The organism is Mesorhizobium sp. M0768, from assembly GCF_040320195.1.
Classification (GTDB): domain Bacteria; phylum Pseudomonadota; class Alphaproteobacteria; order Rhizobiales; family Rhizobiaceae; genus Mesorhizobium.
Map to the genome: position 1 here is coordinate 1 of NZ_JAMYPD010000006.1, position 112,567 is coordinate 112,567.

The following is a 112,567-nucleotide window of genomic DNA, read 5'->3' on the forward strand; positions in this document are numbered from 1 at the left end:
ATCGATCATCCAGGCCGGAGCGGTAATGACATGCCCGGGCGCGACGACGAGATGAATGATCCGGCCGTTGGCGCGCTCTTCGCTGTTCTCGCAGCGAAGCCGATGTCCGAAATACGGGTGCCAACGGTAATGGACCTCGACCTCCTGCCCAACATGGGCAGAATGACCCCGAGATGGCTCTCGGCAGAAAGTCCTGGCTGTTCTGCGGTTCCGATCGCGGCGGACAGCGCGCTGCCGTTCTCTACAGCCTGATCGTCAGCGCCAAGATGAACGATATCGACCCTCAGGCCTGGCTCGCCGATATCCTGGCGCGCATCGCAGCCCACCTAGCCCATCGGATCGATGATTTGCTGCCGTGGAATTGGAGATCCGCACAACTGCGGACCCAATCAGCGGCGGCTGATCATGCAGCGCAATAAGGTGCATCACGTCTACACCGTCGATCGTGTCGCCAGGGACCTCGGCGTCAGCGAAGCGCTCATCCAGGACCTGACGCTCGGTCTCGAGCCCGAGGACGGCGTCATCTGGGTCTACGGCGCCAACGATGACGACGGGATCTTGGCCTTCACCGATGAAGGCATCGAGGAGGTAAAACTCCCCCTCGAAGAATATCATCGCGTCTCCCCATCGAAAGCTTGACCCCAGCACCGCGGTGCTCATGGCCGCCGGATACGCACGTCTGCGGTCTTCACCGGATGGATACGGATCGGATGAGGCATTCCGGCCCGCCGACAGCCTGTGGATCGATTCGGCCTCATGTCCGCTTCAAGGGCATCGACCCGCCTGAGTCCGCTCAGCAATTCATGTGACCGGATGTGGCTAGCTAAAGTTAGCAAGTGTGTTTTCCGATTTCTAGGTCGAAGTACCGCCGCTGCACGATGCGAGAGGCAAATCGCTTTTTTCACCTGTTCCTCCTGCCATTATCTCGTCTGTGTCATCGTCGAACAGAAAACAGACATGGGAACAGAAAATGACCTGTGTTCTACCACAGGTCAGCACGGATCCTGAGCCCGTGACCTTAGAGAGAATTGACCGCGCTCTGGATACGCTCGCCCTAGCCATCCACAAGGCAGGCGACAATGGACGAGCGTATCTTCCGATTTACGAGCGTCTCGAACGCGAAAAGAAGAAAATTATTGCAGAGAGGGGCACAATGCTGCGCGCCCGGGAACGGCTCAAACGATCTCGGGATCAAAAGGCAAAGCAATTTTAGTGAGTTCGTCGCGCCGCCATTGCAGTGAACCGCCCGTACCATACTCTACCCGCTCTATCGTATGGCCCATCAAGATTTTGCGAAGCTCGCTGTCGATTCCTGCCTCCTTCATACGATCCTCGAAACTGTGCCGGAGCGAGTAAATCTTGTGCTTCGGTGTCGGGAAAAGCTTCTGTGTTTTAAAGAACTTATTCAGGTTTGCAGAAAGTGCCTCTTCACGATTGCGGTAGCGCGGAAAGCCCTGCGGATTTTTCCTAAAAACTTCCAGCGCGACGCCTACCAGCGGCACATCTCGCACGGACCATTCGGTCTTGATTTCGCGCGGATCATCAGGGTCCTCCCGTGGGGTGATGCGAATGTAGGGAACGGGTGTGTCAAGGAAGATCACGGTCTGATCGAGATTGCAGATCTCGCTTGGCCGCGCGCCTGTCTCGATCAGCGCCAGAACGCATCGGCGCGCTTGAGCATCCAGGGATGCTAAAGCGCCAGGCCTCATGATCTGATCGGATATCCATTTGGGGTCGAATGACGGCCGTTTACGACGGCGCTTGCCACGCTCCGAAAAGCGGAGGTCATCAAATGGGGTGCCTTTTTGTTCTTCGCCCAGGTGAGCGAAATAGCGCCTGTAGAGATCCCGCATGTTGCCGAGATCTCGATTGCCGGCCGACGCGGAATGTGTTGCGGGGCCGACGTCGGGCGACGGCGCAACGCGCTTGAGCCAAAATCGGTAGAAGGCCAGTCCATCCTCGCGCGTGATTTCACCGATCGGCTTGTCGCCGACCAGGGCGATAAAATTGCTGACGGCCCTCTGCTTTACTTTCCTCCACATTCGGCGCTGAGACTGGCTCTTGCCTCCAACTTCATGTGCCATGATCTCGTCGGCATAGAGATCAAAAGCGTCTGAGATTTTGACCGGCGGCACTGGCACACCGCCGAGGAGAGCATCGGCCACGGCGGGGGCCGCTTGAACGCGCTCCAGCGCCTCGACACGCTTCAAGATCGCATCAACATTCTGAAAGCCTGCCACTTGTCCGTTTGAAAGGTAGGAAACGCCCATGGCTTCAGCTCGGCGAACGGCGTCCCGATACTGATCAAGTGCTGATCTTATCTCGCCGCCGCAAAGAAGCACGGCCCACAGGGTCTTATCCGCGTCTTCAAGCCTGTCGCGCATTGCACGTGCGAGGCGGCGCTCGTCCGTTCCCAAAGACTTGCGAATGAAGCTGCCTCGATCGTCGATGCCGGCCAGCTTGGCGGGCACTCGCCGATGATAATAGAAAATCCCGTCGCGTTGGATGAGGTAGCGATCTGGGTCCCTGCCGGGCTCTGCGACAGCCTCTTTTCGCATGGGCCAATCTCGCGATGTATCTCATTTTGTATCGCAGAGTGTATCGCATTACAGCAGGAATTCCAAGCATCCCCGAGCGAGGGGGAACTGTCGGAATGACATTTCAATGAGTTAGGAGAGCCAGTTCACAAATTTAATGGTGCGGTCGAGAAGACTCGAACTTCCACGGGTTGCCCCACAGCGACCTCAACGCTGCGCGTCTACCAATTCCGCCACGACCGCACGTGGTAGGAGCCGGAACCAACCGGCCCGCGGCGTGTAGCAAATCGTTTCCGGTGAAACAAGTGCGCGGCCAGCAATAATCGGCCGGACATCGGCATAACTGTTCAAGGGCCGAACGTGCCGGAACTGGACGTTTGTACCGATTGCCGCCATATGAGTGGCGAGACGAGATATCATGACAGAACGCAGCCAGATCGCCACGTCGTTCCTGCCCTTGCCCGGCTCGGCGCCGGTCGAATGGCGCATCGAGCCCGGGCTCACCGCCTATCCCGATGCGCTCGCCGTGATGGAGGCGCGCGCCGAGGCAATCCGCAGCGGCGCCGCCGGTGAGATGGTCTGGCTGGTCGAGCACCCGCCGCTCTACACCGCCGGCACCAGCGCCCGCATCGAGGACCTGATCGAGCCGGACCGTTTCCCGGTCTTTGCCGCCGGGCGTGGCGGCGAATACACCTATCATGGGCCGGGCCAGCGCGTCGCCTACGTCATGCTCGACCTGAAGCGGCGGCGCGAGGATGTCCGCGCCTTCGTCGCCGCACTCGAACAATGGATCATCGGCTCGCTGGCCGCCTTCAACGTACGCGGCGAACGCCGCGAGGACCGCGTCGGCGTCTGGGTGGTTCGGCCGGACCGCCCCGCTTTGCCCGACGGCTCGGCGGCCGAGGACAAGATCGCCGCCATCGGCATCAGGCTGAGGCGCTGGGTGAGCTTTCACGGCATCGCCATCAATGTCGAGCCGGACCTTAGCCATTTCAGCGGCATCGTGCCGTGCGGCGTCCAGGATCACGGCGTCACCAGCCTTGTCGACCTCGGCCTTCCCGTAACCATGGCCGACCTCGACCTGGCGCTGAAATCCGCTTTCGAGGACGTGTTCGGGCCCGCCGCGGTGTCGCCTGTCGAAGTATCCCGCAAGGCCGGCTGAAACACTCGCCCAATGCCTGCGCCAATATGCGAAGGCGGCCCTCGCTCATCAGCATCGAGCCCGCCCTTGAGCTCAATCCTCACATCGCGCCGATCCAGATTGCCATGGAAATGAGGAACGTGCTCATGCACACCAGCGAGACGACATCCTGAACAAGATCGGTCATAACTCTCTCCTGTTGTTAGTATGTTCGTATTTTGTTCTAATTTTGTTCGAATGTCAACGACCGCAGTCCGGGCGTCACCGGAATTGCGCTCGGTCATTTCGACAGGGTTAAGAAAGGGTTGAGAGGGAAATGCCGAGCGTTTCGCGGCCGACAGGCGCGCGAAAGCGGCGGGACGGCGCACGGCTCGCAGGCCGTCATCGCCTCGATTGCAGCGCACTCTAAAGCGGCACAACCTTGCCGTCGGCCAGCGTCACGCGGCGGTCCATGCGCGAGGCGAGCTCGTGATTGTGGGTGGCGATGAGCGCCGCCAGGCCCGATTGCCGGACCAGTGCTGCCAGCGCCTCGAACACATAGGAAGCGGTCACCGGGTCGAGATTGCCGGTCGGCTCGTCGGCCAAAAGCACCAGCGGCGCATTGGCGACGGCACGCGCAATGGCGACCCGCTGCTGCTCGCCGCCGGAGAGCTCGGAGGGGCGATGCTGTGCCCGCTTGCCGATCTGCATATAGTCGAGCAATTGCGCCGCCCGCTCGGCCGCCTCCTTGCGCGGCAGCCCTTTTATCAGCTGCGGCATCATGATGTTTTCCAGCGCAGAAAACTCAGGCAACAAATGATGGAACTGGTAGACGAAGCCGACATCGTTGCGGCGGATCGCCGTGCGCTCGTCGTCGGAAAGCCGGCCGCAGGCGCGCCCCGCCAGGATCACATCGCCGGCGTCCGGTCGCTCCAGCAGCCCGGCGGTGTGGAGCAGCGTCGACTTGCCGGTGCCCGACGGCGCCACAAGCGCCACCATCTCGCCACGTTTCAGCGAAAAATCGGCGCCGTTCAGGATGGTCAGCTTGCGCGGCCCCTGTACATAATGGCGTTCGACGCTCTTCAGCTCGATAATGGCCTCGGCCATCATTCGTACCTCAGCGCTTCGACCGGATCGAGCCTGGCCGCGCGCCATGCCGGAAACAGTGTCGCCAGGAACGACAGCGCCAAAGCCATGAGAACGACCGAGATCGTCTCGCTGGCATCCATGCGGGCCGGCAGCTGGCTTAGGAAATAAAGCTCGGGATTGAACAGCCGCTCGTTGGCCAGCCAGGAGAAGAACTGGCGGATGCGCTCGACGTTGAGGCAGATCACGATGCCGAGCAGCACGCCGGCGATGGTGCCGACAACGCCGATCGCAGCCCCGGTCATCAGGAAGATGCGCAGGATCGCACCGCGCGTGGCGCCCATGGTGCGCAGGATGGCGATGTCGTGGCCCTTGTCCTTCACCAGCATGATCAGGCCGGAAATGATGTTGAGCGCCGCCACCAGCACGATCAGCGTCAGGATCATGAACATGACGTTGCGCTCGACCTGCAGCGCGTCGAAGAACGTCTTGTTACGCTCCCGCCAATCGACGAGGGTGATCGGCCGTTGCGCCGCCTCTTCGACCTTCGGCTTCAGCGCGTCGATATTGTCGGGATTGTCGGCGTAAATCTCGATCGTCTGCGCCCGGCCGTCCATGTTGAAGTAAAGCTGCGCTTCCGAAAACGGCATGTAGACGATGGAGCTGTCATATTCCGACATGCCGACCTCGAAGATCGCGGTTATCGGATAGCCTTTCATGCGCGGCGTCGTGCCGAGCGGCGTGACGTCGCCCTCGGGCGAGATCAGCGTGATCGTATCGCCGAGCACAAGGCCGAGATTCTCGGCCATGCGGCTGCCGATGGCGACGCCCTCGCCGGTGTCGAAGCCGACGATCGAGCCCGCCTTGATGTTGTTGGCGACGATCGTGATCTTGCCGAGATCCTCGCCGCGTATACCGCGCACCAGCGCGCCGGTGCCGCCACCGACATTGCCTTGCGCCAGTACCTGCCCGTCGATCAGCGGAATGGCATATTTGACGCCGGGCACGCCGTTGATGCGGCCGGCGACCTGGCCATAGTCCTCCAGCGGCATGTCGAGCGGCTGCACGATCAGGTGTCCGTTGACGCCGAGGATGCGCGTCAGCAGTTCGGCGCGAAAGCCGTTCATGACCGCCATGACGACGATCAGCGTGGCGACGCCTAGCATGATGCCGAGGAAGGAGATCGAGGCGATCACCGAGATCACCGTCTCCTTGCGACGCGAGCGCAGATAGCGCCACGCCACCAAGCGTTCGAAGCCGGAAAAAGGCCCGGCGCCCGATGGTCTTGCTGCCGCCGCTTCGTTCATGCGGCGGCACCGAAACGCTTTTTCACGTCGCCGATCGGCAGCGTCTCGCGCTCGCCGGTCCTGCGGTTCTTGATCTCGACCTCGCCGGCGGCGACACCACGCGGCCCGACGATCACCTGCCACGGGAGCCCGATCAGGTCGGCGGTGGCGAACTTGCCGCCCGGCCGCTGGTCGGTGTCGTCGTAGAGCACCTCCTTGCCGGCGGCGGCAAAGGCGGCATTCAGCTCGCCGCAGACGCGGTCGCATTCGGCATCGCCAGCCTTCATGTTGATCAGGCCGACATCGAACGGTGCCACCGCCTCCGGCCAGATGATGCCGTTATCGTCATGGCTGGCCTCGATGATCGCCGCGACCAGCCTGGACGGGCCGATGCCGTAGGAACCGCCAGAAACGAAATGATCCTTGCCGTCCGGCCCGGTCACCTTGGCGCCCATCGGCTTGGAATATTTGTCGCCGAAATGGAAGATATGCCCAACCTCGATGCCGCGCGCCGAGACCCGGTCGCGCGCGGGCACCTTCTCCCACGCCGCCTCGTCATGCATCTCGTCGGTGGCGGCATAGGGCGTCGTCCACGTCTTGACGATGCCGCCGATCTCGGCGTCGTTCGAAAAATCAGTGTCTGCCCCCGGCACCTCAAGCGAGAGATAGTCGCGATGGCAGAACACCTGGCTCTCGCCGGTGTCGGCCAGGATGATGAACTCATGGCTGAGGTCGCCGCCGATCGGCCCGGTGTCGGCGCGCATCGGAATGGCCTGCAGCCCCATGCGCGTAAACGTCCTGAGATAGGACACGAACATGCGGTTATAGGCGGCCTTGGCGCCTTCATAATCGAGGTCGAAGGAATAGGCGTCCTTCATCAGGAACTCGCGCGAACGCATGACGCCGAAGCGTGGGCGCACCTCGTCGCGAAACTTCCACTGGATGTGATAGAGATTGAGCGGCAGGTCCTTGTAGGACTTGACATAGGAGCGGAAGATCTCGGTGACCATCTCCTCGTTGGTCGGCCCGTAGAGCATATCGCGGTCTTGCCGGTCCTTGATGCGCAGCATCTCCTTGCCGTAGTCTTCATAGCGGCCGCTTTCGCGCCACAGCTCGGCCGATTGGATGGTCGGCATCAGGATTTCGAGTGCACCGGCGCGATTCTGCTCCTCGCGAATAATCCGGCAGACCTTGTCCAGCACCCGCTTGCCGAGCGGCAGCCAGGAAAAGCTGCCCTGCCCCTGCTGGCGGATCATGCCGGCGCGCAGCATCAGCCGATGCGAGACGATCTCGGCCTCGCGCGGATTTTCTTTGAGGATGGGCAGGAAATAGCGCGACAAACGCATGAACTGGTCCGTGAGAGAGGATGGCGGCGCCGGAATCGGCGCAGCGCAGGCTTGCTTGCCCCGGCTTCATAGCCATTTCATGGCGGAATGGAAACCCGGCCCAGGCGCTGCACAGGCGCCGCAATTGCCGCACACGGCTTGCTGGGCGTTTCGCAAGCAACGCCTGCCGTACTATTGTGCACTGCAGCACGAGATTGCCTGTTTCTGGGCAAAATTCTTCGTGACATTTTCACCCGCCTTAGGCTAGTGTGCCCCCATAACCGAGAGGGTAGAGAAAAATCTGCCCTCCTACGCGGTCAAAGTCTTGGGAGGATGCGATCTAGGCGCGGTAACTCGCTGCCGCCGGACACCGGAAACAGATCGGACGCGTTTAAATTGCAAGGCCTCGCGCCTTGCATTTTTTTTGTGCAATCATCTGGTTAGCACGACAGATTACCAACCTACATGACGTTGCGTCAGCCCAGACCCGCCCCGGCCTTTACTTTGGGTTGACCTTGCTGGCTCAGCTTGATTTCAGAGCCTCGGCTAGGCTGGGATAGTCGGACACGGTAGGTAGCCGGCTAATGCGCTGGGCTCTGGTTGAAATCCGGCACGATGTGCGGGATGTCGTCGATGCCGAGGCCAAGCCCTCTCGTGATGCCGTAGAAGATACCCATGAGGACCAGCGTGGCTATCGTCGTGCGCAGCGCGGCGCGCAGCATGTGCGGTCCGCGCGGTGCGCTCGGAACCGTGCCAAGCGTCACGTCCCGATCCTCGTCCTGCGTCCGCATGCTGAACGGCAGGACGGCGAACAACACCACCCACCACGTGGCGAAGAACAGGGCGATAAACGAAACCCAACTCATGCTTGCTCCAGTTCGACCAGCGTGCCGAAGAAATCCTTGGGGTGCAGAAACAATACCGGCTTGCCATGTGCGCCGATCTTCGGATTGCCGTCGCCGAGCACGCGCGCGCCGCTGGCCTTGAGACGGTCGCGCGCCGCAACAATGTCGTCCACCTCATAGCAGACATGGTGCATGCCGCCGGACGGATTCTTCGCGAGGAATGCGGCGATCGGCGAGGCTTCGCCGAGCGGCTCGAGCAACTCGATCCTGGTGTTGCCGACATCGACGAACACCACCGTAACGCCATGCTCCGGCAGCGCCTGCGGCGCGGTCACGCGCGCGCCAAGCATATCGCGATAGACCGCCGCAGCCGCGGCCAGATCCGGCACCGCAAGCGCGACATGGTTGAGGCGTCCGAGCATAGAGTGCTCCCGGTTAGGGGAGTAGGGAATAGGGGAGTACGGGAGTAGGGAAAACAAGTTTGGAGAGTGCAAACTATCTGTTCTTCCCTACTCCCCTACTGCCATACTCCCCTACTCCTCATCTTGTGACGAACACCGTCACCAGCGGCTTCTTGCCCCAGGCTTCGTTGGCCGCGCCGCGCACCGCGCGCCGCACCGCCTCCTGGACCAGGTCGAGGTCTTTTCGGCGCTGGCGGGGGATGGAGTCCACGGCGCCGATTGCCGCATCGATCATCAGGTCTTCCAGGCTCTCACCGCTGCCGTCGGCCTCGGCGACGCCGATGGCGACCAGATCGGGATCGCCGGCAAGCTCGTATTTGTCGTCGAGCACGACATTGACGGCGACATGGCCGGCAAAGGACAGCTTGCGGCGGTCGCGAATGCCCATCGCCTGGTCGGTGCCGATCAGCCTTCCATCCTTGTAGATGCGGCCGAACGGCACCTGGTCGATGATGGCGGCGGCACCCGGATACAGCCTGAGCATGTCGCCGTCGCGCACCTGCGCGACCTGGCCGATGCCGGACGTCGACATCAGCGAGCCCTGCGCCACCAGATGCGCCGCTTCGCCATGCACGGGAACGCCGATCTGCGGCCGCACCCATTCATACATCTTGCGCAATTCGCTGCGGCGTGGATGGCCGGAGACATGCACCAGCGCATCGCCGTCCTCGATGATCTTGATGCCGAGATCGATCAGGCGGTTCTTGATTTCGAGGATCGCCTTCTCGTTGCCGGGAATGGTGCGCGAGGAAAACACCACCGTGTCGCCAGCCGTCAGCGCCACCGACTTCATCTCGTCGCGCGACAGCTTGGCAAGTGCGGCAAGCGGCTCGCCCTGGCTGCCGGTGCAGATGATGACGAGGTTTTCGCGCGGGATGAAGCCGTAATCCTCCTCGGCGATGAATTCCGGCAACCCGTCCATATAGCCGAGTTCATCAGCCACATCGATGACTCGCTTCATCGAGCGGCCAATCACCAGGCACTGGCGGCCGGCATCCCGCGCCGCCTTGGCGATGGAGACGATACGCCCGACATTGGAGGAGAAGCTGGTGACGGCGACCCGGCCCTTGGCGTTCTGGATGACGCTCTTGAGGCCCTCGCCCACCGCCACTTCGGACGGCGATTCCCCTTCCCGCATCGCATTGGTGGAATCGCAGACCAGCGCCAGCACGCCCTTGTCGCCATAGGCTCGGAAGCGCGCCTCGTCGGTCATCGGCCCGACCGTCGGCGCCGGATCGATCTTCCAGTCGCCGGTGTGGATGACGACGCCGGCCGGCGTCGTGATCGCCAGCGACATCGGTTCGGGAATGGAGTGCGCAACAGGGATGGCCTCGATCTCGAACGGGCCGACGGTGAATTTCTCGCCGGCCCGGTAGATCGTCACCGGGATCTTCGGCGCCCCTTGCTCGCCCTGCCGCTTGGCTTCCAGCAGGCCGGCGCTGAACGGCGTCATCCACACCGGCGCCTTGAGCTTCGGCCAGATATCGTGCAACGCCCCGTAATGGTCCTCATGCGCATGGGTGATGACGATGCCGCGCAGATTGGCGACATTCTCCTCGATGAAGCGTGTGTCGGGCAGAACCAGGTCGACGCCGGGCAGGGTTGCATCGGGAAAGGTGACGCCGACGTCGACCACGATCCATTCGCGCGCATTGGCCGGCCCATAGCCGTAGAGGGCGAAGTTCATGCCGATCTCGCCGACACCGCCAAGCGGCACGAAGACAAGTTCGGCGTTTTCCGCTGTCGCCATGGTCTTTCCTTCCTTGCCGGTCAAAATTGCGGGCCGGTCAAAATTGTGGGCCGGTCAAAATTGTCGGCCGGTCAAATTCAAGCTGGTCAAATACCTGGCCAGTCAAACGTATTGGCCGGTCAAACGCCGGCCGAGGCAACCGCGCCGAAATGCACGTCGCCGGCGGCGATCGTCAGAACCGAACCTTCATCGTCGCGGATCACGAAACGGCAGTCCTCGTCAATGGTCTCGAAGGTGCCGCGCACCACATTACCGTCAATTCTGACAGCAACCTGCCCGCCAAGCCCCGCCGCACGCGCCAGCCAGCGCCGCCTGACGGCGGCAAGCCCACGCCCTTCGTTCCACAGCCGCGCATTCTCGCTCCAGGCATCCGACAGCGCCAGAAACAGCGTCTCGGCATCGCAAGCAGACCCCAGCGCGCTGAGCGACGTCGCTGGATAAGGCAAATCCTTGGGATAAGCCACCACGTTGACGCCGATACCGACAGCCACCGCCGAACGGTCGCCATCCAGCATCGCCGATTCCAGCAGGATGCCGGCGAGCTTGGCGCCCGAGGCAAGCACATCGTTCGGCCATTTCAGTTCGAAACGGTTCTTGCCTTGGCTCGCACCATCGAGGCCGATCGCGATCCTGCCCTTCGGCACGACGGCGTCGAGCGCGTCGGCCAGCGCCAGTCCGGCAACGAAGCCGAGCGTCGCGGCAAGCCGAAGCTCGGTGTTGGTGATCACCAGCAACGTCGCTGCCAGATTACCCTCGGGCGTCGCCCAGGCGCGGCCACGGCGGCCACGGCCCGCTTCCTGCTTTTTGGAGACGACCCAGAGTTTGCCCGGATCGCCGGCCCGTGCGTGCTCCAGCGCCAGCGCGTTGGTGGAGCCGACCGTGTCGTGCGCCTCGAGCCGGAACCCGTCCGAAGCCGCGGTTGGAGCCAGCCTGAACGTCATTCCGTCAGAAGAAGGTCTTGGCTGCGGCAGCGGCGTAGGTTCCGATCGGGCCGCCGATCAGCACGTAGAACAGCACGAAAGCGCCGCAGGCGCCGAGCACGACGCGCAGTTCGGACGCCATCGGCACGAAGCCGCCGACCGGTTCGTCGAACCACATGATCTTGATGATGCGCAGATAATAGTAGGCGCCCACCACAGACGCGAGCACGCCGATGATCGCCAGCGCGTAGAGGTTGGCATTGATGGCGGCGAGGAACACGTACCATTTCCCCCAGAAGCCGGCGAGCGGCGGGATGCCGGCCAGCGAGAACATCAGGATGGTGAGGATCGTCGCCATGATCGGATTGGTCGCCGACAGGCCGGCGAGATCGCTGATCTGCTCGACATTGCCCTCCTTTCGCCGCATGGCGAGGATGAAGGCGAAGGTGCCGAGCGTCATCACCAGATAGATCAGCATGTAGATGGCGACGCCGCGCACGCCGTCCTGGCTGTTGGCGGCAAGGCCGACCAGAGCATAACCCATATGGCCGATGGAGGAATAGGCCATCAGCCGTTTGATGTTGGTCTGGCCGATGGCCGCGAAGGCACCAAGTGCCATCGAGGCGATCGAGATGAAGACGATGATCTGCTGCCAGTCGGCGGCGATCGGCTTGAAGGCGCCCATGGTGACGCGCACCATCAGCGCCATCGCCGCCATCTTCGGTGCCGCCGCCAGAAAAGCCGTCACCGGCGTCGGCGCGCCTTCATAGACGTCGGGCGTCCACATATGGAACGGCACCGCCGAGATCTTGAAGGCAAGGCCGGCCAGCACAAAAACCAGGCCGAAGACGAGGCCGAGCTGGCGCTCGCCGCCGCTCAGCGCCGCGGCGATCTCCTGGAAGCCGGTGTTGCCGGTGTAGCCGTAGACCAGCGAGATGCCGTAAAGCAGCATGCCCGATGACAGCGCGCCAAGGACGAAGTACTTCAGCCCGGCCTCGGTCGAGCGCAGATTGTCGCGGTTGATCGCCGCCAGCACGTAGATCGCCAGCGATTGCAGCTCGAGGCCGAGATAGAGCCCGATCATGCCGTTGGCCGAGATCATCAGCATCATGCCGAGCGTGCAGAGCAGGATCAGCACCGGATATTCGAACTTGTCGAAACGCTCCGCCTGGGCAAAGCGGACCGACATGACCAGCGTCACCGCCGAGCCGACCAGCGCCAGCACCTTCATGAAGCGGGCGAATGGGTCCTGGATGAAGGCTTCGCCATAGGCGTTGCCCTGTCCCGGCGAAAAGATCAGCCAGGCGCCGGCGATCACCAGCACGGCGACGGCAAGGCCGCTCACCGTGACAGTGGTGTTGGCGCGAGAATAGGCGCCGAGCATCAACAGCGCCAAGGCGCCGAGGGCGAGGATCAGCTCTGGCGTCGAGAGCGACAGGCTTGAGAGAAGGTCCGGCGTCATGGTTCGCAAACCCCCAGTCAGTTCGCCGCCGCGGTCTGCGCGGCGCCGATGGATGCGGTGACATTGGTAACGAGCGCCTTGACCGATTCGGCGGTCGCGTCGAAGATCGGCGCCGGATAGACGCCGAAGAAGATGACCAGCGCGACCAGCGGATAGATGATCACCTTCTCGCGCGTCGACAGGTCGAGCAGGCCTTTCAGGCTTTCCTTGGTCAGCGCGCCGAAGATCACCTTGCGGTAGAGCCAGAGCGCATAGGCCGCCGAAAGGACGACGCCCGTGGCGGCGAAGAACGCTACCCAGGTGTTGACCCGGAACACGCCGAGCATGGTCAGGAACTCGCCGACGAAGCCGCTGGTGCCGGGCAGGCCGACATTGGCCATGGTGAAGATCATGAACACGGTTGCATATTTCGGCATGTTGTTGACCAACCCGCCATAGGCGTCGATGTCACGCGTATGCATGCGGTCGTAGACGACGCCGACGCAGAGGAACAGCGCGCCGGAGACCAGGCCGTGCGACAGCATCTGAAAGATCGAACCCTGGACGCCTTCCTGGTTCATCGCGAAGATGCCCATGGTAACGAAGCCCATGTGAGCGACCGACGAATAGGCGATCAGCTTCTTCATGTCCTCCTGCATCAGCGCCACCAGCGAGGTGTAGATGATGGCGACAACGGAGAGCGTGAAGATCAGCGGCGCGAACATTTCGGATGCGATCGGAAACATCGGCAGCGAAAAGCGCAGGAAGCCGTACCCGCCCATCTTGAGCAGGATGGCGGCCAGGATTACCGAGCCGGCCGTCGGTGCTTCGACATGCGCGTCCGGCAGCCAGGTGTGCACCGGCCACATCGGCATCTTCACCGCGAAGGACGCGAAGAAGGCAAGCCATAGCCAGGTCTGCATATTGGCCGGGAAGTTATGCGTCAGAAGCGTCGGGATATCGGTGGTGCCGGACTGGAAGAACATCGCCATGATGGCGAGCAGCATCAGCACCGAGCCGGCCAGCGTATAGAGGAAGAACTTGAACGAGGCATAGACGCGCCGCTTGCCGCCCCACACGCCGATGATGATGAACATCGGGATCAGGCCGGCTTCGAAGAAGACGTAGAACAAGACGATGTCGAGCGCGCAGAACACGCCGATCATCAGCGTCTCGAGCAGCAGGAAGGCGATCATATAGGCCTTGACGCGCTTCTCGATCGATTCCCACGAGGCGAGGATGCAGAGCGGCATCAGGAAGGTGGTCAGGATGACGAACAGCATGGAGATGCCGTCTACGCCCATATGGTAGGAGATGCCGGAATCCAGCCAGGCAAACTTCTCGACGAACTGGAAGCCGGGCTGCGAATTGTCGAAGCCGGTCCAGATGAACAGCGAAACCACGAAGGTGAACGCGGTCGTGAACAACGCGATGGCGCGGATGTTGCGGCGCGCGTTCTCGCTGTCGTCACGCACGAAAAGGATGAGCAGCACACCAACCAGCGGCAGGAAGGTGACCAGCGATAGGATCGGCCAGGCGGTCATCAGAGCATCATCCAGGTGACGAGTGCGGCAACGCCGATCAGCATGGCGAAGGCATAGTGGTAGAGATAGCCGGTCTGCAGCTTGACGACCCGGTTGGTGACGTCGACGACGCGCGCCGAAATGCCGTCCGGCCCAAGCCCATCGATGACGGTGCCGTCGCCGGTCTTCCACAGGAAGCTGCCGAGGCGCTTTGCCGGCCGCACGAACAGGAAGTCGTAGAGCTCGTCGAAATACCATTTGTTGAGCAGGAAGGCGTAGAGCAGGCGATGGTTGGCGGCGACGCTCCGAGGCATTTCCGGCGCGCGAATATAGAACTGCCAGGCAATCGCAAAGCCGATCAGCATGGCGATGAACGGTGACAGCTCGACCCACAACGGCACTTCGTGGATTTCGTGCAGGATGTGGTTGTCCGGCAGCGTGAACAGCGACGCCTTCCAGAATTCGGCATAGCCCTCGCCAATGAAGGCGCCGTGGAAGATCACGCCGGCGAACAGCGCGCCCGCCGCCAGGATGAACAGCGGTACCAGCATGACCGGTGGCGATTCATGGACATGGTGCATGACCTCGTGGCTGGCCCGCGGCTCGCCGTGGAAGGTCATGAAGATCAGCCGCCAGGAGTAGAAGGAGGTGAAGCAGGCAGCAATGACCAGCAATATGAAGGCAAACGCGGCGACCGCATTGTGGCCGGCGAAGGCCGCTTCGATGATGGCGTCCTTGGAAAAGAAGCCGGCCGTGCCGATGATCGTTACCGGAATGCCGACACCGGTCAGCGCCAGCGTGCCGATCACCATCATCCAGTAAGTCGTCGGGATCAGCGTCCTCAGGCCGCCCATTTTGCGCATGTCCTGCTCGTCGGAGACGGCGTGGATGACCGAGCCCGAGCCGAGGAATAGCAGCGCCTTGAAGAAGGCGTGGGTGAACAGATGGAAAATCGCTGCGCCATAGGCGCCGACGCCGAGCGCCACGAACATGTAGCCGAGCTGCGAACAGGTCGAATAGGCGATGACGCGCTTGATGTCGTTCTGGACGAGACCGACGGTCGCCGCGAAGAAGGCGGTGAAAGCGCCGATGAAGGTGACCACCGTCAGGGCCGAATGCGACAGCTCGAACAGCGGCGACAACCGCGCCAGCATGAACACGCCTGCCGTCACCATGGTCGCGGCATGGATCAGTGCCGAGACCGGCGTCGGGCCCTCCATGGCATCCGGCAGCCAGGTGTGCAGCGGCACCTGCGCCGACTTGCCCATGGCGCCCATGAACAGGAGCAGGCAGACGACCGTCATCGCAGCCTGCTTATCGAGCGCATAGCCGAGGAAGGTCAGCACGGCCGCGCCTTGCGGCGCGCCTTCGGCCGGAATGAACGTCGCCGCATTGGCGAAGATGGTGCCGAGATTGACCGAGCCGAACAGCACGAACACGCCGAATATGCCGAGCGCAAAGCCGAAATCACCGACGCGGTTGACGACGAAGGCCTTGATCGCAGCCGCATTGGCCGACGGCTTCTTGTACCAGAAGCCGATCAGCAGATAGGAGGCAAGGCCGACGCCTTCCCAGCCGAAGAACATCTGCACGAGGTTGTCGGCTGTCACCAGCATCAGCATGGCGAAGGTAAACAGCGACAGATAGGCGAAGAAGCGCGGCCGGTCCGGGTCGTGATGCATGTAGCCGATCGAGTAGATGTGGACCAGCGACGACACCGTGTTGACGACGACCAGCATGACCACCGTCAGTGTGTCGATCCTGAGCGCCCACGACGCTTCAAGGCCGCCAGACTGGATCCAGCGCAGCACCGGCACGGTGAACACCTCGCCGCCGCCGAAGCCGACCGAGAAGACGGCGACCCACGACAGCACAGCCGCGATCACCAGGAAGCCGGAGGTGATGTATTCTGAAGCCTTGGCCCCGAGCGAAGTGCCGAACAGGCCGACGATCAAGAAGCCGAGCAGCGGAAGGAAGACGATGGCCTGATACATGGTGGTTCCGTCAACCCTTCATCATGTTCACGTCTTCGACCGCGATCGAGCCGCGGTTGCGGAAGAAGACGACGAGAATGGCAAGGCCGATCGCCGCTTCGGCCGCCGCGACCGTCAGCACGAACAGTGCGAACACCTGGCCTACCAAATCGCCGAGCGCCGCCGAGAAGGCGACGAAATTGATGTTGACCGCAAGCAGGATCAGCTCGATCGACATCAGGATGACGATGACGTTCCTGCGGTTCAGGAAGATGCCGAACACGCCGAGCGTGAACAGGATCGCCGATACGGTCAGGTAGTGCGCGATACCGACGACCATCTCAGACTCCTTCGCCCGTCTTGACCTTGCGGATTTCCACTCCGGTTGCTGCCGTGCGGCCGACCTGGGCGGCGATCGACTGCCGCTTGACGCCCGGCTTGTGGCGCAGCGTCAGCACGATGGCGCCGATCATGGCGACCAGCAGCACCAGCCCAGCCACCTGGAAATAATAGAGGTAATCCGTATAGAGGATGTCGCCGAGCGCTGCCGTGTTCGAGCGCGCGGCCAGGTCCGGAATGGGCTTGGCGACTGTCGCCGCCAGTTTCGGCGCGAATGTATAGCCGCCGAGCACCACGATCAGCTCCGCCGCCAGGATCAGCCCGACCAGCGCGCCGATCGGTGCATATTGCAGGGCGCCTTCCTTCATTTCGGCGAAGTCGACGTCGAGCATCATGACGACAAACAGGAACAGCACCAGCACCGCGCCGACATAGACGACGAGCAGGATCATCGCCAGGAACTCGGCGCCGGTCAGCATGAACAGGCCGGCGGCGTTGAAGAAGGTCAGGATCAGGAACAGCACCGAATGCACGGGATTGCGCGCCGATATGACCATGAACGCCGATGCCACCGCGACAAAGGCGAAGAGGTAGAAAAAGGCCGCCTCTAGTCCACTCAGCATGGGTTCCCCCGGGTTTCCTGTCCGAACAGGACGTTCGTCCTGTTTTTTGCCACCGCCTCCGGTCGGCAAGTTGCGTGTTCCTTAAACGAGGCCCCTCGCCCCGTCCATGCGTCAAATATCAGCGGTAAGGCGCATCCAGCGAGATGTTGCGCGCCAGTTCACGCTCCCAGCGGTCGCCATTGGCCAGGAGCCTGTCCTTGTCGTAATAAAGCTCCTCGCGCGTCTCCGTCGCGAATTCGAAATTCGGGCCCTCGACAATGGCGTCGACCGGGCAGGCTTCCTGGCAGAAGCCGCAGTAAATGCATTTCACCATATCGATGTCGTAGCGCACGGTGCGCCGTGTGCCGTCGTTGCGGCGTGGGCCGGCTTCGATGGTGATGGCCTGTGCCGGGCAGATCGCCTCGCACAATTTGCAGGCGATGCAGCGTTCCTCGCCGTTCGGGTAGCGGCGCAGCGCATGTTCGCCACGGAAGCGCGGGCTGACCGGCCCCTTTTCATGCGGATAGTTGATCGTCTCCTTCGGCGCGAAGAACTGGCGCATCGATAGGAAGAAAGCGCTGACGAAATCCTGCAAAAGCAGTGACTTGGCGGCCTGAGAAAGAGCGGACATCAAAGGGCTCCCGAAAGTTTCATACCTTGAATCCATCCAACTATTGGCAGAAAGGCAAAACCGAAAAAGGCAACGCCTCTTAGGACACGTCGGTTTTTCAGTGGAAGTTCGGGCTTCAACCAATAAGCGCGAAGTAGAAAGAACTCGACAGCCGCAAAAACAACGCCACCGATCGCTCCCCCAATTTCATATGTCATCACGCAAACCCCGTGATCTTGAGGAAGGCGGCGGTGGCGACCACCATGAACAGCGAGATCGGCAGGAAGACCTTCCAGCCGAGCCGCATCAGCTGATCGTAGCGATAGCGCGGCACGAACGCTTTCACCATGGAGAACATGAAGAATACCAGGCAGACCTTGAGCACGAACCAGATCAGCCCCGGCACCCAGGTGAACGGCGCGAAGTTGAAGGGTGGCAGCCAGCCGCCAAGGAACAGGATGGTGGCCAGCGCGCACATCAGGACGACGGCGACATATTCGCCGAGGAAGAACAGCAGGAACGGCGTCGAGGAATATTCGACCATATGGCCGGCGACGAGTTCCGATTCGGCTTCCACGAGATCGAAGGGCGGACGGTTGGTTTCCGCCAGCGCCGAGATGAAGAAGACGATGAACATCGGGAACAGCGACAGCCAATGCCAGTCGAGGAAGGTATTGGGCAGGCCGAGCCGCGTGCCCAACCCATCCTGCTGCGACAAGACGATGTCGGACAGATTGAGCGAGCCGACGCAAAGCAGCACTGTGACGATGACGAAACCGATGGAGACTTCGTAGGACACCATCTGCGCCGCCGAGCGCAGCGCGCCGAGGAAGGGGTATTTCGAATTGGACGCCCAGCCGCCCATGATCACGCCATAGACCTCGAGCGAGGAGATGGCGAAGACATAGAGGATGCCGACATTGACGTTGGCGATCGCCCAGCCTTCATTGACCGGGATCACCGCCCAGGCCGAGATCGCCAGCACCGCCGACACCAAAGGCGCCAGCAGGAAAACGCCCTTGTTGGCGCCGGACGGTATCACCGGTTCCTTGAAGACGAATTTCAGCAGATCGGCGAAGGCCTGTAGCGTGCCCCATGGGCCGACGACATTCGGGCCTCGGCGCAATTGCACCGCCGCCCAGATCTTGCGGTCGGCGTAAAGCACATAGGCGACGAAGATCAACAGAACGACGATCAGCACGACCGACTTCAAAAGGATCAGCAGCGCCGGCAGCACGTAGAAGGAGAAGAAGGTGTCCATGTCTACTCCGCCGCCTGCCTGAAGCCGTTCTTCGCCAAAGCCGAGCACTCCGCCATCACCGCGGAAGCCCGCGCGATCGGGTTGGTCAGGTAGAAATCCTTGACCGGCGAGGTGAAGGTGCCCTTGTTCAGCCGCCCGCCGAGCTTGGCAACCCTGGCGATGTCGGCCGGGTCGCCGGCCGCGACATGGTCGATGCGGGCAAGATGCGGGTATTCCGCATAGAGCTTTGCGCGTAGCTGCGGCAGCGAATCGAACGGCAGCTTCTTGCCGAGCACATCCGACAGTGCCCGAAGGATCGCCCAGTCCTCGCGCGCCTCGCCGGGCGCGAAGCCGGCCCGGTTGGTCTGCTGCACGCGCCCCTCGGTGTTGACGAAGGTGCCCGACTTCTCGGTATAGGCGGCACCCGGCAGGATGACGTTGGCGCGATGCGCGCCCTTGTCGCCATGCGTGCCGATATAGACGACGAAAGCGCCGCCGGTCTTGGCCATGTCGATTTCGTCGGCACCGAGCAGGAACAACACATCGGTCTCGCCCAGCATGGCGGCGACGTTCCTGCCGCCCTCGCCCGGCACAAACCCGACATCGAGGCCGCCGACGCGTGCCGCGGCGGTGTGCAGCACGGCAAAGCCGTTCCAGTCGGCCCTGGCGGCGTTGACGGCGACGGCGAGCTTCGCCGCCTGGCCGAGCACGGCCGCCCCGTCCGGACGCGCCAGCGCACCCTGTCCGACGATGATCAGCGGATGCGTCGCCTTCTTCAGCAGCTGGAAGAACTTGCCGTTACCGTCGGCCAGATCCTTCAGCGATTCCGGCCCGGCGCCGAGCTGCTCGTAATCATAGCGTGTATCGCCGACATCGCCGATGACGCCGACCGGCAGATTGCCGGCCCGCCAGCGCTTGCGGATGCGGGCGTTGAGCAAGGATGCCTCGAAGCGCGGATTGGCGCCGATGATCAGCACCGCATCGGCCTGTTCGATGCCTTCGATGGTCGGGTTGAACACATAGCTCGCCCGGCCGAGCGACGGATCGAGTGCTGCGCCGTCCTGGCGGCAGTCGGTGTTCTTCGAGCCGAGCGAAGCCATCAGAAGCTTCAGCGCGTAGATCTCCTCGGCGGCTGCGAGATCGCCGGCAATGGCACCGATCTTTTCGGGTGCCGCATTCGACACCGCTTCCTTGATCGCGGCAAAAGCCTCGGCCCAGCTTGCCGGGGCCAGTCTGCCGTCCTTGCGCACATAGGGGCGGTCGAGGCGCTGCGTGCGCAGACCATCCCAGATGAAGCGGGTCTTGTCGGAAATCCACTCCTCGTTCACCGCCTCGTTGGTACGCGGCAGGATGCGCATCACTTCGCGGCCTCGGCTATCGACGCGGATCGCCGAGCCGACGGCGTCCATCACGTCGATGGATTCGGTCTTGGTCAGTTCCCACGGCCGTGCCTGGAAGGCGTAAGGTTTGGAGGTCAGCGCACCGACCGGGCAAAGGTCGATGACATTGCCTTGCAGTTCCGAAGTCATCGCGCTTTCGAGATAGGTGGTGATCTCGGCATCCTCGCCGCGGCCGATCAGGCCGAGCTCGGAGATGCCGGCAATCTCGGTGGTAAAGCGGACACAGCGCGTGCAATGGATGCAGCGGTTCATGATGGTCTTGACCAGCGGCCCGATATACTTGTCTTCGACCGCCCGCTTGTTCTCATGGTAGCGCGAGGAATCGACTCCGAACGCCATCGCCTGGTCCTGCAGGTCGCACTCGCCGCCCTGGTCGCAGATCGGGCAGTCCAGCGGATGGTTGATCAGCAGGAATTCCATCACGCCTTCGCGCGCCTTCTTGACCATCGGCGTGTTGGTGAAGATTTCCGGCGGCTCGCCGTTCGGGCCGGGGCGCAGGTCGCGCACGCCCATGGCGCAGGACGCCTGCGGCTTGGGCGGGCCGCCTTTCACCTCAATCAGGCACATGCGGCAATTGCCGGCGATCGACAGCCGCTCATGAAAGCAGAAGCGCGGCACTTCCGCGCCGGCGTCCTCGGCCGCCTGCAGCAGCGTGTAATGGTCGGGTACAGTGATCTCTTTCCCGTCGACCTTGAGCTTTGCCATTTCGCCTCAAACCCCTGCGGACGTTCCGCAATCTTTCCTTCCGGGCGCAGCCGAGACCGCGCACGATATTGAATTCACTTTTTGGCCCCGGCCAACGCGGCCGCCTGACCGATCCAGCCGTCACGGCCGATGCGGCCCTTCAACGACAGGTAATCTTCGACCCAGGCGATCTCTTGCGGCGTCCACGCGGCGATCTGGGCGTATGTCCAGATGCCAAGGCCGTTCAGCACCTTTTCCAGTTTCGGCCCGATGCCCGATATCGCCTTGAGGTCGGCCGGCTCGGCTGGCCGATCCATCGGCTTGGGCTGCTTGAAATCCTCCGGCATCAGCCCGGCCGACGCATCCGCTGCAACGGTGCTGGCATTCGCCAAGCTCCGTGCAGCGGTGCTCGTCGCAATGTCAGTCACATCGTTGGCGAAGGACTGCGCCTCGGCAATCAGGGTTTTGGTCGCCGCGCGCGCCTTGGTCGAGGAGCTTTTGCCGGTCGCGGAAAAGCGTTCCGTTCGCGCCTCGAAATCCTCGGCGACCGGTTGCCAAAGCCGCTGCGAGGTCTCGGCGGCGCCTGAAAGCACGCCCATCCAGATACCAAAGGCGTGGTTGGCAAGGCCGATGCCGAGTGCCGTCATCGCCGCCGCGCCCGCGACAGGATGCGCCAGGAGATTGACGGCATTGGCCATCTCCTTCGGCATCATCCTGGTCAGATCCTGGTTCATCTTCAACAACGGGTCCATATCGGGCGTAAAATCGTCGGGTGTCGAAAACAGCGACATAGGTGGTCTCCTGGTCGTTTCCGTCTGCCCCGCGCTCGTTTCCTCGTTTCGGACATTCGCCCGCATTTTGAATTCTTCTATTCCGCCGCCGCCAGCACCGGTTCGGCGCGGTGTGCGTTGCGCGAAAACTCGTCGATGCGCCGCTCCACCTCGCCGCGGAAATGCCGCATCAGGCCCTGGATCGGCCACGCCGCCGCATCGCCCAGCGCACAGATCGTGTGGCCCTCGACCTGCTTCGTCACGTCGAGCAGCATGTCGATCTCGCGCTTCTGCGCCTCGCCGCGCACCAGCCGTTCCATCACCCGCCACATCCAGCCGGTGCCCTCACGGCAAGGCGTGCACTGGCCGCAGCTCTCGTGCTTGTAGAAATAGGACAGCCGCGCGATCGCCTTCACGATATCGGTCGATTTGTCCATGACGATGACAGCCGCCGTGCCGAGGCCCGATTTCAGGTCGCGCAACGCATCGAAATCCATCGGCGCGTCGATGATCTGCTCGGCCGGCACCAGCGGCACCGAGGCGCCGCCCGGAATGACCGCCAGCAGGTTGTCCCAGCCGCCGCGGATGCCGCCGCAATGCGTCTCGATCAGTTCGCGGAACGGGATCGACATCGCCTCTTCGACGGTGCACGGATTGTTGACGTGGCCGGAGATGCAGAACAGCTTGGTGCCGACATTGTTGGGCCGGCCGAAGGACGAGAACCAGGCGGCACCGCGGCGCAGGATGGTCGGCGCGACAGCGATGGACTCGACATTGTTGACCGTCGTCGGGCAGCCATAGAGGCCGACATTGGCCGGAAATGGCGGCTTCAGCCGCGGCTGGCCCTTCTTGCCCTCGAGGCTTTCGAGCAGCGCCGTTTCCTCGCCGCAGATATAGGCGCCGGCGCCATGGTGCATGTAGATGTCGAAATCGTAGCCGGAGGTATTGTTCTTGCCGATCAGCTTGGCCGCATAGGCCTCGTCTATGGCGCGTTGCAGCGCCTCGCGCTCGCGGATGAACTCGCCGCGCACATAGATGTAGGCGGCGACCGCGCCCATGGCGAAGCCGGCAAGCAGGCAGCCTTCGACCAGCGTGTGCGGGTCATGGCGCAGTATGTCGCGGTCCTTGCAGGTGCCAGGCTCGGATTCGTCGGCATTGACGACGAGATAGCTCGGCCGGCCGTCGCTTTGCTTGGGCATGAACGACCATTTGAGCCCGGTCGGGAAACCGGCGCCGCCGCGGCCGCGCAGGCCCGATGCCTTCATCTCGTTGACGATCCACTCGCGCCCCTTGGCAACGATGCCGGGCGTGTTGTCCCAGGCGCCGCGCGCCATGGCGCCGGCCAGCGACTTGTCGAAGCGGCCGTAGATGTTGTTGAAGATGCGGTCTCTGTCCTGAAGCATTGCTCGTTCCTCAGACCGGCTTCTTGCCGGTCGGCCGGCTCTTGTTTCCGGGCGGCGGCTTGGTCGCCTTGGCGACAGTCTTCGCCGGTTTGACCTTGGCCTCCGGCGCCTTGAAGGCAGACGCCGGCTCGGCCTTGTTCTTTGGGCCCTTGCGCTGTTTCGAGACGTCCTCGACCTGCGGCTCGGCCTTGTTGGCATTGGCGGCCGAATGCAGAGGCGCTGCGACGCTCGCCGCCTTCTCCACCGCGGGCGCGACTTTCGTCGCCGACGGCGATTTCAGCGCCGGGTTGGTCTCGACCGCGTCGGTTTTCGGCTTGCTGGCATTCGAGGGCGCAACCGGCGCCGGTGCAGGCGCGGCCGAAGCCGCTGGCGGAACTGGTGCTGCGGCGGCAGCCGCCGGCTCTGCATCCTTGGGGGCCTTGGTCGCCGCCCTGGTTTCCCGGTCGCGGGTCGCCTTGAGGATCGCCTTTTCGCTCTTGAGGGTCGTCAGGCCGCTGGCCGGCTCCGAGGTGATGCGGCCGTTTTGCGGTCCTGGCGTCACCGAAGCACCTTTGCCGGCGTCATAGAGGTCGATGATCTCGGCAAGCCGCTCCGGCGTCAAATCCTCATAGGTGTCCTTGAATATCATCACCATCGGTGCGTTGACGCAGGCGCCGAGGCACTCGACCTCCTCCCACGACAGCGTGCCCTTGTCGTTGGTGTGGAATTGGTCGTGATGGATTTTCGAGCGGCACACATCCATCAGCGCTTCCGAGCCGCGCAGCATGCAGGGCGTGGTGCCGCAGACCTGGATATGAGCGCGGGTGCCGACCGGATTGAGCTGGTATTGCGTATAGAAGGTGGCGACTTCCAGCCCACGGATATAGGGCATGTCGAGCATGTCGGAGATCGTCTCGATCGCCGCCTTGGTCACCCAGCCTTCCTGCTCCTGCGCCAGCATGAGCAAGGGGATGATCGCGGACTGCTCGCGCCCCTTCGGATATTTCTTGATCCACAGCTTCGCCGCTGCCGCATTCGCCCTGTTGAAGGCGAACGAGGCTGGCTGGAGGCTGGCTTCTGCGAGACGGCGGACTGACATTACGACTTCGCTTCTATGTTTCTACTGGTTAGAGCTGTAGGCGTGATAGCAATCCTCGGATCGCCCCAAAACGCATACGAACTCTTCATTTCCACGCTTCAGGCGGATATATCCATCATAGCGGCTATACACCCAAGCTATTGGTTTGCAACGATATTCTTCGGGGATCAATGACGCTACGAGGTCGTCATAAACCGCACAGTTGGACGATGTCGATGGCCGGCCATGGACAAGAATGCCCTCATCCATTGCTGGGGTCTGGGTGCTCAAGTCACGGACTGTAAGCAGATCGCCTTCTGCAACAAGCTTGAATCCCTCTTTGAGAAGATCGGTTGAGGAGAGACCCTCACCGGACCCAGCAAGCGACACTTCAGCGGAAGCAGCAAGGCATGCCGCGGCCAGAAACGCCTTTGACTGTCGAGCCATTCCCAACATTACCGATCGACCTCACCAAACACGATGTCGAGTGAACCCAGCACCGCGGTGACGTCGGCCAACATGTGGCCGCGGCACAAAAAGTCCATCGCCTGCAGATGGGCAAAGCCTGGCGCGCGCAGCTTGCAGCGATAGGGCTTGTTGGTGCCGTCGGAGACGAGATAGACACCGAACTCGCCCTTCGGCGCCTCGACCGCCGCATAGACCTCGCCGGCCGGCACGCGGTAGCCTTCGGTGTAGAGCTTGAAGTGATGGATCAGCGCTTCCATCGAGCGCTTCATCGCCGCGCGCTTCGGCGGCACCACCTTGCCGTCAAGGTTGGACACCGGCCCGCTGCCTTCCTTGCCGAGCAACAGGTCGACGCACTGGCGCATGATTTTCGCCGACTGCCGCATCTCTTCCATGCGCACCAGATAGCGGTCGAAACAGTCGCCGTTCTTGCCGATCGGAATGTCGAAATCCAGCTCGGCATAGCATTCGTAGGGCTGCGATTTGCGCAGGTCCCACGGCGCGCCCGAGCCGCGCACCATGACGCCGGAAAAACCCCAGGCCCAGGCGTCGGCCAGAGACACCGTCGCGATGTCGACATTGCGCTGCTTGAAGATGCGGTTGCCGGTCAAGAGTGAGTCGAGGTCGTCGACCGATTTCAGGAACGGGTCGATCCAGCTGCCAATGTCCTCGATCAGCTTCTGCGGCAGGTCCTGGTGGACGCCGCCGGGGCGGAAATAGGCGGCATGCATGCGCGAGCCGCTGGCACGCTCATAGAACACCATCAGCTTTTCGCGCTCGACGAAGCCCCACAGCGGCGGCGTCAGCGCGCCGACATCCATCGCCTGCGTCGTCACGTTGAGGATATGCGACATGATGCGGCCGATTTCCGAATAGAGCACTCGGATCAACTGGCCGCGCTTTGGCACCTCGATGCCGAGCAGACGCTCGGCGGCAAGCGCAAAGGCATGCTCCTGGTTCATCGGCGCGCAATAGTCGAGCCGGTCGAGATAGGGCACGGCCTGCAGGTAAGTCTTATGCTCGATCAGCTTTTCCGTCCCGCGATGCAACAGCCCGATATGCGGATCGACGCGATCGACGACTTCGCCGTCAAGCTCCAGCACCAGGCGCAAAACGCCGTGCGCCGCTGGATGTTGCGGGCCAAAATTGATGTTGAAGTTGCGGACCGAAGTTTCAGCCATTTTGGCGTCTCTGGCGAAGAGTCAGTAGTGAGTAGTGAGTAGTGATCATCAATCTCAATGCCTGCTTCATTCCGCCTGCTTGGCCTGCACCGTTCGGATAAGAGATCTCGTCATTTTTCCAATCTCTTCGCATCGCAGCAGCAGCTCAATCTCGTTGTCATTTCGTAGCAGGCCAACCCGGCATGCCAGTAGTATGTGCGTTTCCAGTTCCTTCAACGAACCTTGCGCCATGCGCAAAAATTGAACGAACGAACCTCTGTTCTCCCGACCGTACCCCTCCGCGATATTGGCTGCGATCGACACCGCCGATCGGCGCATTTGAGAGGTCATGCCGTAGATCTCCTCTCTCGGAAACCCTTTGGTGATGCGGTAACAATCTTCAGCGAGTAGCATCGCCGATTGCCACACCTTCAGGTCACGATAAGATTCGATCCGTTGCTCCAATTCTTTCCTACCGACTACTCACTATTTCACTACTCACTGTTTCGCCTTCTCATCCCCCGGAAGCACGTAATCCGTACCTTCCCACGGAGACAGAAAATCGAAATTGCGGAATTCCTGCTTGAGCTCCACCGGCTCGTAGATGACGCGCTTGGCTTCGTCGTCGTAACGCACCTCGACGAAGCCGGTCAGCGGAAAGTCCTTGCGCAGCGGATGGCCTTCAAAGCCGTAGTCGGTCAGGATCCGCCGCAGATCGGGATGGCCCGAAAACAGCACGCCGTAGAGATCGTAGGTCTCGCGCTCGAACCAGTCGGCGCCGGGATATATCCCGGTGATCGACGGCACGAGCGTCTCTTCGTCGGCCTGGACCTTGAGCCGGATGCGGATATTCTGCTTCGGCGACAGCAGGTGATAGACGACGTCGAAGCGCTTTGCCCGTGACGGATAATCGGCGCCGCAAACGTCGATGATCGAAATGAACTGGCATTTCGGGTCGTCGCGCAGGAAGGTCACCACCTCGATCAGGTCGCGCGGCTCGACCGAGATAGTGAGTTCGCCATAGGCGAGCACCGCCGCGCCGATCCGGCCGATCAGCTTCTCGCCGAGATAGGTCGAGAGGTCATTCAACGCCTGGGTCATGCCGCTCACCGCTCGATCGTGCCGGTGCGGCGGATCTTCTTCTGCAGCAGAAGGATGCCGTAGAGCAGCGCTTCGGCGCTCGGCGGACAGCCGGGCACGTAGATGTCGACCGGCACGATGCGGTCGCAGCCGCGCACCACCGAATAGGAATAATGATAATAGCCGCCGCCATTGGCGCAAGAGCCCATCGAGATGACGTAGCGCGGCTCCGGCATCTGATCGTAGACCTTGCGCAGCGCCGGCGCCATCTTGTTGGTCAGCGTGCCGGCGACGATCATGATGTCGGACTGGCGCGGGGACGCGCGCGGCGCGACACCGAACCTCTCCGAGTCATAGCGCGGCATCGACGTATGGATCATCTCGACGGCGCAGCAGGCGAGGCCAAACGTCATGAACATCAGCGAGCCGCTGCGCGCCCAGGTGATCAGCGCCTCGGTCGAGGTGACGAGAAAGCCCTTGTCGGCGAGCTCGTTGTTGATCTCCAGGAAGAATGGATCGTCGGACCCGACCGGCCTGCCGGTGTTGGGATCGATGAGGCCCTTGGGCTTCGGCGCGACGAGCGTACCGGAACTGTCGTTCAATCCCATTCCAGCGCTCCTTTTTTCCATTCATAGGCAAAGCCGATGGTCAACACCGCCAAAAACACCATCATCGACCAGAAACCGAGCATGCCGATCTGGCTGAACGACACCGCCCACGGAAACAGGAAGGCCACCTCCAGATCGAAGATGATGAACAGGATCGACACCAGGTAGAAGCGGATATCGAACTTCATGCGGGCGTCGTCGAACGAGTTGAAGCCGCACTCGTAGGCGGAAAGCTTTTCCGGATCGGGGTTGCGGTAGGCCACCAGGAACGGTGCGGCGAGCAGCGCCAGCCCGACGATCAGCGCCACGCCGATGAACAGGACGATGGGCAGGTACGAACCTAAAAGTGCGTTCATGCTGCAGTTTCCGTTGGCGGCCAATCCACTCTGATTACAGCACCGGACCCACTTGCGGAAGCGTGACAGTTTAACCACTGAACCGTTTTAAGGGGGCTCTATGCTGCAACGCGGCGAGGGTTAGCGCAGCGCTTTCGGCGAAGCAAGTCAAACCTTGTTCAAATCGCGGTGCTGGACGGCATATCCGGGAAAACTGGTCCGATCCGCTCCTGTTTGATTTCCTTCACTTTTTACTCCACTTTTCTCTCCTGACATGGATGCCGCCAAAACCCTGTTAGCATGGCACGGAATCGCAGGTCATTTTCTCTGTCTAAAATCGTCCGGATGCCGCCTTCATGAAGGAAAAAATCTCGCTCGCCATGGCCCGCCGCATTGCGCTCGCGGCACAGGGATTCAATGACCCGCGCCCCACCGGCACGCCTGACCGCCGGCATCTGGCCCGCGTGCTTGCCCGTACCGGCCTGCTGCAGATCGATTCCGTCAGCGCCGTGGTGCGCGCCCACTATATGCCGCTCTATTCGCGGCTTGGCCCCTACAAGCTGGCGCTGCTCGACGACGCCGCCGTAACGCGCAAGCGCATGGTCTTCGAATATTGGGCGCACGAAGCCTCCTTCTTGCCGGTCGAGACCTATCCGCTGATGCGCTGGCGCATGCAGCGGGCCGAGTGCGGCGACGAAATGTACAGCGGACTGGCCAAATGGGGCCGCGAGCACGCCGCCTATATCGAAGACATCTATCGTGAGGTCGCCGAACGAGGCCCGATCGCGGCGTCGGCTTTCGAAGGGCAGAAGGGTTCGGGCGGCTGGTGGGGCTGGAGCCATGCCAAGCACGCCTTCGAATGGCTGTTCTGGGCCGGCCGCATCACCACGGCGCATCGCCGCGGCTTCGAACGGTTCTACGATCTGCCGGAGCGCGTGCTGCCGCCAACAATACTGAGTCTGCCAACGCCCTCCCCCGAAGACGCTCACCGCGAATTGCTGCGCATCTCGGCCCGCGCCCACGGCATCGCCACGGCAGGCGACCTGCGCGACTATTTCCGCCTCTCGCCCGCCGACATCAAGGGCCGCATCGAGGAGCTGGTCGAGGCCGGCGAGCTGTTGCCGGTGAGCGTCGACGGCTGGAACAAAACAGCCTATCTCCACAAGGACGCCCGTTTGCCGCGCAGGATCGAGGCGCGCGCCTTGCTCGCGCCGTTCGATCCTGTCGTCTTCGAGCGGTCGCGCACCGAGCGGTTGTTCAACTTCCACTACCGCATCGAGATCTACACGCCGGCCGAAAAGCGCCGGTATGGCTATTATGTGCTGCCATTCCTGCTCGGCGACAGCATCGTCGGGCGCGTTGACCTCAGGGCCGACCGTCCGGCCGGCGTATTGCGCGTCCATGCCGCCTATGCGGAGCCCGGCGCCCCGCCACAAACCGCTGCCGAACTCTTCAAGGAATTGAGGCAGATGCAGGGCTGGCTCGGCCTGGAACGCATCGAGGTGACCGCTGCCGGCGATTTGGGCCGGCCGCTCGCGGATATCGCCGCGCCATAGACGTGCGTTGACACAACTGCCTCCACAAGCCTAAATCCGTTCCAGACGGTCCCCTGCCCGCAACGGCAGGGGCCAAGAGGGAATGCGGTGCGAAATCTCGATTTCAAATCCGCGGCTGTCCCCGCAACTGTAAGCGACGAGCCAAGGCCGAAAACCACTGGGATATTCCCGGGAAGGCGGCACCCAGGCGATGACCCGCGAGCCAGGAGACCTGCCGTCTAGGACCTAAGAATCCGATCGCCTGGCGGGTTTTCCGGGCAAGGAGCCTGATTTGGAACGCGACAGCAGTTTTCCGGCTGAGACAGCGGATTTATTGTCCGGCCATGATGATTCCCCGGCCGGCGTTACCGTCATCGTCTGCTCGTCCTGCCGTGACGAGACCGGTTCGGACGCTCATCCGCGCGCCGGCGAACTGCTCGCAGAGGACACGCGCCGCGCTGCTTCCAGCGAAAACATCAAAATCCGCACCGTCGAATGCCTCGGCAATTGCAAGCGCCGGCTCAGCGCGGCCATGCTGCGCGACGGCTGCTGGAGTTACGTCTTCGGTGATCTGACCACGACCAGCGGCGCCGATCTCGTCACCGGGGCAAAGCTGTTCGCCACCTCGACGGATGGGCTCATTCCATGGCGCGGCCGTCCCGATTGCCTGAAGCGCGGCCTGGTTGCCCGCATCCCTCCCCTTGACCTTTTGAAGGACCTGACATGACCGCTGCCTCCCTTTCGCGCGTTCCCTGCACCGTGGTCACCGGCTTTCTCGGCGCCGGCAAGACGACGTTGATCCGCCATTTGCTCGAAAACGCCAAAGGCAAGCGCCTGGCCATCATCGTCAACGAGTTCGGCGACATCGGCATCGACGGCGAGATCCTGAAGGGCTGCGGCATCGACACCTGCCCCGAGGAAAACATCGTCGAGCTGGCCAATGGTTGCATCTGCTGCACCGTCGCCGATGATTTCGTCCCGGCGCTGGACCAGATCCTGTCGCTGACGCCGAGGGTCGACCACATCCTGGTCGAGACATCCGGCCTCGCTTTGCCCAAGCCGCTGGTCCAGGCCTTCCAGTGGCCGTCGGTGAAAAGCCGCGTGACGGTGGACGGCGTCATTGCCGTGGTCGACGGACCGGCGCTGGCTGATGGCCGCGTAGCCAACGACATGGACGCCCTGCAGGCGCAGCGGGCGCAGGACGAGACGCTCGACCATGACGATCCGGTCGAGGAAGTGTTCGAAGACCAGCTCGCCTGCGCCGACCTGATCATCCTATCGAAGAGCGACCTGATGGACGCAGCCGGCTCGGCCCGTGCCAATGCCGTCATCGGCAAGCACGTTGCGCGGGCGGTGAAGATCGTACCGACTTCGCAAGGCAAGGTCGACCCTTCGGTGCTGCTCGGCCTCGGCCTCGCCGTCGAGGACGACATCGAGAACCGCAAGACCCACCACGACGACGAGCTCGACCACGAACATGACGATTTTGACTCGTTCGTCATCGACATCGCATCTGTGTCCAACCCGGACGAGCTCGCACAACGCGTCGCCACGGCGGCGGAGGAAGAAAACGTGTTGCGCGTCAAGGGTTTCGTCGAAGTCGGCGGCAAGCCGATGCGGCTCCTGCTGCAGGCCGTCGGTCCGCGCGTCAACCACTATTACGACCGCGCCTGGACCGCTGAAGACGACCGCCGCTCGCGCCTCGTCGTCATCGGCCTGAAAGGGCTGAACCGCCCGGCCATCGAGCGTATCCTCGCCGGCTGATCCCAGGTACGAGCCGCGATGCACATCCTCACCACCACATCCGCCTCGCTCGACGATCTCGCCGAGCCTGTCGATCTCAGGCAAACGCCTGCGGATGTCGTGGCGCTGTCCTTCACCGACAGCGACCTAGCCGGGCTGGCGGCGGCGTGGAAGGCAGATGCGCACCGCCTGCCGTCGATGCGGCTCGCCGCCTTGCGCGACCTGCGCCATCCGATGTCCGTCGACCTGTGGATCGACAGCGTCGCCCGCCACGCCAAGGTCATTCTGGTCCGCATCCTCGGCGGCTATGACTGGTGGCGCTATGGCTGCGACCAGCTCGCCGTTATCGCGCGAAATCGCGATATCAAGCTGGCGCTGCTGCCGGGCGAGAGCCACGACGAGGATTTGCGGCTGATCGAAGGCTCGACGCTGCCGCGCGAGGAGTTGGACGGCCTGCTTGGCTATTTCCGCGAGGGCGGGCCGGCAAATATGACGGCGCTGGTGCAGAGGCTGGCAAGTCTCGCTGGATCGGGTGCGGCGGTAGCCGAACCTGTCAGTGTGCCAAAGGCGGGATTTTACGAGCCGGGACTGGGGGTCGTAGAACGCGGCGTCCCCCTCCCCCTCGGGGGGAGGGTCAGGCCGCAGGCCGGGGGTGGGGTCCTCTCCGAAGCGCGCCTGCACGAAACGTCGCGCACTGCCGTGACGACCCCACCCGGCCCTGCGGGTCCCCTCGAGGGTGAGGGGGACGTCGTGCCAATTCTCTTCTACCGTTCGATGCTGCTCGCGGCCGATGTCGCGCCCATCGACGCGCTTTTCGAAGCCCTGCGCCACCGCGGCATGGCTCCCGTGCCTATGTTCGTCTCCAGCCTCAAGGACCCGGCGTCGCTCGCCTTTGTCGCAACCGCGCTCGCAACCTTGAAGCCTGCCGCCATCATCACCGCCACAGCTTTCGCCTCGGGTGCCGAGCCCGGCGTTGAAACCCTGTTCGACCGCGCCGGCGTGCCGGTGTTCCAGGTCATCGTCGCAACCACCCGCCGCGACATCTGGCAAACCAATCAGCGCGGCCTGACGCCCGCCGACCTTGCCATGCATGTCGTCCTGCCCGAGCTCGACGGCCGCATCCTGGCCGGCGCCATTTCATTCAAGGGCGAAAGCGAAACCGACCCGGCGCTGGCCTTCCGCGCCTTCGCCAACCGGCCTGAGCCCGACCGCGTGGCGCAAGTGGCGAACCGTGTCGAGGCCTTCGTGCGCCTGCAGCGGACGCCGCGTGCGGAGCGCAAGCTCGCCATCCTGATCCCCGACTATCCGAGCGCCCCCGGTCGCACCGGCTACGCGGTTGGTCTCGACGTGCCGTCCAGCGTCCTGGCAATGCTGCACGACCTCAGCGAACAGGGCTACGCCGTTGAAAGCATTCCGCAAACGCCGCGCGAGTTGCTGGAGACGCTGGAAAAGGGCGGCCATGGGCTGGCATTGAAGGAGTATTTGACCTTCTCGACGGAATTGCCGCCGTCGGCCATCGCTGCGGTGGAAGCCGCATGGGGAAATCCAGAAGATGAGACAGGTTTGTGCGAGGCACCCCCCTCTGTCCTGCCGGACATCTCCCCCTCAAGGGGGGAGATTGGCAGTTCCGCCACCGGCTCTCCCTTAAGGCCCTCGGTAATTGGCGAAAGTAGAGACAACAGCGCAATCTCCCCCCTTGAGGGGGAGATGTCCGGCAGGACAGAGGGGGGCGCGACAGAACGCCAACCTTCGCTGCTGGTCAGCGAAAAACAATTCGCCTTCCGCACAGCCATCTTCGGCAACGTCACCGTGGCACTCGCCCCTGACCGCGGGCGCTCAGCCGACCGCCGCGCCGACTATCACGACCCGACGCTGCCGCCGCGCCATGCGCTGGTCGCCTTTGGGCTCTGGCTGCGCAAGTCGCTCGGCATCCATGCAATTGTCCATGTCGGCGCCCATGGCACGCTGGAGTGGCTGCCCGGCAAGACCGTGGCGCTCAGCGAACACTGCTTTCCCGAGATAGTCACCGGTCCCCTGCCCGTCATCTATCCCTTCATCGTCTCCAACCCGGGAGAGGCAGCGCAGGCCAAGCGGCGCATTGCCGCCGTCACGCTCGGCCATCTGCCGCCGCCGCTGACCGGCGCCGGGCTGGACGAAAACCAGCACAGGCTTGAACGACTGGTTGACGAATATGCCCAGGCCGACGGGCTCGACCGCCGCCGCCGCGACCGCCTGGCGAAGCTGATCGTCGAGACGGCGGAAAAGACCGGCCTCGCCTCAGAGGCAGGCGTCGCCAGGACCGATGCGGCCGACGAGGCTTTGCGCCGCATCGACGCCTGGCTCTGCGATCTCAAGGATTTCGCCATCAAGGACGGCCTGCACATTTACGGCCGCTCGCCGGAAGGCGAGGCTGATCCGTTGTGGCGGCAAAGCGCGGCAGCTGAAAAAACCGCGCTGCTTGCCGCCCTCGACGGCCGCCACGTCGCTGCCGGTCCGGCCGGTGCGCCGGCGCGTGGCCGGAGCGATGTGCTGCCGACCGGCCGTAATTTGTTTACCGCCGACCCGCGTACCATGCCGACGCCGACCGCCTATGATCTGGGCAAGATGGCAGCGGAAGAAGTGGTCCGCAGCTACATGCAATCGCATGGCGACTGGCCGCGCTCGCTGGTCATCGACCTGTGGGGCTCGGCCTCGCTGCGCACCGGCGGTGAGGAGATCGCGCAAGGACTGGCGCTGATGGGCTGCCGGCCGCAATGGGATTCCGCCACCGGCCGCATTACCGGCATAGACGTGCTGCCGCCGGCAACACTCGGCCGTCCGCGCATCGATGTCACCTGGCGCATATCGGGCCTGTTCCGCGACATGTTCCCGACCCAGATCGCGCTGATCGACGCCGCGGCCAACGCGGTGGCGACCCGCGACGAGGACGATTCGGAAAACCCGCTCGCCGCTAGGACCCGCATCGACGGCAAGATCAGCCCGCGCATTTTCGGCACCTCGCCGGGCACTTACGGCGCGGGCATCGAGGACTTGTTGTCGAGCGGCGACTGGGCCGCGCGCGAAGAGATCGGCCGCACGTATCTCGCCGCCACCTCGCACGCCTATGGCGGCTCCGAGGGCGAAGGCATTTCGGCGCCCGGCGCTTTTGAGGGCCGCCTCGCCGAGGCCGACCTTCTGGTTCATACCGGCGACGACCCCGGCCGCGACATCCTCGAAGGCTCGGCCGACGTCGCCTTCATCGGCGGCTTTTCGGCAGCGCTTGCCGCGCTCGGCAAGAACGCCGACGTGATCGTGCTCGACACCACGGACCCGCAAAGACCGAAGCCGCGCTCGATGAGGGAGGCCGTGTCGCGCGTCGTGCGGGCACGCGCGGTCAACCCGCGCTTCATCGCCGGCCAGATGCGTCATGGCCCGCGCGGCGCCTCGGAATTCGCCGAGACGGTCGACCGGCTGGTCGGCTTTGCTGAGACTACCCATGCCATATCGGGCACGCTGATCGAGGCGATGCACGACGCCTATCTTGGCGACCCCGTGGTGCGCGCCTTCATCCTGCGCGAGAACCCGGCGGCGGCAAAGGTGATTGCCGAGCGTTTGCTGTCGGCACGGCGGCGCGGGCTCTGGCATCCGCTGCGCAATTCGATCGATGACGATCTCACCGCACTGATTGCCGAAGCGCAAGCTCTGGGAGTGGCGGCATGAACGCTTTCTCGCGCCGTGGCGCCTGCCCTGCCTTGTCCGCGCCGATGCAGACCGGCGACGGGCTGCTGGTGCGGCTCAATCCGGTCGCTGGAGGACTGTTGCCGAAATCGTTGATCGGACTCTGCGAATCCGCCTTGCGCCATGGCAACGGTATCATGGAAGTGACCGCCCGCGGCAGCCTGCAGATCCGCGGCCTGACGCCGGCAAGCGCGCGGCTGCTGGCGATGGAGGTCGATGTGCTCGGCATCGCGGTGCGCACCGGCGTGCCGGTCGAGACCGGCCCGCTGGCCGGGCTCGACCAGGAGGAGATAGCCGACCCGCGCCCAATGGCGCAGCGGATTCGGGCGGCAATTGAGGACGCCGGTGTTACGCAACGCCTTGGCCCGAAGGTGTCGGTGATTGTTGACGGCCGCGGGCAACTGACGATGGATGCGGTTACGGCCGATGTCAGGCTGGTCGGGGTGCGGGCCGCCGACGGAATTAAGTGGCGGGTATCGCTCGCCGGAGATGCGCAGGGTGCCACGCCGCTGGCGATGTCCGAGGAAGATGCGGCTTGTGACATCGCCGTCGCCATTCTCAGGATGGTTGCCGAAAAGGGCCGCGATGCCCATGCGCGGGATTTGACGGCGAGGCAGCTGAGATCTCTCGCAAGTTGGCGATCCGTCGCGCCCCCCTCTGTCCTGCCGGACATCTCCCCCACAAGGGGGGAGATCGGCAGCTTCGCCGGCGGCTTCCCCCCAGCACCTTCGGCGATTGGCGAAATCGGAGACGAAGGCGCAATCTCCCCCCTAGAGGGGGAGATGTCCGGCAGGACAGAGGGGGGCGCGAAGGATCGCCGGCCCATCGGAGTTTTCGATCTGGCAGCCGGCAGTACCTCCCTCGGCATCGGTCTGCCGTTCGGCAGCATACCAGCGCAAAAACTTATCAATCTCACCCAATACGCCCTCACCCTCGGCACCACCGAAATCCGCCTGGCGCCGGGTCGCGCGCTGCTTTTGCTTGGCCTCTCCCCAGCCGCATGTCTTTCACTCCAGAAAACCGCCGCAGCCCTCGGCTTTGTCACCGACGGAGCCGATCCGCGCACCAGGATCGCCACCTGCCCCGGCGCACCCGCCTGCGCCTCCGGCCGGATCGCCACCCGCGACATCGCCGAGATCATCGCTACAGAAAACCGCGACATCCTTGATTCCTCGCTGACGCTGCACATCTCCGGCTGCGCCAAGGGCTGTGCCCATCCCGGTCCGGCGGCGCTGACCCTGGTCGGTGGCGAAAACGGAGCCGGACTTGTCGTGGACGGGACGGCAAAGGCATTGCCCGCCGGATACAGGCCGGGCTACGACGCCGCGCACGGCATCGGCCGCGTTGCAGCGGCGATCCGCAGCGCACGACATTCCGGCGAGACTGCTGCCGCCTGCCTGGCAAGGCTCGGCGCGGCCGGCATCACCGAAATCTACCGACAGGAATGAGCATGCCCGCCCAGAACGCCTACGACTACATCCATGATGGCACGGCGATCTACGAGCGCTCCTTCGCCATTATCCGCGCCGAGGCCGACCTTTCGCGCTTTTCCGAAGGCGAGGCCGAAATCGCTATCCGCATGATCCACGCCTGCGGCCAGGTCGATGCTTGCAGGCACTTCGTTTTCTCGAGCGATTTCGTCGCCGCCGCGCGCACGGCGCTGGCGGCCGGCGCGCCGATCTTCTGCGATGCGCAGATGGTCTCGCATGGCGTCACGCGCGCCCGGCTGCCGGCCGGCAATGAGGTGATCTGCACGCTGCGCGATCCGCGGACCGCCGACATCGCGAAAAAGATCGGCAACACCCGCTCGGCCGCCGCGATCGACCTGTGGGGCGAGCGCATGGCCGGTTCGGTCGTCGCCATCGGCAATGCGCCGACAGCCCTTTTCTATCTGCTGGAAAAGCTGCGCGACGGCGCGCCGAAGCCGGCGGCGATCATCGGCATGCCGGTCGGGTTTGTCGGTGCCGCCGAATCGAAGGATGCGCTGGCCGAAAATTCCTATGGCGTGCCTTACGCCATCGTGCGCGGCCGGCTGGGCGGCAGCGCCATGACCGCCGCCGCACTCAATGCATTGGCGAGGCCGGGCCTATGAATGCGATTGCAAAAGGCAGGCTTGTCGGCGTCGGCACCGGACCCGGCGACCCGGAACTCTTGACGCTGAAGGCAGTGCGCGCGCTGGCCGCGGCCGATGTCGTCGCGCATTTCGCCAAGCGCGGCAACAACAGCAACGCCCGCGCCATTGTCGGCGCGCATTTTCGCCCTGATCTGATCGAACTGCCGCTGCTCTATCCGGTGACGACCGAAATCGACAAGGACCACAGCGATTACCGGTCGCAGATAACGGATTTCTACGAGCAGTCGGCCGAAAAGGTCGCCGAGCACCTCAGCGCCGGCAGGATGGTCGCGGTGCTCTCGGAGGGCGATCCGCTTTTCTACGGCTCCTATATGCATCTTCATGTCCGGCTGGCGCACCGCTTTCCGAGCGAAGTCATTCCCGGCGTCACCGCCATGTCCGGCTGCTGGTCGGCGACCGGCCTGCCGATCGTCCAGGGCGACGACGTGCTGACGGTGCTGCCGGGCACCATGAGCGAATTCGAGCTGACGCGTCGCCTCGCCGATACCGACGCTGCGGTGATCATGAAGGTCGGCCGCAACCTGCCCAAGATCAGGCGCGCACTGGAGGCCACCGACAAGCTGGCGCGGGCCATCTATGTCGAGCGCGGCACCATGCCGGGCGGCGTCTCGATGCGGCTGGCCGATAAAAAGGACGACCAGGCGCCTTATTTCGCCATCGTGCTGGTGGCAGGCTGGTCGGGCCGGCCAAGCGCATTGAAAGCCGAAGCATGAGCGGCCGCCTCACTGTCATCGGCCTCGGGCCCGGCAACGCCGACCAGGTGACGCCGGAGGCAAGCCGCGCCGTTGCCGAGGCAAAATTCTTCTACGGCTATAAACCCTATCTCGACCGGCTCGATCTGCGCCCCGACCAGATTCGCGTCGCTTCCGACAATCGCGAGGAACTCGCGCGCTCCAGGGACGCGCTGCTGAAGGCTGTGGAAGGCCACGATGTCGCCGTCGTGTCGGGCGGCGATCCCGGCGTCTTCGCCATGGCCGCGGCCGTCTGCGAGGCGATCGAGGCGGGCCCGCCCGAATGGCGCGCGGTCGACATCGCTATCGTGCCCGGTATCACCGCCATGCTCGCCGTCGCCGCCCGCATCGGCGCGCCGCTCGGCCATGATTTCTGCGCCATCTCCCTGTCCGACAATCTGAAGCCGTGGGATCTGATCGAGCTACGCCTGCTGGCGGCAGCCGGCGCTGGCTTCGTAATCGCGCTCTACAACCCGATCAGCAAGGCGCGCCCATGGCAGCTAGGCCGCGCCTTCGAATGCCTTGCTGCGATCCTGCCCGGCACCACGCCGGTGATCTTCGGCCGTGCCGCCGGCCGTCCCGACGAGCGCATCGAGGTTTTTCTGCTGGCCGACGCCGATGCCGCGAAGGCCGACATGTCGACCTGCATCATCATCGGCTCGCCGGAAACCAGGATCATCAAGCGGGGTGACAAGGCCGCGCTGGTCTACACGCCGCGTTCGGCAGCGGGCCCAAGAACATGACCGACCAGAAAATGATCGACCATCGCGGCAAGAGATTCGACGGTCTCAGCCGACGTGACGTCCGGCAGCGCCGGCCTGCGGATCATCACCACCTCGATTCCCAGCGCTCGCGCCGCCGCGATCTTGCCGTAGGTCGCCTCGCCGCCGCTGTTTTTGGAAACAACGACTTCGATGTGGTGTTGCAGAAGCAGTGCATGTTCGTCGACTTCCCGAAACGGCCCGCGCGCCAAGAGATAGGTCGCATCGGGCACAGCGAGCCTGGGCTCGACCGGGTCGACACTGCGGATGAGATAATGATGCTGGGGAGCGGTCTTGAAGGCAGCGACCTCCTGTCGCCCGAGCGCCAGGAACACGCGGCGCGGCACCGATCCCAGAGCCGTCACCGCGCTGGCAACGGTGTCGACCAACATCCAGCGATCACCTTCGACCGCCTCCCATCCGGGACGCCTGAGCGCAACGATAGGCACGCCGGTCATGCGCGCTGCTTCCGCCGCATTGGCAGAGATTCGCGCCGCATAGGGATGCGTGGCGTCGATCAGCAGGTCGATCTTGTTCTGGCGGAGATACGCCGCCAGCCCGCCGGCACCGCCGAAGCCGCCGACCCGCACCGGCACCCCCTGCGCGGCCGGGTTTTCGGTGCGGCCGGCCAGCGACAGCATGACCGAAATATCCGCGCGCGCGGCCAGCTTTCCGGCCATTTGCCGGGCTTCCGTGGTTCCGCCGAGGATCAGAATGCGGTGGGTCGTCATGCCTGCTGAAGCTCCGCGCGGCGCCAAGCTCACCTCAAAGTGGCTCACGATCATCGGCATCGGCGAGGACGGTGTAGCGGGTCTCGGCGACGAGGCCAAGCGGTTGATCGCGGAGGCCGAATTCGTCTTCGGCGGCAAGCGCCACCTTGCCCTCGTCGCGTCGCTCGCCAAAGGTGAAGCGCGCGCCTGGCCGACACCTTTCGATGCCGAGATGCGCGACGTGCTGGCGCTCTCCGGCAGACGCGTCTGCGTGCTGGCCTCCGGCGATCCCCTCTACCACGGTGTCGGCGTCACCCTCGCCCGCAAGGTCGCGGCAGAGGGTATGCGGGTGATCCCCGCGCCCTCGGCCTTTTCGCTGGCCGCCTCACGCCTGGGCTGGGCGCTGCAGGACGTCGAGACCATTTCGCTGCATGGCCGCTCGCTCGACCTGATCCGGCCGTTGCTGCATCCTTGCACCCGCATTCTCGCGCTGACCTCGGACAGCGATGCACCGGGAGCGATTGCCCGTCTCATGACCGAACTTGGCTTCGGCGCTTCGCGGTTGATGGTGCTGGAGGCGCTGGGTGGGCCGAACGAAAGCCTGCGCTCGGCGAGCGCCGGCACTTTCGACCTCGAAAAGATCAACTCGCTCAACGTGCTCGCGATCGAAGTTGAATCGACTTCGCAAGCACGCATCCTGCCGCTGACACCGGGACTAGCCGATCATTTGTTCGAGCATGACGGCCAGATCACCAAGCGCGAAGTGCGCGCCGTCACCCTGTCCGCTCTCGCGCCAAGACGCGGCGAACTGCTGTGGGACATCGGCGCCGGATCGGGCTCCATTGGCATCGAATGGATGCTGGCCCATCCCTCCATGCGCGCCATTGCCGTCGAGGCCGATCCGGCCCGCGCCGCGCGCATCCGACGCAACGCCGCGGCTTGCGGCGTTCCCGGTCTCACCGTCGTCGAAGGTTCGGCACCGCAAGCTCTTGCCGGGCTGGAGACGCCGGCGGCGATCTTTATCGGCGGCGGCGGCAGCGATGCCGGCGTGCTGGAGGGAGCCATCGATGCCTTGCCTGCCGGCGGCCGCCTCGTCGCCAATGCGGTGACCCTGGAGATGGAGGCGCTGCTGCTTTCCCGTCACGCCGCGCTCGGCGGCCAGCTCACCCGCATCGCTGTATCCCCTGCTTCGCCGGTCGGTTCGATGCAGGCGTGGCGGCCGGCCATGCCGGTTACCCAATGGAGCTGGGTGAAGCCATGATGGTCGCGGGCATCGGCAGCCGCACAGGCGTCAGCGCGCGCGACGTGCTTGCCGCGGTAGAAACCGCCCTGGAAGCGCACGGGCTTGCCCTGCCCGCGCTTTCAGCCCTCGCGACCGCGTCTCTCAAGCAGGATGAAGCGGCAATCTTCGCCGCCGGACGCGAACTCCGCCTTCCGGTGATCGTCGTCGAGCAGGATGAACTCAAAGCCGCATCTACGACCAGCCTTTCCGACCTATCGCAGGAGCATGCCGGCACGCCGTCGGTTTCCGAAGCCTCGGCGCTTGCCGCCGCCGGCAAAGGCGCAAAACTGCTCGGGCCGCGCACCGTGCTCGGTGCTGTCACTTGCGCCATCGCCATCAGCGGAGAGGCGGCATGACCGTTCACTTCATCGGTGCCGGCCCGGGTGCTGCCGACCTCATCACCTTGCGCGGCAGCCGCCTGCTCGGCAGTTGTCCCGTCTGCCTCTATGCCGGATCGATCGTCGCGCCGGAGCTGTTGCAGCACTGCGCGCCCGGAACGAGGTTGATCGACACCGCGCCGATGTCGCTCGACGAGATCGAGGCCGAATATCTGGCCGCCCACGCGGCCGGCCATGATGTCGCCCGCCTGCATTCCGGTGATCTGTCGGTCTGGAGCGCCGTTGCCGAGCAGATCCGCCGGCTGGAAAAGCACGGCATTCCTTATACGCTGACGCCGGGCGTGCCGTCCTTCGCCGCTGCGGCGGCAGCGCTGCGCCGCGAGCTGACCATTCCAGAAGTCGCGCAAAGCCTGGTGCTGACCCGCATCTCCGGCCGCGCCTCGAAAATGCCGCCCGGCGAAACGCTGGCCGGCTTCGGCCGCACCGGCGCCACGCTGGCCATCCACCTTGCCATCCACGCCATCGACCGCGTCGTCGCCGAGCTGACGCCGCATTACGGCGCCGACTGCCCGGTCGCGGTCGTCTTCCGAGCCTCCTGGCCGGACGAGCGCGTGCTGACCGGCACGCTGGCCACCATCGAGGCGCAATTGGCCGCCGATCCGATGGAACGCACGGCAATCATCTTCGTCGGCCGCTCGCTGGCGGCCGAGGGCTTTGGCGAAAGTTCACTGTATGACGCGCACTACCAGCGGCGCTTTCGCGGACGGGACGGATTGTGAGCGGCAGCAATAGAAACACTACGGTCGAGCAGGCGCTCACCCGGCTCAACTTCAAGCCGCGCCAGCTGGAGCCCGGTCATGTCTGGCTGGCCGGTGCCGGCCCTGGCGATCCCGGCTGCCTGACGCTGGAAGTGCTGGCCGCCCTCGGACAGTGCGACGCGCTGGTTTATGACGCGCTGGTCTCGCCAGAAGTCGTCGCCGTCGCCGAGGGCGCGGAACTGTTCTATGCCGGCAAACGCGGCGGCAAGCCGTCGATGAAGCAGGACGACATCACCGCTCTGCTGGTCCGGCTGGCGCGCGCGGGCCGGCGCGTCGTCAGGCTGAAGGGCGGCGACCCCTATATTTTCGGGCGTGGCGGCGAAGAGGCGCTGGCGCTGGCCGGGGAAACTATCCCGTTCCGCATCCTGCCTGGCCTGACGTCCGGCCTCAGCGCGCTGGCCGCGACCGGCATTCCCGGCACCATGCGCGGCATCAACAAGGCGCTGATCCTGGCGACCGGCCATGCCGCCGGCACCGATGATGATCTCGACTGGGCGGCAATCGCTCGCACCGGCCAGCCGGTGGTCATCTATATGGGTATGGCCAACCTGCCGCTGATCGCCGTTTCGCTGCTCGAGGGCGGCCTGCCATCTTCGACGCCCGCCGCGGCCATCGTTGCCGCGACGACGCCGCAGGAGCGTATCGTCGTCGCCACGCTCGCGACGATTGCCGAGGAAACGGCCGCAGCCGGCTTGACCTCGCCGGCGCTGATCGTCGTCGGCGGGATCGTCGGGATGCGCGCGGCACTGGCGGGTGAGCCATGACCCGCGCCATCATCATCGGCGCGCCGCGCTCGGGCTCGGGCAAGACCAGCGTCACCATCGGCATTCTACGCGCCCTCGCCCGGCGCGGCCTGAAGGTGCGCGGCGCCAAATCCGGCCCGGACTATATCGATCCTGGCTTCCACACCGCAGCCACTGGCCTGTCCGGTGTCAATCTCGACAGCTGGGCAATGCCGCCCGCCCTGCTCAACGCACAGGCCGGCGAAGCGACCGAAGATGCCGATTTCATCTTCCTCGAAAGCGCCATGGGCCTGTTCGACGGGATCCCTGCTGCTCCAGGCCGTTCCGGCTCGGCTGCCGACCTTGCCCGGCTTTACAGCCTGCCGGTGCTGCTGGTGCTCGACGTCTCCGGACAGTCGACCACGGTGGCGGCCGTCGCCAAGGGTTTTGCCACTTACGATCCGGATGTGCGCATGGCCGGGGTCGTGCTCAACCGGCTGGGCAGCGAGCGCCACCGCCGGCTATGCGGCGATGCCATCGAGGCACTCGGCCTGCCTGTCGTCGGTGCCATCCTGCGCGATCCCTCGCTCAACCTGCCCGAGCGCCATCTCGGCCTCGTCCAGGCCGGCGAATATGAGAATCTGATGGCGCATCTCGACCGGCTGGCCGACATGGTCGAGCGCTCGCTCGACCTTGACGCCATTATGGCGCTGGCGGCGCCATTCACGCCCGCGCCGGGCAATTTCGGCGATGCGCTGCCTCCCCCCGGCCAGCGCATTGCACTCGCCGAGGACGCCGCCTTCACCTTCCTCTATCCGCATGTCGCCATGCATTGGCGCAAGGCCGGCGCCGAAATCGTGCCGTTCTCGCCGCTCACCGATGAGGCGCCAGGCGACGATTGCGATGTCTGCTGGCTGCCCGGCGGCTATCCCGAGCTTCATGCCGGCCGCCTCGCGGCCGCGGCGAATTTCAGGGCCGGCATGGCGCGGTTCGCCGCCACGCGGCCGGTGCATGGCGAGTGCGGCGGCTTCATGGTGTTGGGCGAAGCGCTCGAGGACGCGTCGGGCGAGACGCATCGGATGCTCGGCCTCCTCGGCCATTCGACCAGCTTCGCCAAGCGCAAGATGAATCTCGGCTACCGCGAGGCGCGGCTGCGCTCCGGCTGTCCGCTCGGCGGCCAAGGCACGCTGATCCGCGGCCATGAATTCCACTACGCGCAGATGATTGCGACCGGCAATGACGAGCCGCTGGCCGACCTCGCCGACGGACAAGGCAACCCGCTCGGCGCCTCCGGCTACCGGCGCGGCAATGTCAGCGGCACGTTCTTCCATGCCATTGCGAGGGGCGAGAGCATGATTCCGAAAAGTGGTAGCCGGTTTTCGGAATAGAATCATGCTCAACCTCCAGATCCCCTCGCAACAGCAAATTCTCGATGATATCGCGCTTTGCCTCATCTTCTTTACCCGGCTGCCGCTGCCGCGAGCCGACTTCCGTGGCCGCAGCCTTGCCGCTGCGATCTGGGCTGCACCCGTTGCCGGCCTCGCCGTCGCTGTTGTCGGTGGGCTGGTCTACGCCGTGGGCACAAGGCTCGGCCTTGCCACGGCTCCCGCTGCCGCATTGACCCTTGCCGCGATCCTGCTCGCCACCGGCTGCCTGCATGAGGACGGGCTTTCGGATGTCGCCGACGGTTTTGGCGGCGGCAAGACACGCGACAGAAAGCTGGAGATCATGCGCGACAGCCGCATCGGCGCCTATGGCGCCTGCGCGCTAGCGATCTCGCTGCTGATCCGCTGGAGCGTACTCTCTGGATTCGCCGGCCCGGCTCATGTCTTCTGGGCCCTCATTGCCGCGCATGCCGCTTCGCGCGGCCTGCTTGGCGCCTTCATGCACCTGCTGCCGCCATCCCGCAGCGACGGCCTTTCGGCCGAAGCGGGCACCGTCTCGGCTAAAACAGCTGGCATCGGTGCCGTACTCGGTGCGGTCGCGCTGCTGGCGCTTGGGTTCGGCGCTGCCGTTTTCGCGATCATCCTGCTCGGTCTGTTATTCGCCGCCTTCCGCGCGCTTTGCCTGAACCAGGTCGGCGGCCAGACCGGCGACACCGTCGGCGCCCTTCAGCAGCTGGGCGAGATCGCCATCCTGCTCGTCGCTTCCGTTTCCCTTTCCTGACTCTGTTTCGGAGATTTTGCCCCCATGCCTTTCAAATCGCTCGATGAACTGCGCGCCGCCTGCCTCGACCTGCCCACTGGCAGCGATGCCGCCGCAAATGCCGTCGCCCGGCGCCAGGACATGCTGACCAAGCCGCAAGGCAGCCTCGGCCGGCTGGAGACAGTAGCCGCCTGGCTGGCGCGCTGGCAGGGCCGCGACATGCCAAAGCTCGACCGCGTCAAGGTTTTCGTCTTTGCCGGCAACCACGGCGTCACCGCGCAAGGCGTGTCGGCCTTCCCGTCGGAGGTCACCGTGCAGATGGTGGCGAATTTCGCCGGTGGGGGTGCTGCCATCAACCAGCTTGCCCGCATTGCCGGCGCCGAACTCGACGTCATCCCGCTCGACCTCGACCGCCCGACCGGCGACTTCACGCAAGAGCCGGCGATGGACGACGAGGCCTTCCTCGCCGCCGTCTCCGCGGGCTACGACGCGATCAGCAGGGAACTCGACCTTGTCTGCTTCGGCGAAATGGGCATCGGCAACACCACGCCGGCGGCGGCCATCTCGACCGCGCTGTTCGGCGGCGGCGCGGAGCGATGGACAGGGCGTGGCACCGGCGTCGACGACGCCGGCCTCGTGCGCAAGATCGTCGCCATTGAGGCCGGCCTGAAGCGCCACGCCCCGGCGCTAGCCGACCCCCTGAAAGTAGCGGCAGCCCTCGGCGGCCGCGAGCTCGCGGCGATCCTTGGTGCGACGCTGGCGGCGCGCCATCTCGGCGTGCCGGTATTGCTCGACGGCTTCGTCTGCACCGCCGCCGCCGCACCCTTGGCGAGATTGCACTCTGCCGGCCTCGCTCACACACTGGCCGCTCACGTCTCTGCTGAATCCGGCCATCGCCGGCTGCTGGAGGCACTCGGCCTGCCGCCCTTGCTCGACCTCGGCATGCGGCTCGGCGAAGGCTCCGGCGCCTGCCTCGCGGTCAACATCGTCCGCTCGGCATTGGAATGCCACGCCCGCATGGCAAGCTTTGCAGAGGCTGGGGTCTCGGAGAAGTAAGGCGGAGCCAAGCGCGGATCGCGTTGATGAACAAACGCTCACAGATCTTCGGAGACCCCAAACAGGGGCTTCGCGATATTCTTGCTCGGATCATCAGAGATTTCGACAGCAAGAGCGGCGCTTTTGCCGGGCTGAAATACAATTCGCCGTGGATACTCGCCACCGAGGATTGGGCAGAGCGATCGGGCCATACGGTCGAAGAGCTATGCGAGATGATTTCTCAATGGCGAATCTCAATCTTTTCTGGCGAGCAGACAGACCCGAGAATCGTTCAGATTTTTGAAGATCTTCGCAGCGCCGCGGAAGATTGGCGAACCGAGACAGACTACATCGATCCACCCCTTCCCTACGATCCTGAAGAGGCAAAATTCCCCAATCGCAAAGAACTGAAAGCGCATACCCTCAGGGCTTGGGATTCTTTGGGATTATCGACGCAATGGCATCACTACGATGCCCGAGACCTTAGTTTTAGCGGAATTATCGAAGATATATTTGGTCACGAAATTAGATTCTCGATGACCTTCAAGCTGGCATATGGTGGTCCCATAAGGTTGTTCTTCCAATTCCTTACTATTCTGAAGGCGATCCGAGACATCTAGACCTCTTTATGCTTTCAGGCTGTTTTGTCTGTCAGGAACCTCCGTTTGCCCGAAGCACCCGACCTTAAATGGACCGTCGGTAAAAGCAGGACAAACTTCGATGCCGTCGACGGCGTCTTGGCCATAGTGCGGGCGATCCTCAGCTGTCTGCGGCCGACTATCCAATAGCGGCTGCATAAATGCGGCCACCCGATAGCGGCGAAACATCCCGCTTTCTAGGTCTTTCCACCAATTTTCTGAAAAATTTGGTGGGTGCGCACAGGATTGAACTGTGGACCCGCTGATTAAGAGTCAGCTGCTCTACCAACTGAGCTACGCACCCACTCGGCCGGCAAAACCGGCGTTGGCGGGCATATAGCCGCCGATATCCGCCATGTCCAGCCCCGCGGGATTCATTTCCCGACAAATCGCCGAAGTGCCGCGCCCGTCAAACAAAAAGCCTGCCTTCAGCCACCTTCACCGCATGGCCGCCGATGCGGGCGGCCGCCAGTTTGCCGCCTTCGACATTCAGTTCGAGGCGAATGCGCGAAGGCCGGCCCATCTCCAGCCCCTGCTCGATCCACAGTTGTGAAACGCCGTCCGTCGGGCCGTCGAAATGCATGATCGCGCCGGCGAAGGCGGCCGCCGCTGAGCCGGTCGCCGGGTCTTCGTAGGACGGATTGCCGGGCACCATCATGCGGACATGGAAGGCGCTGTCGTGATGCACCGTCTCGCGGCAATAGACATAGGGGCTGGCGAAGGCCCATTCGCTCTTGCGTGGTGCGAGCTCCGACCAGGCCTGGTTGTCCAGCCTGATCCGGGCGGCCGCCTCCAGATTGGCGACGGGGATGGTCACGTAGGGCACGCCCGCCGACCAGAACGAAACGCGGTGGTTCTCGAAGCCGATCTCGTGCGGCCCAAGGCCAAGGGCCGCGCCGATCGCCTCGGGATCGGCCGACAATGCCAGCTGCGCCGGCAGTTTCGCCAGGTCGAACTCGGCAAAGGTCGAACCGTCGTGCTTGCTGACAGCGCAGCGCACCGGGCCAATATTCTCCTCGAGCACGAAGATGCCGGCGGCCTCTCCCGCAATTTCGGCGAGCGCTATCGCCGAGCCGACGGTTGGGTGGCCGGCGAACGGCATTTCATAATCGGGCGTGAAGATACGGATGCGGGCCCGGTGCTTCGGGTTGTCCGGCGGCAGCACGAAGACGGTTTCGGACAGGTTGAACTCGCGCGCCACCGCCTGCATCGTCGCAACGTCCAGCCCATCACAGTCGAGCACCACGGCCAGCGGATTGCCGGCCAGCCGGTTGGTGGTGAATACGTCGTAAAGCAAGTAATTCCGCGGCTGCATCTCAGTAAGTCCTCTGCCTCATTCCAAACATGAGCGAAATTTAATTTGAATTTTGAACCATAAGGCCTGATTTGTGCACCGATGGGATATCACTGAACATAGGGGTCCGGCGTGGACCAGATTGTCAATCTGCCAAAGACGGAATCCGCTTCCGCCATCGAGACGGCGCTCGGGCTCGACCACCAGGGCCTGAAGACAAAACGCCGTCGCGGTTGGGGTTACGCAGTGTTCGCACTGCTTGCCGTCGCCGCGAGTGTCGTCGGCTACCAGTGGTATGCGGGCTCGCCCGCCAAGATCGAGTATACCACGACACTGGCCGCCATGGCCGACCTTACCGTCGCCGTTTCGGCTACCGGCGCGCTGCAGCCTCTCACCCAGGTCGATATTTCCAGCGAACTCTCCGGCGTCGTCCGCTCGGTTTCGGTCAACGAGAACCAGCTGGTGAAGAAGGGCGATGTGCTGGCCGCGCTCGACACCGCAAAGCTGGAGGTGCAGATCGAGCGCGCCCAGGCCTCCGCCAAGGCAGCGGCGGCGAGCGTCGAGGACGCCACCGTGACCCTGGCCGAAAACGAAAAGGCGCTGGTGCGCGCGGCGCAACTGACCAAGCGCGGCATGGCGACGGACCAGTCGCTCGAAGCGGCAACCGCCACCCGCGACCGCTCGAAGGCGGCGCTTGATATCGCCAAAGCCAACCTCGACATGGCCAATGCCGATCTCAAGGCGCAACAGACGGATCTTGCCAAGAGTACCATCTACGCTCCGATCGACGGCATCATACTGACGCGCTCGGTCGACCCCGGCCAGACGGTCGCCTCCTCGCTGCAGGCGCCGGTGCTGTTCGTCATCGCCGCGGATTTGAAGAACATGGAATTGAAGGCTGCGGTCGACGAGGCCGATATCGGCGCCGTCAAACCCGGCCAGCATGCGCGCTTCACCGTCGACGCGTTCCCCGAACGGCCATTCGACGCCGAAATCCGCGACATTTCCTATGCCTCGGTCACCACCGACGGTGTCGTTACCTATGATGCAAGGCTCGACGTCGACAATAGCGAGCTTCTGTTGCGGCCCGGCATGACAGCCACCGTCTCGGTCGTCACCAAGCAGGCCAAGAACGTGCTCACCGTGCCATCGATCGCCTTCCGCTACCGGCCGGCGCAGACGGCGGAGCGCGGCTGGAGCCTCACCGACCTGTTCACCGGCCGCATGGGACGCCCCGGCGGCAACCGCCAGCACCAGGCGGCGGCGAAGCCCACCGACGGCTCGCGCACGCTCTACGTGCTGGAGAATGGGCGGCCGCATCCGGTCAACGTCAGGGTCGGCTCGACAGACGGAGAACTGACCGAGATCGTCTCCGGCCTGGAGGAAGGCGCGCAAGTCATTACCGCCTCGCAGCAGCGGAGCTGATCGTGGCATCGGGCGCGACCACCCTCATAGGCTTCGACAAGGTCTGGAAAAGCTATGGCCAGGGCGAAGCCCGGGTGCATGCGCTGGCCGGCGTCGACCTCGCCATCAGGCGCGGCGAATTCGTCGCCATTATGGGCCCGTCCGGTTCGGGCAAATCGACGGCCATGAACATCATTGGCTGCCTCGACACGCCGACCGCTGGGACCTACAGCTTCGAAGGCATCGACGCCGGCCGTCTCGATCGCAATCGCCGCGCCGTACTGCGCAACCTCTATGTCGGCTTCGTCTTCCAAGGCTACAACCTCTTGCCGCGCACCACGGCGGCGGAGAATGTCGAACTGCCGCTGATCTACCGCGGCGTTGGTGCCCGCGAGCGTCGCGGCCTTGCCATGCAGGCGCTTGCCGAGGTCGGCCTTGTCGGCCGCGAGCATCATACGCCAGCCGAGCTGTCCGGCGGCCAGCAGCAGCGCGTGGCGATCGCCCGCGCCATCGTCACCAGGCCGACGCTGCTCGTCGCCGACGAACCGACCGGCAATCTCGACACCGCACGCACGCACGAGATCATGGAACTCCTGATGCAGCTGAACAGCGAGCTCGGGCTGACTATCGCCATGGTCACGCACGAAGCCGATGTTGCCGGCTATGCGCAGCGCACGATCCGTTTCCTCGATGGCCATGTCGCCTTGGACACAGCCAATCTCGAGATGGCCTAGCCATGATCTGGGAAACCGTTCGCCTCTCGCTCCGCTCCATCCGCCGCAACGTGCTGCGCTCGTTCCTGACGCTGCTCGGCATCGTCATCGGCGTCGCCGCCGTCATCGCCATGCTGACCATCGGCTCGGGCACCACCGAGAAGGTCAAATCCGACATTTCCAAGCTCGGCAGCAATCTGCTCGTCATCCGTTCCGGCCGTCCGGCCGGGCCTGGCGGACCTGGAGGGCTCGATCAGGTCGTCCGACCTCTTGCCTACAAGGATCTCACCGCGCTTGCCGCGCATCTGGACGGCTCGCGCGCCATCTCGCCGGCGTCGCAAAAGCAGGTGCGCGTCATTTTCGGCACCGAAAGCCTGACCTCGGGCGTCACCGGAACCGACAGCGCCTATCTCGATGCCCGCGACTGGAAGCTGGTTTTGGGCCGCCCGTTCAGCGATTCGGAAACCCGCTCGGGCACCGGCGTCTGCCTCATCGGTGAGACGGTGCGCCAGCAGTTCTTCGGCGCCGGCGACCCTGAAGGCGAGATCATCCGCGTCAACCGCACTTCCTGCAAGATCATCGGCTTGCTCGAACCGAAGGGCTATACCGGTTTCGGCCAGGACCAGGACAATGTCGTGCTGATGCCGCTCGCCGCCTATCAGCGTCGCATTGCCGGCAATCGCGACATCGATTCGATCTATGTCGCCGCCGACGACCGTACGCCAACCACGGTGCTGCAGCAGCGCGTCGAGGACATCTTGCGCGACACACGCCGCATCACGCCCGACCGCGACGATGATTTCTCGATCCGCGACATGACCCAGATCGCCGATGCCATGGCCAGCGCGACCACCACCATGACTGGCATGCTCGGTGCCGTCGCCGGCGTCAGCCTGCTCGTCGGCGGCATCGGCATTATGAACATCATGCTGGTGTCGGTAACCGAGCGCACGCGCGAGATCGGCATCAGGCTCGCCATCGGCGCCCACGAAAAGCACATCCTCATCCAGTTCCTGGTCGAGGCAACCGTGCTGTCGCTGCTTGGCGGCATCATCGGCATCCTGATCGGCCTGGCCCTTGCCGGCCTCGCCTCGCTGACGCTGACGATCCCGTTTGCGCCAAGCCCGGCGGTCATCCTGCTTGCTGTCGGCTTTTCCGCGCTGATCGGCATGGTGTTCGGCTTCTTCCCGGCGCTGCGCGGCGCGCGGCTTAACCCGATCGACGCGCTGAGGCATGAATAGGCATTGCAGCAAGTGTCGCCTCCAGACGCTGCCAATTTTTTATGCAACCTGCCCTTGTCGCAGCACATTCTGCAATGATAACAATGCTGTTGGGGACTAAGGGGGGAACAATGGATGAGCAAGAAAGCGCGACTGGCTCTGGCGATTGTGATCGTCGAAGCCGCCTTGGCAGGGCTTTGGTGGAATTTGATCCTTTATGGGATGGAGAATCCCGATCGCGTCACCGCTGACTTCCAGCAGGTAATTGGGCAGACGATGGGAACAGCGATGGGGGCGCTCCTGGGTCTCGGCGTGCTGTTGTATTTTGTTGCCGCCCGCAACGACCGCAAGGCTATTGAAGGTAGGCTACGACGTTAGAGTTGGAAACCTTGCTCGCTCGCAAAGTGCCATTCGATCAGCGGTCTCATATGCGGCATCAGCCCGTCCGGCAGATCGGCGGCATTGCGGATGATTACAGGGCCTTCGATTTCAGGCTCTGATTCGGCGGCGACGAATGCACTGATCCGCTGTGCCAGGTCGTCGGCGGAGGCCGTCTCGCGGTAGCGGCGAAAGATCACCGTGCCGGTTGCCGTCGACAGGGCGTAGTGGCGCCTGCCGCGTGTCGCACCTGATAGATCGAGCCCGGTTTCCTCCAGTACCTCGCGGATCATGTTGAAGTCGACGTCAACAATGCCGTCGCGGAAATCGGTTGGCTCGAACGAACCGGCGGCGAAGTAGACGCGCCCGGCATTGACCGTATGCGGTGCCATACGGATCGCCACCAACGCGTTGTCGCCGGCGACCAGCATGGCGTGCGCGTAGGCATGTTCGGCGCCAGGCACCTGTCGATTGCTGCGCCAAAGCATGAAGGTCGAATAACGCACCGCATGGCAACGGCCGACTAGGCGAGTGTCGCGATAGCTGAGAGCGGAAAGCAGCACCACGGTGCCGTCGAAAAGCGCCGGCTTGGCCGCGGTCTCACGCCGCCAGTTCGCCGCGATCGCGTCGGCATGATCGCGCTCGAACGGATGCGGGCCGGAATCGAGCCTGACGTCGATGGCATCGACCGGCAGGATGACGTTGCGCGGCAAATCGAAACTCACGCCTGTCTCACACCATGTCGAGGGCAATTGCTACTGGGCAATGGTCGGATGCTTTCGGCCGGTCCCACCCGGCGCGTGGGAAGCGCTCGACCTCCTGGCCCGCCGGAAATATGGTGCGCCAAGGCTGTCCGCTACGGATGATATCGGGAACGGCGGTGGCGTTCTGCCTGGCTAGCGCCCTCGATAAAAGGATGTAGTCGAGCTGGCAGAGATGCCGCTCTTCCGGTCCGCGCGTGTGATAGAAAGTCCAGCGGTCCATTTCCGGCCGCCGCTCGACCGCGTTTTCGCAAAAACCGCCGGCAGTGAGCACGTCGATGCAGGACCGGGTCTCGTCGATCACCTCGAAGCGATGGCCGTCGAAAACATCGCCAGTGATCTTCACGCGCTGCCGGTAGTCGTTCATGTCGCCGCAGATTGCCCAGCGCTTGTCGGCGGCATTATCCTTGCCGAAGCGCTCCTCGATGATCCGGCGCACCGCTTGCGCCTCGGCGATGCGCAGCGGCATTGTCGCCTCGCGGCCGTCGAGGCCGTTACGGGGCGAGCCCATCGACTTGAAATGCACGAGATACAGCGTCAACGGCGCGCCAGCGACCGTCAGATCGATTTCCAGGCAGTCGCGTCGGAAGATGCGTTCATTGGCCTGGTGACCAAGCGCTGCCAATTCCGCCGTGTGCAGGCCGAATTGCTCGAACGTGACATAGGCGTAGCTAGTCATGCGCACGAATTCGATTGGCTGGCCCTGCGCGGTCTCGTTGCGCATCATCACGGCGACGTCGATGCCGCGCGAATCATTGCCGGCGGTGGTGTATTTCTGCCGATAGCCTTGCCCCACCATCTTGAAGAGATAGCCATATTCGAAGGCCTTCAGCGCCTCGATATTGTCGACCTCCTGCATGCAGATGATGTCGGCGCGGGTGGCCGCGATCGCCAGCGCCGTCAACTGGCGCGTGTCGTCGGACTGCGCGATCGCCCGCGCCTGCTCGAGCATCTTGTATTCGGCCTCGCTCTGGATGTCGAAAAGCGCCAGTGTGCGATCTTCGTTGAGCTGATTGCGGTATCCGGAATAATCAAACCTGTTCATCAGGTTTTCGACGTTGAAGGTGGCAAGGCGCAGCGACATGGCTTTGAGCTTTGCCCGCAAGCGCGCCCGAAAACAAGGGCGCAGAAACCAGGAGGCTCTGATTGATCGCGCGCTCGCCATGGTTGACGGAACCTTTTTGTTCATCTTCCGTTCAGATGGAAAGTTCCATCAATAGGCTCTTCCCCGAGGTTTCTGGGCGTGGGGCCTGAATTTCGGAGAGTGCGATGAAACCGCTCTTTTTATCTTCCGTCAGATCCGGGCTGATGGCCCTCGGTCTGATCGCCAGCCTCTCGGCCCCGTCGCTTGCCGGGCCGATACCCAAACCCCTGCTGCCGGTGGCGGGCAACGCTGCCGACATCGTGCAAATTCGTGAAGATTGGGCAGGCGGCAATGACAGGCAGATCTGGCGTTGGCGCAATCGCGGCTTTCGGCAATGGCACGGCGGCGACGATTGGAGATGGCGGTCCCACAATTTCCGCGGCCGTCATTTTTCGAGACACTGGGACAATGGCGGCTGGGACGACAGCTGGCGCTGGCGCCACCATCGCCGCCATTACCGCGGCGGCTACTATGATGATGGTGCGGGTGCCGCGATTCTTGGCTTGGGCCTGGGCCTCGGCCTTGGCAGCCTGTACAACAGCTACAACTACTACGACGCGCCGCCACCGCGCCGCTATTATCGCGCAGGGCGGCTTTCCAGTGCACATGTCCAATGGTGTTACAATCGCTACCGGTCGTACCGCGCCTGGGACAACACCTTCCAGCCCTATTACGGGCCGCGCCAGCAATGCTACTCGCCCTATAGGTAAGCAGGCCGACAACAAGCATCATTCGGCGCCGTGCTTCGCGGCGCCTTTTTCTTCCAGCCAGGAACCGCGAACATCGCCCAGTCCCGACTGCTGATAACGCTATTTTTATCAGGCAGGTCTAATAATCCTCCCGATCAGAACGCCCGAGACGCGAAAAATGGCTGGATTGCGTGCGATGGCCGAGGACGAACAGAGGGACAAACACCGGCAGCGCGTCTTGAAGGGCGCGACGATCCTGACCGGCGTGAGCAATTCCGAGGTCACATGCACGCTGCGCAACATGCACGCCGGCGGCGCCGAATTGAAGGTCTCGATCGACGCGCGCGTGCCCGATGAGTTCCTGCTCTATGTTCCGACCGACGGCATTGCCTACAAGGCCGTGGTCCGCTGGCGCCGCGAAGATCGTATCGGCGTGATGTTCACCGGTACCGAACCAAAGCCCAGTTGGCACTACGGCTGAGATCCCGGCGCTATCCGGGTGGCAGGACTCGCAGTGTCTGCTCGTCAAACAGCGGCTCATCCTGGCCGACGCGAACGAATAGAAGCTTTCGCAGTTCGGGTGATTGCACCTCGAAATACTGAATGCCGTCCGGGGCTTCGCCCCATTCGCCACAAGGCGGTTCGCCGACCTCGTCAGGGTTGGCGACGGTCTTCAATTCCTCACGATAGGCGGCATCGGGACTGAAAACATACCGGAGGATGCGCGCGGGCGTCGCCCCTTCGGTGTAAGGCATGAGCACGCAACGTGTGCTGATGGCTTTCTCGGTCTTCTCCGTAAAAATGCGCTGCAACGCAGAATCGGCGGCCTCGCCAGGCAGCATATCGAAGACTTCGACGACAGGATCGGCCGGCCCGCCGTCGCTGTATTTGATGGCAAGAGCATTGCCGCCAAGCTCGAAATGAATCCGGCGAAAACCGAAATCGCAACGCTGCACCCAGGCAGCCAGCCCGACATCCCTGTCCGCCAGCCGTTCCCAAGCGCATTTGTCGACAGGCGGACGCGACGGCTTGCTTTGGTCGGCACGAGCGCCGGTTGCCATGGCAATAAGGACCGACAGGGCGAACATGCAGGCCGGCAGTCTCTTGCTATTCATCGCTACAACCCGTCAAACTAAAGGCGTCCCAGGCTGAACCGTCGGGATTGGCTTTGGCGAAATCGGGCCATTCGGTAAAAATCGCGCCGAAGTCAGGCAACAGCAACCCTGCCGGTGCCGGCGAGGCTTCGCGGGAATTCAACTGCTCGGCACCGCCTGCATTGAACGCATAGACCTGCCCATCCCACACTCTGCACAGCCCGGTGCCGTCCTCGAGACCAGCCTCACGATCGTCGTCGGTGCAGGTGTGCCGGATCGTGCCCACAGGAAAGGAGTACTTGCCATTGGTCCAGGTAATGTCCGACGGCAGACGAATGTCGGTATTGGGCACGATCAACGAAAAGACCTCGGTCGTCAGCGCGGCCGGCTCGTTGTTGGTTGGCCGGAACTGTATCGTCGCTCCCGAACGCGGCTCGCGATAGGTCGCATGGCTGAGCGAGCATTCTGTTGCGTTCGCTGCTTGCAACAGGCTCAGCATGCTCAGAAAAATAGCTGCTGCTTTGCGGATGATCATTTAAGTCCCTTGGAGCAGCATCATTGTGAAGTTTGAGCATCGATGCTTTAGCATGGCCCAAGGCCGCGTCGAAAAGAAAGAATCGATGATGCGAAATCTCTTGATGCTCATTTCGATCTTAACATTTACGTGCGGCAGCGCCTTTGCCACGGAACCCTATGTGGGCACATGGTCCGGGGACAGATCGAACTGTACCGCCGTTGCGTATGTTCAACGCCAGACTGTCTACACATTGTACCGCGACGCGCTGTCGGTCCCTGCTCTCGGCTGCGAACACGCATCGTTTCTCAAGACGCCTACGGGCTGGGTGGCTCGGGCCAGCCAATGCTACGGATCCGACCCGTCGGCCGAAGAGCCGTTCTCCCGTGTCATCCATATTGTGGTCGACGGGGCGACGGTGAGATTGACATGGCCTGGCTTCGACAGCGGAGTTCTTGTCAGATGCTGAAGACAGGCGTCTTTTTCCGCTGGATATGCAGCCTAGGACAGCAGCTTCAGATGACGCCTACCAGCAGCGCGGCTCCACCGAGGAGGCCAACTGCGCAGACCCACAGGAGCCAAAGCCCGCTCACCCTGCATTCGAGAACCGCTGCAACCGGGTTGTCGGGATCGTAGTGGACCTCGACCTTGTCGCCCTGGAGGTAGCGCTGCGATCGACCGCTGACGAGGCTCGGCAGCGAAGCCGTCACGTTTGCGCCGAACGCGATGCGATCGGCGGCGTAGCGCTGGCCGGCGACGCTATAGCTGTAGACGACGCGGGATTTGAAGACTGTCCGCCAGGGCCGATAGCCGCCTCCGGACTTGTCGCGGGTCTCGAATTTCTGCAGGCCCGAAGCATCGATGCGTCCTGCCGTGATCGGCCATTTGGCCGCCTGTTCCGCAAGTGACTTCTGGGCAAAGCCCATGCGCAGGACAAATAATCCCATGAAAAGCAGCAGGGCAGCGGCGCCGAGGTTCTGCGGCCTGGGCAAAAACGGCCGGATCGCTTCGAGGAGGCCGCCGACGGAGAAGACCAATACAAGCGCGCCGACCACCAGCCCGGCCGAAAGCTGGACCATGAACTTGAAGGAGCCGTCGGGCATGGTGCGTTCGATCACCGCCTTGGCTGGATCGGCCGGATTGTAGAAGACGGTTACGCCGGCCCCGTTTGGAAATTTCGCAAGGGTTTCCGCCACGGCAAAGTTTCCAAGGTTCTCCTGCACGCTGTAGTGCGAACTGCGAAATGTCTTGCCGTTCACCTTGTATTCGAAGGTGATTGCCGGGAAGTTGCGGATTTCGGTCGACCCTCTGCTGTCCGAACCGGATCCCGAACGGGTCACCTCGCGGGCCTCGACCCGCGACGAGATGATCTTTCCCGGCGTCGGAGACCAGCGGCTGACCGCCCTCACCTCCCACCACTTCAGCAAGGTGACGAGGGAGAGCATGCCGGCAACCGCGCAGGCAAACCCGATCAACAGAAATTTGAGTTCCAACTCTCACCCCCTTGGCACTTTTGTGCCATGCCCCGCACAGGCATATCACGGTGATGAGGATAGTGCGCCTGTCCAGAAGCCTGGAAACCACACGATCTTGATGCGAAAAGGCCGGCGGATCGCTCCGCCGGCCTTTCTTGATCGGCAATGAAATTGCGATCAGTTCTTGGCCTTGTCGACCAGCTTGTTCATGGAAATTCCCACGCGCCCGCAGGGCGAAGCCCGAGGACGGGTAACGAAACGAACGTGGATGTCCTTCAGTTCTTGGCCTTGTCAACCAGCTTGTTCTTCGAAATCCACGGCATCATCGCGCGCAGCTTGGCGCCGACTTCCTCGATCTGGTGGCTGTCGTTGTTGCGGCGGATGCCCTTGAAGCGCGACATGCCGGCGCGGTATTCCTGCATCCATTCCGAGGTGAACTTGCCGGTCTGGATATCCTTCAGCACGCGCTTCATCTCGGCCTTGGTCTCGGCGGTGATGATGCGCGGGCCCGAGACATATTCGCCCCATTCGGCGGTGTTCGAGATCGAGTAGTTCATGTTGGCAATGCCGCCTTCATAGATCAGGTCGACGATCAATTTGACCTCGTGCAGGCACTCGAAATAGGCCATTTCCGGCGCGTAGCCGGCTTCCACCAGTGTCTCGAAGCCGGCGCGGATCAATTCGACCAGGCCGCCGCACAGCACCACCTGCTCGCCGAACAGGTCGGTCTCGCACTCCTCGCGGAAATTGGTCTCGATAATACCCGAGCGGCCGCCGCCAACGCCGCAGGCATAGGAGAGCGCCAGGTCGAGCGCATTGCCCGAAGCGTCCTGGTTGACCGCGACCAGGCACGGCACACCACCGCCCTTCTGGTATTCGCCGCGCACCGTATGGCCAGGCCCCTTCGGCGCGATCATCACGACGTCAACCGAAGCTTTGGGCTCGATCAGGCCAAAATGCACGTTGAGGCCGTGGGCAAAGGCGATCGCTGCGCCATCGCGGATGTTCGGCGCGATCTCGGATTTGTAGATGTCGGCCTGCAGCTCGTCCGGCGTGGCCATCATCATCAGGTCGGCCCACTTGGCGGCATCGGCTACGCTCATCACCTTGAGCCCGTCGGCCTCGACCTTCTTGGCGGTCGCCGAGCCGGCTTTGAGGCCGACGGCGATGTCCTTGACGCCGGAATCCTTGAGGTTGAGCGCATGCGCCCTGCCTTGGCTGCCATAGCCGATGATGGCGACATTCTTGCCCTTGATCAGGTTGAGATCGGCATCGCGATCGTAATAGACACGCATTTTTGTTCCTTCCCGTTTTGAATTCAGAGGCCTTGCGGCCCGGTTTTTGCCCCGTAAAGAGCGAGAAACTGCTGCGTCGCCCGGACGGCATCGCCGCCGATCGCCGCATCAGTCAATTCCAGCCGGTCGCCAAGCAGCAGGCGGATCTGCACGTCGCGGGCGACCAGCCCGAAAAAGGTGCGGAACGCCGTCTCCGCGTCGGAAAACTCGAGGAAACCAGCTTCCTTGCCTGCCTCCAGCACCGGTTTAAGGCGCCGGGCCAGTGCGAAGCGGCCGTTCTCCAGCACGATGGCGCCGAGATCGTCCTTCCCCGAACTAGCATGGCCGACCGCCACCCTGTTCAGCGCGATCGAGGTGTCGCTCGAAATTACCTTGAGCCAGTCCGAAGCGAAGCGTTCGAGGCTCGCCGTCAGCGAAGGGAGGTCGAGCCCCTTGCGGTCGACCGGCACTACCCGCACCTTAGACGCCTGCCATTGTACCGTTGCCGTCAACAGCCCGTCGCGATCGCCGAACCATTTGTAGAGCGTCTCCTTCGAGCAGCTCGCCCGCCGCGCCACGGCGGTCATGGTCAACTGATCGCCCTCTTCGACCAGCAGGCGAAGGGCGGCGTCGAGCACGTCCTTCTGCCGCTCCGTCAGCGCCTCGCTGGTTTCGATGTCGGTCACAGCGTGCAACACAGTTTTTCCTCAGGACGCGAACTCACCCGCAGTTCAGATACGAGCTCGATGGCGTACCGTACGTTACGGTTCGGCTTTATGGCGTATTGCCCGACCCGACGCAAGCCTTTATTTCTGTAGCTTGCTCCATGCGGGGCATCACGGGAGACACTGATCATGCTCGCCGGATTGCTTGCGTTGACCGTTACCGCAGTGTTCGCGGGTGCGGCTATCTACGTCAGCGTCGCCGAACAGCCGGCGAGGCTTCGCCTCGAGGACAAAGCATTGCTGCAGGAATGGCAGCCTTCCTACAAGCGCGGCGCCGCCATGCAGGCCTCGATCGCCGTCATCGCCTGTATTCTAGGCCTCGTCGCGTGGTGGCTGACCGGCAATCTCGCTTTTCTGGCCGGCGCTGTGCTGATCATCCTGCCTTGGCCATGGACGCTGCTGGTGATGATGCCGGCAAATAGGTTGCTGGAGGCGATGGACGCGAACTCCGTCAATCCTGAAGCTCGGACATTGATCGCCAAATGGGGCAATCTGCATCTGGTCCGCGTCGGGCTTGGCGTTCTGGCGACGTTGGCATTCCTCTTGGGCAGTGCCTGACCTCGCCAATCGGTCGCCATCTTCGTCATGAAGGCGTGTCACTCCAGGGCGGGCGGATCTCGCAGGCGCCCAAGCAGAGCTGACAGCGCGTCCAGTTCAACATTGGAAAGCCGGGAGCCGACCAACTCCGCGATCGACCGGCCGTAGACAGCCCACATGCGGCGGCGCGTCTCGCGTCCCTTGTCTGTGACGCGGACTGTTTGCCCGCGGCCGTCATCGGCAACTGGAAGCTTCTCGACCTGCCCGTCGGCTTCGAGCCGCGCCAGCAGCCGGGAGATGTTGTACTGCGCAAACAGGGTGCGCTCGGTGAGTTGGAACGGCCGCAATCCGCCCTCGCCCGCCTCGGCAAGCTCGTGCAGGATGTCGTACCAGGCAAGCGGCGGCAGGCCACTGTCCTTCAGCGCGTCCTCGGCTCTTTCCAACAACTGGCGCGAAACCCGCATCAGGCGGGCCCAGGCCTTGATGGCTGGAGGTGAAGGAATCCCGGTCATGATTGCATCGTAGGCGATAGATGCAATTGCATCAAGCTTGACGATCGATGCAAATGCATCTATATAGATGCAATCGCATCAATCACGAGAGGCAATTCCGATGAAGCATGAAATCTGCAAGATCGCCGACATTCCGGAAACAGGCAGCCTCATCGCTCCGTTTTTCGGCCGCGAGGTCCATGTCTACCGCAGCGGCGAGCGTATCCGCGCCGCCGCCAACGTCTGCCTGCATTTCGGTGGCCCGCTCGACTGCAAGGACGGGAAGCTCGTCTGCCAGTGGCACGGCGCCTCGTTCGACATGGCGAACGGTGATCGCCTCGAAGGCCCGGCGCCGAAGGGCTCCCGCCTGATGTTCCTCTCCACCCGCGTCGAGGACGGTGCTTTGAACTATGTCTGGGGGGAGTGAGATGACCGACAAGCTCACTCTCGTCAGCCATCATCTTTGCCCCTATGTGCAGCGCACGGCGATTTCGCTTCGCGAAAAGGGCGTGCCATTCGAGCGCATCACGGTCGATCTCGCCAACAAGCCTGCCTGGTTCAAGGCGATATCGCCGCTCGGCAAGGTGCCGCTGCTCCGCGTTGAGCATGACGGCCAGGAAACGGTGATCTTCGAATCGCTCGTCATCCTCGAATTCCTCGAGGAAACCCAGCCCAATCCGCTGCATCCCACCGACCCCTACGCCCGTGCCCGGCATCGCGCCTGGATCGAGTTCGGCTCGGCAATCCTCAATGCCATCGGCCGCTTCTATTCAGCTCTCACCGAAGCCGCCTTCATCGCCGAACGCGGGGCTCTGGCAGCAATGTTCGATCGCCTGGGAGTGGAACTGGCGAACGGCGCGGCTGGGCCATGCTTCGACGGCGAGCGCTTTTCACTGGTCGACGCGGTCTACGGCCCGATTTTTCGCTATTTCGACGTCTTCGACCGGATCGGCGATTTCGGCATCCTGGACGGAAAGCCGCATGTCCAGGTGTGGCGCGAGGCGTTGCGCAAACGCCCATCCGTGAAGGGCGCGGTCGCTCCCGATCATCCGCAACGCCTCCATGCATTCTTGCAGGCTAAGGGTTCGCACCTTTCGGAAATCATCCGCCAAGGCGATCCGGCCACAGCGCTTCCGCAAGCCCTATCGGCTTGAATGGATTGGGCACCGTTCCTGTAACCATGGAAGCAAGAAACTGCGGCGCCGGCGGGACTTTTGCCAGCGTCGCCACCAGCCTGTCGCGGACGAACGGCATCACAATCGAATCCGATTGATAAAACGGCGTCAGCACCAGCGACAGCGTCTGGAAGACCCGCACATGCCATCGCCGCGCCCGAACGTAAGCTTCCAGCGCAGTATCGATACGGTCCGTTCCTATGAGCGCGTAGTTGAGCGCGGCTGCATCGAGCAGCGCCATGTTCGCGCCCTGCCCGAGCTGCGGGCTTGTCGAATGGGCCGCGTCGCCGATAACGGCCAATCGCCGTCCGGCTGGCGTCTTCATCGTGTGATGGCCATAGCGCGCCAGCGAGAGCTGCTCGAAACTGTCGATCTGGTCGATGAAGGCCGCGCATTCAGGCCACAGCCCGACCAATCTCGCCTTCCATGCCTCGAGACCTGCCGCCCAGACGCGCTCGGCATCCGCCGGCTTGAGGCTCCAGAAGAATGCCGCCATCTTCTGGGCATCCGGCTCGGGCCGGCCGATTGGCAGCACGCCGATCATCACGCTCGCGCTGTCGTAGCGCTGCAGCAGCGCGTGCTCGTCGAAACCCTCGCCGCGCCAGCCAAGCGATGCCCAGAACGCGCCATAGGCGAGCGATCGCGGTTCGCCCGGATTGTTCACGCACCGCCGCAGTTTGGAGCGCGAACCGCTGGCATCCACTACCAGGTCGAACGACCCTATCCGTTGTCCGTTGCCGCAGATCAATGTTGCCCGCTCGCCGGTTTCCAGCGTCTCGAGCTCGATACCTGTCTCAATGGTGAGCGCCTGGCGCCGGGCGGCGCGGAAAAGCACGCCGAACAGAGCCGCGCGGTGCACCGCCAGCCCGAAGCGGCCGCCACTCCGGGCATCGTAGCGGACGTCGAGCACTGTGCGGCCGGTCTTGGCATCTGCACCATGCAGGCGGTCTATGCGGCTGCCCAGCGCCAGAATGTCATCGAGCAGGCCGAGATCGGCAAGCACCGTCAGCCCGGTCGGCTGCAGGATCAGCCCGGACCCGACCGGTTGTGGCTGGTCGAAGCGCTCGAAGATGGTGACCCTATGTCCGGCGCGCGTGAGATAGAGCGCGGCGGCAAGTCCAGCCGGCCCGGCGCCGGCAATCGCGATGTCCAGAGAATTGCCCATCTGCCCGCCCCAACCCAGGCCGGACAATCCTTCAGCGCTGCTGCTAAATCAAGCCGCCGTCCCGGCCTGGAGGCTCAGCCTTCGGCAGCATCGAAAACCTTCCGCGCCTCGCGTACAGCGCCGTGATTGAGCTCGGCCCATTGGATCAGCTGATGCAAGGGTCCAAACATCGAGCGCCCGAGATCGGTGAGGCTGTATTCGACGCTCGGCGGTTTGGTCGGAAACACCTGGCGATGCACATAGCCGTCGCGCTGCAGATCGTGCAGCGTCTGGGTGAGCATGCGCTGTGAAATATCGGGCACCAGCCGCCGCAATTCGCCGAAGCGGTACGGCTTCTCGGCCAAGGCCTCCATCAACAGTGAACTCCATTTATTGCTTATGCCCTGGATCACGTCGCGAACCGGGCAATCCGCAAGGTTTCCGCCACCGCTGCCTGCTTTGTATATCTCGAGCTTCGATCTCAGATTGACGATCTTGCCGTCCATGGCTGGTTCCCTGGGTGTGCCTACCTCCCGCAAAACTGCCTTCTTTACGAGGATGGGTCAATTCCTATTTTAGTGCTGGTCTCTTTTTGAGACTAATATATGCACCCGCCGCTCCGGCGCAACGTCAGGACATCTCATGACCGACACCCTTCTCGTCACCGGCGCCTCCGGCCAGCTTGGCCGCGGCGTGATCAATCATCTGCTTGACACGCTCAAGGTCTCCCCTCAGCGCATCATCGGCGCCACCCGTAATCCGGAAAATCTGGCCGATCTGGCAGCCCGAGGCGTCACCATCCGGGCAGTCGACTTCGACGACACCGCGTCGTTGGCCAGTGCATTTACCGGCGCGGACAGGGTTCTGATCATTTCGACAAACGAGCTCGGCGTTCCGGGCAAGCGCCTGAAACAACATGAGGCCGCGGTCGCCGCCGCAAAAAGCGCCGGCGTTTCGCATCTGCTCTACACGTCGATGCCCAATCCGGAGCCAGCATCGCCGGTACTGTTTGCGCCCGATCACCACGGCACCGAGCAGGCGATCAAGGCGAGCGGTATCCCCTACACCATCTTCCGCAACGGCTGGTACCAGGAGAACCTGTTCATGGCGCTGCCGCATGCCATCGCCTCGGGGCACTGGTACACATCCGCTGGAGACGGCCGCATTGCCCACGGCGCGCGCGACGATATGGCCGCGGCAATCGCCGCCGGCCTCGCTTCGAGTGCAACCGAAAGCACGACATACACGCTGACGGGTCCGCAGGCCTATACGGTGGCTGAAATCGCGGCCCTCGTCACCGAAGTTACCGGCAAGCCGATCGAGGTCGTCCAGCTTTCGGACGAAGCGCTGACCGGGGGATTGAAGGCAGCCGGCGTCCCCGACGGTTTCGCCCCGGTCATCGTTTCCTTCGACACCAACACGCGCTCCGGCCGGATCGGCATGGTGACCGACGCGGTCGAGACGCTGTCTGGCAGGAAGCCGCAGCCGCTGAAGCAATTTCTTGAAGCAAACAAGGCGGCTCTGGTGAGCTGAGCCTCACAATGGCCGTGCCCTCAAAGGGCACGGCCATTTGTTCAGATAGCCACCTGCGTCCCGATCTCGACCACCCGTCCGGTCGGGATCTGGAAATATTCCGTCGCATCGGCCGCCGTGCGCGCCAGCCCGATGAATAGCTTGTCCTGCCAGACCGGCATGCCGGAATTGGGCGAGGCCTTGAGCGAGCGCCGCGACAGGAAGAAGGACGTCGTCATGATGTCGAACTTCCAGCCCTGTTTGCGGCAGATCGCCAGCGCACGCGGGATGTTGGGCTGCTCCATATAGCCGAAGGTCAGCGTCACCCGCATGAACAGCTCGTTGACCATTTCCATCTTGACGCGCTCGCTGTCGGGCACGACAGGCTGCGGTGCCGTCACCACCGAAAGGATGACGTTCTGCTCGTGCAGCACCTTGTAGTGCTTGAGGCTGTGCATCAGCGCCGTCGGCGCGCTCAGCGGGTCGCTGGTCAGGAACACCGCGGTGCCCGACACCAGATGCGGCTTCTTCTTCAGCAGATTGCCGGCGAGGAAATCCAGCGGGATCTCGTTCCGGCGCGTCTTGTCGAACAAATAGCGGCTGCCGCGGATCCAGGTCCACATAGTCATCACGATAACTGCGGCGATGGCAAGCGATGCCCAGCCACCTTCAAACACCTTGACTATGTTGGCGGCAAAGAAGCCGGTATCGACGAAGGCGAACACGGCCATCAAGGCGATCGCGACGCCGAGCGGCCATTTCCAGATGCGCGTCATCACAACAAAAAGCAGCACATTCGTCACCAGCATGTTGCCGGTCACCGAAATGCCGTAGGCCGAGGCCAGGCGGCTGGATTCGCCGAAGCCGACCACCAGCAACATCACCACCAGCGCCAGCATCAGGTTGATGCGCGGCAGATAGATCTGGCCCGACTGTTTTTCCGACGTATGCTGGATAACGAAACGCGGCAGCATATTGAGCTGCACCGCCTGTCTGGTCAGCGAAAAAGCGCCGGAGATCACCGCCTGGCTGGCGATGACGGTCGCCGCCGTCGCCAGCACGACCATCGGAATAAGCGTCCAGCCCTGGTTCATCTCGAAGAATGGATGACCGACAACGCCGCCATTTGCCAGCACGAAGGCGCCTTGCCCGACATAGTTGAGCAACAGACAAGGAAACACGATTGCCAGCCAGGCGAGTACGATCGGCTTGCGGCCGAAATGGCCGAGGTCGGCATAGAGCGCCTCGGCGCCGGTGACGGCGAGGAAGACCGCACCAACCGTGACGAAGGCGACATCGGGCGAGTTGACCAGGAACGACACGATGTAATGCGGGCTGATCGCCAGCAGGATTTCCGGATCGGCGATGATGTGGTTAATGCCGGAAAGGCCGATGGCCAGGAACCACAGCGCGGTGACTGGCCCGAACACCAAACCTACGCCGCCGGTGCCGAATCGCTGTACCGCAAACAGGATCGCCAAGATGGCCAGTGTCAGTGGCACCACATAGGGCTGGAATGTCGGCGTGACGACGTTCATACCTTCGACCGCCGATAGCACCGAGATCGCCGGCGTAATGACTGCGTCGCCGAAAAAAAGCGCCGCGCCGACGATGCCGATGCCGAGGATCACCGCCGAGCGGGTCGGGAAACTGTTGCGCGCCAGCGCCATCAGCGACAGCACCCCGCCCTCGCCTCGATTGTCGGCGCGGAGCACGAACATGATGTATTTGATGGTGACGGTGATCGTCAGCGACCAGATGATCAGCGACAACACGCCAAGGATGTCGCCACGGTTGGCGACGTTGCCACCGGCCGATGCGTGCAACGCCTCGCGAAATGCATAGATCGGGCTGGTACCGATATCGCCGTAAACCACGCCGAGCGCGCCCAGCATCAGCACCTTGGTGCTGTGCTGCTCGACCTCAGAATGGCTGGATTGTTCGACAGGTTCTGCCTCGTTACCAGCATTGGTAAGGGCCATGGACGACACTCCGGTAAGCGGGCGGTGCTCTACGCTTGCTGCGCTGCAATATCAAGTGCCGTCACGTAATGGCTCCGTCCCGATATTGCGAGCTCTCCACGACTTGGCAGACTCAGTCCGATCGGCAGACCACCTGGAATGTCGCAACGGACACGTTTTTAAATAGCCACCTGCGTCCCGATCTCGACGACGCGTCCGGTCGGGATCTGGAAATATTCCGTTGCATCGGCCGCCGAGCGCGCCAGCCCGATGAACAGCTTGTCCTGCCAGACCGGCATGCCGGAATTGGGCGAGGCCTTGAGCGAGCGCCGCGACAGGAAGAAGGACGTCGTCATGATGTCGAACTTCCAGCCCTGTTTGCGGCAGATCGCCAGCGCACGCGGGATGTTGGGCTGCTCCATGTAGCCGAAGGTCAGCGTCACCCGCATGAACAGCTCGTTGACCATTTCCATCTTGACGCGCTCGCTGTCGGGCACAACCGGCTGCGGTGCCGTCACCACCGAAAGGATGACGTTCTGCTCGTGCAGCACCTTGTAGTGCTTCAGGCTGTGCATCAGCGCGGTCGGCGCGCTCAGCGGATCGCTCGTCAGGAACACCGCGGTGCCCGACACCAGATGCGGCTTCTTCTTCAGCAGATTGCCGGCGAGGAAATCCAGCGGGATCTCGTTCCGGCGCGTCTTGTCGAACAAATAGCGGGTGCCGCGTATCCATGTGGACATGATCAGCCCCATGCCGCAGGCGACCGTGATCGACACCCACCCGCCTTCGAGGATCTTGACGACGTTTGCGAGGAAAAATCCAGTATCGATCGTGCCGAACAGCAGTGTGAGCGCGGCTGCCAGTGCAAGCTGCCATTTCCACCGGAACCGCATCACCACAAACAACAGGATGGTTGTCATCAGCATTTCGCCAGTCACCGAAATGCCATAGGCGGAAGCCAGCGAACTCGAACTGCCAAAGCCGACCACCAGCAGCATCACGCCGAGCGCGACCACCAGATTGACCCGCGGCATGTAGATCTGGCCGGATTGCATCTCGGAAGTATGCTGCACCTCGATACGTGGCAGCAGATTGAGCTGCACCGCCTGCCGCGTCAGCGAGAAAGCGCCGGAGATCACCGCCTGGCTGGCGATCACCGTCGCTGCCGTGGCCAGCCCAACCATGGGCATTAGCGCCCAATCCGGCAGCATCTGGAAGAATGGATTGGTGGGTTTGCCGCCGTTGGCCAGGACGAACGCGCCTTGTCCGAAATAGTTGAGGAGCAGACAAGGGAACACCACGGAGAACCACGCCAGCACGATCGGCCTGCGGCCGAAATGGCCGAGATCGACATAAAGGGCTTCGGCCCCGGTGACCGCCAGGAACACAGCCCCGACCGTGACGAACGCACCGGTGGGCGTATTGGCCAGATAAGCGACCGCGTAATAGGGATTGATCGCCAGCAGGACCGACGGGTCGTCCAGCAGATGGTAGACCCCGGCGGCACCGATCGCCAGGAACCACGCTGCCGTCACCGGTCCGAACACGGCCGCCACCCTGCCGGTGCCAAAGCGTTGCACGGCAAAAAGCATTGCCAGGATGATCAGCGTGATCGGAACAACATAAGTTTCCAGCGTCGGGGTCACCACTTCCAGGCCCTCGACCGCCGAAAGCACGGAGATGGCCGGCGTTATGATGGCGTCGCCGAAAAACAGCGCCGCGCCGCAAAGTCCGATCCCCAGAATGAACCGGGCTCCCTTTGGATAAGCGTTGCGCGCAAGCGCCATCAGCGACAGCGTGCCGCCCTCACCCTTGTTGTCGGCTCTGAGCACGAAAGCGACGTACTTTATCGTGACGATGATCGTCAGCGCCCAGACGATAAGCGACAGCACGCCAAGGACGTCGTTGCGCGCTACCGGTCCCGACGATGCGTGCAGCGCTTCCCGAAACGCGTAGATTGGGCTCGTGCCGATATCGCCGTAAACCACGCCCAACGCGCCCAGCATCAAAACTCTGGTGCTGTGCTGCTCGGCCTTGGAGTGGCTGGATTGTTCGATGGGTTCTGCCTCGCTACCGGCGTGGGCAAGAGCCATGGACGACACTCCCATAGACGTGCGGCGCTCGACGCTGCGGGATGGAAAGGACGCGCTGCCGTGCCCGGAACGCATGGCCTATCGGCTCGCCTTTCTCTACCAGCCACAAGCCTTCAGAAACCGCCTGACCGTTGCGGCCATGCCATACTCCAACGCATCGGCTGTCAACCCATGTCCGATCGACACTTCGGCCAATGCCGGGATGCGCCTGGCCAGCGCCGGCAAATTGCTCACCACAAGGTCGTGCCCGGCGTTGACCTGGAGCCCTGCCGCCAATGCGGCATCCGCCGTCTTTCCCAATTTCTCCAATTCCTTCGCCGCTTTTGCCGAATCGGAATGATAGCTGCCGTATGGACCCGTATAGAGTTCGATCCGATCGGCGCCGGTGTCGCGAGCGGCGTTCACGCCAGCGGGATCCGGATCCGAAAACAGCGACACGCGAAAGCCTCCCTTCTTCAGGCGCTTGACGACCGGTGTCAGGAACGCAGCCTCGGCGGCGAAGTTCCAGCCATGGTCGGAAGTCGCCTGCGCCGGGTCGTCGGGCACCAGCGTCACCTGCTCGGGCTGATGCTTTTCCACAAGCGCCAGGAACTCCTCGGTCGGATAGCCCTCGATGTTGAATTCCGCATTCGGGAACTCGTCGTCGATCAGCGCCCTGATCTCAGGCAGATCGGAATGCCTGGTGTGCCGCTCGTCGGGTCGCGGGTGCACCGTGAGCCCATGCGCGCCGGCGGCAAGGGCGATGCGTCCGAGCCCCGTCACGCTTGGCCACGGCAGGTCGCGCCGGTTGCGCAGCATGGCGATCGCATTGAGATTGACGGAAAGCTTTGCAGGCATTTGCACGGCTCCAGGCTGATCTTGGCGCGCATCTATACCGCCTTTAACGGGAACAGACAGAGGGTTTCAGGTGTTCCAAGGTGTGCGAAGAAAATAGAGCGCAAGGAGTTTCCTGTTGAATTTTCTCGAGGCCGTGCCGGCGGTTCGCCGCATCGACACCGATCGCGAAGATCTTTTCGCCATCGATGTCGTCGGCCATGTCGCAGCGGCTGACGCCGAAAACCTGTTCGGATTGCTGGAGGCGGCCTATGCGCTGTATCCGAAGATCGACGTGCTGGTGCGCCTGATCGACCATGAGGGTGTCGACTGGGCCGACGTATCGGACGAGACGATCGAACAGGGCATAGCTCATGCCGTGGAGCATATCGGCCGCTGCGCGGCGATCGGTGAGCCGAACTGGATACCGGAGGCAAGAGCCTTTTTGCCTGCCTCTTTGCCTATCGAACTCCGGCATTTCGAGGCCAAGGACGAAGCCGCCGCCTGGGAATGGCTTGACGCCAGACCGATCGCCCAGCGCTGATACGACGGACCTGACAGCCCTATCGGACGATCGTCAGCCGTTCGGCTGCGCGCGTGATCGCGGTGTAGAGCCAACGCTGGCGAGTTTCCTTGAATGCCCAGCTTTCGTCGAAAAGCACGATCTCGTTCCATTGCGACCCTTGCGCCTTGTGCACGGTCAGCGCGTAACCGTAATCGAAATCGTCGAAGCGCTTCTTCTGCTGCCAGGGAATGTCGGCGTCGGGATCCTCGAATGCGGCTTTGAGCAGCTTGATCTTGGCGACGCCGCGATCCGGGTCATCTTCCTCCGGCGAAACCAGCAGATTGATGCCGGGCTTGACCGTCTCGCGCGACGAGGTCATCACCTTCCACAGCGAGCCGTTGAGCAGCCCCTTGGCCGGATCGTTGCGCAGGCAGACCAGCTTGTCGCCGGCCTGCGGATAATCGGCGTTGAACCCCTTCAGCTCGCGCAGCCGCTGGTTATAACGGCGGCGCGTACGGTTGGTGCCGACCAGCACCTGGTCCGCTTTCAGCACCAATTCCTGGGTGACGTCTTCCTTGCCGATCACCTGCGCCGCGCCATAGTCGCCGCGCATGAACTCGCGGCCCTCGCGCACGTCGAGCGCCAGCCTGATGATCGGGTTGTCGCGCGCCTGGCGGTGGATTTCGGTGAGCAGAATGTCCGGCTCGTGGTCGGTGAAGAAGCCGCCGCCGGAGATTGGCGGCAACTGGCCGGGATCGCCGAGCACCAGGATCGGCGTGCCGAAGCTCATCAGGTCACGGCCGAGTTGCTCGTCGACCATTGAGCATTCGTCGATGACGACGAGCTTGGCCCGCGAGATCGGGCTCTGCCGGTTGAGCGAAAATGTCGGCGACATCGATGTCTTGCCGGTCACCTCGTCCGCTACCGATTCCTCGCCCTTCGGCCGGTAGATCAGCGAATGGATGGTGCGGGCATTGACCGCGCCCTTGGAACGCAGCACCTGCGCCGCCTTACCGGTAAACGCGGCGAACTGCACCTGGCCGTCGACATGCTCGGCGAAATAGCGCGCCAGCGTCGTCTTACCGGTGCCGGCATAGCCGAACAGCCGGAACAGCTGCGGCTTGCCGGCTTTCAGCCAGCCGGCCACCGCCTTCAGCGCCTCGTCTTGTTGAGGAGAGAATTCCATCAGCGCGACAGACCGGATTCGCGAGGGAAAGACAAGGTGACTGCCGTCACCGGCAAATTTTCATCGCCGGCAATCACGCCGCTGCGACAGGGTCAGGCTATCAGTGACGAACAGGAACGTAAAGAGAACAAGGCCGGGCGGCCGCAGCTTACCCGGCCTGCTGTGGATCGTTCTCCAGCTGGATCGGCTTGCCATGCGGAGTTGCGTGCGCGGCGCGTTCCCAGGCAGCGGCGAGCGCATCGACGTCGCGCTTTCCGGCAACGCCCTTGGCCAAAAGCAGCTTTTCCAGCGCTGCCAGCCAGTGCTCGTAGTAATCGTGACCGTCGCGCGCGGCGCCCGGCCGCTTCACCTCTGCCGACAAAGCATCCGCCCATTCGCTCCACGAAAACAGCCCGTTGTCGTGCAGTGCTACCGTCATGGCAAAGGCCTCTGCTTGCCACGGCTCGGCAAACACAGGCGCCTCGACACCGGCGGGCAGCATGGCGGCAACTGAGCCCGTCTCACGCCGGCTCAAGGTAGCTCTCCCAGGCGTCGATCGACACGACAAGTGTCGGATCGGCGCCCTCGCCCCAGATTTCGCCGCCGGTGAAGGCCACCGTATAGACCCATTGCGGGTTTTCGCCCTGGCCGTGCGCATTGGTGTCGGGAAAGACAAAGCCGTCGCGCACAGCCTCGACGACGCCTCGCTTGCCGCGTGCATAGCGCGGCAGTCTGGTGTGGCCGGTCGGATGAAAGTTCTTGGTTCGCACGGGGTCGCCCGCCTTGAACCGCGCAGGCGCGGCGACAGGCCGGTCGCAGTGCCCGCCCTTGGCCAGCACCGCCGGAACGTCCTTAGCCTTCAGCACCCGTTTGGGTGTCGCTGCCGGGTCGACTGCGTCGCCCGTAGTCAGGTCCCGGTCGCTGACGAAACCATGGCGTTTGAGCAGCACCTCCAGCGCCTTGATCCATATCTGGTAGTAGCTGGAGGCATAATAATCCGCTGGATGCAGCGATTCCCGCGCGTGCCGGCTCTCGTCGATGGTCCAGGCGCCCATGGCGCCAGCGCACAACGTCACGCCCAGCGCCCGCCTTTCCCAATCGGCATGGAAATAGGGTTCGTCAGGTTCGGGCGCGACCGGCCCGAAACCCATCTGGCCGCCGAGATCCTGCGGCCCGTTCATGCCGGTTCCCGCACCAACGCCGTGCCGATCATGGCATCGCGCGTCACCAGATCGGCGAGCCTTGCCTCATCCCAGCCCTCCGTACCCCAGGGGCGCATCGGCACCACCAGATAGCGCAGCTCGGCGGTCGAATCCCACACCCGGATTGTCGTCCTCGCCGGCAAGGTCAGACCGAATTCCTCGAGCACGCCGCGCGGATCGATCACTGCGCGCGAACGGTAGGGCGGCGCCTTGTACCAGACCGGCGGCAGGCCGAGCACCGACCACGGATAGCAGGAGCATAGCGTGCAGACGACGAGGTTGTGCGTGTCGGCCGTGTTGAACACCGCCTGCATGTGCTCGCCTTGCCGGCCGGTGTAGCCGAGCGATTCGATTGCCGCCGTCGCATCACGCTTCAGCCATGCGGCAAACCCGGGATCAACCCAGGCCTTCGCCACCACCTTTGCGCCGTTGCGCGGCCCGATCTTAGTCTCATAGGTGTCGACGATAACATCGATCGCCGCCGGATCGATCAGGCCTTTGCGGGTGAGAATCGTCTCCAGCGCGCGCACCCGCGCCGCAAAGGGATCAAGCTCGTTGTCGTGGTCGTGATTGTGCGGCATGGCGTCAAATTACGATCGCGGACCCCCGGCCGCAAGCACCACGGCTTGGGCCAGCGCTATTCGGCTGCCGCCTTTTGCGGCACCGGTTCTTCCTCCTCGTCGAACAGTGACGGCTGGTCGACCGCTTCGACCGGGCTCGGCTCGCCCCGGCGCCGCGCCCACAGCCTGACCAGCCAGCCGGAAAAATGCTCCATGTAGACGTAAATGACGGGTGTGACGAACAGCGTCAGTGCCTGCGAGGCGACAAGACCGCCGACCACGGCCACGCCGAGAGGCTGGCGCAGTTCCGCGCTGGCACCGGTGCCGAGCGCGATCGGGATGGTACCCATCAGCGCGGCAAGCGTGGTCATCATGATCGGCCGGAAGCGCATCAGGCAGGCCTTGTGGATGGATTCGACGGGCGACATCCCCTCGCGCCTGAGGTCCAGCGCCACGTCGATCATCATGATGCCGTTCTTCTTGACGATGCCGATCAGCATCAGGATGCCGATCACCGCGATCACCGACAGATCCATCCCCGCCAGCCGCAGTGCCACCAGCGCGCCCAGCACCGCCGATGGAAGCCCGGTCAGGATGGTGAGCGGGTGGATGAAGCTCTCATAGAGCATGCCGAGAACGATATAGATGGTCAGGATCGCGCCGCCGATCAGCAGCCCCTGGTTGGAAAGCGAATCCTGGAATGTCTTGGCCGTGCCCGAGAAGGCGGTCGAGATCGTCGGCGGCATGCCGATCTTGTCCTTCAGCGCGTTGATGTGGCTCACGCTGTCGCCGAGGGCCACGCCTTGCGGCAGATTGTAGGAGATGGTCACAGCCGGAAGCTGGCCGAGCTGGTTGACGGTCAAAGCACCGGCGGTCCGATCGACGCGGGCGAACGCACCGAGCGGCACCAGGCTGCCGCTCGCCGTTCTCACCTTGATGGCCAGCATCCGCTCGGGCGACCACTCGATCTTCGGATCGAGTTCCATGATCACGTCGTAGCTGTCGGCCGAGCCGAAGATGGTCGACACCTGCTGGGTGCCGAAACCGCCATAGAGACTGGAGCGCAACGTGTCGGTATCGACGCCGAGGTTCGCCGCCTTGTCGCGGTCGATCACCAGCGTCGCCTGTAGCGCGTTGTTCTGCAGGTCATTGGTGACGTCGGTGAAGGCGGCATGATCGGCAGCCATCGCGTCCGTCAGCTTCTGCGCCCAGACGTTCGTCAGGCCGGTATCGAGGCCCTGAACGGCAAGCTGGTAGGCACTCGCCGAAGAACGCGCGCCGAGCCGCAGGTTCTGCACCGGCTGCATGTAGGTTTCGATGCCGGGCACATTGGCCAGCTGGCGCCGCAGGTCCGTAAGCACCTTGTCGATGTTCGGTCGGTGGTCCTTGTCTTTCAGCTGCACAAACAGCTGGCCCTGGTTGAGCGCATTGTTTCCACTGCCCGCCGACCAGCCGACATGCGCGACGTAGGGCGAATGGGTGAAGACATCCGCCACTTGCCCCTGCAGCTTCACCATCGCGTCAAACGAAATGTCCTGGCGCGCGATGGTCGTCACCGAGACCTGGCCGATATCCTCCTGCGGAAAGAAGCCCTTCGGCGAGATCTGGATCAGCCACACCGACAGCCCGGCGGTCACGAGGAAGACAAGGAAGACAAGGAAATTGTGGTGCAGGCAGGATGTCAGCAGCCTGTCATAGCCCCGCATGAAGACGTTTTGTCTATGGTCCTCGCCATGCGCTGCCTTCTGCTCGGCTTTCGATAATGACAACAGCCGCGAGCACAGCATCGGCGTCAGCGTCAGCGAGACGAACATCGACGCCAGGATGGCGACCGTCACCACCACCGCGAATTCGTTGAAGATGCGCCCGATCACGCCGCCCATCAAAAGCACCGGAATGAACACGGCGACCAGCGAGATCGAGATCGAGATGATGGTGAAGCCGATTTCGCGGGCGCCCTTGAGCGACGCCTCCATTGCCGAGAGCCCGTCCTCCTCCATATGGCGGAAAATGTTTTCGAGCATGACGATTGCATCGTCGACGACAAGGCCGACCGCCAGCGTCAGCCCCATCAATGAGACGTTGTCGATGGAAAAGCCGAACAGGTACATTACACCCAGCGTGGCGATGAGCGAAATCGGTACCGCCACCGCCGGAATGACCGTCGCCGTCACTCGGCGCAGGAACAGGAAGATCACCATCACCACCAGCGCGATGGTGAGCAGGAGCGTGAACTGCACGTCATCGACCGCCTCGCGGACCGATGTCGAGCGGTCGTTTAGCAACTGGATGCTCGCCGCTGCCGGCATCTGATCGTCGAAGGAAGGCAGCATCGCCTTGACGCGGTCGACGACGTCGACGGTATTGGCATCCGGCTGGCGCTGCACCGCCATAATGATGGCGCGGGTGCCGTCATACCAGCTTGCTGTCGTCGTGGTCTCGACCGAATCGATGACGCGGGTCACCTCGCCGAGCCGCACCGGATGGCCGTTCTTGGTGGCGATGATGATGTTGGAGAATCCCGCCGCATCGTTCAGCTGCGTGTTCGCGGTGATCGTCAGCTGCTGTTTGTTGTTCTTGAGCACGCCGAGCGGCGTGTTGCTGTTGGCCGAGGCAATGGCCGTCTGCAGCTGGTCGATCGAGATGCCGCGTGCGGCGAGCGCCGTCGGATCGATCTGGACGCGCACGGCATATTTCTGCTGCCCGTAGATCGACACCTGCGCAACGCCGTCAATCGTCGACAGCGACGGCGAAATCACATTCTCGGCAAACGCGTCGAGATCAGTCAGCGGAATTGTGTCGCTGACCAGCGACATCAGCAGGATCGGCGCGTCGGCTGGATTGACCTTGCGGTAGCTCGGCGGGCTGGTCATCTCCGGCGGCAATTGTCGTTGCGTACGTGCGATCGCTGCCTGCACGTCGGCGGCGGCTGCATCGATGTCGCGGTTGAGTACGAACTGAATGGCGATCGAGGTCGAGCCGAGCGAGTTGGTCGTCGAGATCGAATCGATGCCAGCGATAGTGGCAAACTGCTTGATCAGAGGCGTTGCCACCGAGGTCGCCATGGTTTCCGGCGAAGCCCCGGGCAGCGAGGCCGAGACGTTGACAACCGGAAATTCGGCGCTTGGCAGCGCCGCGACCGGCAGGAATTTGTAAGCAAATAGTCCGCCCAGAACCAGGGCGAACGACATGAGCAGCGTGGCGACGGGCCTGCGGATGCAGAATTCGGAAATCATGGCTGTGTTCCGCCCGTCCGGTCAGCCTCGGCAACCTTCGGAGCCGCCCGATCGCCTGTGCCGGTCGAAGCCTTGCCTTCGCGCACCGCCGCGCCGTTCTTCAGTTTGGTCTGACCCTCGACGACGACACGCTCGCCGCTTTTCAATCCTTGGCTGATTGCGGTGTTGGTGCCTTCTGTCAGCGCGACCTGCACGGGCCGCATTTCAACGGTGTTGTCCGGCTTGATTACATAGACGAACGGGCCCTTCTGGCTGGGCTGGACGGCGACCGTCGGAACGGACGTCATTTGTGGCATGATGCCGGCATCGAGCACGACGTTGACGTATTGGCCCGGCCATAGCGAAAGATCGGCGTTGGGCACACTGGCCCGCGTTGCGATCGTGCCGGACGCCGTGTCTACGCTGGAATCGACGAAATCCAGCGTTCCCTTGCCGACCGGCTTCGGGTCGCCGTCCTTGGTCAGCGTCACCGCACCTTGCCGCGGCGCTGCCAGCGCCTTGTGCAGCAAGGCAAGATCGCTTTCGGGGAGATTGAAGTTCACCTGCAGCGGGTCGACCTGCGTGATCGTCACCAGTGGAGTCGACGTGCTGCTGCCGTTGCTGGTGGTGACGAGATCGCCGACGGCGACGCTGACTGCGCCAAGCCTGCCGGAGATCGGCGCCCTGATCGTGGCGAAGCCAAGCTGGATTTGGTCCGCATCGATCGTTGCCTTGTCGGCGTCGACGGTGGCCGCGGCGGATTTCTGTGCCGCGACGGCCTGATCGTAGGTCTGCTGTGTTCCGGCCTGCCTGGCGACGAGATTTTTGGCGCGCTGAAGATCGGCCGTGGCGCTGGCAAGCAGCGCCTGGTCTTTTGCGAGCGTCGCCTGATCGCGTGCCAGTTGCGCCTTCAACGAGCGATCGTCCAGCGAGAAAAGAAGGTCGCCGGCCTTCACCATCTGTCCGTCCTTGACCGCGATTGCGACGATCTGGCTCGAGACCCGCGCGTTGATGCTGACCACGGCAGGAGAGGACACAAAGCCGATGGCATAGCGCCGGACCGGGAAATCGGCCGTCGTAGCGGTGGCGGCAACCACCGAAGTCGTACGCGCGGCATTTGCCGCTGCAGCGGGCTTGTCCGCCGTCGCCGTCTGCTTCGCCGACAGCATCTGCTGAAGACCGCTCATTGCGCTGGGCGAAAGATAGAGCCACGCCGCGGCAACGCAGGCTGCAGCGATCACCGCTAATACGATCTTTCCGCGCATCGACAAAAGACCTCTCGATCCGACACGCCGCTATCCGGTGGCCGTAGTCTAGCTCAACTCGCAGCCTCTTGCCGCGCTTTTGCCAGATAATAGAGGATGCCGAAGGCGAAAAAGGGCCAAAACCCGTCATTACGAAGATTTAATGTGCAGTGCACAATAGAACGGCAGCTAACGCAGCATCGGCCACAGCGTCGCCGCAAGCATCACACCCATGACGATGTTGAACCATTTGAGCCGCACCGCATCCGCCAGAAAGCCGCGCAGCGCCATGCCGAAACCGGCCCAGGTCGAAATGCTCGGCAGCATGACGACGGCGAAAGCGGCTGCGATCAGCACCACCGACACAAACGGGCGTTCCGGACTGGTATAGACGGCCATGGCTGTAATCGCCATCACCCAGGCCTTGGGATTGACCCACTGGAATGCCGCAGCCTCGATGAAGCGCATCGGCTGGCCCTTCGTCTTGTCTTCGCCGCCGAGCGAGCGCGACATGGCGATCTTCCAGGCGAGATAAAGCAGGTAGAGGCCGCCAGCGATCTTCAACCCGGTATGCAGCACCGGAAAGGTCGTCAACACGGCGCCAAGCCCGAAGCCTACGGCAAGCAACAGCACGAGGAAGCCGAAGCCGATGCCGAGCATGTGTGGCACGGTTTTGACCAAGCCGAAATTCACGCCCGAGGCCAAAAGCATGAAATTGTTCGGACCCGGCGTGATCGAGGTCACGAAGGCATAAACCAGCAGAGCAAGGAATGCATCGAAGGTCATGCCGTTCCCCTAATCAATGCGATCGGTGGCAAAGCGACGAGATAGAGCCAAGCTGGATGACTACATCCCTTGCGGGCCGCGGTTCATCGCCGCCACCCCGGTACGGCAGATCTCGACCAGCCCGAGCGGTTTCATGATGGCGATGAACTGATCGAGCTTGGAGCCCTTGCCGGTGATCTCGAAGATGAAATGCTCGGTGTTGGCATCAATGACGCTGGCGCGGAATGCATCGGCGAGCCGGAGCGCCTCGACGCGGGCTTCGCCGGTGCCGGCGACCTTGACCAGCGCGAGTTCCCGCTCCAATGGCCGCTCCTGTCCGAATTCCTGCGACCGCACGGTGAGATCGACGACGCGGTGCACCGGCACGATGCGCTCGAGCTGGTGCTTGATCTGCTCCAGCACGTGCGGCGTGCCGCGCGTCACGATGGTGATGCGCGACAGGTGCTTTTCGTGCTCGGTTTCCGAGACCGTCAGGCTCTCGATGTTGTAGCCACGTCCGGAAAACAGGCCGATGACACGCGCAAGCACGCCCGGCTCGTTGTCGACCAGGACCGAAAGCGTGTGGTTCTCTGGTTTTTCCGTCTCCTTGGCGATGAAATAGGCGGAGCCGGTCGGTTGCAACTGTGCGTTCATGACATGAATCTCGATTTCAAACTTTTGCGCTAATCTGCTGTTTCCGCACAGCTTCCTCGAACCAGGCTACACCAGTTCCCTGCCCTTGGCGTCGATCGCGTTGGCGACAGCTTCGTCCGTCGCCTCGTCCGGCAACAGCATCTCGTTATGCGCCTTGCCGGACGGGATCATCGGGAAGCAGTTGGCGAGCGTCGCCACGCGGCAGTCGAACAGGACGGGCTTCTTGACCGCGATCATCTCCTTGATGGCATCATCGAGTTCGTCCGGCTTGTCGCAGCGAATGCCGTGGCCGCCATAGGCTTCGGCGAGCTTGACGAAATCCGGCATCGCCTCGGTGTAGGAGTGCGACAACCGGTTGCCGTGTAGCAGCTGCTGCCACTGCCGCACCATGCCCATATACTGGTTGTTGAGGATGAAGATCTTGATCGGCGCCTCGTGCTGCACCGCCGCGCTCATTTCCTGCATCGTCATCTGCACCGAGGCGTCGCCGGCGATATCGATGACCAGCGCATCCGGGTGCGCGATCTGCACGCCGAGTGCCGCCGGCAGGCCGTAGCCCATCGTGCCCAGTCCGCCAGAGGTCATCCAGCGGTTCGGCTTCTCGAAATGATAGTGCTGCGCCGCCCACATCTGATGCTGGCCGACCTCGGTGGTGATGTAGGTGTCGAGGTCCTTGGTCAGCGCATAGAGCCGCTGGACGGCGTATTGCGGCATGATCACCTCGTGGTTCATCTTGTAGGCGAGCGAATCGCGCGCGCGCCATTTGGCAATCTGCTCCCACCACGGGTGAAGCGCTTTCTTGTCGGCCTTGGCGGTTGCCCGCCACAGCCGCACCAGATCCTCCAGCACACGCCCGACATCGCCGATGATCGGCACGTCGGTGTGGACGTTCTTGTTGATCGACGACGGGTCGATGTCGATGTGGATCTTCTTCGAATTCGGCGAAAACGCCGTCAGCCGCCCGGTGATGCGGTCGTCGAAGCGCGCGCCGATGCAGAGCATGACGTCGCAATCGTGCATCGCCATGTTCGCTTCATACGTGCCGTGCATGCCGAGCATGCCCATCCAGTTCTTGCCCGACGCCGGATAGGCGCCGAGGCCCATCAGCGTCGAGGTGATGGGAAAGCCGGTGAGGTCGACCAGCTCGCGCAGCAGATGGCTCGCCTCCGGGCCGGAATTGATGACGCCGCCGCCCGAATAGATGATCGGCTTTCGGGCAGCCCCCATCAGCTCGACCGCCGCCTTGATCTTTTCCAGATCGCCCTGGACCTTCGGTTGGTAGCTGGTGCGCGGCGCCGTCTGCGGCGGGACATAGATACCCCTGGCGAACTGCACGTCCTTCGGGATGTCGACGACGACCGGACCGGGGCGCCCTGTCGTTGCCACATGGAAGGCCTCGTGGATCGTTGCCGCGAGCTCGTTGACGTCCTTCACCAGCCAGTTGTGCTTGGTGCAGGGCCGCGTGATGCCGACCGTGTCGCACTCCTGGAACGCATCCGAGCCGATCAGCGAAGTCGGCACCTGGCCGGTCAGGCAGACCAGCGGGATCGAGTCCATCAGCGCGTCCTGCAATGGCGTCACCGCATTGGTGGCGCCCGGCCCTGAGGTCACCAGCATGACGCCGGCCTTGCCAGTCGAGCGCGCATAGCCTTCCGCCGCGTGGCCCGCGCCCTGCTCGTGGCGGACGAGGATGTGCTCGACCTCGTCCTGCTGGAAGATTTCATCGTAGATTGGCAGAACCGCGCCGCCCGGATAGCCGAAAACATGCTTGACGCCATTGTCCTTCAGCGCCTGCACCACCATTTCGGCACCCGTCATTTCGCTCCTTGGCATTTCAGTTCTTGGCATTTCGCGCCGCTCATTCTGTCCACTGCTCATCGTTCTGGTCCCGTACTGTTCGCCATCTGGCGATTGCTCGTCGTTTAGTCGTGTTTCGGGCAATAAAAAAGGCCCCCGAGGGAGCCTGTGTCTTGCGCATGGGAGGTCACCGCCCGGCGGTTACACCGCCTTGCCCACGCGCTTTCCTACGAGAATGAGTGCCTTTTTCATGGTGGCGGACAATAGAATTGGTTTGACGCCGCTGTCAACGGCGAATGTGCACTTGGCCCGACGTCGGCACATCCGCCCATTATGCACCCGCGCCGCCTTTCCGCCGCGCGGGTCTTCCGTTTCAGGCGCAGAGCACCACACCCCTCGCCTTGGCCCAGCGCTCGATGATCTTGCGCTCCTCGAGCGAGGCGAGACGATTGCCGAAACCGCGCACCTGCACCGCACGGTTTTGCGGGTCGAGTTCGATCGTCAGCAACCGCTCGATCTTGCCCAGCGCCGAGCGCCGCAGCACCCAGATCGAGGCATTGCCGGCGATGCATTTGGCCGCGTATATCGAGACGCAATGATGCATCGCCCGGCTCTCGGCGACCAGATCCTCAGCTGTCTTCAACTGACGGACGAAGAAACGCTCGCCATGCGCCTTTGCCTCCTTGGTCGACGGCTGCCAGTCCCAGTCGTCCAGGCACGAGCCGTCCCAGGCGCGATCCTGCGACTGCGTCCCGGCAGTACGCGTGGTCCGCCCGGCAGCGCGGCGGCGCATTGCCTCGATGCGTTCGATCGCGGCAATGTCTCGATGCCATTCCAGCATCTGCCGACGCAGCGAGGCAAGCGTGCGACCCTTCAGGCTGTACGCCGCATCGCGCTGGTGCACGGCGCCGATATAGTCGCAAAGATCGTCGATCTCCTCCTTCGACGCGGGTTGCCCGCAGAAGAACCGTGTCACCTCGCGCCAGAAGGCCAGATCGTTACGTGGCGTGCGCGCGATTTTCGACTTGGCAAGTCGGGCCGCCAACCCGGAATCATCCGTGTAGGACCGGGCGATCACCACCCAAAATGCCTCGTCGAACGTGAAATCGCCGGGCAAGTTCAAGAAGCAATGCACCTCCTTGCGAGACAGCCACGCACAGGCGCCCGCCTTGTAAAGCGAGTCACCACGCGCCACTGCGATATACCAAGCCTTGCGAAGCGCAATCTCGCCGACATTCAACCCCGAGCTGTCCAGCCAGATCCCCTCGAGCGCGGCTGTAACCGGGTAGCGCGCATAGAGATGGCGCGCCGCGGCCAGCCGCAGCCGCTCGGGGTCGCGCGTCTTCAGCTTTGGACGCCACAGCGCGCCGTCGCGAATCGCCATGCCGGCAAAGCCCCGACGTGCCTCGTCGAGCGCCCGCTCGAAATCCGGAGCGGGACGCGGGACGGGAAAAACCCGCCGCAGCGTTACGGCATATGCTTCAATGCGTTCGCGCTCGGCATCCTGCCTGCGCTGAATCATGGACTTTGCCATGGCCGTTCTTCCTGATTGGAACCCTGTCAGCCGCACGCAATTCCAGCGTCGGCACGGAATGTGTCGATCTGGATCGCCGGGTCATTGACAGGTCTCCTTTCAGGACGACGGATCAGAATGGGCGGCTTCTCTAAGCTCGCCGCCAATTTGACGCAAGAGCTATTCTTTCCACGCCCGCGATGGTCTGACGGGTGTTGCAAAGGTGCATCGTTGTCGCCATCAGCGTGTCCGGCCGACGCGTTTCCAGTAGATGAGGGTGCCTGTGAGCCCGCCATGCGGCTTCAGCGCATAATCCGGTATTTCGCCGGCCAGCGTGAAGCCGAGCTTTTCATAGAGCCCGGAAGCCCCCTCCTCTTTTGCCGTGTCGAGGACCAACAGCGTGCGGCCTTTCTCCACAGCAACGGCTTCCGCCGCCTCCATCAGGCGGGTTGCGATGCCCTTGCCGCGGTAATCGAGGCGGATCATCAGCTTGGCGATCTCGGCCCGGTGCGGCTGGTTGGGAGGGCAGTCGAGCAGCAAGGTGATGGTGCCGACCAGAGCCTCGCCGTTCCAGGCCCCAAGCACCGCCCTTTCGCCTCTGGCGGCCGCCTGAAGCGACTTGTTCCAGAAGGCCGCGGCCATCTCCGGCACCAACGGATGCATGAAGCTGACCGAGCCGCCGGCAGCGACTGTCCCGATCAGCAGTTCCGTCAGCATTTTTTGCGTTCCGTCAGCATTGCTGAGTGGCCTGATTTCGATCGAACTCATGTCGTTCCCCTGTCGCCGTCCGTCAGTCGAAACGACTGGTCCGCTTCCGCTTCCTGGCCCGCCGGATTTCCGCGATGCGATCGGCGTCTTCCTCTTGCAGATGTCGCCCGCGTTCCAGCAGTTCGAGCGTGTATTCCTCATAGGTCAGGCCCAGCCGCTCGGCCTTGTGCAGCCGCATCAGCATGATCTCGCGGCTCGGCACTTTCCATGCCTGGGCATGGGCGGTCTGCCAGGCAAGAAACACATAGGGGTCGCCCTTGCCCCAGGGCGGACCGTCATAGTCGTCGAGCGGCGGACCGCCATTGTCGCAGCGTTTTGGACGGCGCGCCTTCACCTCAGCTCCTGGCCAACGCAACCAGATAGTCGGCGGCGTCCGGCCCCGGAGCGTGAAAGACGCAATCGGATGGCGCGCCGAGCGCCAGGCAGTCGCCCGGTTCGAGCCGGTGAACGATGTCCCCCTCTGTGAATTCCAGCCGCCCGGAGATCAGCCATATCTGTTGCCTGATGAAGGCATAAGACGCCGCCGGGAAACTTACCTTGGCGCCGGCCGGCAACTGGATCCGGATCAGTTCGAGGGGCATGTCCGAAACCGGCGAAAGATGCCGCCGCACATAACCCGTAGCCGGATCGCGCCAGAGCGGCTGGTCACGTTCGCGAAGCAGGCCACCGCCCTGCAATTCCGCCCTTGCGATCAATGTGGACAGCGTCATGCCGAAGGCGGCCGCAATACGCACAAGGAGTGCCGCCGTCGGGCTGGTCATGCCGCGTTCTACCGTGCTCAGCATGGCTTTCGAAACATCGGACCGCTCCGCCAGTTCTGCCAAGGACCAGCCTCGAGCCACTCTTTCGGTATGTATTCTTCTGCCGATGGTCGAGGAGATGTCGTTCGCTATATCATCCATTAATCCAATATATCGAAATTCTTCTACAGAGCAACGGCCGTTTCATCCAGTTTTCGCAAACTCCTTAATGTCCGCTAAACCATCCGGCCTCATCCCACCTTAACCCCGTTCGCCTAGGCTCATCGCTTTGGGAAAAGGGGACCGGCGTATCCATGCTCGTTGAACGCGAAGCCTCCATTGGGGAACCGACTTTGCTGGAGCGCCGCAGGGCGGAGCAGAACGACAAGCGCATTCTGGGCAATGTCGTGCAATGCGACGGCGCGCGCGCCACCATCAGCGCCTATGCCGACGATATCGAAGGCACGGTCACCGGCCTGTGGAGCGTCGGCAAGATGATCTCGATCAATCTCGGTACATCACGAACCGTCGGCCTGGTCTATGAAATCGGCAAGTCGGATCGTGCCTGGAGCAGCGAGGGCCAGAATCCGATCGAGGTCAGCATCGAATTGATCGGCGAGGTGCGCGACGGTGCCGAACCCGGCGCGAAGCCGATCTTCGACCGTGGCATCACAACCTACCCGCATATCGGCGCCATTGCCCATCGTATCCGCAGCCGCGACCTGCAGGCCGTCTACGATCTCGCCGGTCGTCATTCGATCACCATCGGCACGCTGTCGCAGGACGAGGCCATCGACGCCAATATCGCCATCGACGATACGCTGGCGCGCCATTTCGCCATTGTCGGCACCACCGGGGTCGGCAAATCGACCGCCGTGTCGCTGCTCTTGCGCAAATCGATCGCCGCCCGGCCCGACCTGCGCGTGCTCATCCTCGATCCACACAACGAGTTCGCCGCGTCGTTGCCCGAATATTGCGTCAGGGTCGATTCGACGACGCTCGACCTGCCCTTCTGGATGTTCAAGCTAGAGGAATTTGCCGAGGTGCTGTTTCGCGGCCGCGAGACGGTTCCGGAAGAGGTCGACGCCTTGCGCGATCTCATTCCCGCGGCCAAGAACCTCTACCGCAATCCGAACTCCGGCAACTATCTGCGGCGCAGCACCGATGTGCTGACCGCCGACGCGCCGGTGCCCTATCGCATTGCCGACCTTATCAAGCTGGTCGACGAACGCATGGGATTGCTGGAAAGCAAGAACGATCGCCCGACCCTCAGGTCACTGAAGACACGTATCGAATCGGCGGCATCCGATCCGCGCTACCGTTTCATGTTCAACTCGCGCCTGATCGAGGACACCATCCACGAGACGATCGGCAACATCTTCCGCGTGCCGCATCACGGCCGCCCGGTGACCTGCTTCGAAATGGCCGGCATGCCGTCCGAGGTGGTCAATTCCGTTTGCTCGGTCCTGGCGCGGCTGGCCTTCGACCTGGCGTTGTGGAGCGAAGGCCGCCTGCGGCTGCTCTTCCTGTGCGAGGAAGCGCATCGCTATATGCCGGCCGATCCGCGCCTCGGTTTCGCGCCGACGCGGCACGCGCTGTCGCGCATCGCCAAGGAAGGCCGCAAATATGGCTGTTATCTCGGCGTCGTCACCCAGCGCCCGGGCGAACTCGACCCGACCATCCTGTCGCAGTGCTCGACGTTCTTTGCCATGCGGCTCGCCAACGAGCAGGACCAGGCGATCATCCGCTCGGCGATCGCCGATTCCTCGGCTTCGACGCTGGCGTTCCTGTCTTCCATGGGCCAGCGCGAGGCTATCGCCTTCGGGGAAGGCGTGGCGACGACGATGCGGATGAAGTTTGAAAAGCTCTCCGAGGATTTGATCCCTGGCACCGCCAAGCGCGAGAATGCCTTGCCGTCCGAAACCGGCGACGAGGTCGACCTCGTGGCGATCGTCGAACGGCTGCGCAACGTGCCGAAATCACAACAGGCAATGCCTTTCGCGGAAGTCGTCGATCCGGGCCGGCAGGCCGGCGATTCGGACTATCGCAAGCCGTCGGCCGCACGCACCCAGCGAAACGACGATTTCGACTTGCGCTACGGCCTCAAGCCGGCGACCTTCGGCCTGCGTCCCCCAGAATGATTGAGCCGAGCGACTTTTAGGCAGCGCTCGCAGATATCAAAGCTGAGTTTCGATGGCTGTCTTGTCTATAACTGACCACACCTGGCGAATTTTCCCTCTCTGAAGCTCATAAAATACGTTCTCGGCAAACGAAATTCTCTTCCCGCTTACATCGAGCCCAAGGAACGTTCCCCTTGGCGCGCAGTCGAAGCTTAGCCGGCTCGCTACATAAGGCGGATCGGCAACCAATAGCTGAATGTTGAAATAAAGGTCCGGAATTTCGTCGAAGTCTCTGACCAACATTTCGAGATAGCCGGACAATCCGAGCTTGCGACCGTTGTGGGTCACTTCATCATGAACAAACCTCCCCAGATTTGGCCAATCCTGCTTGTTCAGGCATGCAATATAGCCTCGGTAAAGACCGGAGAGATCGGATTTAGTCACGGCAACACCTCTATTTCCGGCAAGCCCCGCAAAGGCAGCATCTCAGCTTGACGGGGTGATGTCGGTCTGCGTGCACCGGAAACGAAGAAAACGATACCAGACGGCCGGAATCACGAATTCAATGACGGAATTCAGGCACAGACGCGGTTGCGCCCTTGCCTCTTCGCCTCATAGAGCTGGCGATCGGCGCGGCGATAGAACTCCTCGGCGGTTTCCTTGCGATCCCAGACGGCAAGCCCGACGCTGGTGGTGATTTTCAGTCGGACATTGCCCGTCAGCACCGACATGTTGGCGATCGCCTTGCGGATGCGCTCGGCGAATTTGGATAGCAGCTCGGCGTCCATATTGGGCGTGACCACCGCGAACTCCTCGCCGCCCAGGCGCGCCACCACGTCGTGATAGCGTGTCATGTCCTTGAGACAGTTGGCGACCGCCCGCAACACCTCGTCGCCGACATCGTGGCCGTGGCTGTCGTTGACCTGCTTGAAATGGTCGAGGTCGAGGATCATCAGCCCTACTGGTTTCTCGATGCGGCGGAACTCTTCGAGATATTCCTTCAGCGCATCGTCGAAATAACGCCGGTTCTGCATGCCGGTGAGGCTGTCGGTGAGCGCCGCATGCTCCAGCGTCTCCGAACGCGCGCTGAGCGAAACGGTCATGGCGCGCAGCTTGCCTTCTTCCGTCGCCTGCTTTCGGATCAGCGGGTAGATGAAGAAAATGCCGAAGAACAGCGCAGTCGCCAACAGCACGCCCGTCGCAAACAGCAGCTTGTTGAGATAGACGATTTCATCGAGTTTTGAAGGCGTATTGCTAATGTCGGCGGCCAGGGTTTGCAGGAGCCCATAGGCGTAAAGCGTCACCAGGCCGGCGGCCAGGATCACAAAAATAAAGACGAAAAAGGCTGATTCCGCCTTGTGGAAACGCATCTGCTCCCCGTTGGAAAGTTCGTAGCGATCTTATGGCATGCGGGAACTTACGGACAGTTAACCTGGACAACTTCAACGCGAAATGTCCCCTCGGTGTCGACTTTTCAGGTTGCGCTCGAAGGAGGGAGTGAGAGCATCGAGTCGATCCCCCCATCAGGACGCAATCTCTGCCATTCCGGGCCCAATTGGTGCCTGAACCAGGTCGCCTGCCGTTTGGCATATTGCCGCGTCGCGATTTTCGCGCGCTCGATGGCCTCGGGAAAACTGAAGGCGCCGGCCAGCGCGGCCTGAAGCTCGCGAACACCGATTGCTTTCATCGCCGGCAGGTCGGGATCGAGGCCGAGCGCTGAAAGCTGTTTCACCTCGTCCAGTGCCCCCTCATCCAGCATGCGGTCGAAGCGGGCATCGATCCGCTCCACCAGAGCCGCTCGCTCCGGCTCGATGACGAAAAAACGCGCGCTGCTCCCGTCGATCAACGGCCGGCCACGCGCGGCCTGCCAGTCCAGGATGGAACGGCCCGACGCGTCGAGCACCTCCAGCGCCCGCACGATGCGCTGGCCATCCGTCGGCTTCAGCATCATGCCGGCCGCAGAATCCTCGCGCAACAGGATGCGGTGCAATCTCACTGCGCCCTGTTCCTGGAGCTCGTAGCGCCAGCGGTCGCGGATCGACTTCGGAATGTCGGGCATCTCCGAGATACCTTCCGTGAGCGCCCGGAAATAAAGCCCGGTTCCGCCGACGAAAATCACTGGCCGCTCCGAAAGCGTGCCGTCGTCGATCAGCTTTATGACATCACGCAACCAGGCGCCGGTTGAATAGGCGGTGGACGGATCGACGTGTCCATAAAGAAAGTGGGGAACGCGGGCGAGTTCGGCAGGACCAGGCCGCGCCGTCAGCACGTCGAGCACCGAATAGCCTTGCATGGAATCGGTGTTGACGATGACACCGCCATTGCGCTCGGCGAGGTCGAGTGCGAGCGCCGACTTGCCGCTGGCGGTCGGCCCGGCTATCAGGATCGCGTTCTTCACGCGGCCTTCGCCCGCCTGTCCGCTGGAATTTTCGATGCTGCTGATCGCCACGCTTCTATCCCATCCCGCCGGCCGCGCATTGACGTCGACGCTAGCGAATATGGCCTCGCGGTCGGTCGGCGCAAGCGCTGTTCGCTGGCTGGCCGAAGGCATCGCCTGCGAGCTCGACTTGCCGGAGACCGCCGACGCTTCCGAAATAACGGCGCGCCTGCGTGCCGCGCTGGCTTCCGAACCGATCGACGTGGCCGTCCAGCCGGCCGAGAACAGGCGCAAGAAGATCCTGATCGCCGACATGGATTCGACGATGATCGACCAGGAATGCATCGACGAGCTTGCCGACGAGATCGGCGTCAAGGATCGCGTCGCCGCCATCACGGCGCGATCGATGAACGGCGAGATCGCATTCGAGCCGGCCTTGCGCGAGCGCGTGGCGCTGCTCAAGGGTCTCGATGCCGCAATCATCGACCGCATCATCGACAATCGCCTGACGCTAGCCTCCGGCGGCCGCACGCTCGTCCAGACAATGGCGGCCAATGGCGCCTGGACGGCGCTGATCTCCGGTGGTTTCGACATCTTCACCACCCGCATCGCAGCATTGCTCGGCTTTCACGAAAATCGCGCCAACCGCCTGATCGAGCAGGATCGCCGCTTCACCGGCCTGGTCGCCGAACCGATCCTCGGCCGCGCCGCCAAGGCCGAAGCCCTTATCGAGATTTCCGCCGGCCTCGGCCTGACGCCTGCCGATGCCATTGCCGTCGGCGACGGCGCCAACGATCTCGACATGATCCGTCTTGCCGGCATCGGCGTCGCCTTGCATGCCAAGCCGGCCGTCGCAGCCGAGGCAAAGATCCGCATCGACCACGGCGACCTCACCGCCTTGCTTTATCTGCAGGGTTATCGCCGGGAGGAATTTGTCGAATGACGCCGATCCGCACCGAGCGCCTGATCCTGCGCAACTGGGAAGATCGTGACCGCGAGCTCTTCCATCGCATCAATTCCGACGAGTTGGTCATGGAATTCTTTCCGTTTCGCCGCGACCGTGCCCAGTCGGACACCAAGATGGAGGAGTTGCGCGCGGCTATCGATCGCGACGGCTTCGGCTTCGCGGCCGCTGAGATCGCAGCCACAGGCGAATGCATCGGCTTCGTCGGCATAACCCGAACTGATCATTTGCCATTCCTGCCGCCCGGCACGATCGAGATCGGCTGGCGGCTGGCACCCGAATTCTGGGGCCGCTTCTATGTCACCGAAGCAGCCGAAGCCTGGCTCACCTATGGCTTTGAAAGACTTGGCCTCGACGAAATCGTGTCCTTCGCAGTCAAGGATAACAGCCGGTCCACTGCCGTTATGGAGCGCCTGGGCATGATCGCCGACCCCGCCTCCGATTTCGACCATCCCGGTGTTCCGGACAGCCACACCGCACTCAGGCGACATGTCTTCTACAGGCTGTCACGCACAGACTGGCAGGCAAGAAAAAGAGCGGCCCGCTAGCCGCCCTTTTTCGTTTCAAGATCAGAGCATTGCAGGCTCTTCCGGACTCAATCCATCCGGATTGTCACAAACCTCAGCTCGCCGGTCTTCGACGCCAGCATCAACAGCGCGTTCTTGCGCCCCTGCTCCTTCAGCGCGCCGATCCGGTCCATGACGTCCTTGGGCGTTGCGACCGATTCCTGCGCGATCTCGGTGATCACCTCGCCCGGCTGGATGCCGCGTTCGGCAGCCGCCGAATCCTTGGAGACGTCGGTCACGACGACGCCGGAGACGTCGGCGGCGATGCCGAATTTCGTGCGCGTCTCCTCATTGAGCTCGCCGATCGTCATGCCGAGCACGGCAGCCGTCGAAACCGCAGGCGCCTTGTCGGCATCGTCCTGGTCGGCGTTGCCGTTTTCACCGCCGCTGGCAAGCTTTTCGCCGTCCTCGAGCCGGCCGAGCGTCACCTTGACGGTCTGCTCGACCCCTTTGCGCACGATGATCACGTCGACCGCCTTGCCGACCGGGCTCTCCGCCACGACGCGCGGCAGGTCGCGCATTTCATGGATGTCCTTGCCGTCGAATTTGATGATGACGTCGCCGGCCTGGATTGTGCCGTTGTCGACCGGCCCGCCCTTGATGACGCCGGCGACCAGCGCGCCCTTGGCGGTCACCATGCCCAGGCTTTCGGCAATGTCGTCGGTCACCGGCTGGATGCGCACGCCGAGCCAGCCGCGCCGCGTCTCGCCGAACTGGCGAAGCTGGTCGACGACGCCCGAGGCAAGCTGCGACGGGATCGAGAAGCCGATGCCGATCGAGCCGCCCGATGGCGAGATGATTGCCGTGTTGATGCCGATGACCTCGCCGCTGCTGTTGAACAGCGGTCCGCCGGAATTGCCGCGGTTGATCGCGGCATCGGTCTGGATGAAGTCGTCATACGGGCCGGAATTGATGTCGCGATTGCGTGCCGAGACGATGCCGACCGTCACCGTGCCGCCGAGACCGAACGGATTGCCGATCGCCATCACCCAGTCGCCGACACGCATCGTGTTGGAATCGCCGAACTTCACCGCCGTCAGCTTGTGCCCTTTCGGATCGACCTTCAGCACCGCGACATCGGTCTTGGTGTCGGTGCCGACCAGCGTCGCCTTGAGCGTCACCCCATCGGAGAAATTCACCTCGATGTCGTCGGCATCGGCAATGACGTGGTTGTTGGTCACCACGATGCCCTGCTCGGCGTCGACCACGAAGCCGGAGCCCAGCGACTGCACCTTTTGCCCGCCGCCGCCCTTGTCGCCGCCACGGTTCTTGAAGAAATCGTCGAAGAAGTCCTGGAAGGGCGAGCCCTCCGGCAGCTGCGGCATCGGCACTGCGCCCGGCCCCTCAGTGCCTTTAACAGTCTGCGACGTCGAGATGTTGACCACGGCGCCAAGCAGGCCGGCGGCGAGATCGGCAACCGAGGGCGGCCCGTCGGCTGCCATCGTCGGCGCCACGAACGACGGAACGGCAACGGCGCCGACCAGAAGCGCAGCGGCCCCGGCGATGAACGTCCGCCTCGCTGCACGCAGAAGGGTGGTGGATGTCATCGAAAGGCCTCCGGGTGTTCTGAAAAAAGCGCTTCGGCAAAAAACGCCGCGTCGCGTCATGTTGGCAAGAAATAAGGCACGTTTGCGGCTATGGCTACCGCCAGAGAATAAATCCTCTGTTACGCCGGCTATCCCTGCACCGGCCCTACTGGCCGGTGCTTGGCTGAGCCGCCGGTGGCGCGGGAGCGGCAGGTGCTGGCGCTGGTGCCGCCGGTGCCGCAGGCGTTTCCTTGCTGTCCGGGTCGCGGAAGAAGCGGAAGAACTCGGAATTCGGCGACAGCACCATCGTCGTTCCTGCGCTGTTCAGCGCCGTGCCATAGGCATTCATCGACCGGTAGAAATCGAAGAAGGCCGGATCGCGCTGATAGGCCCCGGCAAACGTCGCGCTGCGCTGGGCTTCACCTTCACCGCGCAGGATTTCAGACTCTTTCTGCGCTTCGGCGACGATTTCGACCACTTCGCGGTCGGCGCGAGCCCTGATCCGCTGCGCTGCCTCGTTGCCGCGCGCCCTCAGCCGCTCGGCTTCGGCGAGACGTTCGGCCTTCATGCGGTCGAAGGTCTGCTGCGAGACTTCGGCCGTGAGATCGGTACGGCGGATGCGGACATCCTCGATCTGCAGGCCAAGCGAGGTGGCATCAGGCCTCAGCTGATCGCGCACCTCGCGCATCATCACGGCGCGCTCTTCCGAGAGTGCCGCCTCGAAGTCGCGCAGGCCGTAGACGCGGCGCAAGGCAGCGTCGAGACGCGTCCTCAGCCGGGCCTCGGCCAGTTCGATCTGGCCGGAAACCGCGGCGCGGAACACACGCGGGTCCGAGATACGATAGGCGATAAAGGCATCGACCTCATAGAATTTGCCGCCCGAAACCTGGACACGGATGTTGTCGAGGTCGAAGCGCAGGACCCTGTTTTCGATCAGCTGGACGGTGTCGGCATCGAAGAAGGAGAATGGCGCCTTGAAATAGATGCCCGGCTGGTTCTTGACGTCGACGATTTCGCCGAACCTGAGCACCAGCGCCTGCTGGCGCGCATTGACGACGAAGACCGACGAATAGAGCAGGAACAGGATGACCGCGGCGATGACCGCAATGACGGGAAGACGGTTGGCCATCACTGGTTTCCTCCGGTGGCCGGTGCCGGCGCCTTCTGCTGCAATGCCGGCAGCGGCAGGTAGGGAACCACCCCTTGCCCGTTGCCTTGCTCGACGATGACCTTGCTCGAATCCTTCAGCACCCTCTCCATCGTCTCCAGGTAGAGCCGCTTGCGCGTCACTTCCGGCGCCTTTGCATATTCGTCATAGACCGAGATGAAGCGCTGCGCCTCGCCTTCGGCCTCCTGCACGACCCGGTTCTTGTAGGCGGCCGCGTCTTCGCGGATCTGTGCGGCCGCACCGCGCGCCTGGCCGAGCTTCTGATTGGAATACTGATTGGCCTGCTCGACGAACTTGTCCTCGTCCTGTTCGGCCCGCTGCACCTCGTCGAACGCGTCTGCCACCTCGCGCGGCGGCGCGGCGTCCTCGATGGAAATTGCGTTGACGTTGAGGCCGGCCTTGTAGCCGTCCAGCGTCGTCTGGATGATCTCACGCACCGACGCCGCAATGCCTTGCCGGTCGTCGCGGAAAATGTCCTGCGCCGGGCGCCGGCCGACCGCTTCGCGCATCGCGCTTTCGGCGACCTGCTGCAGCATGCCGCCCGGGTCGGACACGTCGAACAGATAGGCCTTCGGGTCGGAAACCTGATAGGCCACCGAGAATTGCACGTTGACGATGTTCTGGTCGCCGGAAAGCATCAGGCCATCGCCGCTGGTGCTGCCGCCGCCGATGCTGACAAGCTGCTCGGCGATGTTAGCGGTCTCGACCGTTTCGATGGGCCACCAATGGAAATGCAGGCCCGGCTGCGACAGCTCCGCCTTCGGCTTGCCGAACCTGAGCTCCACCGCAACTTCATCTGGCTGGACGGTGTACACTGCCTTGAACGCCCATAGCACCACCAGCGCCGCGGCAATCAGCCCGAACACGGCAGGGCTCGCGCCACCGCCGCCCGGCAGCGCGCGCCGCAACCGGTCCTGCCCGCGCCGGATGATATCCTCGAGATCGGGAGGCGAGCCCTGCGGGCCGCTGGGTCCTTTTGGTCCCTGACCCCAAGGCCCCTGATTGTTGCCGCCGCCCCACGGGCCGCCGCCGCCGCTCTTGTCGTTCCAGGGCATGAATGTCCTTTCGCTTGGAATTCCCTCAAGCGCCGGCTCACCGGCGCAAAATCCAATATTATTCTTCTATAGGGATGCGACGGCACGCTTTCAACGCGATCGGCTGCCGCCACTGTCCGCCTTTGGGTCCATCTAGACCTGTCGCGACCCCTTTGTCGCCTTCAATGCACGTCGCGGCGCCGCTCGTAAACCGAATAGCGTGTCGCATGGCTGTCCTTTTCGCCAGCCTCCACCTCCTGCGAGCGGACGATCCGCCACAGCGCCGGATCGATCGGCGGGAAATGGGCATCGCCGTCGACCGCGGCCAGAACATGGGTCACGTGCAGCCGATCGGCCAACGGCAGCGCCTGAGCGTAGATTTCGCCGCCGCCGATGACGCAGATCTCGTCGGCGCCGGCCATGCAGCGCCCGCGCACCGTCGCCAGCGCGATTGCGTCCTCGATCGAGTGCGCGACTTCGACGCCCTCGGCGCGCCATGCCTTGTCTCGTGTCACCACGATGTTGAGCCTGCCCGGCAATGGGCGGCCGATGCCTTCATAGGTCTTGCGGCCCATGATGATGGGCTTGCCCATCGTATCGGCTTTGAACCGCTTGAGATCGGTGGACAGCCGCCACGGCAACCCACCCTCGCGCCCGATCACGCCGTTCTCGGCGATGGCGACATAAAGCGCGAGGTCCATCAGCCGCCGTTTCCGCCATCCGATGGCTCCAGCAGCAATATGTCGATGTCGTGCTCGGGGTAGAAGTTCTGCGCCTTCATCTCGAACGTCGTCGGTCCGATCTTCCTGACGTTTTCGCCGCAAAACGAGACCAGGTTCTTCGGATCGCCCTTGTCGACGGTCAGCTTGAACGCACCGATGTTTCCCGACGCCCAGTTGCCGCCCGTGGTCAGGATATAGGCGATGCGGTTCTCGAAATATTTGGGGTAGCCGTCGGGATCGTCCTTGGCTGCCTTGCGCACGGCATTCTCGAAGGCATCGTCCATGCAGTAGCGTGTCTTGTAGGCGGCATACTGACCCTGGAACTGGCCGTCATAGAAGAAGCTGACCGAGGAGGTGCCGCCGACGCTCGGCTTGTAGCGATGCGAGACATGGACCGCCTTGTTGGCCGGAAACGTCGAGCGCCACCAATAGGTCGAGCGCAATTGCCAGAACGGCGTATAGACGGTCTTCATGCCCGAACCGTCGTCAGCAGTGTCCTCGATGATGATGCCGCGGTTGACCCAGTCGTCGGCGACCGCTTGCGGCAGCTTTGCCAGCGCTGCCTTGGCCGCATCGCCGAACGGATAGAACGGCACGCCCTGCGCCTTCAGGTCAGCGCCGATGTCGATGCCGAGCGCGAACACCTTCTGCTCGAGCTGCGGCTTTGCCGGCTCCCCGTCGATCGTCACTTCGAAGCCGAGGAAATTGTCGCTCTGCGCCTCCGGAATCGCTGGTATTTCTTCGGGGTCGCCTTCGATGTCGGGCATCGGAAAGGCGACGATCGCATCGACATCCTTGTCGGTATTGTTGCGGAAGACGTAATCGACCATCACTTTTTCCGGCGAGATGTAGAGATCCTCGCTTTCCATCGCCACCGCATCGCTGCGCGAAAGAATCAGCCCACCGGTGCCGAGTTCGGCGACCGAATCATTGGCGAGCGCAGGCGTAGCCGAGAGCGCCAAGGCTGCGGTCAGGACGTAACGGAACATGGAAACTCCCCCGGCGAGAATGCCAACATGACTCTAGCTGTTCAATGTGGCGTTTCAAAGCCTTTCGGCAAATGCGCCGGCGCCTGCCGGCATGTCGTGTCGGTCTAGACACGCCGGTCCCGATCGGGCAGGAGTTCGCCCATGCGCAAGCTTCTCGTCATCGGCATCGGCGCCGGCAATCCGGAACACATGACGGTCCAGGCCATTAACGGTCTCAATCGGGCCGACGTGCTGTTCATTCCTGACAAGGGCGCCAAGAAGAACGATCTCGCCGAATTGCGCCGCCAGATCTGCGACCGCTTCGTCATTAATCCGAACTCGCGCCGTGTCGAATTCGACGTGCCGGTGCGCGCCGAGCCGGCGCCTTCCTACCGCTCGACCGTCGACGACTGGCACGAGGCGATCGCCGCGATCTACGAAGGCCTGATCCGCGACGAACTCCCTGAAGATGGCTGCGGCGCCTTCCTGATCTGGGGCGATCCGTCGCTCTACGACAGTGCGCTGCGCATCCTTGAGCGCGTGCGCCTCAGAGGCAATGTAGCGTTCGAGCTGGAGGTCGTCCCTGGCATCACCGCCATCCAGGCACTCGCAGCCAGCCACAAAATGGCATTGAACCGGATCGGCGACGCCATTTTGATCACCACCGGCCGCCGGCTCGCCGAGGAAGGTCTGCCCGAAAACGCCGGCAGCACCATCGTCATGCTGGACGGCAAATGCGCCTTCAACACGCTGGACGACAACGACGTCACCGTTCACTGGGGCGCCTATCTCGGGACGCCCGACGAGATCGTCATCTCGGGCCGGATTGGCGACGTCGGCGACAAGATCGTGACCACCCGTGAGCAGGCCCGCCGGAAAAAAGGCTGGATCATGGACACCTATCTGCTGCGCAAGCCGGGCGAGCCTAAGAAGTAACAGGGATCACACGCGGCATGAATTCCGCCGGCGTCACGCTGCGTCGATCTCGGCCTGCAGTGCCTCCATATGCGCCGCCGCTGCTGAAGACGCAGCCCGCTCGATGGCGCGGAAGCGGCTGACCACAGCAAGCCCGACCGACGTCAACTGGGCGCCACCGCCTTTTTTGCCGCCCGTCTGTGCCGCAACCAGCGGCTTGCCGAACACGCGGTTCATGTCTTCGACCAGATCCCAGGCGTGCTTGTAGGACATCTCCATGCCGCGTGCCGCGGCCGAAATCGAGCCGAAGGCGGCGATCTGTTCCAGAAGCTCGATCTTGCCCGGTCCGATGCGGCCATCTGGATCGAGATTTATCCGCAAACTCAGCGACGGCATTTGCTCCTCCGCGGTCACGCTATTCTACAGGTTCTGCAGCGATACCGCTATTCCAAAACGATATAGCGAATCATCGGCCGTTCACTCATCCGCCTCGGCGGGCAGGCCGGCGCCGGTATTCGCCCGGTCGAAGCTCACCGTCTTGACCACGGCGAACACCTGTCGACCAAGCCGAAGCCCCAGTGTCTGCCGCGACTGTTCTGTGATGCGGGCAAGCACGGTTGCGCCATTGCAGTCGAGGCCGATCTCGACGGTAGGCCCTTCGCCCGGCTCTATCGCCACGATCGTGCCCGGCAATATGTTGAGCGCGCTGAGGCCAACCGGCTGCTCGGTGGCGATCATCACGTCGCGGGCACGGATGCGGACGCGCACCGGCGCACCGACTGGCGTTGCCAGAAGCGGCACCCGGATCTCGCCCGCCAATGAGCCTAGCACCGTCATGCCGAAGGCTTCGTCGTGGCGCAGAACCGCGGTATCCAGCACGGCGCCGCCCTCGCCGCGCTCTTCGGCCGGCAATAGATCCAGACGCTGCATGATCGCTCCGGTCGGACCGGAAGCGGCGACCTTTCCTTGCATCAGCACCACGACGTCGCTCGCCAGCCGCGCCACTTCGGCGATCGAGTGGCTGACATAGACGATCGGAATTTTCGTCTCGTCGCGCAGCCGCTCGATGTAAGGCAAGATCTCGGCCTTGCGCCGCTCATCGAGCGACGCCAGCGGCTCGTCCATCAGCAGCAATTTCGGACTGGCAAGCAGCGCCCTGCCGATTGCCACGCGCTGCTTCTCGCCACCGGAGAGTTTTGCCGGCCGCCGATCGAGCAAATGGCCGATCCCGAGCAGTTCGACCACACCATTGATATCGGCGTAACGCTCGGCAGCCGGCGTGAACCAGCGGCCATAGCGCAGATTGCTCGCCACGCTCATATGCGGAAACAGCCGCGCATCCTGGAACACCATGCCGATCCGCCGTTTGTGCTTCGGCACGAACAGACCGGCATCGCTATCAACCAGCACGCGGCCCTCGGCCGCGATGCGACCTTTGTCGGGGCGGATCAGCCCGGCAATCAAATTGATCAGCGTCGTCTTTCCGGAGCCGGAAGGCCCGAACAGCGCGGTCAGCCGCCCGGCGCTTTCGAAGCGGGCATTGACGGTGAAATCGCCAAGCCGGTGGCTGATGTCGACCTGAACCGTCATTCGATGTCCATCCGCCGGCCGACACGCCGCGCCAGCACTTCCGAGGCAACAAGTGCCGCCATCGAGATGAAGATCGAGATCAGCGTCAGCCTGAGCGCGCCGGCGTCGCCGCCGGGAACCTGCGTGAAAGTGTAGATCGCCGACGGTAGCGTCTGCGTCTCGTTCGGAATGTTGGAGACAAAGGTGATCGTCGCGCCGAATTCGCCCATCGCCTTGGCGAAGGAGAGGATCGCACCGGCGATCAGCCCGGGCAGGATCAGCGGCAGCGTGATCGTGCCGAATACCCATAGCGGATTGGCGCCGAGCGTGCCGGCGGCCGCCTCGATTTTGCGGTCGACGGCCTCGATCGACAGCCGGATGGCCCGCACCATCAGCGGAAAGCCCATCACGCCGCAGGCGAGCGCGGCGCCAGTCCAGCGGAAGGAAAAAACGATCCCGAAATGTTCGGCCAGGAAAGCGCCGGCCGGACCACGCTTGCCGAAAGTCAACAGCAGCAAATAGCCGGTCACCACCGGCGGCACGATCAGCGGCAGATGCACCAGACCATTGAGCAGCGTCTTGCCCCAGAACTGGCCGCGGGCAAGCACAAGAGCGATCAGGATGCCCGGCGGCAGGCTGGCAATCATCGCCACGGTCGCCACCTTGATCGACAGCTGGACCGCATTCCATTCGTCGGGAGCGAGATCCAGCAGCCAGTTCATGTGCGGTGCCGTACGTCAGTTGCTCGGCGCGAGGATTGTAAAACCTTGCGCCTTGAAGAGTTCGCCAGCCTTGGCGGATTGCAGGCATTTCAGGAATGCCGGGGTATCCCTGCTCTTCGAATCCGCAAGCTGGGCGACTGGATAGATGATCGGCGGATGGGTACCCGCGGGGAAAGTGCCGACCACCTTCACGCCAGGCTCCGCATGCGCATCCGTGGCGTAGACGATGCCGAGTGCTGCCTCGCCGGTCGACACCAGCTTTAGGGCGGCGCGGACATTCTCGGCCTGCGCCACCTTGCCTTCGACCGAAGACCAGGCACCGAGCGATTCGAGGGCTGCCTTGCCGTATTTGCCTGCCGGCACAGCTTTGACATCGCCCATGGCAAGTTTGCCGTCACCGACGAGCTTGGCAAGATCAAAACCCTTTTCGATCCTGGTTTCAACCTTGGAATCCCGTGGCGCAACCAGAACGATCTGGTTACCGAGCAGTTTCACTTGGGTTTCGGGCTTGGTCAGCTTCCTGTCAGCAAGATATTTCATCCAGTCGAGATCGGCCGAGATGAACAGGTCTGCTGGCGCGCCGCTTTCAATCTGCCTGGCCAGCGCCGAGCTCGCCGCGTAGGAAATGGTCGCCGCCTCGCCGACATCGGCCTCGCAGGCCTTGTTGACGGCATCGAGCCCATCCTTCAGGCTCGCCGCGGCAAACACGACCACCTTGTCATCGGCATGGGCCGCCGGCACCGCGGCCATCAGGATGGCGGCGAGACCCGCGATGGCAATCGTCGTCGAACCTTTGCGCGCCAGCATGAAACTCTCCTCGTCTCCGAACGCCCGAAGCCGTCCATCGATATATCCATGTGAACATAACAAGGAAAGGCTCTTTACCGCCTATGGCATTCTGAGCTGAGGTTTTCCCGGCCTGCGATAATCTTCGTTGGATACAGCGGCACCGAGGCCGAAGGAAATATTCACATGAAAATCAGCGACCAGGGATTGCGCGTCAAGTCAAGTCGGCCAATAAAGATGGATGCTGACAACGCCCGAGGGCGTAGCCGCAGTAGGCAATGTCGACATGCACAGTCAGCTATGGTGCTAGACCGCGATCGGTGCCTTGATCGTCGCGTCGGCGAAATAGTTCTCGAGCCGGAAATCCTCGAAGCGGAAGGCAAAGAGATCCTTCACCTCGGGATTGATCCACAGCGTCGGCAACGCCTTGGGCGTGCGCCGCAATTGTTCGCGCGCCTGCTCGAAATGGTTCGAGTAAAGATGCGCGTCGCCGAGCGTGTGGATGAAATCGCCGGGTTTCAATCCGGTCACCTGCGCCACCATCAACGTCAGCAACGCATAGGAAGCGATGTTGAACGGCACACCGAGAAAGATATCGCCCGAACGCTGGTAGAGCTGGCAGGAAAGCTTGCCTTCCGAAACATAGAACTGGAACAGGCAGTGGCAGGGCGGCAAGGCCATGGCCTCCACCTCGGCCGGGTTCCACGCCGAAACGATCAGCCGCCGCGAATTAGGATTTTTGCGTATCTCCTTCAGAAGATTCGCAATCTGGTCGATAGCGCCGCCATGGCCGTCCGGCCACGACCGCCATTGTTTGCCATAGACCGGGCCGAGATCGCCGTTCTCGTCGGCCCACTCATCCCAGATCGAGACGCCGTGATCGTTGAGATATTTGATGTTGGTGTCGCCGGCCAGGAACCACAAAAGTTCGTGGATGATCGACTTCAGGTGCAGCTTCTTGGTGGTGGTGACCGGAAAGCCGCGGGCCAGGTCGAAGCGCATCTGGTAGCCGAATACCGAGCGCGTTCCGGTGCCCGTGCGGTCGCCGCGATCAGCGCCGTTTTCCAGCACATGCTTCAGAAGGTCGAGATACTGGCGCATCGGCTCCGGTCCGATTCGGGTTGTCAGCCATCATAGCCGAATGACCGTCGGCCGAACACAGCAAAGCGAGACGATTCCAGCAGAAGTCTCACCAGCACCGGCGGCGAGGTTGCTCAGAGCGAGCCGAGCATGCCCAGATCCTTGGCGACGAGGTAATAGAATGTCACCCGGCTCTTGCTGTTGTCGGCCGCCATAGCTTTGCAGGTCTTTTCGATAGCCGCATCCGCCTTGGCACCGTCGGTGACGCCGAGCTTGCCGGCGACCCAGCTGTTCCTGACGCGCTTCAGTTCCTCCGGGTCGGTGCAGGACACCAGCGAGGAATCGCGGTTCCTGAGCGCGATGCCCAGATGCTTGACGATCTTGGCGACCGCGTCGGCATCCGCCGCCGCATCATACTTCTTTACGTCTGCGAGATAATCGGCCATCGAATTTCCCCTCGTCGGCGCCACGGGATCCGGTCGATGAGGATTGTGGCGCGCTGCCGCAAGTATGCGCTAGGTCTCCTCACCGCCACAAAGCTTCGGTTGAGACCGGCTGCAAGTCAACCCTTCATGATCCACTTTGGCACGGACGAAAGTGGCATTCCGGCCTTTCATTTTCCACCGCCAGTCCCTATATTCGCTTCGTCGGCTCGACCGACTATGGCGATAGACAGGCGATGAAATAAGCCGTTCGGACCCGGGGGCGGTACCCGGCGCCTCCACCAAAAACCGCTGCTCAGGAGCGGCTTTTGCTGGGGGCGAAATAGGATCGACGAAGGTGTAAAGATCGTACTTTTGCCCGGCATTGTACCACCGTTATCGGGCTAAACTTATAGTTGCCAACGACAACTATGCGGAAGCACGTCTCGCCGCGTAAGCGGTGCGATAGCTTCAATTCAAGCCCTAGTGGTTCGCACTTCTAGGCGGGGTTCGGAGGTACCTGGCAACAGAAACCTCCATTTCTCCCCCTTTTTGATATGCGCAGCCGCAGGCTCGCCCGATATGTGCAGCTGCGGGCCTGGGCTTTTTACGCCCTGATACGCCCTGGCGCCGCTGCGTTCATACCAGTCCCTGGCTGATCGTTTCGATCGCGCTGCCAAAGGTCTCGTCGGCAGCCTCATGTGACATCTCATTGTGCGCCCTGCCCGTCCTGATCATCGGAAAACAATTGGCGAGCTTGGCAACACGACAGTCAAGGAGCACCGGCCGGTCCACATCGATCATTTCCTGGATCGCATCATCAAGGTCGGCTGGTTTGTCGCAGCGCAGGCCGACCGCTCCGAACGCCTCGGCCAATTTGACAAAATCGGGCAAAGCCTCGGAATAGGAATGCGCGAGGCGGTTGCCGTGGAGAATTTGCTGCCACTGGCGAACCATGCCCATATATCCGTTGTTCAGGATGAAGACCTTGATCGGCGCGTCGTACTGGACTGCCGTCGACATCTCTTTCATGGTCATCTGAACCGATGCGTCGCCGGCGATATCGATGACGAGGCTGTCCGGATGTGCGATCTGCACGCCCAGCGCCGCCGGCAGGCCGTAGCCCATCGTCCCGAGGCCGCCCGAACTCATCCAGCGGTTCGGCTTTTCCAAGCCGTAGAATTGGGCCGCCCACATCTGATGCTGGCCCACTTCAGTGGTGATGTATGTGTCGCGATCCTTCGTCAGCGCGCAGAGACGCTCCACCGCGTATTGCGGCACGATCACATCCTTGTTCATCTCATATGAGAATGAATTGCGTGCGCGCCAGCCGGCGATCCTTCTCCACCAGTCCTGGAGGCGGCCTCCATCCGGTTTCTGAGACAATGCGCGCCATAGACGAACCATGTCATCCAGAACATTGCCGACATCGCCTTGTATGCCGATATCGACGTGGACGTTCTTGTTGATCGAGGACGGATCTATATCGATATGGATCTTGCTGGAGTTCGGCGAAAAAGCGTCCACACGCGAGGTCACGCGGTCATCGAAGCGCGCGCCGACACAGATCATGACGTCGCAATCGTGCATCGCCATGTTCGCCTCATAGGAACCATGCAGACCGACCATTTTGAGCCAGTTCTTGCCGGAGGCGGGGTAAGCCCCAAGGCCCATCAGCGTCGAGGTGATCGGAAAGTCGGTCAGTTGAACCAACTCCCGCAGCAATCTCGATGCTTCCGGGCCGGAATTGACGATGCCGCCGCCGGCATAAATAACGGGACGGCTGGCATTGGCCATCAGTGCTATCGCTTGGCCGATCTTGCCGATATCACCCTGCAGCTTCGGTCGATAATTTTTCAGCGCAGCAACACCCGATGGCGGCGTGTACACGCCGGACGCAAACAGAACGTCCTTTGGCATGTCGACGAGAACAGGCCCCGGTCGCCCCGACCGGGCGATGTGGAACGCCGTATGGATTGCTGACGCCAGGTCATTGACGTCTTTGACCAAAGAGTTGTGCTTGGTGCAGGATCGCGTGATGCCAATCGTGTCACATTCCTGAAAGGCATCGGAGCCGATCAATGTTGTCGGCACTTGTCCGAACAGACAGACGATCGGCACTGAATCCATCAGCGCGTCCTGCAGGGGCGTCACGGCATTCGTCGTGCCTGGGCCTGATGTGACCAGCATCACGCCGACCTTGCCCGTGGACCGGGCATAACCCTCCGCGGCATGGCCGGCGCCCTGTTCGTGGCGCACGAGGATATGCTTGATGTCGTCCTGCTGGAATATCTCGTCGTAGATCGGCAATATGGCCGCGCCGGGATAGCCGAAAATATGCTCCACACCATTGTCTTTGAGTGCGCGGAGAACGATCTCCGCTCCTGTCATGCGGTTGCTCGTATGCTGAATGGAATTATCGCTTGTCATGGTTCTGTCCCGTAGCGTGATGAGGATGGGCTGACGGGGCATCGCCGAAATCGGGCGTAAGAAGAATTTCGGGCATAAAAAAGGCCCCGTCGGGAGCCTGTTTGTCGCGCACGGGTGGCTGTCGCCGGATGGTTACACCATCCTGCCCGTGCGCTTTCCTACCACTGCAAGAACCATTGCGATCTTCATGATGATCGCTGCTACACAGAAAATCGCGCATCGTCAACGTCTCAGGCTGAGGCGTCTCAGGCTGAGGCGAAAGCCCAAGGGCCTCCCATCATCGGAACCTCCGATGGCAGTATTCGTTTCTTCCCGTTTCCCTTCTTCCACGCCTTTGCGGGACAAGGCCTCAGTTTCTCGCCGCGTGTGGTCATGCCCGGCGAGCTGCCTCATGGAGAGACAAGATGAACCAGGAAACCACACCAAAACACGAACGCATCCTGATCGTTGGCGGCAGTTCCGGTATGGGGCTGTCGCTTGCCGAACAGCAGCTTGCCGCCGGCGCCGAGGTTACGATCGTCGGCCGCTCCGAGGACCGGTTGTCGGCCGCACGGCAGCGCTTGCCTCACCCGGAAAGGCTGAGGACGATCGCAGCCGACGTCACAAGCGAGGACGAGGTCCAGCGCCTGTTCCAGGATGTCGGCACGCTCGACCACATCGTCTCGACCGCCGCCGACGTTACCGGCGTCTATGTGTTGCTTCCCGAGATGGATATCTCGGTGGCGCGGAAAGTGATGGATTCCAAAGTCGTCGGACCGCTTCTTCTTGCCAAACATGGCGCGCCTCGTCTGACGCCCGGGGGATCGATCACGCTGACCTCGGGCATCGCCGCCTATCGTCCGGCGGCGAAAGGCTCGGTGGTGGCAGCCGTTAATGGGGCACTTGGCTCACTCACCTACGCGCTTGCCGTCGAACTGGCGCCGATCCGCGTCAACGTCGTTTCGCCCGGCTGGGTCGACACGCCGATTTGGGATGCCGTCGTCGGCAGCGGAAAGACAGCCGCGCTGGACGCCATGGCAAAGCGTCTGCTCGTCGGCCGGATCGGCCAGGCAGCCGACATTGCCCAAGCCATCACGTCCCTCATGCACAACGGCTTCATCACCGGAACCGTGCTTCATGTCGATGGTGGCCAGCGACTGGTCTAGCGATGGCCAAAATTTCGCGGACCATTGCAAGGAACAGCCGCAGCACCGGCGCTTGAATGCGCCGGTGGCGCCATACCATGGTGACCGGCGTCACCGGGCTGCTTCCGACCCAGGGCAGCACGACGATATTGGCGTCAGCCGCGGAAGCCACCAGACGCGGGACCAGCGCGCATCCAAGACCGCCTTCAACAAGGCTCCGTATCGCGCCCATGCTGGCGAACTCGCCGACGAGTTTTGGACGGTCAGGCAATGTTGCGGCAAACGTTTCGTCGAACATCCGCCTATAGACGCAACCGGGCTGGGTGACGAGGAAGGCCTCGTCGGCCAGATCGTCGGGCGTTATGGCAGAATATCCGGCCAACCGGTGATTTGCCGGCATTATGGTGACGAGCTCTTCTAATGCCACTTGCTCGCTTCGCAGCTCCGGCGCCGCCGCCGGGACGGCTCCGAAATGGAAAGATACGTCCAGCGCCCCGCTTGTCACGCCGGCCGCAACCCACTGCTATCGTCCGCCCTGAGGTTCAGTTCCACATCGGGATGGCGCCGATGGAATTCCGCCAGCAGAGCTGGCAAGCGTGTCGAGCAAAGCGTCTCCAGGCCGCCGACAGTCAGGCGACCGGCAACCGTGCCGCTCGATAGGCGAAGTTTACTCCGCCGGCGCTTCCGCGACGTCCCGGCTGCGGCCGAGCGTTATTTTGGCCAGTGTGAAGGAGATCGCCGCGCAGAGCGTGATGCCCGCCACCATCGGCAGCGGCGTGCCGTCGAAAAACACGCCGGCGACGCCCATGGCGACCGCGCCGATGGCGAAGTGCAGCGTGCCCATCAGCGCCGACGCGGTACCGGCGATCTCGCCATGCTCTTCCATGGCCAGCACCGACGTCGTCGGGATGACCAGGCCGAGAAAGCCGTAGCCGATGAACAGCAGCGCCGCCATCACGTCGAGCCGGTCGACACCCGATGCCATCACCGCGAACAGCACCACCATCGTCGTCGCATAGCCGGTCACCGCGACGCGCACCACGCGCTGCAGCCCGAACCGCTCCGACAGCAACCCGGTCAGCTGCGACATGCCGATAAAGGCAACCGCATTGATCGAGAAGAACACGCTGTAGACCGAAGGCGACAGGCCATAATGGTCGATCAGGATGAAGGACGAGCTCGACAGATAGACGAAGAAGCTCGCAATGCCGAAGCCGGCGATGGCCGTCAGGCCAAGGAAGTTGCGGTCGCCCATCAGGAAGCGGTAGCCGGAAAGTGCCGTCCCGAAGGACGACCCGGCGCGCTCCTCGACCGGCCGTGTCTCCTTGAGCGAGGTCGCCAGCAGGATGGTGGCGAGCACGGCCGCGCCCGTCACCGTCCAGAACACGGCGCGCCAGCCGAAATTCTCGATGATCTGGCTACCGGTCAGCGGTGCCAGGATCGGCGACACCGAAAACACAAGCATCAGCAGCGACATCAGCTTGGCGGCCTCGGTGCCGGTATGCAGATCGCGCACGATCGCGCGCGGCACGGCCATGCCGGCGCTGGCGCCGAGCCCTTGCAGGAAGCGGAAGGCGATCAGCCATTCGATCGAGGGAGCCAGCGCCGAGCCGACGCCGCCGACCATGAACAGCGCCAGGCCGCCGTAGAGTGGCAGCTTGCGGCCGACCATGTCGGAGATCGGTCCGACGACGATCTGGCCGAAGCCCATGGAAAGAAAGAAGATCAGCAGGCTCATCTGCACCGCGGCAGTGCCGGCATGCAGATCTTCGCCGATTGAAGGCAGGGCCGGAAGATACATGTCGATGGCAAACGGGCCGATCGCGGACAATAGGCCGAGCACGACCGCAATGCGGAGGAATTTGGCGTTCATGATAGCAGGCTCTTTCGAATTCTGGTTGCCGCCGAGGACCGACGTGTAACCCTAGGACGTTCCATCCCGTGGAGTTCCGACTCTTCTGCGGAACGAAACCCCCTTCGTGCAAGTCCACAAATTTAGACAGGCTTGTCTAATTCGTCAACCACCTCTATATAGTTTTGCATGAAGGCCAACGTCTCTCCTGACATTTTCCCGCCGCGAGGCCACGAGGCCAAGCGCATATCGATTGTCGATGCCGCCGCCTTGGTCTTCTGCCGCGAAAGCTTTGCCGGTGCCAATATCGACATGATTGCCGCCGAGGCCGGCGTCTCCCGCCAGACCATCTACAATCATCACGGCGACAAGGAAAAACTCTTCGTTGCCATCGTCCGCGACCTCACCGAACGTTGCAATGCCGGCATCTTTGCCACGATTTCCACTTTTCCCGATCAGCCGAAGGATCTCGAGGCCGACCTCATCGCCTTTGCTGTGCGGATGAACCACAACTGCATCTGCAACCGCGACGGCAAATTCCTGCGCAAGCTGATCCAGACCGAGGGCGGGCGCTATCCCGAGTTGTTCGCCGAATGGCGCGAAGAAGGACCGGGCAGGACATGGCCGGCGATCGCCGCCCGCTTCGCCCGCCTCGCTCATGCGGGCTTCCTTGACATCGACGATCCCGATGTCGCAGCGCGCCAGTTCATGGCGCTTGCCAATGCCGAGTTGCAGACGACGTTCATGCTCGGCGGCACACCGACCGAGGACGAGGTGGTGCAATCGGCGACAAATGGCGTGCGCACCTTCCTGCGCGCCTTCGGCAAGCGGCAGCCTGTGGCCCGGGCGAGCAATCAGGGCGCGCTCGCCAGCGCTTGACGATCAAAGCTGTTTGACGATCAAATCGTCGCCAATGGGCTTCGCTTCCGCACGCCGGCGATCTATATCCGGTTTACGCCGCGCTCAAGCTTGATTACAGCTATCAGGACGATTCAACGGAACCCGACAGCCACATGGCCGACGACCACATCCGCTACGACATTCTGGCCCAGGAGGCGTTGCGCGGCGTCATGCGCAAGGTCCTGGCCGAAGTCGCGCGCACCGGTCTCCCGGGCAACCATCATTTCTTCATCACCTTTCTCACCGGCGCGCCGGGCGTGCGCGTGTCGTCGCGGCTACGCGAGCGCTATCCCGAACAGATGACCATCGTCATCCAGTTCCAGTATTGGGACCTGAAGGTGAGCGACACCGGCTTTGAGGTCGGGCTGTCGTTTTCCGACGTGCCGGAGAAACTGGAAATCCCGTTCTCGGCCGTACGCGGCTTTTACGACCCGTCCGTCAACTTCGAGCTCGAATTCGACGTCAAGACCGATACCCCGGCGGAACAGGAGACAAAGGCCAAGCCTGCTCCCGAACCGCTGGCCATCGTCGCCGAGAAAAAGCCCGAGTCGAAGAAGAAAACCGCCGAGGCGGAAAAGAAGCCTGCCGCGGCCGACGCCGTCGCCAAGGGCGCCGACGTGGTGTCGCTTGACGCCTTCCGCAAGAAGTGACCCGACGGGCGGCGTGACATGGCCGAGATCGTCAATCTCCGTCAGGCACGCAAGCAGAAGGCGCGAGCCGAGAAGGAGCGCCTGGCCGAACAGAACCGGGCGCTGCATGGCCGTTCCAAACCCAGCCGGGATCGCGACCGCCTGATCGCCGACAAGGCCGATAAATTCGTCGCCGGCCATCGCCGCGAAAATTCGGGCGATTCGGACAAATCCGATGCTTGAAGTGTGAGTAGGATCGTCTCGTGAGCCCGGTGGAAAAACGCTCGGTCACCATTCGCGGCCACCGCACCAGCTATTCGCTCGAAAAGCCTTTTTACGACGACCTGGTCGCCATCGCGGCCGTGCGAAAACTGACGCTCGCCGCCCTTGTCGCCGAAATCGACGAGAGCCGCCCGCGGGATGCCAATCTCTCCTCGGCGCTCCGGCTCTATGTGCTGGATTGGGCCAAGCGCGGCAAGTTGTAGCCTTCAGGCAACGCTATCCTGTTTCCGGCGCCGGATACGGAAGCCCAGCAAAGCCGAACGGTCGCGTTCTTCGGCCTGCCAAGCGGCGTATCCTGCAGTTTCAGGTCGGCGAGCGTGAACTGGCCAAAATAGGCGATGTTCGTGGCAAGCCGGATCAGCTTCAAGAGGGCAATGCCGGCAAACAACCCCGCCGTCGCAACCACCACCGCTATGCCGGCAATGAGCAGCACCCGGGCATCGGTGGTAAAATCGCGCAGATGGCTGGGGTTGGCGTGATCGGACTTCATTTGCAGACCTTGCTTTCTGGCGGCGTGCCGACTTGCGGATGGGTCGCCGGCCGTGCCACCGAAGATGGCGGGCACGAGCGATGTTGGTGACACCACGCCAGCATCAGGGCCTGCTTGCAATCAAAGGGTTCCCCGGCGGAGGGCCAGTGACCATTGGCGACCTCGCGGAGCGCCTGCGCATCCGCCATCACAGCACAGTGGAATTGGTCAACCGTCTTTGCGAAGCCGGGCTGGTCGCGAGGGACCACGACGAGGAGGACCACCGCCGCGTGCTGCTGCGGCTGACCGAGCGCGCCGACGACAGTCTCGCCGATCTGTCAGCCGCTCATCTCGACGAACTCGGGCGGATCGAGCCGATGCTGAAGCGCTTGCTTGCTGGAGGCGACACATAAGGGATGCGCCGTCACCCGCCATTCAGCGATTTCAGCAGATCGTCGATCGACGAGGGATCGAGCTTGAGCTTTGGCGGGGGCTGCACTGGCGGTGGCACGTTGTTTGCGGCCGGTGGCTCCCGTTCCGCGCGCTCCGCCGCGGCCTTGCGTTCGGCGTCGAGCCTTGCCTTCTCTTCCGAGGCGATCCGCAACGCCTCTTCCGCCCTCTGGCGTTGCTGTTCTTCGGCCTGCGCTGCTTCCTCGGCAGCCTGTTGCGCCGCCTTGGCTTTGGCTTCGGCATCCGCTGCGGCCTTTGCAGCCGCCTCGGCTTTCGCCCTGGCCTCGGCTTCGGCTTTCGCCGCTGCATCCGCCTTTGCCTTGGCTTCAGCCTGCGCCCTGGCCTCCGCTTCGGCTTGGGCCTGCGCCTCAGCTTCGGCCTTTGCCTTGGCGTCCGCTTCAGCTTTCGCTTTGGCCTCAGCCTGCGCCCTCGCCTCCGCATCCGCCTGTGCCTTGGCGTCCGCTTCAGCCTTCGCCTTGGCTTCAGCCTGCGCCCTCGCCTCGGCTTCGGCCTGGGCCTGAGCCTCGGCTTCGGCCTTTGCCTTGGCGTCGGCCTCGGCCTTCAGCCGCGCTGCTTCCTGTTGCCTGCGCAGTTCCTCCGCCGCTCTTTCACGCTCGGTTTGCAGCGCAGCGTAGTAGCGCACCTCACGCCGCAGCCTTTGTTTCTCGAGCAGTGCGGCTTGCATGGCTTCGACCCGCTGCTGCTCCTTTTCCAGCGCACGCTGGGTCAGGAACTGTGCCAGCGGCTCGCTGTCGAACTGCCGTTTGGTGGCGCCAAACGGCCCGTCGACGCTGAAATTCAAAATCGGTTCGGAGCCGACCAGCGCCTCATCGCCGGGCCGGTAGGCGATCTCGCCCTTGGCATCGACGGTGCTGGTGTTCAGATCGGCGGTGATGTCGGCGGACAGCGTCGCGCCCGGGCTTTCGAATTTGACCGGCGGCGCCCTCAGCGTGCCGCCGGCGATGGTGAAGGCAATATCGGTGTCCTGCGCCGGAAAACTGCCCGCCGCGGCGATCTGCGGCACAAAGCCGGCGGTCTTCGACGCGTCGATACCGCGCCCTATCGCGTCGGCCTTGGCAATGAATGCGCCAAAGGCATCGGGATTGAAGCCGGCAATAGTCATGCCCTTCAGCGTCGCCGTGCCGGAACCGGACAGCGCCGCAACCATCGCGTCGACCGATTTGCCGCTGGTCGAAAGCGCCGTCGAGAACTCGCCGCTTCCGCTGATGCCGGCCTCCGGCAGCACGGCTACCAGATCGGCGCCGGCGAGTTTCATCTGACTGGAGAAAAGCCCGGTGCCGTCATTGTTCTTGAGCTCGAACAGGCCACTCAACGCGCCGCCGAGGAACTTTGCCTTGAGGTCGGAAACGCGGATGCCCTCCTGGTCGAGCTGCAGCGACAGCGCAGCGTCATAGGCGGTGGCAAGCGGGCCGGCGGCAAGCGACGCCGCCGTCAGATCGAGATCGGCGGTAAATGGCAGACTGGATTTCTGGCTGAACGGTGCTGTCGGCCAGGTCCTGTCATTGACAAGGAAGGCCTGGTCGCCGAACAGCATCACCGCCATCGGATCGAGGTCCAGCTCGTCCAGCGACAGCGCGCCGGCAAGATGCGGCAGCCCCTCTTTGATGTCGATATTTACGTCACCGGAGACCGCCGCTTCGTTGACGGCGCCGCTGAGGCCGCTCAGCACCAGGAGACCATTGCCGTAATCGGCATCGGCTGCAAGCGACGTCGACATGCCGGTGCCCATGCCGGGCAGGCCAACGCCGGTCGTCATCAGCCATGGCTCGATGTCGGCCGTTTCAAGGCTGACCTTGCCCTTGGCGGCCGCGCCTTGAGCCGTGTCGGCAATTGTCCCGTCGAAACCAGCTTTGAAGTCGTTGCCGGCCAGGCTGAATCGTGTCGCCAGGCCACCGCCAAGCGTGCCTTTGGCCGAGACCTCGGTGGTCGCCTCGCCGAGCATGCCGAGTGGCAGCGCCGGCAAACCGTAAAGCGCCAGCAGCGCCGTGGCGTCGGCATTCCTTGCGTTGAAGGTCAGCGTCACCGGCGCTTCGAGAGGCCGGTCGAGCGCCCCTTTGCCGGATAACGACGCCGAAAAGGCCGAGCCACCGGCCTTGCCCTGTGCGCTCATTGCCAGTCCGGTCGTACCATCGCCATTGTCTGCGGCACTCGTGACCGCATCGATACGCGCATCCTGGAACAGCTCGGGATAGGCAGCAGCACGCTCCGCCAGGCCCTTCAGCACTGCATTGCCGGGATAATGCTGGACGGCGACGTCGATCAGCGGCTTGAGGTCGACGGCGACCACCGAGGCGTCGAGCTTGCCGGTCGGGCTCGCCGGGAAATCCTTGATCCGGCCGGTGGCGCTGATCGAGGCGCCGGCAAGTCCGCCGACCGACAGTCGGTCGATCTCAAGCAGCCCCTCGCGCAATCTAAGCGCGGTGTCGACGCTATCGGCGGTCAACCCGCCGGCGCTGACCGGCCCGGCCTTGATCTGGAAATCGAGGTCGCGGTCGGAAAAGCGGTTGGCGCCCTTGTCGCTGACGAAGATCGAGGCGAAGGCGGCGAGCCCGTCGACATCGAGTTCGCCACCTTCCAGTTGCATCAGCACCGATGGCCTTGTGTCGTCGGGCTGGCTGGAATCGATGCGGCCGGAGAACTTCGCCTTGCCGAGGATGAGTTCGAGATCGCTGAAGGCCTGGTACTTCTCGCTCAAATCCACCTTGGCCTTGAAGCCGGCGGCCGGCAAGCGGCGGATCGCCTCGTCGACGTCCTTCGACAGCCATGCGGCGAAGCCGGAGGGCTGCGCCACCGCCAGAAGCAGCGATCCGGTGAAACCGAAATGGTCCTCGACGCTGACCATGCCGTTGGCTTCCAGCTTGGCGCGGCCGGGCAGCGTGGCGGCCAGCGATTTTACCGCCCAGCCGCCCTCGGCTGGCTCGGCGGACAGGTGCACGTCGCGAACGGTGGTATCGCCTGCCACCACCGCCGGCAGTTTCACCTCGACCGTGCCCGGTATGGTCGGCTTCGGCAGGTCGAGCAGCGCCTGCTCCAGCGCCGCCACCCGCTCGGACAGCGTCAATCCGGCACCGGCCGCCGCCCCCACGGCCTCGTCGAACTGCACCTGCGCGCCATTGGCCTCGATCGAGAAATGCGGCTTCAGCCCAAGGTCGACCGCAGCCTTGCCGTCGGCAGTGTAGGGATTGTCGCGCGGCCCGGTCTCGAAGCGGAATTCGTCGACGCCGAGCTTCTGGTGGTCGAGCGAAAACTTGCCGTTCAGCCTGAAGCCCGGGTCCGGTTTGCCGGCGCTGACTTTCAGCGCCTCGCCGCCGGTGCCCAGCTGCCGCGCCGCAGTCTGGTCTGCGCCCGATATCTTGAACTGGCCCGAATAGACGGCGGCGCCCTCGACGAGGCCCACATTGCCGTCGGTCTCGATGACCAGCGGATAGGCGTCCGGATCGGCCTTGAGCCTGAGCCGCATTTGCCCGTCCGGTTCGGCCTTGCCGGTGGAAGCGGCGATCGTCGTCCGCAATCCGTCCAGCAACAGCGAGCCGTCCAGCCGCCAGGGGCCGGCCAGCGACTTGGCCGAGATCGTCGAGTTGATCTCGGAAATAAGATGGCTGCGCCCGCCGGCGGCGTGGCTGAGCGCGATCTGTCCTTCCGTCACCGTCAGCTTCTCGATGGAGATCTGGCCGGGATCGAAGGGCGAGGACGGCCGTATCGTCCAGTCGACCGTGCCGTCGGCGGCGATGTCAATCGTCGCCTTCGGCCTCACCAGGCGCATGTCGAAGATCAGCACCTCGCCGCGCAGGAATGGCGCGAGTTCTGCATCCATCGAAAAGGTTTCGACGGTCATCGCCGGCTGGCCGTTAGGGCCACCGGCAACGGCGACGTTGGAAAAGGTCACCGAGGGGAACGGCAACAGCCTTGCCGTCGCATCGCCTCGCACGGTCACCTTGCGGCCCAGGACGGCACTGGCCTCGCGCTCGAAATCGGCACGGTAACCTGTCCAGTCGACAAAGTACGGCACCACCAGCGCCGCACACAGCACCAGCACAAGAAGCCCACCGAAGATCACGAACAGGCGTGCGAGCATGAACTCCTAGACAGTTGATAGTAAAGTCAGTGGCACTCTACCCCCATCAGCGTGTCGATAAAGAGGCAAATCGGGGCGCGGCAGCGGCCTGATGTCAGTCCTTTCCCGGCAGTATCTTCCCCGGGTTCATGATGTTCAGCGGATCGAGCGCCTGCTTGATCGTGCGCATGATGTCGACGCCATGGCCGAGCTCATGCCGCAGGAAGCCGATCTTGCCTTGCCCTATGCCATGCTCGCCAGTGCAGGTGCCGTCCATGGCGATGGCGCGCAAATTGAGCCGCGCCACGAATTTTTCGGCCAGCGCGATCTCCTTCGGGTCGTCCACGTCCATCAGCACCAGCACATGGAAATTGCCGTCGCCGGCATGGCCGACGATCGGCGCGATCAGGCCCATCTCGGCGATATCCGCCTCGGTCTCGGTGACGCATTCGGCAAAGCGCGAGATCGGCACGCAGACATCGGTCGACAGGCCCTTGGCGCCCGGCCGCAGCGTCAGCGACGACCAGTAGGCATCGTGCCGGGCTTTCC

At 63.1% G+C, this 112,567-nt stretch carries 110 protein-coding genes, 2 tRNA genes, 1 other RNA gene, 4 pseudogenes and 1 riboswitch (1 of these 118 cut by a window edge); of the genes and pseudogenes, 43 read left to right on the plus strand and 74 right to left on the minus strand.

Annotated features, from left to right (window positions below):
- The 3 genes and pseudogenes from NKI08_RS10110 to NKI08_RS10120 form a co-directional block, all read left to right on the plus strand.
- Window positions 1–252, plus strand: a 252-nt coding sequence (locus NKI08_RS10110; protein ID WP_352769199.1) for a hypothetical protein, incomplete at its 5' end; no start/stop codon positions are given.
- A pseudogene (locus NKI08_RS10115) lies at window positions 174–419 on the plus strand (transposase domain-containing protein); the annotation flags it as partial. The gene NKI08_RS10110 and the pseudogene NKI08_RS10115, both read left to right, overlap by 79 nt.
- Window positions 406–639: a hypothetical protein gene (locus tag NKI08_RS10120; RefSeq protein ID WP_352768804.1), complete on the plus strand. Its 234-nt coding sequence runs from the start codon at window positions 406–408 to the stop codon at window positions 637–639. The pseudogene NKI08_RS10115 and the gene NKI08_RS10120, both read left to right, overlap by 14 nt.
- A 536-nt stretch (window positions 640–1,175) precedes the next feature.
- On the opposite strand, the gene NKI08_RS10125 is transcribed toward NKI08_RS10120, so the two are convergent.
- Both NKI08_RS10125 and NKI08_RS10130 read right to left on the minus strand, forming a co-directional pair.
- Window positions 1,176–2,558, minus strand: a complete 1,383-nt coding sequence (locus NKI08_RS10125; protein WP_352768806.1) for a DUF6538 domain-containing protein — start codon at window positions 2,556–2,558, stop codon at window positions 1,176–1,178.
- A gap of 137 nt (window positions 2,559–2,695) precedes the next feature.
- A tRNA-Leu gene (locus NKI08_RS10130) sits at window positions 2,696–2,780 on the minus strand.
- Window positions 2,781–2,955: 175 nt separating this feature from the next.
- Between NKI08_RS10130 and lipB the strand changes: the two genes are divergently transcribed.
- Window positions 2,956–3,699: a lipoyl(octanoyl) transferase LipB gene (gene lipB, locus NKI08_RS10135; protein ID WP_352450002.1), complete on the plus strand. Its 744-nt coding sequence runs from the start codon at window positions 2,956–2,958 to the stop codon at window positions 3,697–3,699.
- Window positions 3,700–4,083: 384 nt separating this feature from the next.
- On the opposite strand, the gene NKI08_RS10140 is transcribed toward lipB, so the two are convergent.
- The 23 genes from NKI08_RS10140 to NKI08_RS10250 form a co-directional block, all read right to left on the minus strand.
- A complete protein-coding gene (locus NKI08_RS10140) occupies window positions 4,084–4,767 on the minus strand; it encodes an ABC transporter ATP-binding protein (protein WP_254818120.1) in 684 nt (227 codons plus the stop codon).
- Window positions 4,764–6,050 carry a lipoprotein-releasing ABC transporter permease subunit gene (locus tag NKI08_RS10145; RefSeq protein ID WP_352768809.1) on the minus strand — a complete coding sequence of 429 codons (1,287 nt, stop codon included), beginning with the start codon at window positions 6,048–6,050 and terminating at the stop codon, window positions 4,764–4,766. Before NKI08_RS10145 ends, NKI08_RS10140 begins: the two co-directional genes overlap by 4 nt.
- A complete protein-coding gene (gene proS / locus NKI08_RS10150) occupies window positions 6,047–7,375 on the minus strand; it encodes a proline--tRNA ligase (RefSeq protein WP_352470242.1) in 1,329 nt (442 codons plus the stop codon). The genes NKI08_RS10145 and proS overlap by 4 nt, the downstream gene beginning before the upstream one ends.
- 560 nt (window positions 7,376–7,935) lie before the next feature.
- Window positions 7,936–8,220, minus strand: a complete 285-nt coding sequence (locus NKI08_RS10155) for a DUF1467 family protein (protein WP_352470241.1) — start codon at window positions 8,218–8,220, stop codon at window positions 7,936–7,938.
- Window positions 8,217–8,621, minus strand: a complete 405-nt coding sequence (gene mce / locus NKI08_RS10160; RefSeq protein ID WP_352768813.1) for a methylmalonyl-CoA epimerase — start codon at window positions 8,619–8,621, stop codon at window positions 8,217–8,219. The genes NKI08_RS10155 and mce overlap by 4 nt, the downstream gene beginning before the upstream one ends.
- Before the next feature lie 118 nt (window positions 8,622–8,739).
- On the minus strand, window positions 8,740–10,410 hold the full coding sequence (locus NKI08_RS10165) for a ribonuclease J (RefSeq protein ID WP_352450006.1): 1,671 nt from the start codon (window positions 10,408–10,410) through the stop codon (window positions 8,740–8,742).
- 119 nt (window positions 10,411–10,529) lie between these two features.
- Window positions 10,530–11,351 carry a biotin--[acetyl-CoA-carboxylase] ligase gene (locus NKI08_RS10170; protein WP_352768816.1) on the minus strand — a complete coding sequence of 274 codons (822 nt, stop codon included), beginning with the start codon at window positions 11,349–11,351 and terminating at the stop codon, window positions 10,530–10,532.
- Window positions 11,352–11,355: 4 nt separating this feature from the next.
- Window positions 11,356–12,792, minus strand: a complete 1,437-nt coding sequence (gene nuoN / locus NKI08_RS10175) for an NADH-quinone oxidoreductase subunit NuoN (RefSeq protein ID WP_352768819.1) — start codon at window positions 12,790–12,792, stop codon at window positions 11,356–11,358.
- Window positions 12,793–12,809: 17 nt separating this feature from the next.
- A complete protein-coding gene (locus NKI08_RS10180; RefSeq protein ID WP_352681670.1) occupies window positions 12,810–14,315 on the minus strand; it encodes an NADH-quinone oxidoreductase subunit M in 1,506 nt (501 codons plus the stop codon).
- Complete coding sequence (nuoL, locus tag NKI08_RS10185) at window positions 14,315–16,288, minus strand: NADH-quinone oxidoreductase subunit L (protein WP_352768822.1); 1,974 nt, start codon at window positions 16,286–16,288, stop codon at window positions 14,315–14,317. Before nuoL ends, NKI08_RS10180 begins: the two co-directional genes overlap by 1 nt.
- A 10-nt stretch (window positions 16,289–16,298) precedes the next feature.
- A complete protein-coding gene (nuoK, locus tag NKI08_RS10190; RefSeq protein WP_023676620.1) occupies window positions 16,299–16,607 on the minus strand; it encodes an NADH-quinone oxidoreductase subunit NuoK in 309 nt (102 codons plus the stop codon).
- A 1-nt stretch (window position 16,608) separates the two neighbouring features.
- Entirely contained in the window at window positions 16,609–17,229 is a 621-nt protein-coding gene (locus NKI08_RS10195; RefSeq protein ID WP_023676621.1) for an NADH-quinone oxidoreductase subunit J, read from the minus strand.
- Window positions 17,230–17,347: 118 nt separating this feature from the next.
- Window positions 17,348–17,839 (minus strand): NADH-quinone oxidoreductase subunit NuoI, encoded by a 492-nt coding sequence (nuoI, locus tag NKI08_RS10200; protein ID WP_023676622.1) that lies wholly within the window; start codon window positions 17,837–17,839, stop codon window positions 17,348–17,350.
- Between the two features lie 196 nt (window positions 17,840–18,035).
- Window positions 18,036–19,079 (minus strand): NADH-quinone oxidoreductase subunit NuoH, encoded by a 1,044-nt coding sequence (gene nuoH / locus NKI08_RS10205; RefSeq protein ID WP_292663045.1) that lies wholly within the window; start codon window positions 19,077–19,079, stop codon window positions 18,036–18,038.
- A gap of 2 nt (window positions 19,080–19,081) precedes the next feature.
- The gene (gene nuoG / locus NKI08_RS10210; protein WP_352768825.1) at window positions 19,082–21,163 is read right to left on the minus strand and encodes an NADH-quinone oxidoreductase subunit NuoG; all 2,082 of its coding nucleotides are present in this window, start codon (window positions 21,161–21,163) and stop codon (window positions 19,082–19,084) included.
- A 74-nt stretch (window positions 21,164–21,237) separates the two neighbouring features.
- Window positions 21,238–21,933, minus strand: a complete 696-nt coding sequence (locus tag NKI08_RS10215; protein WP_352458243.1) for a helix-hairpin-helix domain-containing protein — start codon at window positions 21,931–21,933, stop codon at window positions 21,238–21,240.
- 77 nt (window positions 21,934–22,010) lie between these two features.
- Window positions 22,011–23,315, minus strand: a complete 1,305-nt coding sequence (gene nuoF / locus NKI08_RS10220; protein ID WP_023676626.1) for an NADH-quinone oxidoreductase subunit NuoF — start codon at window positions 23,313–23,315, stop codon at window positions 22,011–22,013.
- 10 nt (window positions 23,316–23,325) lie between these two features.
- Window positions 23,326–24,393, minus strand: a complete 1,068-nt coding sequence (gene nuoE, locus NKI08_RS10225; RefSeq protein ID WP_352768828.1) for an NADH-quinone oxidoreductase subunit NuoE — start codon at window positions 24,391–24,393, stop codon at window positions 23,326–23,328.
- A 434-nt stretch (window positions 24,394–24,827) separates the two neighbouring features.
- Complete coding sequence (locus NKI08_RS10230) at window positions 24,828–26,018, minus strand: NADH-quinone oxidoreductase subunit D (RefSeq protein ID WP_352768831.1); 1,191 nt, start codon at window positions 26,016–26,018, stop codon at window positions 24,828–24,830.
- Window positions 26,019–26,084: 66 nt separating this feature from the next.
- Window positions 26,085–26,462 carry a four helix bundle protein gene (locus NKI08_RS10235; protein ID WP_352768834.1) on the minus strand — a complete coding sequence of 126 codons (378 nt, stop codon included), beginning with the start codon at window positions 26,460–26,462 and terminating at the stop codon, window positions 26,085–26,087.
- Window positions 26,463–26,495: 33 nt separating this feature from the next.
- The gene (locus NKI08_RS10240; protein WP_352470230.1) at window positions 26,496–27,098 is read right to left on the minus strand and encodes an NADH-quinone oxidoreductase subunit C; all 603 of its coding nucleotides are present in this window, start codon (window positions 27,096–27,098) and stop codon (window positions 26,496–26,498) included.
- Between the two features lie 5 nt (window positions 27,099–27,103).
- Window positions 27,104–27,685, minus strand: a complete 582-nt coding sequence (locus NKI08_RS10245) for a NuoB/complex I 20 kDa subunit family protein (protein ID WP_023670824.1) — start codon at window positions 27,683–27,685, stop codon at window positions 27,104–27,106.
- Window positions 27,676–28,041, minus strand: coding sequence for an NADH-quinone oxidoreductase subunit A (locus NKI08_RS10250; protein WP_023676631.1), 366 nt, complete (start codon window positions 28,039–28,041; stop codon window positions 27,676–27,678). Before NKI08_RS10250 ends, NKI08_RS10245 begins: the two co-directional genes overlap by 10 nt.
- Before the next feature lie 335 nt (window positions 28,042–28,376).
- On the opposite strand from NKI08_RS10250, the gene NKI08_RS10255 reads away from it, so the two are divergent.
- The 8 genes from NKI08_RS10255 (at window position 28,377) to NKI08_RS10290 (ending at window position 38,623) form a co-directional block, all read left to right on the plus strand.
- Window positions 28,377–29,576: a winged helix-turn-helix domain-containing protein gene (locus tag NKI08_RS10255; protein WP_352768839.1), complete on the plus strand. Its 1,200-nt coding sequence runs from the start codon at window positions 28,377–28,379 to the stop codon at window positions 29,574–29,576.
- Window positions 29,577–29,605: 29 nt separating this feature from the next.
- Window positions 29,606–29,809, plus strand: a riboswitch (cobalamin riboswitch).
- Window positions 29,810–29,847: 38 nt separating this feature from the next.
- The gene (locus tag NKI08_RS10260) at window positions 29,848–30,282 is read left to right on the plus strand and encodes a DUF1636 family protein (RefSeq protein ID WP_352768842.1); all 435 of its coding nucleotides are present in this window, start codon (window positions 29,848–29,850) and stop codon (window positions 30,280–30,282) included.
- Entirely contained in the window at window positions 30,279–31,319 is a 1,041-nt protein-coding gene (cobW, locus tag NKI08_RS10265) for a cobalamin biosynthesis protein CobW (protein WP_352768845.1), read from the plus strand. Before NKI08_RS10260 ends, cobW begins: the two co-directional genes overlap by 4 nt.
- A gap of 18 nt (window positions 31,320–31,337) precedes the next feature.
- Window positions 31,338–34,997: a cobaltochelatase subunit CobN gene (locus NKI08_RS10270; protein ID WP_352768848.1), complete on the plus strand. Its 3,660-nt coding sequence runs from the start codon at window positions 31,338–31,340 to the stop codon at window positions 34,995–34,997.
- Window positions 34,994–36,463, plus strand: a complete 1,470-nt coding sequence (gene cobG / locus NKI08_RS10275; protein WP_352768851.1) for a precorrin-3B synthase — start codon at window positions 34,994–34,996, stop codon at window positions 36,461–36,463. Before NKI08_RS10270 ends, cobG begins: the two co-directional genes overlap by 4 nt.
- Complete coding sequence (locus NKI08_RS10280) at window positions 36,460–37,107, plus strand: precorrin-8X methylmutase (RefSeq protein ID WP_502899582.1); 648 nt, start codon at window positions 36,460–36,462, stop codon at window positions 37,105–37,107. The genes cobG and NKI08_RS10280 overlap by 4 nt, the downstream gene beginning before the upstream one ends.
- Window positions 37,104–37,862, plus strand: coding sequence for a precorrin-2 C(20)-methyltransferase (locus NKI08_RS10285; protein ID WP_352768857.1), 759 nt, complete (start codon window positions 37,104–37,106; stop codon window positions 37,860–37,862). Before NKI08_RS10280 ends, NKI08_RS10285 begins: the two co-directional genes overlap by 4 nt.
- The gene (locus NKI08_RS10290; RefSeq protein WP_352539607.1) at window positions 37,859–38,623 is read left to right on the plus strand and encodes a precorrin-3B C(17)-methyltransferase; all 765 of its coding nucleotides are present in this window, start codon (window positions 37,859–37,861) and stop codon (window positions 38,621–38,623) included. The genes NKI08_RS10285 and NKI08_RS10290 overlap by 4 nt, the downstream gene beginning before the upstream one ends.
- Here the strand turns inward: NKI08_RS10290 and NKI08_RS10295 are convergent.
- A complete protein-coding gene (locus NKI08_RS10295) occupies window positions 38,587–39,372 on the minus strand; it encodes a cobalt-precorrin-6A reductase (RefSeq protein ID WP_352768861.1) in 786 nt (261 codons plus the stop codon). The genes NKI08_RS10290 and NKI08_RS10295 overlap by 37 nt on opposite strands.
- On the opposite strand from NKI08_RS10295, the gene cbiE reads away from it, so the two are divergent.
- From cbiE to NKI08_RS10335, 8 genes are read left to right on the plus strand one after another with little or no spacing between them, the layout of a single operon-like run.
- Complete coding sequence (gene cbiE / locus NKI08_RS10300; protein ID WP_352768864.1) at window positions 39,371–40,612, plus strand: precorrin-6y C5,15-methyltransferase (decarboxylating) subunit CbiE; 1,242 nt, start codon at window positions 39,371–39,373, stop codon at window positions 40,610–40,612. The genes NKI08_RS10295 and cbiE overlap by 2 nt on opposite strands.
- Complete coding sequence (locus NKI08_RS10305; protein ID WP_352769190.1) at window positions 40,609–40,989, plus strand: cobalamin biosynthesis protein; 381 nt, start codon at window positions 40,609–40,611, stop codon at window positions 40,987–40,989. Before cbiE ends, NKI08_RS10305 begins: the two co-directional genes overlap by 4 nt.
- Window positions 40,986–41,750, plus strand: coding sequence for a precorrin-4 C(11)-methyltransferase (gene cobM, locus NKI08_RS10310; RefSeq protein WP_352768867.1), 765 nt, complete (start codon window positions 40,986–40,988; stop codon window positions 41,748–41,750). The genes NKI08_RS10305 and cobM overlap by 4 nt, the downstream gene beginning before the upstream one ends.
- The gene (gene cobA / locus NKI08_RS10315; RefSeq protein WP_352768870.1) at window positions 41,747–42,553 is read left to right on the plus strand and encodes a uroporphyrinogen-III C-methyltransferase; all 807 of its coding nucleotides are present in this window, start codon (window positions 41,747–41,749) and stop codon (window positions 42,551–42,553) included. Before cobM ends, cobA begins: the two co-directional genes overlap by 4 nt.
- On the plus strand, window positions 42,550–43,899 hold the full coding sequence (locus tag NKI08_RS10320) for a cobyrinic acid a,c-diamide synthase CobB (protein WP_352768873.1): 1,350 nt from the start codon (window positions 42,550–42,552) through the stop codon (window positions 43,897–43,899). Before cobA ends, NKI08_RS10320 begins: the two co-directional genes overlap by 4 nt.
- A gap of 4 nt (window positions 43,900–43,903) precedes the next feature.
- Window positions 43,904–44,677 carry an adenosylcobinamide-GDP ribazoletransferase gene (gene cobS, locus NKI08_RS10325; protein WP_352768876.1) on the plus strand — a complete coding sequence of 258 codons (774 nt, stop codon included), beginning with the start codon at window positions 43,904–43,906 and terminating at the stop codon, window positions 44,675–44,677.
- Window positions 44,678–44,701: 24 nt separating this feature from the next.
- Window positions 44,702–45,712: a nicotinate-nucleotide--dimethylbenzimidazole phosphoribosyltransferase gene (gene cobT, locus NKI08_RS10330; protein WP_352768879.1), complete on the plus strand. Its 1,011-nt coding sequence runs from the start codon at window positions 44,702–44,704 to the stop codon at window positions 45,710–45,712.
- Window positions 45,713–45,738: 26 nt separating this feature from the next.
- Window positions 45,739–46,311, plus strand: a complete 573-nt coding sequence (locus NKI08_RS10335; RefSeq protein ID WP_352768882.1) for a hypothetical protein — start codon at window positions 45,739–45,741, stop codon at window positions 46,309–46,311.
- Between the two features lie 246 nt (window positions 46,312–46,557).
- Here NKI08_RS10335 and NKI08_RS10340 read toward each other — a convergent pair.
- Window positions 46,558–46,633, minus strand: a tRNA-Lys gene (locus NKI08_RS10340).
- 105 nt (window positions 46,634–46,738) lie between these two features.
- Window positions 46,739–47,644: a PhzF family phenazine biosynthesis protein gene (locus NKI08_RS10345; protein ID WP_352681705.1), complete on the minus strand. Its 906-nt coding sequence runs from the start codon at window positions 47,642–47,644 to the stop codon at window positions 46,739–46,741.
- A gap of 111 nt (window positions 47,645–47,755) precedes the next feature.
- Between NKI08_RS10345 and NKI08_RS10350 the strand changes: the two genes are divergently transcribed.
- The 4 genes from NKI08_RS10350 (at window position 47,756) to NKI08_RS10365 (ending at window position 51,338) form a co-directional block, all read left to right on the plus strand.
- Window positions 47,756–49,048, plus strand: a complete 1,293-nt coding sequence (locus NKI08_RS10350; protein WP_352768886.1) for an efflux RND transporter periplasmic adaptor subunit — start codon at window positions 47,756–47,758, stop codon at window positions 49,046–49,048.
- A gap of 2 nt (window positions 49,049–49,050) precedes the next feature.
- On the plus strand, window positions 49,051–49,761 hold the full coding sequence (locus NKI08_RS10355; protein ID WP_352470209.1) for an ABC transporter ATP-binding protein: 711 nt from the start codon (window positions 49,051–49,053) through the stop codon (window positions 49,759–49,761).
- A gap of 2 nt (window positions 49,762–49,763) precedes the next feature.
- Window positions 49,764–50,981 (plus strand): ABC transporter permease, encoded by a 1,218-nt coding sequence (locus NKI08_RS10360; protein ID WP_352470208.1) that lies wholly within the window; start codon window positions 49,764–49,766, stop codon window positions 50,979–50,981.
- Window positions 50,982–51,095: 114 nt separating this feature from the next.
- On the plus strand, window positions 51,096–51,338 hold the full coding sequence (locus NKI08_RS10365) for a hypothetical protein (RefSeq protein ID WP_023720771.1): 243 nt from the start codon (window positions 51,096–51,098) through the stop codon (window positions 51,336–51,338).
- Here the strand turns inward: NKI08_RS10365 and NKI08_RS10370 are convergent.
- A complete protein-coding gene (locus tag NKI08_RS10370; RefSeq protein ID WP_352470207.1) occupies window positions 51,335–52,063 on the minus strand; it encodes a hypothetical protein in 729 nt (242 codons plus the stop codon). The genes NKI08_RS10365 and NKI08_RS10370 overlap by 4 nt on opposite strands.
- A 7-nt stretch (window positions 52,064–52,070) precedes the next feature.
- A complete protein-coding gene (locus tag NKI08_RS10375) occupies window positions 52,071–53,183 on the minus strand; it encodes an endonuclease/exonuclease/phosphatase family protein (protein ID WP_352768891.1) in 1,113 nt (370 codons plus the stop codon).
- Here NKI08_RS10375 and NKI08_RS10380 point away from each other — a divergent pair.
- The 3 genes from NKI08_RS10380 (at window position 53,182) to NKI08_RS10390 (ending at window position 54,413) form a co-directional block, all read left to right on the plus strand.
- Window positions 53,182–53,319, plus strand: a complete 138-nt coding sequence (locus NKI08_RS10380) for a hypothetical protein (RefSeq protein ID WP_352768894.1) — start codon at window positions 53,182–53,184, stop codon at window positions 53,317–53,319. The two genes, NKI08_RS10375 and NKI08_RS10380, sit on opposite strands and share 2 nt — an antisense overlap.
- 49 nt (window positions 53,320–53,368) lie before the next feature.
- The gene (locus NKI08_RS10385; RefSeq protein WP_352768897.1) at window positions 53,369–53,953 is read left to right on the plus strand and encodes a BA14K family protein; all 585 of its coding nucleotides are present in this window, start codon (window positions 53,369–53,371) and stop codon (window positions 53,951–53,953) included.
- Between the two features lie 175 nt (window positions 53,954–54,128).
- Window positions 54,129–54,413 (plus strand): PilZ domain-containing protein, encoded by a 285-nt coding sequence (locus NKI08_RS10390; protein ID WP_352470452.1) that lies wholly within the window; start codon window positions 54,129–54,131, stop codon window positions 54,411–54,413.
- Window positions 54,414–54,423: 10 nt separating this feature from the next.
- Here the strand turns inward: NKI08_RS10390 and NKI08_RS10395 are convergent, their stop codons facing one another.
- The 5 genes from NKI08_RS10395 to NKI08_RS10415 form a co-directional block, all read right to left on the minus strand.
- Complete coding sequence (locus NKI08_RS10395; protein WP_352768899.1) at window positions 54,424–55,047, minus strand: hypothetical protein; 624 nt, start codon at window positions 55,045–55,047, stop codon at window positions 54,424–54,426.
- On the minus strand, window positions 55,040–55,561 hold the full coding sequence (locus NKI08_RS10400) for a hypothetical protein (RefSeq protein WP_352767834.1): 522 nt from the start codon (window positions 55,559–55,561) through the stop codon (window positions 55,040–55,042). The genes NKI08_RS10395 and NKI08_RS10400 overlap by 8 nt, the downstream gene beginning before the upstream one ends.
- A gap of 494 nt (window positions 55,562–56,055) precedes the next feature.
- Window positions 56,056–57,033 carry a DUF3592 domain-containing protein gene (locus NKI08_RS10405; protein ID WP_352768902.1) on the minus strand — a complete coding sequence of 326 codons (978 nt, stop codon included), beginning with the start codon at window positions 57,031–57,033 and terminating at the stop codon, window positions 56,056–56,058.
- A 257-nt stretch (window positions 57,034–57,290) separates the two neighbouring features.
- Window positions 57,291–58,310, minus strand: coding sequence for a ketol-acid reductoisomerase (gene ilvC, locus NKI08_RS10410; protein ID WP_352768905.1), 1,020 nt, complete (start codon window positions 58,308–58,310; stop codon window positions 57,291–57,293).
- A 23-nt stretch (window positions 58,311–58,333) separates the two neighbouring features.
- Window positions 58,334–58,987, minus strand: coding sequence for a TetR/AcrR family transcriptional regulator (locus tag NKI08_RS10415; RefSeq protein WP_352539587.1), 654 nt, complete (start codon window positions 58,985–58,987; stop codon window positions 58,334–58,336).
- A gap of 156 nt (window positions 58,988–59,143) precedes the next feature.
- Between NKI08_RS10415 and NKI08_RS10420 the strand changes: the two genes are divergently transcribed.
- Window positions 59,144–59,572 (plus strand): anthrone oxygenase family protein, encoded by a 429-nt coding sequence (locus NKI08_RS10420; protein ID WP_352768909.1) that lies wholly within the window; start codon window positions 59,144–59,146, stop codon window positions 59,570–59,572.
- Window positions 59,573–59,610: 38 nt separating this feature from the next.
- Here NKI08_RS10420 and NKI08_RS10425 read toward each other — a convergent pair whose 3' ends face one another.
- A complete protein-coding gene (locus tag NKI08_RS10425) occupies window positions 59,611–60,063 on the minus strand; it encodes a MarR family winged helix-turn-helix transcriptional regulator (protein ID WP_352539585.1) in 453 nt (150 codons plus the stop codon).
- 100 nt (window positions 60,064–60,163) lie between these two features.
- Between NKI08_RS10425 and NKI08_RS10430 the strand changes: the two genes are divergently transcribed.
- Window positions 60,164–60,469: a Rieske (2Fe-2S) protein gene (locus NKI08_RS10430; RefSeq protein ID WP_352470198.1), complete on the plus strand. Its 306-nt coding sequence runs from the start codon at window positions 60,164–60,166 to the stop codon at window positions 60,467–60,469.
- A 1-nt stretch (window position 60,470) separates the two neighbouring features.
- Complete coding sequence (locus NKI08_RS10435; RefSeq protein ID WP_352768912.1) at window positions 60,471–61,196, plus strand: glutathione S-transferase family protein; 726 nt, start codon at window positions 60,471–60,473, stop codon at window positions 61,194–61,196.
- Here the strand turns inward: NKI08_RS10435 and NKI08_RS10440 are convergent.
- Complete coding sequence (locus NKI08_RS10440) at window positions 61,144–62,382, minus strand: FAD-dependent oxidoreductase (RefSeq protein WP_352768915.1); 1,239 nt, start codon at window positions 62,380–62,382, stop codon at window positions 61,144–61,146. The two genes, NKI08_RS10435 and NKI08_RS10440, sit on opposite strands and share 53 nt — an antisense overlap.
- Window positions 62,383–62,456: 74 nt before the next feature.
- Window positions 62,457–62,867 carry a winged helix-turn-helix transcriptional regulator gene (locus tag NKI08_RS10445; protein WP_352466906.1) on the minus strand — a complete coding sequence of 137 codons (411 nt, stop codon included), beginning with the start codon at window positions 62,865–62,867 and terminating at the stop codon, window positions 62,457–62,459.
- Between the two features lie 136 nt (window positions 62,868–63,003).
- Between NKI08_RS10445 and NKI08_RS10450 the strand changes: the two genes are divergently transcribed.
- Window positions 63,004–63,894, plus strand: coding sequence for an SDR family oxidoreductase (locus NKI08_RS10450; protein ID WP_352768917.1), 891 nt, complete (start codon window positions 63,004–63,006; stop codon window positions 63,892–63,894).
- A 41-nt stretch (window positions 63,895–63,935) separates the two neighbouring features.
- Here the strand turns inward: NKI08_RS10450 and NKI08_RS10455 are convergent, their stop codons facing one another.
- The 3 genes from NKI08_RS10455 to NKI08_RS10465 all read right to left on the minus strand — a co-directional run bounded on the left by NKI08_RS10455 (window position 63,936) and on the right by NKI08_RS10465 (window position 68,764).
- The gene (locus NKI08_RS10455; RefSeq protein ID WP_352450049.1) at window positions 63,936–65,855 is read right to left on the minus strand and encodes a potassium transporter Kup; all 1,920 of its coding nucleotides are present in this window, start codon (window positions 65,853–65,855) and stop codon (window positions 63,936–63,938) included.
- Window positions 65,856–66,013: 158 nt separating this feature from the next.
- Complete coding sequence (locus tag NKI08_RS10460) at window positions 66,014–67,927, minus strand: potassium transporter Kup (RefSeq protein WP_352539580.1); 1,914 nt, start codon at window positions 67,925–67,927, stop codon at window positions 66,014–66,016.
- A gap of 96 nt (window positions 67,928–68,023) precedes the next feature.
- Entirely contained in the window at window positions 68,024–68,764 is a 741-nt protein-coding gene (locus NKI08_RS10465) for a pyridoxine 5'-phosphate synthase (RefSeq protein ID WP_352471639.1), read from the minus strand.
- Between the two features lie 115 nt (window positions 68,765–68,879).
- Here NKI08_RS10465 and NKI08_RS10470 point away from each other — a divergent pair, with 115 nt between their 5' ends.
- Complete coding sequence (locus tag NKI08_RS10470) at window positions 68,880–69,284, plus strand: SpoIIAA family protein (RefSeq protein WP_352768920.1); 405 nt, start codon at window positions 68,880–68,882, stop codon at window positions 69,282–69,284.
- Between the two features lie 19 nt (window positions 69,285–69,303).
- Here NKI08_RS10470 and NKI08_RS10475 read toward each other — a convergent pair whose 3' ends face one another.
- The 13 genes from NKI08_RS10475 to NKI08_RS10535 form a co-directional block, all read right to left on the minus strand.
- Window positions 69,304–70,431, minus strand: a complete 1,128-nt coding sequence (locus NKI08_RS10475; RefSeq protein ID WP_023720791.1) for an ATP-dependent DNA helicase — start codon at window positions 70,429–70,431, stop codon at window positions 69,304–69,306.
- A gap of 148 nt (window positions 70,432–70,579) precedes the next feature.
- On the minus strand, window positions 70,580–70,912 hold the full coding sequence (locus tag NKI08_RS10480; RefSeq protein ID WP_352769194.1) for a nitrile hydratase accessory protein: 333 nt from the start codon (window positions 70,910–70,912) through the stop codon (window positions 70,580–70,582).
- A 19-nt stretch (window positions 70,913–70,931) separates the two neighbouring features.
- On the minus strand, window positions 70,932–71,591 hold the full coding sequence (gene nthB, locus NKI08_RS10485; protein WP_352767821.1) for a nitrile hydratase subunit beta: 660 nt from the start codon (window positions 71,589–71,591) through the stop codon (window positions 70,932–70,934).
- Window positions 71,588–72,193, minus strand: a complete 606-nt coding sequence (nthA, locus tag NKI08_RS10490) for a nitrile hydratase subunit alpha (RefSeq protein ID WP_352768924.1) — start codon at window positions 72,191–72,193, stop codon at window positions 71,588–71,590. Before nthA ends, nthB begins: the two co-directional genes overlap by 4 nt.
- 56 nt (window positions 72,194–72,249) lie before the next feature.
- A complete protein-coding gene (locus NKI08_RS10495; protein WP_352768927.1) occupies window positions 72,250–75,408 on the minus strand; it encodes an efflux RND transporter permease subunit in 3,159 nt (1,052 codons plus the stop codon).
- Entirely contained in the window at window positions 75,405–76,652 is a 1,248-nt protein-coding gene (locus NKI08_RS10500) for an efflux RND transporter periplasmic adaptor subunit (protein WP_352501010.1), read from the minus strand. Before NKI08_RS10500 ends, NKI08_RS10495 begins: the two co-directional genes overlap by 4 nt.
- Before the next feature lie 168 nt (window positions 76,653–76,820).
- Window positions 76,821–77,417 (minus strand): LysE family translocator, encoded by a 597-nt coding sequence (locus NKI08_RS10505; protein WP_352501011.1) that lies wholly within the window; start codon window positions 77,415–77,417, stop codon window positions 76,821–76,823.
- A gap of 60 nt (window positions 77,418–77,477) precedes the next feature.
- Complete coding sequence (gene ilvN / locus NKI08_RS10510; RefSeq protein WP_023676680.1) at window positions 77,478–78,050, minus strand: acetolactate synthase small subunit; 573 nt, start codon at window positions 78,048–78,050, stop codon at window positions 77,478–77,480.
- 66 nt (window positions 78,051–78,116) lie between these two features.
- A complete protein-coding gene (locus NKI08_RS10515; protein ID WP_352471629.1) occupies window positions 78,117–79,868 on the minus strand; it encodes an acetolactate synthase 3 large subunit in 1,752 nt (583 codons plus the stop codon).
- A gap of 352 nt (window positions 79,869–80,220) precedes the next feature.
- Window positions 80,221–81,381: a PcfJ domain-containing protein gene (locus NKI08_RS10520; protein ID WP_352768931.1), complete on the minus strand. Its 1,161-nt coding sequence runs from the start codon at window positions 81,379–81,381 to the stop codon at window positions 80,221–80,223.
- 219 nt (window positions 81,382–81,600) lie between these two features.
- The gene (locus NKI08_RS10525) at window positions 81,601–82,128 is read right to left on the minus strand and encodes a GNAT family N-acetyltransferase (RefSeq protein ID WP_352471627.1); all 528 of its coding nucleotides are present in this window, start codon (window positions 82,126–82,128) and stop codon (window positions 81,601–81,603) included.
- A 22-nt stretch (window positions 82,129–82,150) separates the two neighbouring features.
- Window positions 82,151–82,462, minus strand: a complete 312-nt coding sequence (locus NKI08_RS10530; RefSeq protein ID WP_352471626.1) for a hypothetical protein — start codon at window positions 82,460–82,462, stop codon at window positions 82,151–82,153.
- Between the two features lies 1 nt (window position 82,463).
- Window positions 82,464–83,030, minus strand: a complete 567-nt coding sequence (locus NKI08_RS10535) for a helix-turn-helix domain-containing protein (RefSeq protein ID WP_352768935.1) — start codon at window positions 83,028–83,030, stop codon at window positions 82,464–82,466.
- Between the two features lie 152 nt (window positions 83,031–83,182).
- Here NKI08_RS10535 and NKI08_RS10540 point away from each other — a divergent pair, with 152 nt between their 5' ends.
- Window positions 83,183–85,009, plus strand: a complete 1,827-nt coding sequence (locus NKI08_RS10540) for an ATP-binding protein (protein ID WP_352768937.1) — start codon at window positions 83,183–83,185, stop codon at window positions 85,007–85,009.
- 36 nt (window positions 85,010–85,045) lie between these two features.
- Here the strand turns inward: NKI08_RS10540 and NKI08_RS10545 are convergent, their stop codons facing one another.
- The 3 genes from NKI08_RS10545 to miaA all read right to left on the minus strand — a co-directional run bounded on the left by NKI08_RS10545 (window position 85,046) and on the right by miaA (window position 87,431).
- A complete protein-coding gene (locus tag NKI08_RS10545; protein WP_352539569.1) occupies window positions 85,046–85,432 on the minus strand; it encodes an ester cyclase in 387 nt (128 codons plus the stop codon).
- A 131-nt stretch (window positions 85,433–85,563) separates the two neighbouring features.
- Window positions 85,564–86,358 (minus strand): GGDEF domain-containing protein, encoded by a 795-nt coding sequence (locus NKI08_RS10550; RefSeq protein WP_352501016.1) that lies wholly within the window; start codon window positions 86,356–86,358, stop codon window positions 85,564–85,566.
- A gap of 104 nt (window positions 86,359–86,462) precedes the next feature.
- Entirely contained in the window at window positions 86,463–87,431 is a 969-nt protein-coding gene (miaA, locus tag NKI08_RS10555) for a tRNA (adenosine(37)-N6)-dimethylallyltransferase MiaA (RefSeq protein WP_352614339.1), read from the minus strand.
- Here miaA and serB point away from each other — a divergent pair.
- Window positions 87,421–88,308 carry a phosphoserine phosphatase SerB gene (serB, locus tag NKI08_RS10560; RefSeq protein ID WP_352501017.1) on the plus strand — a complete coding sequence of 296 codons (888 nt, stop codon included), beginning with the start codon at window positions 87,421–87,423 and terminating at the stop codon, window positions 88,306–88,308. The two genes, miaA and serB, sit on opposite strands and share 11 nt — an antisense overlap.
- Entirely contained in the window at window positions 88,305–88,877 is a 573-nt protein-coding gene (locus tag NKI08_RS10565) for a GNAT family N-acetyltransferase (protein ID WP_352768941.1), read from the plus strand. The genes serB and NKI08_RS10565 overlap by 4 nt, the downstream gene beginning before the upstream one ends.
- Before the next feature lie 47 nt (window positions 88,878–88,924).
- Here NKI08_RS10565 and NKI08_RS10570 read toward each other — a convergent pair whose 3' ends face one another.
- The 5 genes from NKI08_RS10570 to NKI08_RS10590 all read right to left on the minus strand — a co-directional run bounded on the left by NKI08_RS10570 (window position 88,925) and on the right by NKI08_RS10590 (window position 94,334).
- Window positions 88,925–90,442, minus strand: a complete 1,518-nt coding sequence (locus NKI08_RS10570; RefSeq protein WP_352768943.1) for a DegQ family serine endoprotease — start codon at window positions 90,440–90,442, stop codon at window positions 88,925–88,927.
- 145 nt (window positions 90,443–90,587) lie between these two features.
- Entirely contained in the window at window positions 90,588–91,550 is a 963-nt protein-coding gene (gene hflC / locus NKI08_RS10575) for a protease modulator HflC (protein WP_352501020.1), read from the minus strand.
- On the minus strand, window positions 91,550–92,644 hold the full coding sequence (gene hflK, locus NKI08_RS10580; protein ID WP_352471619.1) for an FtsH protease activity modulator HflK: 1,095 nt from the start codon (window positions 92,642–92,644) through the stop codon (window positions 91,550–91,552). The genes hflC and hflK overlap by 1 nt, the downstream gene beginning before the upstream one ends.
- Window positions 92,645–92,805: 161 nt before the next feature.
- Window positions 92,806–93,324, minus strand: coding sequence for a dihydrofolate reductase (locus NKI08_RS10585; protein ID WP_352471618.1), 519 nt, complete (start codon window positions 93,322–93,324; stop codon window positions 92,806–92,808).
- On the minus strand, window positions 93,324–94,334 hold the full coding sequence (locus NKI08_RS10590) for a DUF4424 domain-containing protein (protein ID WP_352768945.1): 1,011 nt from the start codon (window positions 94,332–94,334) through the stop codon (window positions 93,324–93,326). The genes NKI08_RS10585 and NKI08_RS10590 overlap by 1 nt, the downstream gene beginning before the upstream one ends.
- 141 nt (window positions 94,335–94,475) lie before the next feature.
- Here NKI08_RS10590 and cobF point away from each other — a divergent pair, with 141 nt between their 5' ends.
- The gene (gene cobF / locus NKI08_RS10595; protein ID WP_352539563.1) at window positions 94,476–95,249 is read left to right on the plus strand and encodes a precorrin-6A synthase (deacetylating); all 774 of its coding nucleotides are present in this window, start codon (window positions 94,476–94,478) and stop codon (window positions 95,247–95,249) included.
- Window positions 95,250–95,282: 33 nt separating this feature from the next.
- On the opposite strand, the gene NKI08_RS10600 is transcribed toward cobF, so the two are convergent.
- The 6 genes from NKI08_RS10600 to NKI08_RS10625 form a co-directional block, all read right to left on the minus strand.
- Window positions 95,283–95,624: a winged helix-turn-helix domain-containing protein gene (locus NKI08_RS10600; protein ID WP_023676697.1), complete on the minus strand. Its 342-nt coding sequence runs from the start codon at window positions 95,622–95,624 to the stop codon at window positions 95,283–95,285.
- Window positions 95,625–95,705: 81 nt separating this feature from the next.
- Window positions 95,706–96,818, minus strand: coding sequence for a molybdenum ABC transporter ATP-binding protein (gene modC / locus NKI08_RS10605; RefSeq protein WP_352768947.1), 1,113 nt, complete (start codon window positions 96,816–96,818; stop codon window positions 95,706–95,708).
- Window positions 96,815–97,519: a molybdate ABC transporter permease subunit gene (gene modB, locus NKI08_RS10610; RefSeq protein ID WP_352768950.1), complete on the minus strand. Its 705-nt coding sequence runs from the start codon at window positions 97,517–97,519 to the stop codon at window positions 96,815–96,817. The genes modC and modB overlap by 4 nt, the downstream gene beginning before the upstream one ends.
- Before the next feature lie 15 nt (window positions 97,520–97,534).
- Window positions 97,535–98,326: a molybdate ABC transporter substrate-binding protein gene (gene modA / locus NKI08_RS10615; protein WP_352471611.1), complete on the minus strand. Its 792-nt coding sequence runs from the start codon at window positions 98,324–98,326 to the stop codon at window positions 97,535–97,537.
- 285 nt (window positions 98,327–98,611) lie between these two features.
- Window positions 98,612–99,406 carry a thymidylate synthase gene (locus NKI08_RS10620; RefSeq protein WP_023676701.1) on the minus strand — a complete coding sequence of 265 codons (795 nt, stop codon included), beginning with the start codon at window positions 99,404–99,406 and terminating at the stop codon, window positions 98,612–98,614.
- A gap of 113 nt (window positions 99,407–99,519) precedes the next feature.
- Window positions 99,520–99,831, minus strand: a complete 312-nt coding sequence (locus NKI08_RS10625; protein WP_023676702.1) for a DUF2853 family protein — start codon at window positions 99,829–99,831, stop codon at window positions 99,520–99,522.
- Window positions 99,832–99,992: 161 nt separating this feature from the next.
- On the opposite strand from NKI08_RS10625, the gene ssrA reads away from it, so the two are divergent.
- Window positions 99,993–100,348, plus strand: a transfer-messenger RNA (tmRNA) gene (gene ssrA, locus NKI08_RS10630).
- A gap of 98 nt (window positions 100,349–100,446) precedes the next feature.
- Here the strand turns inward: ssrA and NKI08_RS10635 are convergent.
- On the minus strand, window positions 100,447–102,237 hold the full coding sequence (locus NKI08_RS10635; RefSeq protein ID WP_352768953.1) for an acetolactate synthase 3 large subunit: 1,791 nt from the start codon (window positions 102,235–102,237) through the stop codon (window positions 100,447–100,449).
- A 404-nt stretch (window positions 102,238–102,641) separates the two neighbouring features.
- On the opposite strand from NKI08_RS10635, the gene NKI08_RS10640 reads away from it, so the two are divergent.
- On the plus strand, window positions 102,642–103,382 hold the full coding sequence (locus tag NKI08_RS10640) for an SDR family oxidoreductase (protein ID WP_352471608.1): 741 nt from the start codon (window positions 102,642–102,644) through the stop codon (window positions 103,380–103,382).
- Here NKI08_RS10640 and NKI08_RS10645 read toward each other — a convergent pair.
- Window positions 103,336–103,955: pseudogene (locus tag NKI08_RS10645) on the minus strand (LysR family transcriptional regulator substrate-binding protein). The gene NKI08_RS10640 and the pseudogene NKI08_RS10645 overlap by 47 nt on opposite strands.
- A 73-nt stretch (window positions 103,956–104,028) precedes the next feature.
- Window positions 104,029–105,234 carry a multidrug effflux MFS transporter gene (locus NKI08_RS10650; protein ID WP_023676705.1) on the minus strand — a complete coding sequence of 402 codons (1,206 nt, stop codon included), beginning with the start codon at window positions 105,232–105,234 and terminating at the stop codon, window positions 104,029–104,031.
- Between the two features lie 168 nt (window positions 105,235–105,402).
- Here NKI08_RS10650 and NKI08_RS10655 point away from each other — a divergent pair, with 168 nt between their 5' ends.
- The 4 genes from NKI08_RS10655 to NKI08_RS10670 all read left to right on the plus strand — a co-directional run bounded on the left by NKI08_RS10655 (window position 105,403) and on the right by NKI08_RS10670 (window position 107,227).
- Window positions 105,403–106,092: a TetR/AcrR family transcriptional regulator gene (locus NKI08_RS10655; protein ID WP_352768956.1), complete on the plus strand. Its 690-nt coding sequence runs from the start codon at window positions 105,403–105,405 to the stop codon at window positions 106,090–106,092.
- A 134-nt stretch (window positions 106,093–106,226) separates the two neighbouring features.
- Complete coding sequence (locus NKI08_RS10660; RefSeq protein WP_352539556.1) at window positions 106,227–106,763, plus strand: SspB family protein; 537 nt, start codon at window positions 106,227–106,229, stop codon at window positions 106,761–106,763.
- A gap of 18 nt (window positions 106,764–106,781) precedes the next feature.
- Entirely contained in the window at window positions 106,782–106,985 is a 204-nt protein-coding gene (locus NKI08_RS10665) for a DUF4169 family protein (RefSeq protein WP_023676708.1), read from the plus strand.
- Between the two features lie 20 nt (window positions 106,986–107,005).
- Window positions 107,006–107,227 carry a ribbon-helix-helix domain-containing protein gene (locus NKI08_RS10670; protein ID WP_352450079.1) on the plus strand — a complete coding sequence of 74 codons (222 nt, stop codon included), beginning with the start codon at window positions 107,006–107,008 and terminating at the stop codon, window positions 107,225–107,227.
- Here NKI08_RS10670 and NKI08_RS34680 read toward each other — a convergent pair.
- Window positions 107,191–107,514: a hypothetical protein gene (locus NKI08_RS34680; RefSeq protein ID WP_502895654.1), complete on the minus strand. Its 324-nt coding sequence runs from the start codon at window positions 107,512–107,514 to the stop codon at window positions 107,191–107,193. The two genes, NKI08_RS10670 and NKI08_RS34680, sit on opposite strands and share 37 nt — an antisense overlap.
- An 86-nt stretch (window positions 107,515–107,600) precedes the next feature.
- On the opposite strand from NKI08_RS34680, the pseudogene NKI08_RS10680 reads away from it, so the two are divergent.
- Window positions 107,601–107,906: pseudogene (locus NKI08_RS10680) on the plus strand (MarR family winged helix-turn-helix transcriptional regulator); the annotation flags it as partial.
- Between the two features lie 11 nt (window positions 107,907–107,917).
- On the opposite strand, the gene NKI08_RS10685 reads toward NKI08_RS10680, so the two are convergent.
- On the minus strand, window positions 107,918–112,039 hold the full coding sequence (locus NKI08_RS10685) for an AsmA family protein (RefSeq protein WP_352768959.1): 4,122 nt from the start codon (window positions 112,037–112,039) through the stop codon (window positions 107,918–107,920).
- A 94-nt stretch (window positions 112,040–112,133) separates the two neighbouring features.
- Window positions 112,134–112,567: pseudogene (locus NKI08_RS10690) on the minus strand (FAD-binding oxidoreductase); it runs 981 nt beyond the window's last position.

Bases quoted from the DNA above. Each gene is read 5' to 3' on its own strand.
- NKI08_RS10600 (WP_023676697.1), bottom strand. From the start codon at position 95,624: ATGCCGTCGCTGAGTTTGCGGATAAATCTCGATCCAGATGGCCGCATC.
- NKI08_RS10550 (WP_352501016.1), bottom strand. From the start codon at position 86,358: ATGCGTTTCCACAAGGCGGAATCAGCCTTTTTCGTCTTTATTTTTGTG.
- cobF (WP_352539563.1), top strand. From the start codon at position 94,476: ATGCGCAAGCTTCTCGTCATCGGCATCGGCGCCGGCAATCCGGAACAC.
- NKI08_RS10120 (WP_352768804.1), top strand. From the start codon at position 406: ATGCAGCGCAATAAGGTGCATCACGTCTACACCGTCGATCGTGTCGCC.
- NKI08_RS10365 (WP_023720771.1), top strand. From the start codon at position 51,096: ATGAGCAAGAAAGCGCGACTGGCTCTGGCGATTGTGATCGTCGAAGCC.
- nuoI (WP_023676622.1), bottom strand. From the start codon at position 17,839: ATGTCCGCTCTTTCTCAGGCCGCCAAGTCACTGCTTTTGCAGGATTTC.
- NKI08_RS10665 (WP_023676708.1), top strand. From the start codon at position 106,782: ATGGCCGAGATCGTCAATCTCCGTCAGGCACGCAAGCAGAAGGCGCGA.
- NKI08_RS10435 (WP_352768912.1), top strand. From the start codon at position 60,471: ATGACCGACAAGCTCACTCTCGTCAGCCATCATCTTTGCCCCTATGTG.
- nuoK (WP_023676620.1), bottom strand. From the start codon at position 16,607: ATGGTCGTCGGTATCGCGCACTACCTGACCGTATCGGCGATCCTGTTC.
- mce (WP_352768813.1), bottom strand. From the start codon at position 8,621: ATGCTCGGACGCCTCAACCATGTCGCGCTTGCGGTGCCGGATCTGGCC.
- hflK (WP_352471619.1), bottom strand. From the start codon at position 92,644: ATGCCCTGGAACGACAAGAGCGGCGGCGGCGGCCCGTGGGGCGGCGGC.
- cobG (WP_352768851.1), top strand. From the start codon at position 34,994: ATGAACGCTTTCTCGCGCCGTGGCGCCTGCCCTGCCTTGTCCGCGCCG.
- NKI08_RS10345 (WP_352681705.1), bottom strand. From the start codon at position 47,644: ATGCAGCCGCGGAATTACTTGCTTTACGACGTATTCACCACCAACCGG.
- NKI08_RS10335 (WP_352768882.1), top strand. From the start codon at position 45,739: ATGAACAAACGCTCACAGATCTTCGGAGACCCCAAACAGGGGCTTCGC.
- NKI08_RS10400 (WP_352767834.1), bottom strand. From the start codon at position 55,561: ATGATCATCCGCAAAGCAGCAGCTATTTTTCTGAGCATGCTGAGCCTG.
- NKI08_RS10625 (WP_023676702.1), bottom strand. From the start codon at position 99,831: ATGGCCGATTATCTCGCAGACGTAAAGAAGTATGATGCGGCGGCGGAT.
- NKI08_RS10535 (WP_352768935.1), bottom strand. From the start codon at position 83,030: ATGGATGATATAGCGAACGACATCTCCTCGACCATCGGCAGAAGAATA.
- NKI08_RS10620 (WP_023676701.1), bottom strand. From the start codon at position 99,406: ATGCGCCAGTATCTCGACCTTCTGAAGCATGTGCTGGAAAACGGCGCT.
- nuoG (WP_352768825.1), bottom strand. From the start codon at position 21,163: ATGGCAAAGCTCAAGGTCGACGGGAAAGAGATCACTGTACCCGACCAT.
- nuoH (WP_292663045.1), bottom strand. From the start codon at position 19,079: ATGGACACCTTCTTCTCCTTCTACGTGCTGCCGGCGCTGCTGATCCTT.
- NKI08_RS10465 (WP_352471639.1), bottom strand. From the start codon at position 68,764: ATGCCTGCAAAGCTTTCCGTCAATCTCAATGCGATCGCCATGCTGCGC.
- NKI08_RS10285 (WP_352768857.1), top strand. From the start codon at position 37,104: ATGAATGCGATTGCAAAAGGCAGGCTTGTCGGCGTCGGCACCGGACCC.
- NKI08_RS10245 (WP_023670824.1), bottom strand. From the start codon at position 27,685: ATGGGATTGAACGACAGTTCCGGTACGCTCGTCGCGCCGAAGCCCAAG.
- serB (WP_352501017.1), top strand. From the start codon at position 87,421: ATGCTGCTGATCGCCACGCTTCTATCCCATCCCGCCGGCCGCGCATTG.
- cbiE (WP_352768864.1), top strand. From the start codon at position 39,371: ATGCCTGCTGAAGCTCCGCGCGGCGCCAAGCTCACCTCAAAGTGGCTC.
- NKI08_RS10320 (WP_352768873.1), top strand. From the start codon at position 42,550: ATGACCCGCGCCATCATCATCGGCGCGCCGCGCTCGGGCTCGGGCAAG.
- modC (WP_352768947.1), bottom strand. From the start codon at position 96,818: ATGACGGTTCAGGTCGACATCAGCCACCGGCTTGGCGATTTCACCGTC.
- NKI08_RS10385 (WP_352768897.1), top strand. From the start codon at position 53,369: ATGAAACCGCTCTTTTTATCTTCCGTCAGATCCGGGCTGATGGCCCTC.
- NKI08_RS10295 (WP_352768861.1), bottom strand. From the start codon at position 39,372: ATGACGACCCACCGCATTCTGATCCTCGGCGGAACCACGGAAGCCCGG.
- NKI08_RS10195 (WP_023676621.1), bottom strand. From the start codon at position 17,229: ATGCTGAGTGGACTAGAGGCGGCCTTTTTCTACCTCTTCGCCTTTGTC.
- NKI08_RS10425 (WP_352539585.1), bottom strand. From the start codon at position 60,063: ATGACCGGGATTCCTTCACCTCCAGCCATCAAGGCCTGGGCCCGCCTG.
- NKI08_RS10290 (WP_352539607.1), top strand. From the start codon at position 37,859: ATGAGCGGCCGCCTCACTGTCATCGGCCTCGGGCCCGGCAACGCCGAC.
- NKI08_RS10270 (WP_352768848.1), top strand. From the start codon at position 31,338: ATGCACATCCTCACCACCACATCCGCCTCGCTCGACGATCTCGCCGAG.
- NKI08_RS10480 (WP_352769194.1), bottom strand. From the start codon at position 70,912: ATGCTGCCCGCCGGTGTCGAGGCGCCTGTGTTTGCCGAGCCGTGGCAA.
- NKI08_RS10450 (WP_352768917.1), top strand. From the start codon at position 63,004: ATGACCGACACCCTTCTCGTCACCGGCGCCTCCGGCCAGCTTGGCCGC.
- NKI08_RS10500 (WP_352501010.1), bottom strand. From the start codon at position 76,652: ATGCGCGGAAAGATCGTATTAGCGGTGATCGCTGCAGCCTGCGTTGCC.
- NKI08_RS10360 (WP_352470208.1), top strand. From the start codon at position 49,764: ATGATCTGGGAAACCGTTCGCCTCTCGCTCCGCTCCATCCGCCGCAAC.
- NKI08_RS10685 (WP_352768959.1), bottom strand. From the start codon at position 112,039: ATGCTCGCACGCCTGTTCGTGATCTTCGGTGGGCTTCTTGTGCTGGTG.
- NKI08_RS10170 (WP_352768816.1), bottom strand. From the start codon at position 11,351: ATGACGTTCAGGCTGGCTCCAACCGCGGCTTCGGACGGGTTCCGGCTC.
- nthB (WP_352767821.1), bottom strand. From the start codon at position 71,591: ATGAACGGGCCGCAGGATCTCGGCGGCCAGATGGGTTTCGGGCCGGTC.
- NKI08_RS10495 (WP_352768927.1), bottom strand. From the start codon at position 75,408: ATGATTTCCGAATTCTGCATCCGCAGGCCCGTCGCCACGCTGCTCATG.
- NKI08_RS10240 (WP_352470230.1), bottom strand. From the start codon at position 27,098: ATGACCCAGGCGTTGAATGACCTCTCGACCTATCTCGGCGAGAAGCTG.
- NKI08_RS10475 (WP_023720791.1), bottom strand. From the start codon at position 70,431: ATGGAATTCTCTCCTCAACAAGACGAGGCGCTGAAGGCGGTGGCCGGC.
- cobM (WP_352768867.1), top strand. From the start codon at position 40,986: ATGACCGTTCACTTCATCGGTGCCGGCCCGGGTGCTGCCGACCTCATC.
- NKI08_RS10635 (WP_352768953.1), bottom strand. From the start codon at position 102,237: ATGACAAGCGATAATTCCATTCAGCATACGAGCAACCGCATGACAGGA.
- NKI08_RS10570 (WP_352768943.1), bottom strand. From the start codon at position 90,442: ATGACATCCACCACCCTTCTGCGTGCAGCGAGGCGGACGTTCATCGCC.
- nuoE (WP_352768828.1), bottom strand. From the start codon at position 24,393: ATGTCAGTCCGCCGTCTCGCAGAAGCCAGCCTCCAGCCAGCCTCGTTC.
- NKI08_RS10640 (WP_352471608.1), top strand. From the start codon at position 102,642: ATGAACCAGGAAACCACACCAAAACACGAACGCATCCTGATCGTTGGC.
- NKI08_RS10390 (WP_352470452.1), top strand. From the start codon at position 54,129: ATGGCCGAGGACGAACAGAGGGACAAACACCGGCAGCGCGTCTTGAAG.
- proS (WP_352470242.1), bottom strand. From the start codon at position 7,375: ATGCGTTTGTCGCGCTATTTCCTGCCCATCCTCAAAGAAAATCCGCGC.
- nthA (WP_352768924.1), bottom strand. From the start codon at position 72,193: ATGCCGCACAATCACGACCACGACAACGAGCTTGATCCCTTTGCGGCG.
- NKI08_RS10255 (WP_352768839.1), top strand. From the start codon at position 28,377: ATGAAGGAAAAAATCTCGCTCGCCATGGCCCGCCGCATTGCGCTCGCG.
- NKI08_RS10565 (WP_352768941.1), top strand. From the start codon at position 88,305: ATGACGCCGATCCGCACCGAGCGCCTGATCCTGCGCAACTGGGAAGAT.
- NKI08_RS10140 (WP_254818120.1), bottom strand. From the start codon at position 4,767: ATGATGGCCGAGGCCATTATCGAGCTGAAGAGCGTCGAACGCCATTAT.
- ilvN (WP_023676680.1), bottom strand. From the start codon at position 78,050: ATGAACGCACAGTTGCAACCGACCGGCTCCGCCTATTTCATCGCCAAG.
- NKI08_RS10505 (WP_352501011.1), bottom strand. From the start codon at position 77,417: ATGACCTTCGATGCATTCCTTGCTCTGCTGGTTTATGCCTTCGTGACC.
- cobT (WP_352768879.1), top strand. From the start codon at position 44,702: ATGCCTTTCAAATCGCTCGATGAACTGCGCGCCGCCTGCCTCGACCTG.
- NKI08_RS10445 (WP_352466906.1), bottom strand. From the start codon at position 62,867: ATGGACGGCAAGATCGTCAATCTGAGATCGAAGCTCGAGATATACAAA.
- nuoF (WP_023676626.1), bottom strand. From the start codon at position 23,315: ATGCTTCAGGACAGAGACCGCATCTTCAACAACATCTACGGCCGCTTC.
- NKI08_RS10250 (WP_023676631.1), bottom strand. From the start codon at position 28,041: ATGAACGCACTTTTAGGTTCGTACCTGCCCATCGTCCTGTTCATCGGC.
- NKI08_RS10230 (WP_352768831.1), bottom strand. From the start codon at position 26,018: ATGGCTGAAACTTCGGTCCGCAACTTCAACATCAATTTTGGCCCGCAA.
- NKI08_RS10660 (WP_352539556.1), top strand. From the start codon at position 106,227: ATGGCCGACGACCACATCCGCTACGACATTCTGGCCCAGGAGGCGTTG.
- NKI08_RS10215 (WP_352458243.1), bottom strand. From the start codon at position 21,933: ATGTCGCTGTTTTCGACACCCGACGATTTTACGCCCGATATGGACCCG.
- NKI08_RS10440 (WP_352768915.1), bottom strand. From the start codon at position 62,382: ATGGGCAATTCTCTGGACATCGCGATTGCCGGCGCCGGGCCGGCTGGA.
- NKI08_RS10430 (WP_352470198.1), top strand. From the start codon at position 60,164: ATGAAGCATGAAATCTGCAAGATCGCCGACATTCCGGAAACAGGCAGC.
- ilvC (WP_352768905.1), bottom strand. From the start codon at position 58,310: ATGCGTGTCTATTACGATCGCGATGCCGATCTCAACCTGATCAAGGGC.
- NKI08_RS10420 (WP_352768909.1), top strand. From the start codon at position 59,144: ATGCTCGCCGGATTGCTTGCGTTGACCGTTACCGCAGTGTTCGCGGGT.
- modA (WP_352471611.1), bottom strand. From the start codon at position 98,326: ATGCTGGCGCGCAAAGGTTCGACGACGATTGCCATCGCGGGTCTCGCC.
- NKI08_RS10125 (WP_352768806.1), bottom strand. From the start codon at position 2,558: ATGCGAAAAGAGGCTGTCGCAGAGCCCGGCAGGGACCCAGATCGCTAC.
- NKI08_RS10455 (WP_352450049.1), bottom strand. From the start codon at position 65,855: ATGGCCCTTACCAATGCTGGTAACGAGGCAGAACCTGTCGAACAATCC.
- NKI08_RS10375 (WP_352768891.1), bottom strand. From the start codon at position 53,183: ATGTCGCTGCGCCTTGCCACCTTCAACGTCGAAAACCTGATGAACAGG.
- nuoL (WP_352768822.1), bottom strand. From the start codon at position 16,288: ATGTATCAGGCCATCGTCTTCCTTCCGCTGCTCGGCTTCTTGATCGTC.
- NKI08_RS34680 (WP_502895654.1), bottom strand. From the start codon at position 107,514: ATGAAGTCCGATCACGCCAACCCCAGCCATCTGCGCGATTTTACCACC.
- NKI08_RS10280 (WP_502899582.1), top strand. From the start codon at position 36,460: ATGAGCATGCCCGCCCAGAACGCCTACGACTACATCCATGATGGCACG.
- NKI08_RS10520 (WP_352768931.1), bottom strand. From the start codon at position 81,381: ATGGCAAAGTCCATGATTCAGCGCAGGCAGGATGCCGAGCGCGAACGC.
- modB (WP_352768950.1), bottom strand. From the start codon at position 97,519: ATGAACTGGCTGCTGGATCTCGCTCCCGACGAATGGAATGCGGTCCAG.
- nuoN (WP_352768819.1), bottom strand. From the start codon at position 12,792: ATGACGCCGGACCTTCTCTCAAGCCTGTCGCTCTCGACGCCAGAGCTG.
- NKI08_RS10655 (WP_352768956.1), top strand. From the start codon at position 105,403: ATGAAGGCCAACGTCTCTCCTGACATTTTCCCGCCGCGAGGCCACGAG.
- NKI08_RS10165 (WP_352450006.1), bottom strand. From the start codon at position 10,410: ATGGCGACAGCGGAAAACGCCGAACTTGTCTTCGTGCCGCTTGGCGGT.
- cobW (WP_352768845.1), top strand. From the start codon at position 30,279: ATGACCGCTGCCTCCCTTTCGCGCGTTCCCTGCACCGTGGTCACCGGC.
- NKI08_RS10585 (WP_352471618.1), bottom strand. From the start codon at position 93,324: ATGGACCTCGCGCTTTATGTCGCCATCGCCGAGAACGGCGTGATCGGG.
- NKI08_RS10650 (WP_023676705.1), bottom strand. From the start codon at position 105,234: ATGAACGCCAAATTCCTCCGCATTGCGGTCGTGCTCGGCCTATTGTCC.
- NKI08_RS10380 (WP_352768894.1), top strand. From the start codon at position 53,182: ATGGCTTTGAGCTTTGCCCGCAAGCGCGCCCGAAAACAAGGGCGCAGA.
- lipB (WP_352450002.1), top strand. From the start codon at position 2,956: ATGACAGAACGCAGCCAGATCGCCACGTCGTTCCTGCCCTTGCCCGGC.
- NKI08_RS10525 (WP_352471627.1), bottom strand. From the start codon at position 82,128: ATGAGTTCGATCGAAATCAGGCCACTCAGCAATGCTGACGGAACGCAA.
- NKI08_RS10460 (WP_352539580.1), bottom strand. From the start codon at position 67,927: ATGGCTCTTGCCCACGCCGGTAGCGAGGCAGAACCCATCGAACAATCC.
- NKI08_RS10515 (WP_352471629.1), bottom strand. From the start codon at position 79,868: ATGACGGGTGCCGAAATGGTGGTGCAGGCGCTGAAGGACAATGGCGTC.
- NKI08_RS10305 (WP_352769190.1), top strand. From the start codon at position 40,609: ATGATGGTCGCGGGCATCGGCAGCCGCACAGGCGTCAGCGCGCGCGAC.
- NKI08_RS10540 (WP_352768937.1), top strand. From the start codon at position 83,183: ATGCTCGTTGAACGCGAAGCCTCCATTGGGGAACCGACTTTGCTGGAG.
- NKI08_RS10155 (WP_352470241.1), bottom strand. From the start codon at position 8,220: ATGAGTTGGGTTTCGTTTATCGCCCTGTTCTTCGCCACGTGGTGGGTG.
- hflC (WP_352501020.1), bottom strand. From the start codon at position 91,550: ATGGCCAACCGTCTTCCCGTCATTGCGGTCATCGCCGCGGTCATCCTG.
- cobS (WP_352768876.1), top strand. From the start codon at position 43,904: ATGCTCAACCTCCAGATCCCCTCGCAACAGCAAATTCTCGATGATATC.
- NKI08_RS10590 (WP_352768945.1), bottom strand. From the start codon at position 94,334: ATGTTCCGTTACGTCCTGACCGCAGCCTTGGCGCTCTCGGCTACGCCT.
- NKI08_RS10395 (WP_352768899.1), bottom strand. From the start codon at position 55,047: ATGAATAGCAAGAGACTGCCGGCCTGCATGTTCGCCCTGTCGGTCCTT.
- NKI08_RS10180 (WP_352681670.1), bottom strand. From the start codon at position 14,315: ATGACCGCCTGGCCGATCCTATCGCTGGTCACCTTCCTGCCGCTGGTT.
- NKI08_RS10145 (WP_352768809.1), bottom strand. From the start codon at position 6,050: ATGAACGAAGCGGCGGCAGCAAGACCATCGGGCGCCGGGCCTTTTTCC.